Below are 115,343 nucleotides of genomic sequence, written 5' to 3'. Positions count from 1 at the left end.
ATGTCTTGCATTTGCGATTTTAAATTGTCGGATCTTGGTCCGAAAATTGCTTGGATGTTATTGCCGACTTCCAGCACGCCGGATGCGCCGAGTTTTTTCAAGCGCTCTTTGTCAACTTTCTTCTGATCGTTGACTGTGACGCGAAGTCTTGTGATACAAGCGTCAAGGTGCTTGATGTTTTCTTGGTCACCCATCGCCTCAAGAATTTGATAAGGAAGATCTCCTGCTGCTTCTTTGCCTTCATCAGCGGATTCTGCGGCTGCATCTTCGCGTCCAGGCGTTTTCAAGTTGAACTTGCGGATGGCAAACCTGAATCCGAAGTAGTAGATGACAGCCAGGACTAAACCGACAGGAATGACAAGCCACCAAGCTGTACGGTTCGGCAGAATTCCGAACAGGAAGTAGTCGATCAAACCGCCGGAGAATGTCATCCCGATCTTAACATTTAAAATGTCCATCATCATGAATGACAGGCCGGCAAACACGCAGTGAATCGCAAACAGAATCGGAGCGACGAACAAGAATGAGAATTCGATCGGCTCAGTGATCCCTGTTAAGAATGCTGTCAATGCTGCTGAACCCATAATACCGGCAACAAGCTTTTTGTTCTGCGGTTTTGCTTCATGATAAATAGCAAGCGCTGCCGCAGGAAGACCGAACATCATGAACGGATACTTACCGGTCATAAATGTACCCGCTGTCAATTCGACGCCGTCTTTGATTTGCGCCATGAAAATTCTTTGGTCACCGCGGACAATTTCTCCCGCCTGGTTTGTATAGCTGAAGAACTCATACCAGAACGGCGAGTAGAAAATATGGTGCAGACCGAACGGAATCAGAGCCCGCTCAATCATTCCGAAGATGAGAGCTGCGACCGCTTCATTGGCTGCAAGCAAGTTTGTCGAAAAGCTGTTCAGCGCGCCTTGGATCGGCGGCCAGATAAACAGCATGACAAGTCCCAGCAGCAATGCACAAATCGATGTAATGATCGGAACAAAGCGCTTTCCGGCAAAGAATCCTAAATACTGCGGAAGCTCGATTGTGTAGAATCGGTTGTACATGGCAGCGGCCAGGACACCGACAATAATACCCCCGAATACCCCCGTTGCCAATGTCGGTATGCCGAGCATTGTCGTGTATTCCGGATGGTTTTGAGTAAAGAACTGTGCTCTTTCAACTGCGTCGCTTGGAATCGAACCGTTTTGAAGAAGCACTGCACTCATCGTGACATTCATAACAAGATATCCGATAATAGCGGCGATTCCGGCAACACCGTCGCCGTTAGCCAAACCGATGGCAACTCCGACTGCAAAAAGGAGCGCCAAGTTGGTGAACACGACGTCACCTGAACTTTCCATCACTTTCGCAACAAGCTGAACGGTGCTGTTCGTTAAGAATGGTGCGACTTTTGTCATCTGCGGATTTTGCATGGCATTACCAAGCGCGAGCAGTATCCCTGCAGCCGGCAGGATGGCAACAGGAAGCATCAGCGCCCGTCCAATTTTTTGCAGAACGCCAAATAGCGATTTAAACATGTTTTAACCCCCTCTAAGGATAGTTTGACCTTACAGCAAAAATTCATGACAACTTCGTTCAAAAGACTGCTTTTTCATCCAAATAAACCGTTTACATTTCGCGTTTAGAACGACAAAAAAGGCATGGTGAAAGCGGGTACACTAAGAAACAAAAGACAGCGTCTTCATTTCTTCCCTTTTTTCACTCATGCCTGATCGAATCAGTAACACGTTATAAAGGCGTTATGAAATTTTATTAGTTAAACGGTACAAATGCAATGTCAAATAAACGGCTTCTGCCTCATGAACAGGTTTCTTGAGCGCTTGCTGCAAGATCTTGATCATCTTCCAAGCAGTATTGTAACACAGCGGATATTCTGTTTTCAACAACAACATTAATTTTTCCGGTTCCTGAATCGGCTCGTCCCGTTTAATCCTGTCAATCGTAAAGCGCAAGTGCCTGATCAGCCGCAAATAGTTCACGCTTTCCCTGTTGACCTGCATCTGGAATGAATCCTCGATGACCTGGACAAGCCTGGAGATCAGTTGTGAATGCTGATTGACTTCAGAAAGCGGGCGGTTCGTCATCGCGCTGTGGATATGAAGTGCGATAAACCCGATTTCGCCTTCAGGCAGCTGAATGTCTGATTTTTCATTTATCATATCGACGGCTTCTTTGGCGACTTCGTATTCCTTCGGATAAAGCGATTCCGTCTCAAGCAAAAACGGATTCTTCATATCAAATCCCTTTTCTAAGCGCTTAACCGCAAATGCGATATGGTCCGTCAACGCGACATGAATGTGTTCGTTCAGCGGCTGGCCGATTTTTTGCGCGATATGGTAGATAACATCATTGGCGATATCAACCATTTTTTCATCGACATAAGTGAGGAGCTTCTTATACTGCGATTGTTCCTTATCATTTTCCAGGATAAACATTTTTTCATAGTTCTCATGTTCGATAAGATCTCCGCGCTTTTTGCCAAAACCGATTCCTTTGCCAATCAAGACAACTTCTCTGTAATCATCATGGAGAGCGATTAAAACGTTGTTGTTGAGTACCTTTTCAACGGTAAAGGATCTGTTCACGATCCTCAGCTCCTTTTTGTCATCAATCTCTCATATCGTACAAAACTCATGAAAGCGCGTCAATTTATTTTGACCTTTTTGATGAAAAATGTCGAATTTTGATCACTGTCTGGAAAATGATTGATGTTTTGATTACACAGTCGCCCTTTTGATCAGCTTGTAAGGAACGGTCTGTTTTTCCGGTCCGGCACCGCCGATTCTTTTTCGCAAAAGGCGAAACGCATGCTTCCCCATTTCCTTTATATTCATTTTGATCGTTGAAATGCCCAGCACTTCACTGATTGGCTGGTTGTCACAGCTTAAAATGGCGAGGCTTCCGGGAATATCCACCTGATGACGCCGCGCTTCAAGAAACATACCGGCTGAAACTTGGTCGTTGGCGATAAATACAGCTGTCGGCTTCTCCTTCATCTCTCGCCATTCAGAGAACAGCTTTTGCCCGTCGGTAATCGTCAGCGACCGCTCGAATACCCATTCTTCCCGGTAAGGCTCCCCGATCGCGGCCAAAGCTTCCTTGTATGCCTCGAGGCGAAAGTGGCTGTTCATGCCATTTTTCCTTGCCAAACCAATGGCGATTTTTGTGTGCCCCTTTTCAATCAAAAAATCCAGTCCTAATCGGAAAGCATCTTTATGCGGAATGCTGACCGTTGAAAAATGCTGTTCGCTTGAGCCCTGGCACAGGATGAACGGACCGGTCTCATGCCAGTCCAACAGCGCTTCATCAGACATCGCTTTTGAACAGAAAATCAGGCCGTCCACCTGTCTTTGTTTCAGCTGCTCCAATGCAAAAACTTCTTTTTCCAATTGATAATTTGTTTGATAAAGCGAAAAGTGAACGCCTTCCTTCGCGGCTTCTTCAGCGATTCCTTCCAGCAGCTCGCCGAAATAAGGGAGGCCAATGGTCGGCAGCACAACACCTATCATATTGGAAAAGCCTTTGGATAAATGAACGGCATGCATATTCCTTGCGTATTCGAGCCGTTCAATCGTCTCAAGAACTTTTTGGCGTTTTTCTTCTTTGACATACGGGTGGCCGTTGAGAACCCTTGAAACAGTCGTGATGGAAACCCCTGCGGCTTCAGCTATTTCCCTGATATTCGCCATTCGTTTCCCTTCTTTCTTTCAAATCTTTTCATACATGCCGGATCATTTCGCGTCATAAAGAAATTATATCGCTTGGAGCGTGGATTTTGATCCTTTTCGGGAATTTTTTCGAGGTTCTATAAATATGAAGAAAACAGCAAAGAAGATGTACGGAGAAAAATCGGCTGATATGAAAATATTTCACAATCAGCCGATACACGAAATATTTTTATCTAAACCATGCTTTTCCAAGGTTATTCGTGAAATTGTGATCATTGAAAGGAACGTTTGCGCTTCCGAAATCCGTAGTGTTCAATGCGTTTCTTGCGGCAGGCGTCAAATCTTCCCATCCGATGAGAGGCTGGGTTCCGCCCTTTGCGCTGTCCACATATAAGCTGTGGTTAATCGGTGGTTGCGGAGCATCATAGCGGATTTTCGGATGATCACCTTCCATAATCTTGTTGTTTGGAGCTGTTTTTTGAAATTTACCGTGCTGAGAATAAGCGATGGAAAACACTTTTGGATTTTGATTTGCCGGGTTATCGATCCATACGACGATTCCTTCCCAATCATGTCGATGGCCGAATGCTTTAAAAGGCAGAGGTGAATCTTTAGGAAAATACCATGCGTACATAATCGCCCATACTCCATTGTACCATGCAGAGCGGGAGTACACTTGCCCCACGCTTTTGCTACAGTGGCCTTCGGGCGCTCCGGTAGGCTCCAGGCCTCCGCTTGTATTGCCTTGTGCGTCAACTGCGGGAAAAGGGACGCAGCCGCTTGCGACCTTTAAATAAGGCTGAAAACGTTTGGCCGCTTTTTGAGAAATCGTCACAGGGGTTACTTCACTGAAGCCTTGCACTTTGTCATGATCAATCACTTTCGCGTCAGCTGCCGGTACGATACTGACAAAAGCAAATATCGACAAAAACAGTACATATCCTAATGTTTTCACTCTTTGCTAGCTTCCTTTCATAAGTAATGGACGTCAAATCATTAGAAAAGTGCTTCATGCTTATTTGTGTGGGGGGTGAATCCGCAATCGTTGCGGGGACTGAAATATCTCGATGAGAGATGAAAAGATATTGTCTGCGGCAGATTTAATTCATCAGCGTTTTTCCCATTGAATCCCCCCCTTCTTCTGAGCTTAGTATACAAATTTTTCACATGAGAATAATGATGCAATCCGATTATCTTTTGATCAATCTAAATCACCATAATAAAAACAAAAAGACGCAGTAGATTCATTCATCAAAGATCATCACAGGACTTTTTCAGCGTCAATCATATGAAGCGGCCCGGCAAAATTCCCGAAATTCCTGTCATCAGGGTTTTCTTTATTGATTTAGGGCTTGCTATGGAAAGCGTTTCATAATTTAGAATGAAGGCAGCACCGGTGCTGAACACGTTTTCATTCCAGAAAGGGGAAGAAAAATGGGTATCTTCATTCTGATTCTATTATGTATCGTTATCGTACTGTCTTCAAAAGCAGCGATGAAACCGCTTAAAGAAAAACACGAGATCAAACCATTCCGTTCCTTTGACGATTTTTTCATTTCAAAGGATTGACACGGGTAATAAGACAAACGATTCACGTCAGCATAAAAAAGAACCCGCGCGCGGGCGCGGGTTCCGTTTTTTATGAAATGACAGTCAGCTCTTTTGGATACTTTGTCAGCGCTTCTGCTCCATCGGCAGTGACAAGTACATCATCCTCGATGCGCACCCCTCCGATTTCCGGCACATAGATGCCGGGTTCAATCGTGTATACCATACCTTGTTTTAAAAGCTCGTCATTGTTATGGCTCATCGACGGGTATTCATGAGGCGAAATCCCGAGCCCGTGCCCGAGACGGTGAGGAAAGTAATCGCCATAGCCCGCTTTTTCGATGATACCGCGCGCTTTTAAATCAAGGTCGCCGATTCTGACACCGGGTTTGCTCATCTTAAGCGCCTCCGTTTCGGCCTGAAGCACCGTATCATATATTTCTTTTTGTTTTTCACTCACATTTTGATACACGAGCGTTCTTGTAATATCAGAGCAGTATCCGTCAATGATTACGCCTAAATCAAAGAGGACGAAATCGCCCGGCTTAAGCGTGCGGCTGCCCGGGTTTCCGTGCGGCTGTCCTGACTTTTCTCCGAAAAGGACCATTGTGGAAAATGACATCCCCTGGACTCCTTTTTTCTTCAGCTCATACTCGATTTTAGCGACGACATCGATTTCCGCTATCCCTTCTTTTAATGCGGCGGCTCCTGCTTCGACCCCGTAATCGGCAAGCTTGGCCGCTTCACGGAGGATGCTGATTTCTTTTTCGTCTTTGATGACGCGGATTTGGTTCAGCCTTTCTTCTGCAGAGACAAGCTCTGCACCGTTTGTAACCGCCTGCAGCATTTCGGCGCGCGACAGAGCAAGCGTTTCTTTTTCAACCGCCACTTTTGAACATTGGCCGTTTCGCTTTTGAAGCGCTGAGGATATGAGTTCCCAAGGGTTTTGATGATCCCCGTATCCGATGATCTCATACGCCCAGCCGGCTGCTCTCGCCTGACCGGCCTCCATTTGCGGACAAACAAAAAACGGCTCTTCATCTTGAAAAATAAAAACGCCCATCAGCCGTTCGTGCGGTTCTGTATAAAAGCCTGTAAGATAAAACACGTTTTCTTTTGAATGAATAAAAGCCGAAGATATGTTTTTTTCTTTCAGCCAGGAAGAGATTTGTTCAATTCTTTCCATGCTCTTTTCACTCCTTGAGACAGTTTCCGTACCATACATTTAACATGTAAAAGCATCACATCCATTGTATCAGTTTTTCCCGTCTCTTGCTCACCGCTTATGTATGCGTTGCCTCTTTCTCAAAAAGCGTTCTGATGTGAACAACGGCTGCCGTTAATGTGCAGCCGTTGTTTGTTTAGGATTTCAGCAGCCTGAGGCCGTTTAAAATAACAAGCAGCGTGCTGCCTTCATGCCCGATGACACCGAGCGGCAGATCAAGAATTTGAAGAAAGTTGCTGCAGATTAAAAGACAGATCACACCAAGAGAGAACATCACGTTTTGTTTAATGATCGTATTCATTTTCCGGGAGAGCCGGATCATTTTGGTCAGTCCTGTCAATTCGTTTTTCATTAAAACGACATCAGCTGTTTCCAATGCGACATCTGTGCCTCCCCCCATTGCGATCCCCACATCAGCTGCGGCAAGGGCCGGTGCATCATTGATTCCGTCTCCCACCATCACGATTGTTCCGTATGTTTTTTTCAGCTTTTGCGCTTCCTCTACTTTTCTGTCAGGAAGGCATTCTGAAACGACGGTTTTCAAGCCCGCTTCTCGTGCGATGGCCGCTGCGGTTTCAGGCTGGTCCCCGGTCAGCATCGCCGTCTGAACACCAAGCGCATTCAGCTCTTCGATCACCGCTTTAGCTTCCGGTCTGATTTGGTCTTTTAATGCAAAACACCCCGCGATTTTTTCGCCTTTTTTCACAAACACAATTGTTTTCCCCTGCTTGGCAAGCTCCTGAACAGCTGCCGTGAGAAATTGCCCGGCTGCCTCTTCCCCGACAAATCCGGCTTTACCGATCAGCCATGTCTCTCCATTGTATTGAGCCTGAACGCCAAACCCTGACGTCTCCTCGATCGACACATTCGCGGCAGGTTTGATGCCTTTTGCTTCTGCATACTGGACAATCGCTTTGGCAAGCGGATGGCCTGACTGCTTCTCAATCGCAGCTGCAGCCTCCAAGCATTCGCGCTCCTCGATATCAGCAGCTAAAAGCATATCCTCCACGCCGGGCTTTCCGTTCGTAATCGTTCCCGTTTTATCCAATGCAACAATTTTGCTGTTTCCGAGCTTTTCAAGGAAGACGCTGCCTTTGACAAGCAGGCCGTTTCTTGCGCCATTAGAGATCAAGGACAGCGCGGCAGGCATGATCGAAGCGACAAGGGCACACGGCGAAGCGACGACCATGAACACCATCGCTCTGTAAAATGTCTCGCTCCAGCTCCAGCCAAGCAGAAAATGCGGCAGAAAGAGCAGCAGTCCGACAGCAAGCAAAACCCCTTTAACGTAAATATTTTCAAATCGCTCAATGAACGCCTGTGACGGCGAAACGCTGTTTTGCGCAGACTCAACGAGCCGAATGATCTTTTTGAACAACGAATCTTCATTTGTCTTTGTGACACGGACCGTGAGCGATCCGCTCAAATTGACTGTCCCCGCAAAAACCGCGTCTCCGAGGTTTTTTTCCGCGGGGATTGATTCGCCCGTTAGTGCCGATTCGTCGATACTCGTTTTTCCCGATTCGATCTCCCCGTCTGCCGCAATGCGTTCCCCGGGTTTAACAAGAATGAGGTCGCCCGCTTGAAGATCGGCTGCCGCCACGGTTCTTGTTCCTTCTTCTTCAAGTAAAACGGCTTCCTCCGGCTCCAATTTCATCAGCGATGTCAAATCGCGTTTGCTTTTATTTAATGTATACGTCTCAAGCGCTCCGCTGAGAGAAAAGATAAAAATCAACACGGCCCCTTCAGCCCAGTAGCCGATCAGCGCAGACCCGACCGCCGCAAAAATCATCAGGAGTTCAACATTCAGCGTTTTTTCCGCCAGCGTTTCTTGTATACCTTCTTTCGCTTTGGCAAAGCCGCCGATACAAAAAGCTAAAATAAACAGAACAACGGACAATGTGTCATTGTCGGACAACAGCCAGCCTAAAAGAATCAACAAACCCGACAAAAGCGCAGCAATCAATTCCCCGTGCTGCCTCCAATTTTCAAAGTGAAACGTGTGACGGTTCTGCTGCGATTGTTTCCCGATCTCTAATTGCATCTCCAATATCCTCCCTAATTGAGAATGTAATTCATCGTCAATTTCCTTATTAAAAAACAAATTGCCGCCTCATCGGCAGCATAAACATGAAGTATTTTATTTATATAAAGGGTATGACTGCTTCTTGTCCATTGAACACACCCTTTTCTATTTCTCATTATAGCACGGCTTTCTACGTTTTCAAATAATAATTATTATAATTTCTTCATGATATTAATTATCATTTACATTCCAAAAAAAAAAGCTGAACTCCCGGCTCAGCTTTTCCCTGCCCATTCTTTCATTTGTTCCACAGTAATGGGTCCGACAACCGATTTCTCCAGCTCTCCTTTTTCGTTAAAGAAAAATGTCGTTGGAATCGTCATGACATTGTAGGCTTCCATCATTTCACCCTTTTTGTCAAAAACGATCGGAAATGTCAGCTTGTTTGCTTTAATAAACTGTTTCACCTTCTGTTCGTTTTTTTCGGCATTCAGCAAATTCACGGTCACGAGCTTTACGCCGGATTGCTTGCTTTCATAGTAGGATTGGAATCGCGGAAGCTCTTCACGGCACGGCGGACACCAGGTCGTCCAAAAATGAACGATCGTCTTTTGGCCTTCGGCGGGAATGACGACGCGCTGCCCCTCCACCGTGTTCATCTGCATGACTGCCGGAGAAGCATGTTTTGCAGAGGCCTGCGGCTGAAATAAGAAGGCTCCGAAAAAAAGCACCAGGATGAGCGGGTAAATAAGACTGATTCTTCGCATATGAACTCCCCTTCTTTTTAGTATTAGCTTCCCCGCAAAAACCAAAACTATGAAGAGGGTCAATCAGCGGCTTTCGATTCTCGGAGATCGGGATTTGTTTGTCAACAAAAGCGTGACGCCCAGCTCTTTGCAAATCGTCACATAATGCAGCGCCGTCAGCAAAATCATCCCGGTATTCATCGCAAGGATGATCCCCGTCATCTGCAATGTCTGCATAGATCCGAGAACATACATCATCAAAAACGACAAGACACTGGCCCATACGTTATGATAAAAGGCATCTTTGGCCAACCCCATTCCGATTAAACAGGCCTGAAACGGCATGGCGAAAAAGTGAAATAAAAAGTACGGCCACAGCATTTTTAGGTAAAACGACGCCTTGACCGAATCGAAAAATAAGTGGGTCAGCGGCTCTGCAAAGTGATACATCACCATAACGGACGGTATTCCGTAAAACAGCGTGATGAAGATCGCCTGTTTAATCCGTTTGATCACTCTTTCGTATTGTCCGTAAGCGTAGCTTTCGGAAATGCTCGGGATCATGACGACCATCAGTGAATGGGCGATAAAAGCCGGAAAAAAGCCGATTGTCATCGCCACCCCCGAAAGCATGCCGAACTGGTCGATGGCCGATGTTCTTGATACGCCAGCGGCAAGCAGCGTCCCCTTCACCAAAAAAGGTTCAACGGCGTTTGTCACAGCGTGAAAAACGCGCAGCCCCGTCGTCGGGATCGAAACAGTGAGCAGGCGTTTTAAAACATCGTTTCTCCGCAAGTGGATCTGCTGCCCTTTTTGAGCGGCGCGCCTGACCAAAACAAACTGCGAAAACAAATAAACAAACACGACCACTTCACTTGCAACGAGGACAAACAACGAGATCAGAAGAGAAGTATCCAATTCAAAGGAATACCATTGAAAAAATAAAAACAAGCCGATGAGCTGAAAGATTTTTTTCAGGGCATTCGCCGTTGCGATTTTACCCATTTGCTGAACGCCCATGAAGTAGCCTCTCGCGATCGACGTAAATGCAACCGTAGGGATCATCCCGATCACAAGTCCTCTGATCAGAGGGTGGTAAGAATCAAAAACCGGAATAAATGGAAGAATGATCACTGCAGCTGCCGTGGAGAAAACCGTGCAGACCGCAGTCATCCGCAAAGCATGTTTCAGCATGCTTTCGTGCAGCTTCGGGCTGGACTCGGCGATAAACTTCGATATCGATACAGGCAGCTCAAGGCTCGCAATCACCACAACTAAAAAAATGGAAGGCAAAACACTCATGTAGAGCCCCATGCCATGCTCGCCAAGCTCCCGTGCAAGAATCATGTTGATGACGAATTCAAGACATTCTGCAAAAAAAGCAGCTAGCGAAAGAAGAACGATTCCTTTTACAAAACGGTTCATGAGGTCTCTCCTTGTCTCACGGGTTTATCCCATCATATGAGACAAGTCTAAAAATTATTTTCTTTTTCATTGAAAATTGATTTTCATAAAGGATCAAAAACAATTTTTTCTTAGGCTGTGAAAAGTGAGAAAGAATCGCATATAAAAAGCAGTCAAGGCGGATGGCCCTGACTGCTTTTTTAGATCGCGAAGACATGATTGCCGATGCGTTTCACGACTTTTCTCGTTTTAATCCAGTCATCAGAAGCGATGTCGGGATTATAGAAAAATAAAGCGTCTGTTTCTTTTTTATTTTGATCTACCGCTTCTTCCACAGCTTCAACTGATTCGCGGTCTGCTTTTTTCTCGATGCTGCCGTTTAGAACGGGCTCAAAAGCGTTTCTTTGATAGATCACGCTTTTTACGCTGTCAGGAAATCGGCCGTCTTCCACCCGATTCAGGACGACATTGGCGACAGCCACTTTTCCTTCAAATGACTCGCCTTTCGCTTCGGCATGTACAAGCCTTGATAAAAGATCTTTTTCTTTATGTGTAAGATCAGTCGTCTCTTCTTCAAGCTCTTCTTTTTCCTGCTCCTCTTCAACTGGCAGATGCGCGGCTTCAACGAAGCTTTTTTCATCTGTCAATTGAAAAGCAGGATTTTCATCTTGTTTAAGGCTTTCCATCAGCCGTTCCATTTCCTGTTTATCTTTTTTCGAGAACAACATGACAGCTTGAGCATGCTCGATTCTTGCTGCCGGCAGCATGCAGATTAAAAACGCAGCTAGCGCAGCAAATTTCGATTTCATTTCCTTCCTCCTTGTCAAATCTTCATCGAAAAAAACATATGTTTTACACTAACAAGACGAATCGCTGATTTCATTGCCAAAATGTTGGCATGTCTTCCATCAAACCGCCCGGTTGTCACATTATTGCAGACAGCCGGACGATTTCATGCAGAATACACCAAAATCTCCAGAAACATATGGCTTCACGCAAATAAAAAAAGCTTTCTCAGCCGGTCTGAGAAAGCTTTTTTCAGCTTCTTGCCTCTTTCATATATTGAAATATAATATTTCCGCCATGCTGGGCAATGCCGCGAAAACGCTTAAAATCTTCCTGTTTTGTTAAGATGGCTCTGAAAGAAAGAAAATCTTCTTTTTTCACATGGAGTTCATGAATGCTCCCTGACCTTAATTGCTCGATCTGATCGATGGCATTTTGCTCTGTCACCTGTTCTCTCCCCTTTTCTCTCATCATCTTTAACTAATTAACTATAACATTAAGTCACACCAGGTACAACAATAGTGATGCCGCTTCCCAAATCGCTTTACTTCTCCAAGAAAATATTGCAAAATACTTTCAATAGGTTAATTTACTTTAAAGGAGAGGAAGTCACTTGAAAATTGCAAAAGTCGGGAACGTCATCGAATTTAAAAACGGACTCACCGGAATCGTAGAGAAAGTAAACGAAAACTCTGTGATCGTCGATGTCACGATTATGGAAAACTACAGAGACTTGGAATTGGACTCCTTAACCGTCGTCAACCATAAAAACTATAAAATTATTAAAGATTCCCTGCATTAATCAGCCGCCCTTTACAGCAAATATTCACGATTTCCACGCAGCTTTATTTCCACAAGTTTTTCTACAAAAGGAAAAACCGCCTGCCACCCGGCTTCGGCGGTTTTTTTCCACTTTTCCCTACACGTCCCGAAAAAATTTGCGCAAATCGCCGTAATCGACTTTACTTTTAACTAGACAGCTGAAAAACCCGGCGACCGCGCGGAATGAAATGCTGACCGCTTTCCGGCTCATATCAATACGTAATCAGCTTAGGAAGACATTATCGTCCAAGCGTGCTTTTTCTTCGATTATATCCGAAGTTTTTATCGATTCTATTGTCATTCAAGTAAATGCTGTATGTCCCTGGAGCCAGATCTTCCATGTCTTCGATATCCTGCACCACTTGATTATAAATACGTTCGCTTGGCCTTGTATGTGCTTTTTTCATATATAACTGTATATTGACATCACATGATTTTGGGGTGATTTCTTCATCTTCTAATTTTTCCTGCCAGTCTTGTTTGCTTCTTTTCGGGTTTTCTAAATATGCTGAATAAAGGTCATCCTTCCAATCAGCAGTTAAAGAAACAGCATAATAAGGCGTCTGATATCCCTTACCGCTTGTGTTATCAACGGCTGCCTGCGTTTTGCCAACAATCGGCTCTTCTTCTGTCAGCTTCTCTAAATAGTAATCTAGCGCGGCAAATTCGTCTTCAAAAGCCAATGCGTATATTGCGCTCGTAATCGAGTCTTTCACATCGAACTCCGATGAGCTGATCGCGTCAGTCTGCACCTCTTTCTTGTCCAAATCAATTTTAATTTTTGCGCTTGTGTAGAAATGCAATTCTCCGACCGATTCAGCATACACCGTAACAAATCCATGCCCTCCGACAATGTTATGGACTTTTACCTTCGTCCTATATTGATCCAAGAAATAGTCTTTTACAGTTTTTTCAACCTCATCTCGATGCGCTTCCGCGATCTCAGCGGTTTCTTTCTGATAACCCCTGCTCTGAATATGAAAGTCTTGTCCTGTGTAATCTTGGACGCTAATTTCAGAATCCTCTCTGTTTTGACATCCGCCTATAAATAAAAGTAAAACCATTCCAAATGCTGCTGCTTTTTTATATTTCAAAACTGTATCCTCCAGTTCATACTGCAATGACCTAATACGTTTTTATTGAATCCGTTCCATGTTTGCTAATTCTTAAGGCTTCAGCTGCCGTTCACAGAAAAATTCACGATTTCCACACATTTTTCTACAAAAGGAAAAACCGCCTGACACCAGGGCGCCGCGTTCTTTTCTCTGCCCTACATCGTCCCGCGTTTTACATCAGCACGAAGAAGTTTAATATTGTTTAAGATGTCTTTTGAAGCATCGCACAGTGCGGTAATCGATTTCGCTTTTTGATTGGACAGCTGGAAAACAATGTCCTGAAAAAGCAATTCCGTTTCTTCAAGGATAGAGTCAGCAGCCGTATTGTAAATGTTAATGTAGTTGAAATGAACCTGTTCAAAAATAGCATTGTCGATATACGGTTTGAATTTATGAATAAAAATAGGAAGAAATGCCATTAAATTACCTACCGCTTTACGTACGCCTTCCACCGTTGCCGCGATTTCATCCAGCGGCTTCACCGCATGGTCTATCGCACTTTTTATTCTCTCATCCCAATCAGAGAACATCCCGAATAGTTTCCCGGGGAGGGCTAAACACAGCAAGAGATTCGCCGACCCTTTTATGGAAGCAGACGCAGCTTCCAAGCTCAATTCTAACGCCAGCAATGTATCAAATAGGATGTTCGCGACAGGAACGAGGCTTGCGTTCAGAGAACCCGCCATCGTCGCCACTGAACTATTTACATGACGGTCTTTTAATTTCAAACGATCTTTTAAATAGTCAGATTCCTCAAATTGAGATTGAACAGATACCGGAACCGTTGTCTTTTGCTGTGCAGGTGCTTTGCGGCTTTTGATGTCTTGGGCAGCGCTGCGGTCGCTCGTTTGAAAGCCTTCTCCCGCCGCCTGAACTTGACGGATAAATGTCTTAACCTTTTTTTTCAAACTGTTTTCATTCTTTCCGACGATGACAAAATGGCTGTAGATTTCATCGGCAACAGCGTCAGCGAATCCCATGGCAGGATTGACGAATACCTCAGATATCTCCTGTCGAACCATGTTTGTCAGCGCATGAGTCAGACTGTCAATATCATGTTTCAGTCCGTTCAAATAACCCCTTATCTCACCTGTAATGCTTTCCACACTAATATCCGTTTGAAAAACATATTCAATCAGTTCAGAAGGAGGCGAATTCAATACCACATTTAAAGAGCGACACTTTTCTTCAGCCGTATCCAGCAATGCAATTAAGCTGTCGATCAAGTATTTTAAAAGATTGCCTGCTTGTGATATTCCGATGAACAATGGATCGCCGAATGCTCTTTCGAACATGTCGGTAAATGTCTCACGAAGATCCGCTAGACGTTTTGGTTTCAGATCTTTTTCATGTTCAACGATATCATTGGAATGATGAAGATACTCTGAAACATATCCCAACCGTCTCAGCACATCGCTTTCCAACGCAGCTGCAAGCAGGTCAAGGTTTTCTTTATTAATCTCAATCTTGTTGGAACCGATATTTCCGTATAACGGCTCCCCCGTCCAAATGCTCGTCACGATATGATCGCTGGCAGAAACATAAATTCGGCCGTGGCCCGGTTTTCCTTTTTCGCCGATTTCGACCGATTGGCCTTCCTCTGTATTTTCCCCCATTCTATAGCCCATGTGGTTGGACATAAAGGCGGAAACAAGCGGAACACCATTATCAATTTCAATCACTTTTCCCGGAATCCTGTCCCCGAGCAGCACGCCTTCCTCCGCCAATGTCAGCGGATCATACTTACTGAAATAGTTTGTGATATTGGGATAGTCTTGATCCCGGTCCACTTCGCCTTCCGGAAGAATCGAAGGATTAATCGTCACGGCCTTCACATCGGGATGCTCCACGGCCACTGCATTTGCCAATCCCCCGCCAAGCGAGTTACCGCAGACTGCGTTTAGTTTATCGCCGTATTTGGCTTTCATCTGGTCGTAGTAGTCGCGGGCAGCTTCTACTTGTTTCGGCGTTATACTGCCGGCCATCTGTGCGTCGGTGAGAATGTCTTGCATGCCGTTTTTTTTACCTGCGTCTGTTCCTTGGTAGACGATTGTGTATTTTCCTGTTTCCAGGTTTTTCAATGTAATGACATCTAGTCCGGTTGGGTCGTTGTATTTGACATCCTTAACCTTATAAACTACTTTATTTATGTAAATTTTCCTTCCAATATCTTGGTGTTTATAAGCATGGTATCCTGCTAATTCAACTAAATCTTTATCATTTATATTATTGCTTTTTCTATCCGACGATGAAGCCATCTTGAATCTCCTTATTTTTCTTTGATAATCTCTTCAGAATCAAGACTATTATCTTTTGATCCCGTCGCAGTCCGTTTACCAATCATATTGTCATGTAAAAGCACACTATAAATTCCTAGCGGCAAACCGTTCATTTTTTTAATATCTTTTGATATTTGTTCAATAATTGACGGATCTGGTTTTACATTTTTGTTTTTCATGAATAATTGAATTGTAATATCTATACTCTTTTCATTCATTTTTTGATTCATTAAAACTTTTTCCCATTCTATTTTACTTCGATCAGGATTTTCTAAATACATTTTGCTAAGATTGATACCAAAAGCATCCGGGGATATCGATATATAGTAGTATGGTGTACTATATCCGTTTCCACCTACATTTTCCACAGCTTCTTTAGTTAATCCAATCAGGTTATGTTTTGTAGTAAACTCTTTCAAATACTGATCTAGATTCTTGAACTCCTCGCTATATACCATCGCATAAATTCCTGTTCTAATGGCATCTTCCACTTGACCTTCTTCAGACCATACTTTATCAGCCATTACTTGTTTGTTCTTCACATCAATCGGAACAACCGCATATGTATAAAAATGCGGCTCGCCTTCAGATTCTACAAAAACAGAAGCAGCATTAAGCGCTCCAACAATATTATGCACTTTCACTTTCGTCTTATATTTATCCAGAAAAAATGCTTTGACGGCTTTTTCGATCTCTTCATGGTGGGCTTCAGCGATTTTAGTTGTCGCTTGTCCGCCATCAAGTGCATAGCCTTGCCCTGTATAATCTTGTACACTGATTAAATTTTGATCATGCTCTGCTTGGCTATTAGTTTCTGTTTTTTCACTGTTTTTGTCATGATTTCCTAGATCCAAGTTCATGCATCCTCCCAGAAGTATTGGGATACCAATACTGAGCGTTATAATTTTTTTGTATTTCATTATTCATCCTCCTCTGATGAGGTTTGTTTTTCTCAAAATGACCTTATACGTCCTTAGAAACCTCAATACCGAGGGCCGGACGCTTCTCCATCCGGACCGAAGAAAATTTTCCCATTGATCAGGAATCGCTTTATTATAAATCAAGAAACATCCCATTTGAATCATTTGATGCGTATTTTAAGGTAGGGATAAAGCAAATGAGACATTAGAACTAACAGAACACCTCTTGATCGAAATAATCGAAGACTTCAGAATTAGGTATATGTATTCATTTTTTATTAAGCACCCGTACATTTAGATCATTGAATGTGGTTAGGATTTTCTTTAAAGAAGTTTAAATGACATGGATAAAGATGAGGAATTAAAGAATAAGAACATCCCGATTCGAATAATTGGGATGTTCTTATGTTTTTCCGCCTTGTCAAACTTTCTATGGTTGTTCAGGCGATAACCTTTATCAGGTCGGTATCTCAGGAGGTGCCTTGCAGTAAGACCATAGACCCGATCAGTCTGAGCGGGCGATGTTTCCCTTTTTTAAATTACCAGTCCGGCTCCTCATGTTCAAAGCCATAAAATCCTTTGAGGATCACGTCCCCGCACCCGGACACTTTAGTGATCTCTAAATAATGATTTCGAAACGGTGTTCCCGCTACTTTGTCCGCAGCACTTAAGTTGAGATGATTTCCAGTGAATTCTTTCTCGCTTAACGTATAATGATTCCCGCCCAATGAAATCCTCTGTAACTTGATGTTGAGCGTGCATCCTTCCGCATTGAATATCGTAAATTTGTAATAAAGCCAAGTTGGATAATAATTTGGATTCGTATCATCAGCCATGAAAAAGCCTTTGTTTTCTTCTGCCATTATAAAGCTCTCTTTTTTCTCGTCTTTTGTGATCTTTGCCAGTGTCTGTTGTACGTTCAAATTTAGCATTAATAAAAGTGTTAGCACATTACAAGCCAAAAACTTTTTCATCAGCATCCCTCCTCCTTTTTACCATATTATAATCCTAATTCAATAAAAAGGAAATTAAGTTTTTGATTCCTGTCGTTTCGATTTCACAATCAAAAATTGGTAAGCCGAAAGAAAAGCTTAAATCGCTGAAGGATTAAGAGAGAGTCCTTTTTGAGACTGATAAGTGTTAAAGAAATTCAAATGCATCCCCCCCTTAATGAGGAGTGCTTTTTCACCTTGTCTAAATCAATAACAAAATAACTTTTTTCAATATTTTTTTATTGTAAAACGATAAATAATATGTTAAATTCAAATCGACAAATAAGTGAGGTGCTCTTTATGAAACGTGGATCAACACTCTTTTTAAAGATAGCTGTTATTCTTATTGGAATCCCAGTTCTTGCTTTGTGCATATTTTTCGTGCCAAAAATAGCGAATTTTGCAGCTGAATTGTACCCGGATATTTCTTATCTGAAATATCTCGTTTACATCGATTTGTATGCAGCGGCGATACCTTTTTACTTTGCTCTGTATCAAGCCTTTAAACTTTTAAGCTGTATTGACCACAATAAAGCTTTCTCGAAATTATCGGTACGGGCTTTAAAGAATATAAAATACTGTGCAATCACCATCAGTATTTTATTAGCGGCAGGCATGCCTCTCTTCTATCTCACCGCGGAGATGGACGACGCTCCTGGTATCATACTCATCGGACTGGTACTTATTTTTGCTTCAATGGTTATCGCGGTCTTTGCTGCTGTTCTCCAAAGGCTATTGCAAGAAGCGATCGATATAAAATCAGAAAATGATTTAACAGTCTGAGGTGAAAACAATGGCAATTATCATTAATATTGACGTGATGCTGGCTAAAAGGAAAATGAGCGTAACGGAACTTTCTGAGAGGGTTGGAATCACAATGGCGAATCTTTCCATATTAAAAAACGGTAAGGCAAAAGCCATTCGATTATCAACTTTAGAAGCGATTTGCAAGGCTTTAGAATGTCAGCCCGGAGATATTTTGGAATACCGAAGTGATGAAGACACCCATGATTAAAAATTTAACCTATTCGGCGGTGATCTTATGCGCATACCCGTAAGTCTGTTTAGCTGCAATACAAAGCCGGCCTCCCATATATTCAGAAAAAAACTTCGGAGGCATATATCATGAAAGCACTAAAACAACTCGTTCGTTTTGGTTGGGAGCAGTCCTTGTCATGTTTATTTCCTGTCGTTATTTTTGCCTCTTTGGCAATTACACAAACCATCCCACTTCCCTTCTTGCCGCGGTATGACTGGCTGCTCATCATCTGTGTTCTTATGCAATGGTGGATGGTGCGTTCCGGGCTTGAAACACGGGATGAATTAAAAGTAATCACATTGTTTCATATTATTGGACTAGCTCTTGAACTTTTCAAGGTGCAAATGGGCTCCTGGTCTTATCCGGAAGAAGGTTATTCCAAAATCTTTGGAGTGCCTTTGTATAGCGGCTTTATGTACGCAAGTGTCGCCAGTTATCTTTGTCAGGCGTGGAGGAGGCTCAAGGTTGAACTGGTTAAGTGGCCGCCGTTTTTCGTCGTTGTACCTCTTGCCGCTGCGATTTATTTGAATTTTTTCCTCCATCATTATTGGATTGACGTCCGCTTTTGGTTATCTGGACTTGTGATAATTGTCTTTTGGAAATCATGGGTCATATACGAGGTTAATGGAATTCGTTACCGTATGCCGCTCGCACTTTCTTTTGTGCTCATTGGATTTTTTATATGGATAGCCGAAAATATCGCAACGTTTTTTGGAGCTTGGACATATCCAAACCAAACTAGCGCGTGGAGTCTCGTTCATGTAGGGAAAGTGAGTTCATGGCTCTTATTGGTGATTGTCAGCTTTCTAATCGTAGCCACGTTAAAACAGGTTAAAGGGAAAGATTCCACTAGAGTGGATGCCGGTCAATTTTTATAACTTATTTTAAAGGGTATCAAAGAGCTATGGGACCTGTTGCAGACATCAATAAAAAATTTTCTTTAAGCTGATCATTCACATATCGAATTACTCCTTTAGTAGGTCATAAGACTTGATCACCAAGATTCATTTTCCTGGAGAAAACGTTGAATCCTCCGTCCTCTTACGTATCCTATTAGTTGGAGATCGTTGGCGAATGGATTACGAAATAAAAGGATATGATATTACGTTGGTATACGATTATAACGAATAACCGGACGGTCTTTATGGCCGGTGAGACAACTGCGATTATCCGCTATTCAAGAGCTCGGTAAAGGACGAAATTTACCTTCGAGAATGCTGCAGATGTGGCATGAATAAGAGCATATAGAATATCAGGCGCCATAACAGGCGTCTTTTTGTATTGCTTTAATTGCGGTATGCCGAAAATTTTTTCATTTTTCAACCTATTATCTCCCTAAGTATAGTAATATATTTACAAAAGGGAAATAAAAAGGGAGAGGTGGAAGTGAAACAGTTAATACCCTCGTCAAAAGTCGGAGTGAAAATCCACGAATGGTATAAAATGATAAGAGAGTTTAGTGTACCGGATGCAGAGGCTTTAAAAGAAGAAATAGAGAAGGAAATTAATCAAATGGAAGAGGATCAGGACTTACTCCTTTACTATCAGTTGATGTGTTTTAGACATCAATTAATGTTAGAATATTTAGAATCTACTAACAAAAGAAAACAGGGACGATCAATCCATGAATTGTTGACCCAAATCGAGGAGCCTCGAGGAGATTTAAATGACCTCCTTAGTTACTACTCATTTTTCTTTAGGGGCATGTATGAATTTGAGAAAAAACAGTACATCAAAGCGATAGAGTTTTATCGAAACGCAGAAAAACAGTTGTCTCTCATTACGGATGTTATAGAACAAGCCGAGTTTCACTTTAAAATGGCTGAAGTATACTACATCATGAAACAGACTCATGTATCCATGTATCATATATTGAGGGCCTTTAAAATATACAATAATCATGAACTCTACACAGTCCGTAAAATCCAATGTTTATTTGTTATCGCGGGTAACTATGACGATTTAATGTGCCACAACAAAGCCTTGCCTCACTTGGAAAACGCACTTCAATTAGCGATAGAGATCGACAATAAAAGGCTCATTAGTTCTGCCTATTTTAATATAGCCGACTGTCATGAATGTATGGGGGACATTGATGCAGCAGTTGAATATGCTGAAAAAGCCGTAGAGATTAACCTAAAAGAAGAATATAATAACCTACCACAATCATTATATTACTTTACTCAACTTCTTTTTAAACAGAAAAACTACGGGCGCGCAATCGAGATATTTCGTATTGGTAGACAAACAGCTCGAAAATTCAATGATACCCTATTCACTTCACTATTTGAATATCTCGAGGCGTTATATATCTATTCTGTGAATAAAGAAGAGATTTTAGAGGTATTTAAATACTTGGAAGAGAATAAAATATTTGCATACATAGAAGAGCTTTCGCTTGAAGTCTCCAACCAATACCTTGAAAGAAAAGACCACAGAAACTCAATCGAGTTCCTTCAAAAAATGATGTATGCGCAAACACAAATTAAAAAAGGGGAGTGTCTCTATGAGTATTAAAAAGCTCGTTATTCCCATTTTAGCCGCCGCGGTATTAACGATGGGTATTAGCGCTGTTTCAGCAACCGACCAGTCTGACGGCGTATATCAAATCGCTACCCGTAAGCAAACGTAAGAAACGCCCCGCATTGGGGCGCTTTTTCATGTCTACAGTTTCTTAACGTTAAACATCGTAATAAACTTCTTATCAGTTGTCGATAAAATACGGTAAGATTAACGTATACCATTCCGGCTCAGTGCCAACCTTCCTTTAAAAACCTCCACAAATTCTTCAACGCTCCTCCCGTCTATAACGATCGATTTTTTCTTTCGTAAGCCCTCCAACATCTTCACGTTACATATTTGTGTGTAAACGTCAGAATGAGACATGCCCTTGACACTATGTTTTAATCGCCGCTCTTCGTCTCTCCTGTATATACCTCCCATCCCCTCCTCAAAGTCAGAATAACTAAATTTTTTGTTTAAAGAAAAAAACAGAAAACATCCTTTTTAACAGGAGGACAAAGCTATATTTTTTCACGAATAAATGAACAAACAAGACTAAAAACAGATAAATACCGAACGCTAGAGCATTCGCAGTTAACGACGAACTGACAAGCGGAGACGTTAACGAGGCGAGTGACGACGAAGTTTCCTCCTCTTTACCTTTCAATTAACAATTCGAATCGTATTTCATATACCCGGACTAGTATTCGACCAATACGCTGTAATTGTTCGTGGAAATTTCGAACAAAAAAGACGCGTAACAGTACGCGTCTCGGTCACACATCGATGCACCACTTACCGATTATCAATCGTCTCCGGATACAGATCATGGTTCATCATCCGATACTCGGCCATTTTTTCATACTTTGTGCCGGGCTTGCCGTAGTTGGTGTACGGGTCGATTGAGATTCCGCCCCTCGGTGTGAATTTGCCCCAGACTTCGATGTAGCGCGGGTCCATCAGCTCAATTAAATCGTTCATGATGATGTTCATGCAGTCTTCATGAAAATCGCCGTGATTTCGGAAACTGAAGAGATACAGTTTCAAAGACTTGCTTTCTACCATTTTTTTATCAGGGATGTAGCTGATATAGATCGTGGCAAAATCGGGCTGGCCGGTTTTCGGGCACAGGGATGTGAATTCAGGGCAGTTGAATTTCACGAAGTAATCTCTGTTTTCGTGTTTATTCGGGAAAGACTCAAGCACTTCCGGAGAATAGTCAAACAAATAATTGGTGCCTTGATTTCCAAGAAGGGTTACGCCTTCGAGTTCTGAATCTTTTCTTGTGGTCATCATTCATCTTCCTTTCTTCAATCAAACGCCTCGTTTGTTACCCCAGATCAGGGTGTGGAGCTGCGGGAGAACGCGGACGCGGTTCAATTCAGGGTCTCGCGTGACCGCTTCTACCAGCTGTTCATACTTTTGAAGCAGCCGTTCGACGAGCCGCTCTTGGTCTTCTGTATGAACGTCGTCATTTCCGACTTGGAGAAAGAACGGGACATCGGGATAACGCTGGTGAACTTGCTTTGCAAATTGAAGGTCTTCCGCCGTGAATATGACGACCTTCAAACTTGCCGCTGCCGCCCGGCCGTGCTCTTTCAGTTTTTCAACAATATGATCAAGTTTGTTAAAATCGGTTTTCATATTGGAGCTCGGCGGCTTTGGCGAAATTGTTAAATCATCGATTCCGGCAAACCAGTCTTGATAAAACGTCCCTTGCGTCTCAAGCGCTGTCTGTATACCGTTTTCTTTTAAAAGGGAAATCAGTCCGTCCAGCTGTTTTAAAAGCGCCGGGTTGCCTCCTGAAATCGTAACGTGGGAGAAGGCGTTTCCGCCGATGTCTTTAAGAGATTCGTATACTTCTTCCGCTGTCATCCATTTGATGTCTTTTTTCGCCGAACCGTCCCAGGTAAAAGCTGAATCGCACCAGCTGCACGAATAGTCGCAGCCGGCCGTTCTGACAAACATCGTCTTTTGCCCGATGACCATCCCCTCTCCCTGAACCGTCGGACCGAAAATTTCAAGTACGGGAATCGGCTTAGCCATGCTGAACACCCGGTTTCGGACGGTAGACGACATAGCTTGTCGGCGTTTCCCTGACAAACACCTGAACGCAATGCGGACGGTTTTTGAGATCTTTCAAATAAGCCTCTGTTTTATCGTAAATCGTTTTCGCCACCACTTCTGTCGAAGGGATCTGATCCGCGCTTTCACCCGAAAATTCCTGATGGTCATTTAAAAGCGTATGATCGTATTCCCCGTGGATCAATTTTTTAATGGTACTGAAGTTGACAAGGAATCCTGATTCATTCAATTCATCCCCGGCAATCGTGATATTGATTGTATACGTATGGCCGTGGACTCTGCTGCATGCGCCCGCATCCTCTCTCGGAATAAAATGCGCGGCTGACATCTGCATATCTTTATTTAGTTCAAAAGAGTAAGGATGGCTTGGTTGCGGGTAAATTTGTGTAAGCACTGTTAAGCTCGCTCCTTTTTCATTTTCATATATTCATTGTAGCCATTCGCTCGAAGCTTGCAGGCCGGGCATTCGCCGCAGCCGTCGGCAATGATTCCGTTGTAGCACGTCAGCGTCTCGTTTTTCACGAAATCAAGCGCATCAAGCTCATCGGCGAGCTCCCACGTTTCCGCCTTGTTCAGCCACATCAGCGGCGTGTGGATGACAAACGGGCGTTCCATCGCCAAGTTGACAGTGACATTGCAGGATTTGACGAACTCATCCCGGCAATCCGGATAGCCGCTAAAATCCGTCTCGCATACGCCTGTTATGATGTGCCGCGCGCCGACCTGGTAGGCGAGGATCGAAGCGAACGATAAAAACACGAGGTTGCGTCCCGGAACAAAAGTGGACGGAAGTTCGCCTTCTTTCGCCTCAATCTCGATATCATCCCTTGTCAAAGCATTCGGCGCGAGCTGATTTAACAGTTCCATATCAAGCAGATGATGCTTGACGCCAAGCTTTTCAGCGATCTTTTTCGCGACTTCGATTTCCTCCCGGTGCCGCTGATTATATTGGAAGGTGACCGCTTCCACCTCCTGAAATTGCCGAAGCGCCCACAAAAGGCAAGTCGTACTGTCCTGACCGCCGCTGAATACAACGATCGCTTTTTCCTGTTTCATAATTCCTCCTTCTCCGCTTTTCGTCAGCATTTCATAAAAGAAGAGATTCACTAATATTTAAACGAAAAAACACCTTTCTCTGTGAGAAAGGCGTTCTAGCAAAAAAACAATAAAAAAGGCCATACCCCAAGGATACAGCTTTCCTTAGTTTTTTATAGAGGGTTTTGCTAGAACCTCTCCCGCAGTTTCAAGCGGATTTTGTTTCAATTTTCCTTCGCCATCTTATCACAAATCGCACGTTTCGCCAAGTGCAATGCCTGCCATTCAACGCTCAGGCACCCTTTTGACGATCAAAAAGAAAATAAAGACGAGGCTCAGCTGGCCGAACAAGGGATAGATGGTCGATATCAGCTTTCCGTAGCCGATTTGTCCCGTCAAGTAGATTGTCAGCAGGATGAACATAAATACATACAGGCTTTTCATATGAAGATATTCATTAATCTGCTTTTCAAGACCATATAAATTGCCGATGACCGATGTGAAGACTTCCCCGAAAATGATAAACAGATAGATGATATGGACAGAATGCTGGACAATGAATACGACCTGCGCCATCGGAACTTCGTATAAAAGGACATCAGGCAATGTTGAAAGAGACAGAAAGCTCGCGATCAATACAAGGGTAAGCAGACACCCTCCGATTAATGCTCCTTTTATAATGAGCCGCTCAGATTTCAGTTCAGAAGCGATCGGCACGAGAACCGCCTGTGCGAGCGACAAATTAAAAGCGCCGTACGAAACAGCGGATAAAATCCAATCGGGTTTGGCCGCCGAGAATGCCGCCAAATTGTGGATCTCCGGCCCTCTGAAAATAAACGAATCAAACAGGACGATGACTGTGAACAGGAGCAGCAGCGGAACGACAATGACATTAACGCCGAATATCCCTTTGACGCCCTTCATCATGACAAACAGACTCAAGGCAATCGTCGCAATCATCCCCGCTTGGTTTGAAAAGCCGAGCTGCTCCTCAAATATCGCCCCCGCTCCGGACAGCATGACAGACGTCACCCCGAGCAAAATCACGAGCATGAAGACATTGACAAATTTCCCGAGCGTATGGCCGAATAAATATTGATTCAGCTCCTGATAAGATTTGGCATTGATTCTGACCGCAATCAGCATCATTTTTGTGCCGAGAAATGTAAACATCAGTCCGCTGATCAAAATTCCGGCCAATCCCGGCCAGCCGAATCTTAAAAAAAACTCAACGATTTCTCTTCCGGTTGCAAATCCGGCTCCCACGACGGTTCCTACATAAACAAATGCCAGCTGAAAGGCTGATCCTTGTGATTGACTCATACGACTCCTCCGTAAACGAATTCCCTTTCTACACCATATGAGCCATGTCCTTTAAAAAGAAGGACAACTTCTCATTCAGGAACAAAAAGGAAAAAGCATAGAACTTGAAAGTCAAAGAAGGTCAATGTATACTAATAGTCAGAAATGGTCAAACTGCAGACCATTTTTTTCAAAGTCAATTGGTCAAAAAAGGTCAAATTCAATAAAGGGGGTTTTGGCAAATGCGTTGTCAACATTGTCAAAAAAATGAGGCGACGATTCGCCTGAACATGCAAATCAACTTTACAAAAAAACAAATGGATTTATGTGAAGACTGCTATAAAGAGCTGACTCAGCCTTCTATGTTTTCAGGAAATCAATTTTTTGGCGGCGGAGGTTCTTTCTTCAGCCAGCCATCACAAGCGCAGACGCAAACCGCTGCCAAAAAAGGCTTGCTTGATGAGCTTGCCGTCAATTTAACGAATGCCGCAAAGACCGGTTTAGTCGATCCGGTGATCGGCCGCGATGATGAAGTGGCCCGTGTGATCGAAATTTTAAACCGCAGAAATAAAAACAACCCTGTCTTAATCGGTGAACCGGGCGTCGGTAAAACAGCCGTCGCTGAAGGACTTGCTCTCAAAATAGCCGAAGGCGATGTGCCAAATAAATTGAAAAACAAAGAACTTTACTTGCTTGATGTCGCTTCCCTCGTAGCCAACACCGGCATCAGAGGACAATTTGAAGAAAGAATGAAACAGCTGATGAAAGAGCTGAAAGAACGCAAAAACGCGGTTTTGTTTATTGACGAAATTCACCTTCTTGTCGGAGCCGGCTCTGCCGAAGGCTCGATGGACGCCGGCAACATTTTAAAACCTGCGCTTGCCAGAGGCGAACTGCAAGTCATCGGCGCTACGACATTGAAAGAATATCGCCAAATCGAAAAAGAAGCAGCGTTAGAGCGGCGCTTCCAGCCGATCATGGTGCATGAACCGACAATTGAGCAGACCGCGGCGATTTTAAACGGGCTGAAAGAAAAATACGAAGCGTATCACGATGTGACTTACACGGATGAAGCGATCAAAGCCTGCGTCGTTCTGTCCAGCCGCTATATTCAGGACCGTCATCTTCCCGACAAGGCGATCGACCTTTTGGATGAAGCCGGTTCAAAAGCGAACTTGAAAATCGACACGGTCAGCGGTGAACAAGCTTCCCAACGCCTGAAAGAAATCGAAGCGGAAAAAGCCAAAGCGCTGCAGGAAGAAAACTATGAGCTTGCAGCAAAGCTCCGCGATGAAGAAGAAGCGCTGCACAAAAAAATGGAAAACCATGCGGAAGAAAAACGGGCAACCGTTAAAGCTGAAGACATTCAAGCGATCATCGAACAAAAAACAGGCATTCCGGTCGGCAAGCTTCAGCACGACGATCAGAAGAAAATGAAAGAGCTTGAAGCGAACCTTTCAAGCCGCGTGATCGGTCAAAAAGAAGCGGTAAAAAAAGTGGCAAAAGCCGTCAAAAGAAGCCGCGCCGGCCTGAAATCAAAAAACAGGCCTGTCGGTTCATTCCTGTTCGTCGGCCCGACAGGTGTCGGTAAAACAGAACTTTCTAAAAGGCTTGCGGAAGAACTGTTCGGCACGAAGGATGCCGTCATCCGCCTCGATATGAGTGAATACATGGAAAAACACGCCGTATCGAAGCTGATCGGTTCGCCTCCTGGATATGTCGGCCACGAAGAAGCCGGACAACTCACCGAAAAAGTCCGGAGGAACCCGTACAGCATCGTTTTGCTTGATGAAATCGAAAAAGCCCATCCCGATGTCCAGCACATGTTCCTGCAAATCATGGAAGACGGACGTCTGACAGACAGCCAGGGACGGACGGTCAGCTTTAAAGATACTGTCATCATTATGACAAGTAATGCCGGAGTATCTGAAAAGCGGACAACCGTCGGTTTTAACCGGGAAGAACAAGTAATGGGCGAACAATCAATGATTGATTCCTTAAGCGGCTACTTTAAGCCGGAATTCCTGAACAGATTTGACAGCATCATCGAGTTCCAGCCGCTCGAAAAAGAAGATCTGATCAAGATCGTCGACCTCTTGCTGGAAGAGCTTGAAGAAGCGTTAAAAGAGCAAAACATGACGCTTGAAGTTTCAGATGAAGCAAAAGAAAAAATTGCTGAAATCGGATACCATCCGGCCTTCGGCGCCCGCCCATTAAGACGAACCATTCAAACAGCGGTCGAAGATCAAATGACCGATCTGCTGCTTGAAGAAGAACACATCAAAGGTTTTGCGGTTATCGTTGAAAACGATGAAATCTTGGTGAAACCAACCGCATAACACACACAACGGCCTCCAATTGCGGAGGCCGCTTTACATACAACGTAAGAATCACAAAAATTCTATTTTTTAACATTAAATAACCCTAAAGTCCCTTTTCACCATGATTTTGAAACAATTTAAGAAACACCCTAAAGTTCCTATCGCGCAACACCGATATTAACGATAGAAAAGTTAGTTAAAGGAATTGGTGAAAAAATGGACAAAACATCGTTAATTGGAATCATCTTAGCTATCATCGGAGTAGGTGTCGGCATGGTCATGAAAGGTGTCAGCCCTTCCGTTCTCGTCAATCCCGCGGCATGGCTGATCATCCTTGTCGGGACAATCGCAGCAGTTGTGATCGCTTTTCCAATCCGCGAGATCAAAAAGGTTCCCAAGCTCTTCGGCATCTTGTTTAAAGAGAAGAAGATGATCGAAATCAACGAATTGATCCCGATGTTTTCCGAGTGGGCGCAAATCGCAAGACGCGAAGGACTTCTCGCTTTGGAAGCAAATTTGAATGAGATCGATGATGAATTTTTGAAAAACGGCATGAGCATGGCAGTAGACGGCCAAAGTGCCGAATTTATCAGGGACGTTTTAACTGAAGAAGTTGAAGCAATGGAAGAAAGACATCAAGTCGGAGCGGGCATTTTTACCCAGGCGGGCACATACGCGCCGACACTCGGCGTTTTGGGCGCTGTTGTCGGACTGATCGCCGCGCTTGCGGATATGAGCGACACTGAAGCGCTTGGACATGCGATCAGCGCCGCTTTTGTCGCTACTCTTCTCGGGATCTTCACCGGATATGTACTATGGCATCCTTTTGCCAATAAATTAAAGCGGAAATCCAAACAGGAAGTCAAAGTCCGCGAAGTCATGATTGAAGGCATCCTTTCGATCTTGGAAGGCCAGGCGCCAAAAGTCATTGAACAAAAGCTTTTGATGTACGTCTCTCCAAGCGAACGCTCCAGCATCGTCATCCCAGAAGGAGACAAAGGAGACAGCAGCAATGGCTAGAAAAAAGAAGCACAAAAAAGACCATGAAGAACACGTGGATGAGTCTTGGCTCATCCCATATGCCGACCTGCTGACACTGCTTTTGGCCTTGTTCATCGTACTGTTTGCCATGAGCTCGATCGACGCCAAGAAGTTCGATATGCTGTCTAAATCATTCAATGCCGTATTTACCGGCGGAACAGGAATGATGGATTATTCCAGCTTCACTGAGCCGAAAACGAGCACAACCGAAGATGGAAAAAGCCCTGACCAGGCAAAAGATCTCACTCAAGATCAAAAAGAAAAAGACAAGCAGTCGCTGAAAAAAATTCAGGAGCAGGTCAACCGGTTTATTAAAGAGAAAAATCTTGAAAAACAGGTCAATACGAAGCTGACAGACGAAGGCCTCCTCCTATCCATCGAGGATAATATCTTTTTTGATTCCGGAAAAGCGGAGATCCGCCAGCAGGACATTCCGCTGGCCAAGGAAGTATCCGACCTTCTCGTCTTGAATCCGCCCCGCAATATCGTAATCAGCGGACATACGGACAATGTGCCGATTCGAAATTCTCAATTTAAATCAAATTGGCATTTAAGCGTGATGCGGGCTGTCAACTTCATGGGGCTTTTAATCGAAAATCCCAAGCTTGACGCCAAGATATTCAGCGCGAAAGGCTACGGGGAATTTAAACCGATCGCTTCAAATGACACCGAAGAAGGAAGAAGGAAAAACAGACGTGTTGAAATCCTCATCCTGCCGATCGGCCAGGAAAACCTGAATAAAAAAGAATAGGAAGCTGCCTTTTGGCAGCTTCCTTCAGATTGTTAATAAAATCCCAAAACGGCTCTTAGTTTTGGGATTTTTTCATCCTTTCAGCGTGACCCGCAACCCTTGCAGTCTAGGAAGGCCGAGCATCGGAAGCTGACTTTCACAGGAGGTGATGACGGCGGCGTTCAGGCAGGACGCCTGGGCGGTTAGCCGCCGATCCTTCACCTATTCGTGAGCACCGACGCGCAGGCCTGACAACGAATGCGAGGGTTTGTCGACACGCTGTAGGAAGCTGCCTTTTGGCAGCTTCCTTATTCTTTGCCCTTATAAATATTTCTTGCGTTCAGTCCGACTTTCTTCAGCATTTCGATGCAGGCTTCTTTCTCCTCATCGCTTAACACGCTGATCATGTGGTGAAGCTCTTCTGCATGACCCGGAAAAATCTTCTCCAGGAGCTTGGTGCCTTTATCTGTAATTTGCGCATAGGTCACCCTGCGATCGGTCGCACAGGCTCTTCTCGCGATCAGCTCCTTTTGCTCAAGCTTGTCAACCACATATGTAATACTCCCGCTCGCCAGAAGAATCTTATCCCCTATTTGCTGAAGGGGCTGATCCCCTTTATGATAAAGGAGTTCTAAAACAGCAAACTCGGTTGGATTCAGACCATGATGATGAATATGTTTATTCATATGATCATTAATGGATCTGTACGCTCGAGATAATACAATAAATAATTTCAAGGACTGTTCCTGTTCTCTATTACTCATATCTCTCATCTCCAAAGAAACAACTACAGGAAAACATTAATAAACTATGAGGAAAATGTCAACTGTTAACATTCAAACCATGTTATGATGAGTAGGAATCGAACATCAAATAGATATATCCGGAAATTCCCCGGTATTGTGTCCTATTTTCACGGTATTGGTTATCTTTTCTATAAATCGGCTCTCACTAGTGATATAATACCTCTATTCCTGTATCGATTGGGAGAGAGTAAAAATATGCGCAATTTGAAAAATCTATGGAAGAAAGTCAGGCTTTATTTGATCTTGGTGATGATCCCCGCCTTCATTATAAGCTTTTTTGTATACGAACAAGAACGAGAAAATATCACTGAAAAGCATCGTCAGACTGCGACTCTCATGCTCAATATTCACCGCAACCAAATCAACTACCTGATCGGCGAAACAGAAGCAAGGCTCAGCTCCCTTGCCACGGCCCTCAACCACCCTGTTAATGAGCAGCATATCAAACGAATCCTGACGGAAACGTATAAAAAAGAACCGCGTTTTTCGGCTTTATACCTTTTAAATAAAGACGGCGATGTCATGGTGAGCACGTCTCCCGTCAAAGAAAAAAAGAAGGTTTCGTACAAGAGCATTCTGCAAAAAGCGGAAAAATCAAAGAAATCCGTGATCACAGACGATATACATACAGTGTCGGACAGGCTGGAGCTGAATATTTTTACTCCTGTCTATGACAGCGAAGGAAGAACGACAAATTTTCTGCTGGCTTCGATCCGCGTCGATTATCTGAAAAATATCATGAACGTCCTGAGCCCTGAGCTTTATATCAAAATTCTCAATCAGAAGAATCAGATTGTCTTTACGGCAGGCCATTCTCCTCCTGAGAAGCCGGACGGCGGCACCGTCGATGCTTTTTTGGACCAGATCGACTGGAAGCTTGAAGTTTATCCTGAACCGGTCCAGCTTGATGAAATCGTTCACAGTCTTCTGCTGTCATTTTTAAGTATTTTCATTCTGCTGAATATTATGTTCCTCATGCTCCAGTATGTGCTGCTGAAGCGGCGGACCAAGCAGGAGCGCGCTCAAAATGAAGCGCAGAAGCTCGAATTAATCGGCACCCTTGCAGCGAGCACCGCTCATGAAATCAGAAACCCGCTGACAGGTATCAGCGGCTTTATCCAGCTCCTGCAAAAAAAATATCAATCAAAAGAAGATCAAATGTATTTCTCAATCATCGACCAGGAAATCCGGAGGATCAACCAGATTGTCAGCGAGTTTCTCGTGCTCGGAAAGCCGACGGCAGAGCAGTGGCAGCTTAACGCCATGAATGAAATGATTGACGAAATCATGCCGATTATTCATTCTGAGGCAAATTTATATAATGTGGAAGTGGAAGTTCAAGACTGCGGAGAAGACCCGGCTTATGTGTATTGTAAAAAAGATCATATTAAGCAGGTTGTCTTGAACGTCGCCAAAAATGCTCTTGAATCGATGAAAAACGGCGGAAAGCTGCTCATTCAAATCGAACATCATCAAGAGAAGGCGCAAATTATTGTGAAGGATATCGGAGAAGGCATTCCAAAAGAACTGATGGAGAGTATTTTCCAGCCTTTCGTCACGTCAAAGGAAAAAGGAACCGGACTCGGCCTTGTCGTGTGCAAGCGCATCATTTCCATGTACGGGGGAACCATTCAGATCGAAAGCGAACAGCATAAAGGAACGACTGTAACGATTACGCTGCCGATTTCTAAGGAACAGGTTGACTGAAGCTTCCCCGTTCCTGCAAAGAGCCTGCCTTCTGCGGCAGCTCTTTTTCGTTCATCCACTATGCCGTATATTTTTCAACGGTCAGACAGTCGATGCAACCTAAAAAATCTTGCAGCAGATTGTCCGACGCGTTTTCATTCATAGACAGTTTTTGATATTCATAGATTAATTGATCCAGCTCCTGGCTCCGCCTGATCGTTTCATCCCCTGTAAACCCATAGATTTCAGCGGCTTCAACCATCATTTGCCGCTTCTTGCTGATGGAAACGAGCAATGCTTCTTTTTCAACATAACTTTGCATACGCTTCACCCCTTACCGACATATCGTTTCTTAGAACCATCCAGATTTTGCGTACTTGAGCATTATTACAGATTATACTTATTTTGTAAACCTATTTTTCAAAAAATTATTTTGAAATCGAGTATAATAGATTTGTGGAATTAAAGGTGTAATACCCATCGATGAAATACGGCAAACACCTTTAAAAGAGTTCATGCGGATAAAAGGAGGTCTAAATGATGAAAAAACCAGTGTCAAGGCTCCGAATCATCTTTGCCGTGAAAGAAGCGTATTCAGGCTTCTTATTGTTTTTCAAGGCATTTAGAGCCTGGAGAAAGGGAGACTTCCCCTTATTCCCGAAAAAAACGATTTTACTGGCCGCGCTGGCATTGATTTATGTGCTGTCTCCGGTCGATTTGATTCCCGATGTTCTCGCAGGTGTCGGCTGGCTTGATGACGCGGCTGTGCTCGCTTTTCTATTCAGGCAAATTACTAAAGAGCTGGACGGGGTTGAAATCCATCTAACGGAAGGAATAAACGGCAATGGCAAACAATAATATTCTCGGTATCAATCATCTCTTGTTTTCGGTCTCTGACCTGTCCGCCTCTATTTCATTCTATGAAAAGGTGTTTGATGCCAAGTGGCTCGTAAAGGCCGAGAAAACCGCTTATTTTGACCTGAACGGCATCTGGCTCGCATTAAACGAAGAGAAAGACATTAAGAGACAGGAAATCCACGACTCTTACACCCATATCGCCTTTTCGATTCAACAGGAAGATTTGCCGTTCTGGGAAAAGAAATTACGCGATTTAGGTGTAAACGTGCTAAAGGGCAGAAAACGGCATGAAGGCGACAAAGATTCAATTTATTTCTCAGATCCGGACGGCCATAAGTTCGAGCTTCACACCGGCTCTGTGTTTGACCGTCTTCAATACTATCAAAATGAAAAACAGCATCTCTCCTTTCATGAAGGCCACATCAAGGCCCTTTATGACAGAAACAAATAAAAAAGCGTCCACGCGGACGCTTTTTCTTTATCGGCTTACACTCTCTTTCTCATAAATCGGCACCCAGCCCTCTGTCGTCACAAAGATTCTGACAGCCACGACTTTTCGGTCTTCCTGAAGCGTGAAATAATGGCGGGTGTTTTCAGGAACGGAGATCAAATCTCCCGGATTTAAGAGGACATCAAAAAATGTGCCGTCTTTTCCTTCGATCGCAAAGATGCCGTGGCCGCTGACGATAAATCTGACTTCATCGTCTGTATGATGATGCTCCTGTTTGAAATTTTTCAAGAGCTCATCGAGTTTCGGGTTTTGGTCGGAAAGCGAGATGACATCGCTCGCTTTATAGCCGCGGCGTTTTGAAATGTCTTTGATTTCAGCGGCAAAGACGTCTAAAATCTCCTGTTTCTCTTCATCTGTCAAATCGTATTTTTCTTTTAAGCCGGCCGGCAGCTTTGTGATATCCCACTTTTCATAAATGACCTCCTGCCCTTTTAGAAATTGTTCCACTTCTTCCTGCTTTTCAATGGTCGTGTTTTGTTCATCATGGATCCGAATTGTCGCCATGCTTTCTCCCCCTTTTTAATTAAACGTGGTAAGCCTGCAAAGCTTTCAGCTTTAAATGCCAGCTGAACAGAAATTCATACGCTTCTAGCATCCGCTTTGTCTCAAATGCCGTTTTTCCCCAGACGGTAATACCGTGGCTGCGAATCAGCACTGCGCCTGAATCGCCTGAAAGGTGTCCGGCAAAATCCGTCGCCAAATCCGGAATATGAGCGCTGTTTTCGATAATCGGGATCGTAACCTCCGCATTTTCCTCCCAAAGACCGAGCGCCTTTATGATTTCCTGGCCTCTGAATGTCACTTGCTTTTCTTTTGCGTAAAGCTCTGAGATGACATTGTTGTCAATCGTATGGACGTGAAGACAGCAGCCTGCGTTTGTATTTTGATAGACACGGGTGTGCAGCAGCGTCTCCGCCGACGGTTTCAGCGCATGTCCGGTCTCCGCCAGCCTCCCCTCTTCGTCCGCCAGCAGAAAATCCTCCGCGGACGCTTTTCGCTTATCTTTTCCGCTTGCTGTGATGAGAAATCGCAGCGGGTCTTCTGATACTTTGATTGACAGATTGCCGCTTGTCGCCGGGAACCAATCCCTTTCCGCAAGCTCTTTTTTTACCTCGGCAAGTTCGTGCCATTTTTGCTCAGGATCCATTCTTTCACCTCCGCGGTCTCTTCAAGTATTCGCTTTACATCGTGGAAATCGCCGAATTCCGCATGCTTCAGGCCGAGCCCCTCACATTCCCGCAGCAAATAATCGCGCGCGATGCACAAGTCGGAACATTTGGCAGCTTCAACATCTGTAACAGAGTCCCCGATCATGACAACAAAATCGTCCCGGCCTTTCAGCCGGCGGATGATGGAAGGTTTGCAGCAGCCGCATTCATTTCCGCAGCCGCCGTCACACGGATACGGCCAGCGGATCTCGATATTGCGTCCTGAGAAGCCGGCCTCATTGCAGTAAATGCGTTCCTTTTCGACAATTCCTTCAAGCAGAGGATAGACGAAAAAATCCATCCCTCCGCTCACAACGTAAAACTGAAGACTTTTCTCATCAAGAAAAGAGACCAATTCCTTAAACCCGGGGCGGATCTCGGCTTGTTTTAGTACATATGCCGTAATGTCTTCTTTCAGGCTTGTCGGCAGCAATTGAAACATTCTGCCGACTCCGTCCTTAATCGATATGTCCTTGGACAGAACCCCGTCTATTAAAGCGAGCCACTCTTCTGGTGCGAATTGTTTCATAATGCTGATGATGTTGTCGTTTGTTGTGATGGTTCCGTCAAAATCGCAAATGATAAGCGGCTGCCTCATACGGAAACCTCAACCCTTCCCCATTTTTCAAGGGCAAGCTTCAAATCGGGAGAACGCTTTGCTTTTTCTTCGACAGGCTCCGCTTCCAGGACAGCATCAATGATCGCCCGAAACGCTCTTCCTCCGCCTGCCGCTCCGTTTGGATGACCGTGAATCCCCCCGCCTGCGTTGATGATATGGTCAATGCCGAAATCTTTCATCAAGAGCGGCACCATGCCAGGGTGAATACCGGCCGACGGGACGGCGAATGTCGGTTTAAAAACGTCTTCCTTCGTGCATTCATCATAGACGGCAAGCGCATCCCGCTTCGGCAGAGCAACGCTTCCGTACGGAGAAGGGAACAGGCTGAAATCAGCACCCGCATACCGGTTCAGCTTGCCGAGCAAGAGCGAATGGGAAAAACCGTAATGCGGCGACGAAGTGAATGCGCCGCTTACTGCCGGGTGCGCCATGATCGGCAGCGGGATGTCGTCGTCTTCCGCAAGACTTTGCAAAACATCGAGCCCGTAGGCGAACACATTCAGCAGCAAAACATCGGCTCCGAGCTCGGCTGCTTTTCTCGCCTTCGATTTCAGCTCCATTGTCCTGCCCGTCAGGTTGACGGCATACAGCGTTTTGCGCCCTGTTTCTTCAAAAGCTGCCTGAAGCACTTTCTTTCCTTCCGTGATTCGTTTTTCAAAGGGTGCACTGCCTGTTTCGAATAAGATTTCATCGTCCTTGATCAAATCCACTCCGCCGAGCGCCTGCTGCCTCAGCTGTCCCTTCAAGTCTTCCATATCGCGGCCGATGACACCTTTAAAAATGCTCATCAGCAGCGGCCTTTCAAATTCGCCGATTTTTTTCCGGATTCCGTATACGCCGAATTTCGGACCCGGCAATGATTGTTTAAAAGACTGCGAAAACTCCAAATCCGCCAATTTGATTTTTCCGTCGAGAGACAGCTTTCCAAAAACAGTCGTCAGCACAGCGGGAATGTCGCTTGTAAAATTGGCTTCCGGATAAGCGATGGTGACCGTTGCCTGTTTTTCCCCAAGCGCGCTTTCTGTTTCTTCGACCTTGACGACGCGTCCTTTATGCTTTTTCAGCTGTTCCTGCTTTAAGAGCGGCAGATCTGTCCACGACCCGACCGTCAGTCCGATCGCGATTTGTTCGGCCCGCTTTTCTGCGTCACATCCTTGATCTGTCAAGACATATGTTGCCAAAAGTTCACTCATTCTGTAGCTCCTTCCTGCTTCATGCATATAAAAAAACCTCTTTTGCTGCTTTAGCTAAAAGAGGTTTCGCTTTTCAGGTTCGAATCCTTATCTCTCAGCGTCAGCTGCAAGAATTAGCACCGTGCTTAAAAAGTCGGTTGCCGGGCTTCATCGGGCTTGTCCCTCTGCCTGCTCTTGATAAGAATATTGATTTTATAAATTATTTTGAATTATCCCATCGTTTCTCCCGGTTGTCAATGACTGTGGGCGGTCTTTTTGAATATATTCAGCTTGGCAATACGCGAAGCCGCTTCCCGGAGCCGCTCTTCGCTTGTCAAGAGGCCGACTCTCACATACCCTTCTCCGTGTTTGCCGAAGCCGATGCCGGGCGCTGTGACGACATTCGCTTTTTCGAGAAGCAGATCGGAAAAAGCCTCGGATGTATACCCTTCAGGGACAGGCATCCAGGCGAAAAAAGAACCTTGCGGAGCATCCGCGTGCCAGCCGATTTCGCGGACCGCACGAATCCATACATCCCGCCTCTTTTCGTAGCGCTCATTTTGCTCCTTGACACACGCTTGGTCTGATAGAAGCGCGGCTGCCGCGGCGTCTTGGACCGCTTTAAAAAGGCTGACATACATATGGTCCTGATAAAGGTTCAGCGCTTCGATCACAGAGGCGTTGCCAACTGCAAACCCGACCCGCCATCCAGCCATATTATACGTTTTGGAAAGCGTATAAATTTCGATTCCTGTGTCTTTTGCCCCCGCCGTTTCGAGAAAGCTGACAGGTCTCTTGCCGTCGTAGCCGATCGCACCGTAGGCAAAATCGTGGACGACGCAAATCCCGTTCGACTTGGCAAACCGGACGGTCTCTTCGAAAAAAACAGGTGTGGCTTGGGCGCCGGTCGGATTGTTCGGATAATTTAAATACATGAGCTTCGCATTTTCTTTCACTTCCTTCGGAATCCGGCTGTAGTCAGGCAGAAACTGATTGTCCGCTGTAAGCGGCATCGTTTCCATGTTCGCTCTTGCCAGCTCAACGCCCGACCAGTAGTCGGGATAGCCGGGATCGGGAACGAGCACGGCATCCCCCGGATTTAACAAACATTGCGGAAGCTCGACAAGACCGGCTTTTCCGCCGAACAATACAGCGACTTCGCGTTCGGGATCGAGCTCTACGCCGTATTCCCTTTGATAGAACGCGGCTGCCGCCTCCTTGAGTGAACGGCTGCCGCGAAACGAAGAATACTGATGGTTTTCAGGGTTGCGGACGGCTTGCACCATTGTATCAACGATGTGATCCGGTGTCGGCTGATCGGGATTCCCCTGGCCGAGATTGATCACATCATGGCCGGCGGCGATTTTTTCATTCACCTTTTTCACCAAGGAAGCGAAAAACTGCTCAGGGAGCTGTTTCAGCACATCTGAAAGCTCAAATTTCATATGATTCACCCGCTTTTGAAAAATTCTTGAAATGATAGTCCATCATCATATATTGTTAAATGTAAAATGTAAAGAAAAAAATGAGGTGATCCAGATTGAAGCTGACAATTTCATGCCTGCAATTCGATATCGCATACGGCAATCCTTCTGAAAATTTTAAAAAAGCGGAGCAGCTGATCGAACAGGAAAGCCGTAAGGCGGATGTCCTTCTCCTTCCCGAGCTGTGGACGACGGGTTATGATTTAAATAATCTCGGCTCCATCGCTGATGAAGAAGGCAGGCAAACGAAGAAATGGCTGCAGGAAACGGCAAAAGCAAACCGGGTCCATATCGTATGCGGCTCAGTCGCCGTTAAGAGAAAAAGCGGTGTGTACAATATCATGTACATCGCAGACAAAAACGGACATTTGATCAAAGAATACAGCAAAGTTCACCTTTTTCAGCTGATGGACGAACACCTCTATTTGTCAGCGGGCTCAGGCGACGGGAGCTTCGAGCTTGAAGGGATCCCGGCTGCGGGGTTTATCTGCTATGACATCCGTTTTCCGGAATGGATTAGAAAACATACGAAGGAAGGTGCGGGTATCATCTTTGTAACGGCGGAATGGCCGCTTGCCCGCCTCGATCACTGGCAAAGCCTTTTAAAAGCCAGAGCGATTGAAAATCAGTGCTTTGTCGCAGCCTGCAACCGAGCGGGAAAAGACCCGGCAAACGAATTTGCCGGCCACAGCATCATCATTGATCCGCTCGGCCGCACCCTCGCTGAAGCCGGGAGCGATGAAGCGGTCATCAGCGCCGAAATCGACCTTGGAGACATTGAAAAAACGCGGGGGGAAATTCCGGTTTTTGAGGACATTCGCAAAGATTTATATTAAAAAAGTGTTGACAAGAAAACTGAGATGCTGGTAACATTTTCAGCAACTGACCGAACTGAAATTTCAAAATTTTATATTGATTTCTCTTATCGAGAGTTGGGTGAAGGACTGGCCTTATGACCCCAACAGCAACCGACCGTAATACCATTGTGAAATGGGGCGCGAAATTTTGCGCCGCTAGGGCACGGTGCTAATTCCATCAGACTTTGAATTCTGAGAGATAAGAGAGGCGAACGCGACAAATCAGCCTCTTTCTCTCGATGAGAAAGAGGCTTTTTTATTGTTATCGACATTTAGGGGGAATCACACATGACCGTAACGAAAACCGCAGCATACGAAACTTTGACCGAAAGCTCAGCGGCCGCGCTGGCCGTCCGCCTTGGGCTTTTTCCAAGCAAAAGCACCTTGACATGCCGGGAAATCGGGGACGGAAACTTGAATCTCGTCTTCCGCGTGTATGACAAAGAGCAGCAAAAAGGGCTGATCATCAAGCAGGCGGTGCCTTATGCAAAAGTCGTCGGCGAAAGCTGGCCGCTGTCGCTTGACAGGGCGAGAATCGAAAGCAGTGCGCTGATCCGCCAAGCAGAGCATGTCCCGCACCTTGTCCCGAACGTGTACTATTCTGACACCGAGCTTGCCGTCACCGTATTGGAAGACCTTTCTCACTTGGAAATCGCCAGAAAAGGACTGATTGACGGGAAGGATTATCCGCACCTGTCGGAAGACATCGGAGAATTCCTAGGAAAAACGCATTTTTACTCGTCTGAATATGCGCTTGACCCAACGGTTAAAGGGCGGCTTGTGAAGCAGTTTACGAATCCGGATCTGTGCGATATTACAGAAAGCCTTGTGTTCACAGACCCTTTCTTTGACCATGAGACGAACGATTTCGAAGAAGAGCTTCGCGATGAAGCGGAAGATCTTTGGCGCAATGAAGCATTAAAAATTGAAGCGGCAAAACTGAAACAGCGCTTTTTGTCTGCGGAGGAAACGCTGATCCACGGCGACCTGCATACAGGCAGCATTTTCGCCAGTGAAGAAGCGGAAACGAAAATCATCGACCCTGAATTTGCGTTTTTCGGCCCGATCGGGTTTGACATTGGACAGTTTATCGCCAACCTGCTGCTACACGCGCTTTCCCGCGAAGAAAACAGGCGGGCTCCTTTATACCGCCATGTCGAGACCGTCTGGCATACGTTCAGCCGGACATTCAGCGAAGCATGGGAAAACGATGCTCTTGACGCTTGCAAAAATGAGAAAGGACGCCTTGAATCAGTCCTGAAACAGGCGTTTGAAGACGCAGCAGGCTTTGCCGGCTGCGAAATGATCCGCAGGACGATCGGCCTTGCCCATGTGGCGGACCTTGATACAATCGTTCCGTTTTCCCGGAGAATCAGCCAAAAAAAGCTCGCCCTTAAAATAGGCGCAGCATTCATAGAAAAACGCAGCGGTTTCCGGACGCCAAAAGACTTGATTGAAGCGTTTCGGAACGCGCTTAAGGAGTGAATGACATGCCTGAACAATTTGCGGTGCCCCGCTCTGTCGAATGGGAAGAAACATCGGTAAAAATCCTGAACCAGCAAAAGCTTCCCGAAAAGACGGAATACCTGCACCTCACAACAAAAGAAGACGTCTATGATGCGATCCAAACGCTGAAAGTGAGGGGTGCGCCTGCCATCGGCATTACAGCCGCATTTGGACTCGCCCTTAGCGCCCAAAGCATCGATACATCTGACGTTTCCGCGTTTCTGCTGGAACTCGGCAAAATCAAAGATGAACTCAGTCAGGCAAGGCCGACAGCCGTCAATTTATCCTGGGCTCTCAATCGGCTCGTAAAAAGTGCGGAGGACGCAAAATCGGTCAATGAAGCAAAAACAAATCTGATCCATGAAGCCATTCAGATCCAGGTTGAAGACGAAGAAACGTGCCGGCAAATCGGACAGAATGCACTGCATTTGTTCAAATCGGGTGACAGCATCATGACCATCTGCAACGCCGGCTCGATCGCGACTAGCAGGTACGGTACAGCCCTTTCCCCGTTTTATCTTGCCAAAACAAAGGATCTCGACCTTCATATTTATGCCTGTGAAACAAGACCTGTTCTGCAGGGTGCGCGCCTGACGGCGTGGGAGCTTATGCAGGGGGGAATTGACGTGACGCTGATTACAGACAGCATGGCCGCCCATACGATGAAAGAAAAAAACATTTCAGCCGTCATTGTCGGAGCGGACAGGATCGCAAAAAACGGAGATACAGCCAATAAAATCGGAACATACGGCTTGGCAATCCTCGCCAAAGCCTTTCAAATCCCGTTTTTCATCGCTGCTCCCCTGTCAACTTTTGACGTCTCGATTTCATGCGGCGGCGACATTCCGATTGAAGAACGCGATCCGGATGAAGTCAGACAGATAAACGGAACGCTAATAGCGCCGCAAGAGGTGCCAGTGTTCAACCCTGCTTTTGATATCACGCCGCACGATTTAATCTCTGGAATCATTACGGAAAAAGGGATTATCACAGACAGGTTTGAAGAAGAAATTGAAGCGCTGTTTTCCGCTGAAGCCCTTACTTGAGGCCGCTTTAGCGGATTTTAATCGATTTGATGATGTCTTTCTTCTGCTCTTCGGTCAACACGTGCAGCTTGACGAACAATTCCGCGTATCCTGCTATTTTTTTCGGGCGGTTCGTTTTCACTTATTCGTCCTCCTTTTTTACCAAGACCAACATTTTTAACTTAATAAAATTATATGTCGCTGACGAAAAAAAGAAACGGCGTGCTCGTATATTATTTTCCCTTATACGCAATATTTTCGATGTCGAGCAGCGCCGCTTTTTTATCCGTTTCATTTCCGGAGTACCCCGTCAAAGAACGATTTTTGCCGATGACACGGTGGCACGGGACCAAAATCGGCAGCGCATTTCTTTTATTGGCCTGGCCGATTGCGCGAACCGCTTTCGGATTCCCGACGGCGCACGCGATATCTAAATAGCTCCGTGATTCACCGTACGGGATCGACTGCAGCGCCTCCCACACTTTTTTCTGAAACGGGGTTCCATCCTGGCGGAGAGGAAGGGTGAACGTCTTCCGTTCCCCCCTGAAATATTCTTCGAGCTGGAGCTTTGCATCCTTCAACAATTCCGTTTCGGTCCGGCGAAGCTCCAGGCCGTCTTGTTGAAGCTGTTTTAGTTCATCTTTTTCAAATAGCAAATGTGTAATGTGGTTATTTTCCTCGACAATGTAAGCTTGTCCAAAAGGCGAGGTCATTTCAATATAAAAGCCCACGATGCGATTAAGCCTCCTCCTCATGATGCTGTCTGATCGGAAGAGTCAGGTGGAATGTCGTGCCTCTCCCTTCTTCACTTTCAACTTCAATTTTTCCATTATGCTCTTCAATAATTTTATAACTGACCATGAGCCCGAGTCCAGTGCCCCGTTCTTTTGTCGTGTAAAAAGGTTCGCCGAGCCTCTTCAATTTGTCTTCTGTCATACCGATTCCTTCGTCAGCAAGCGAGATAATGATATGGTCGTCTCCTTTCGGTTTGATCGACACATATACATTGCCGCCGTCAGGCATCACTTCGATTGCATTTTTCAAAATGTTGATAAATACCTGTTTCAGCTGATTCGGCTCGCAATAAATCAGCGGAATGCCGCCTTCGCACTTCAGATGCATCTGAACGTTGTCAAGGTTTGCCTGTGCGTGCAGCAAATCCATTGTGTCCTGCATGATTTTGACGATGTTTTTTTCTTCATACATAATCGCCTGCGGTTTTGCAAGGATGAGAAATTCCGTAATAATCGATTCAATCCTTTTGAGCTCTGATGTGATGACATTAAAGTAAAGCGCGTGATCCTCATTTTGGATGCTGCCTTTCAGCAGCTGGATAAATCCTTTTAACGCCGTCATCGGGTTGCGGATTTCGTGGGCAATTCCGGCTGCGAGTTCTCCGACGACATGAAGGGTATCAGACTTGCGGAGCCGTTCTTCAAGCTCTTTTCGTTCCGTCACGTCTCTGAGCATCGCCAAGTTCATGTTTTGAATGATGTTTCGCTTAAATGAAAATTCAAGAATCCGTTTTTGGTCGCTCAGCAGGAATGGAATATCATTATCCATTTCTTCAAAGGAAATCGTTTTAGCGGGAGAAGCAGCGTTTTCTATATGATAGCCGGAGATGACATCAAGAAGATTGGACGTTTTCAGCTGTTCAAGAGGGGTGCTGAGAATTTTTCCGGCAAGGGGGTTCGCATCGATAATGTCGTACTGGTTGTTGAAAAGAACGATTCCGTCCATTGATCCGTTGAATACTTTTCTGAACTTCAATTCGCTTTCCCGCAATTCTTTTTCCATTCGTTTTCTGTCGCTGACATTCCTCAAAATGGTTAAGTCCTGGCTGTCGAACATGATCCGTTTTGATGTGAACTCAAGCTCTTTATATTGTCCGTTTGCCATACGAAACAGCAGTTCCGCCCGGATTTCCCCTTTTTGATCGTACTGCTTTTGGATAGCATGATACCGCTGATTGGTTTGGTCAATAAAATCGGTCATCTTCTTGTTGAGAAGCTGACCCATCGGCAGTTCGAAGATTTTGCAGGCCGACTGGTTCGCTTTGACGATGCGGCCTTCGTTATTCATCAGGATGATGGCATCCATCGCATTTTCAAAGACTTCCCTAAAGCGTTCTTCGCTTTTAAACAGCTGTTTTTCCATTGAGCGCTTCTCGGTAATATCCCTCATAATCGACATATAAAAGCCGTTTAAAATATTCGAGGTTATCGTCAGCTCAAACAGCCGGTCTTCTCCTGATCTGAGCCGGACAGGAAGTTCCCCTTTTGCTTTCCCTCTTCTGAAAAGAGCGTTCCAGATTTTATCGAGCCGCCCCTTGTTTTCAGGGGATACGAATTGAGACAGCTTCAGTTTTGAAAGCTCTGTTTTTTCAATTTCGAAACTCTGGCAAAACGAATGGTTCGCATCGATGAAACAGCCTTGTTTATCAAAGATGACGATTCCTTCAACCGCGCGGTGAAACAAATCTTTAAACAGCTTTTCATTAATGGTGCGCTCCCGCTCCAATATTTTTTTCGACGAAATGTCTCTCATGACGACAAAAAAGCAGTCCTCACCGATTCCTTTGCTTGCAGTAAACTCGATATATTTGACAGATCCGTTGTCAAGCCTGATGGCCACTTCCTTTTTCGCATATCCCCGCTCCAAAAAGCGGTGGATGTTCTGATTTAGTTCATCCGGCGGAACGGCGTGCAGAAAATCGAGCGCCGACCGGTTCAGCAAATTCTTTTTTTGGCTTTGGAGAATCTTGCAGGCAGCATCATTCGCCTGGATGATGTTCATCTGTTTATCCAATATAAAAATAGCGTCCAGCGTCCCGTTAAACAGCAGTTCATACTGATACAAATCCGCTTTCAGCTTGGCGTTTTCTTTCTTCAGTCTGTTCAGCTGGTTTTGCAGATTTAAGGATTCATTCAAATCAAGAGTTTCCTCCATTTATTACACTCCTTCTTGAAAACCTGTCCTCCAATTATTCTACAAACCGGAAAATCTTCCTTCATTTGTTTCGAACTTTTACAACCTTTCCGCCTATTTTACAGGAAGATGACGATATAAAAGTTCCTTACTGTTCAATTACAGCGGCCTAACAATAAGACTTAATGCATAGGAAAACACATGCTTTCTATTTTAAAATTTTAAAATGAGGCAAGACTGGTGGAAGACGTATTCCGGAAAGAATATTCCGGGATTCGAACGCTTCCCGCACCGGCGCCTCCTGAACATGTTTGTGAAAGGGTGATGTTATGGCGACTTCGCGCGACAGCTATTTCGACAATGCAAAATTCCTATTAATTTTTCTCGTCGTATTCGGACATATAATCAGGTCCTATATTCATGATAATGATGCACTGCTTCATATTTATAAATTTATTTACACGTTTCACATGCCTGCTTTTATTCTCATATCAGGCTATTTTGCAAAAGGATTCAACCGCCCCGGATATGTCAAAAAAATCGCCTGGAAGCTGATTGTTCCTTATTTGATTTTCCAGGGAATCTATACGCTGTTTTATTCCTTTATCGATGATCAAAGCTTAACTGCCGCAAATCCGATTGAACCGCAATGGTCGCTTTGGTTTTTGCTGAGCTTGTTCTTTTGGAATCTCCTGTTGTTTCCATTCACAAAACTGCCGCCGAAATGGGCGTTTGCCGCAAGCTTTGCGATCGCCGTTCTTGTCGGATATATCGACCTGATCAGCAACACGCTCAGCCTGTCCCGCACGTTTGTTTTCTTCCCGGTCTTTTTGGCGGGCTATTATTTGCAAAAAGACCATTTTAAAATGCTGAGAGGCTGGAAAGGCAAGCAGGCCGCTCTAGCTGTTTTAGCAGCAACGTTCGTTTTTTACTTTTTTGTAGACTTCGATTACTCCTGGCTGTTCGGATCCAAACCCTATTCGGAATTCGGCGATGTCGGGATAAAAAGCGGGTTAAACCGAGTGGCGCTCCTCGTCATCACGTTCGCCTCAACCTTCGCGTTCATGGCGCTTGTGCCTGAAAGGCGGTATTTCTTTACCCTGTGGGGAACGCGCACATTTTATGTCTATCTGCTGCACGGCTTTATCATCAAGTCGTTCAGAAAAACGGGTGCGGAAGAATGGCTTGCCGATTATCAAAGTCTGACGCTATTAATCATCGCCACGGCGATTTTAACCTTCTGCTTATCAAGCGGATTTGTCAAAACGGTCGCCCAGCCATTCATCGAATTGAAAATGACGAATTTAATGAGGATGTTGAAAAAAGACAACGGATATAACCCTTATTTAAAATAATTAAAGGTGCAAATCGTTTCCGATTTGCACCTTTCTCGTTTGATCCGCAGTTTCAATCTTTATCCCGCTTCTGTCCGTCCGCCTTTTTGTTCTTCTTTTTATTGTTCTCGATCACATCAATAAATTTAAAGGCGTTGACATCGCCCAGTTCGTTTGAAAATTCCTCTTGAAGCACATCCGGATTCATCGGTTTTTTATGGTTTTGCATATCCTTGCTTTTTTGATGTTTTTTCATTGGTTCGACTCTCCCTGCTTCCCGTGTTTCGAGTTGCGGTTGGCGCCCCTGTCTCCGTTTTCGGCATCATATTGGGTCATGTATTGATGGTCATGCATGCTTTCAGCAGGCGTTTTATTGTTAAGAGCCGCTTCATTTCTGGCAACTTTTCTTTTCATGATGACATTCCTTTCTTTTGTCGTTTCATCCATATCCTTTCCGTTTCCGTACATTCCACACATCCAGTTTTCGGCAAAAAAATAAGCACCCTGAAGGGCGCTTATTTAAACACTTTTTTCACTTTATTGACGACATATGAGCTGCCGCCGCGGTCTGACACATCCTCGATCATCATCGTGATTAAAAGGTTTTTGTTCTTGTAATCATAGGCGGTGAACCAGCCGTTTTCTTTACCTTTTTCGTCTTTTTTCGTTTTCAGCTCGGCTGTTCCCGTTTTCCCTGCGATCGTGAGCCCTTTGACAACCGGCTTGTAAGCCGAGCCGCGCGGGTCTTCTACAACGCCTTTCAACCCTTTTGTAATCGCTTCTGCTCCGCCTGTGGGCAGTACGTTTTTATGCCATATTTCTTTCTCTTCGCCGTCCTTTTTGATCAGGTGCGGCTTGATCAGATTACCGTCGTTCAAGAAAGGCGTATAGCTTGCCGCAAGGTGTATCGGCGACATCAGCATTTGCCCCTGTCCGTATCCTGAATCGGCAAGGAGAATATCCGAGTCGATTCCTTCGTTTGATATGGAGGAAGACTTCGTCGGGAATTCATAATCAAGCTTTTCCTCAAAGCCGAATGATTTCAGGCCTTCGACAAATTGATCCTTACCTGTGTCAAGGGCGGTCTGTGCGAAATAAATGTTGTCGGAGGTGATCAGCGCGTTTTCCAGGTTGACATCGCTTAATCGCTCGGAAACCCGTGTGACTTTATATCCGCCCCATGACGAATCTTTCTGCCATTCCTTCCCTTCGATCTTCTTCGGTTCATCCGCTTTGATCGCGTCATTTTTCAGACCGATTGAAGCCGTGATCGGTTTGATCGTTGAACCCGGAGCATAGGTTTTATTAAATTTAGAGGTGAATGGCGCAGACGCATCTTTGTTGAGTTTTTCCCATTCTCCTTTTTTCCAGCCGAACAAAAACCCGTTCGGATCGTATGAAGGCGCGCTGACAAGCGCCAACGTTTCTCCAGTCTGCGGCTCTAACGCAACGGCAGCGCCGGAGTCATCTTTTAACTGGTTGTACAGTTCTTCCTGTTTGTTCATGTCGATCGTGGTGTGGATGTCTTTTCCGTCTTTTGCATCCTTTGAGGCAACCGTCGCGCCTGATTCAGGAATCGAAATCGTCCAGCCGATTTCTCCTCTGAGCTCTTTTTCATAAATATGTTCGAGACCGACGATTCCGAGCAGCGAATGCTCGCTGTAGCCTTCTTTATTCTGCTTTAATTCCTCTTCGGTAATCGGCCGTATGTAACCGGTAAGATGTGCGGCTTTTTCACCGTAAGGATAGTATCTTGATTGCGTATCTTGTTTCAAAACCCCGGGAAGAGAGGTCGCTTTTTTGAGAAGCTCTGTGCTGCCAGGCTTCACTTTTTTCAGGGGAACGAATGATTCGTCCGTCACCCAGCTTGCGGACAGCTGTTTTTCGATGTCTTCTTTTTCCATGTCAAGCATGTTCGCTAGCTTTTTGATGACACCGTCTTTATCATCTCCGAGCTGCCCCGGAACGACGCCGATTTCAGGCACTGTCGCATTCGTAGCGAGTTTCTTTCCGTTTCTGTCATAAATGATGCCTCTCGCTGGTTCTTTGGCGGTAATCCGGATGGTCTCCCCTTCCTTCAACTGTGAAAAAATAAAGGATGGGTTCCAGTTGACTTTCCATGATGTGTCACCGTCGTTTTTTTCTTTGACAAGCTTTGCCTTCCCTTCAAAGGAAACGGGGCCGGCCAATGTATTCATGCTGACTTTATACGGTATTGTCACTGCATCTTTTTTCTCTTTATTTTTATCATCTTCATCGTTATCGACGGCTGAAACCTTCAAATCGGAAACTCCGATCTGTTCATAAATGGATTGATTGCGCTTGATGAAATCGTCTTTTGAAATCGATTTTTGCGCTTCAGCCGACAGCTGTTCATACATTTCTTCAAATTTTTGCTCGTTCCATTTGTCTACATATTGATCCATGCTTTCTTTTGCTGTCGGCTCGTTAGAACAGGCTCCGGCGAGCAATAGAAATCCGGCGGCTATAAACAAATGGATGACTCTCTTTTTCATCGTTGCTTCCCCCTTTTTTTCAAGTCCGCCATTTAAGCATTATATCATACAAATAAATACAGCGACCGACTTTATGATCATAAAAAAAGACAGTTTAACTAAACTGTCTTTCTTATCCGATGATAATTCTTTCCTTTGGATAATGGTAATTCGCTTCGATTTCTTTTCTGCCGAACAAATAGAGCAGGGTGACAATACCGATTCGGCCGATGAACATCAGAAGGATGATGACACTTTTGCCAATCGTGCTCAGATCTGAAGTGATGCCCATCGACAAGCCGGTCGTACCGAAAGCGGAACACACTTCAAACAGCAGTTCAAGCAAAGAATGTTTTTCCGTCATTGTCAAAATGAGTGTCGAGCCGAAAACGAGAATGACCGCCATCAGCGTCACAATCAATGACTTCATTAAATCCGCCTGGTGCAGTTCACGTTTGAAAATCTTCACCGATTTATTTCCCCGCGCGAAGTGATAGAGCGCCAACAAGTTTAAGGCAAAGGTCGTTGTCCGGATGCCCCCTCCGACAGAGCTTGGCGAAGCGCCGATGAACATGAGCATGCACATAAACAAGATGGTCGTATGCGTGAATTGGCTGATATCGATCGTCGCGAGTCCGCCGCTCCTGGTTGTCGTCGACTGGAACAGCGAATAGAATATGACTTCGTGCCACGATTTTCCTGAAAAGGCAAAGCGTGCTTCCGTAGCGAATATGCCGATCGCGCCTCCTATCACTAAAAGGAAAAAAGTGACTGATGTCAATTTGGTAAACAGGCTGAAAGTGAATTTGCGCTCTTTGCTGAGCAGAAAATCCTTTACCTCAATCAGCACCGGGAAGCCGATCGCTCCCAAAATCAACAGCATGATGACGATAAACTGGACAAAATAATCGTGCTGAAACGGAATCAGCGAGTTGCCGGTAATATCAAAACCGGCATTGGTCGTTGCGCTGATACTCGTAAAAAATCCGTGTATAAAGGCTTCCCCCGGTGTGTCAAAATACTTTAAAAAGTATGTGCCGAGAATCAGCCCGCCAAACAGCTCGATCAGCAGGATTAAGCCGAGCACGTGCTTCATCAGCTTGACGAGGCCCGATAAGTTGGATTGATTTTGATCGGTCATAATCAGCCGGCGCTCTTTCAAGCCGATCCGCTTGCCGAAAATCAGCCAGACGAATGTTCCGAGCGCCATCACACCGATCCCGCCAAACTGCAGAACAAACGCCAAAATCCAAATTCCGGCCGTGCTGAATGTATCAGCTGTATCAACAACCGTTAAACCGGTTACGCTCACTGCGCTCACCGCAGTAAAAAGGGCATCGATAAATGACCATTCCACATCATTCTTGTGCGCAACGGGCAGACTCAATAATATAACGGAAACCGTCACCGCCAAAAAATAATAGAGCGCGATCAGCTGTACAGGAGACAGCACGCGCAGTAGTTTTCTCAATAAAACCTTCATAATCGTTCCTTCTTTTCAATATTCAAAAGTTGCGCTTCTTGTGTATAACGTGTTCCATTTTAAAGGAAACATGCTCTTATGTACAGCCGATTTTCGATTTTTAAATTTAAAAAGCAAACCCCCTTGAAAAAGGGGGTTTGCATATTGATTATTTTGCTTCCAGACGACGGATTCTGTCGCTTAAATCAGGGTGTGTTGAGAAAAGCGATGTGTGCTTTTTCCCGTTGATTTTCAAAGTTGCAACAGATGCCTGCTCTTCTTTGACTCTTGAAGTGTACTGCTCAAGGGAGCGGAGCGCGTGAATCATCTTATCCTTGCCTGCAAGGTCTGCTCCTCCTCTATCCGCATGATATTCGCGGTGGCGGGAGTACGCAAACACGACAAGGCTTCCGAGAATGGAAAACACAATTTGGAAGACGATGACCGCGATAAAGTGAACGATCGGCGCCAGCTCTTCACGGACAACGCGTGAAACAGCCCATGCCGCAATCCGGGCGAAGAAAACAACAAACGTGTTGACGATTCCCTGAAGGAGCGTCATCGTCACCATATCGCCGTTTGCGATATGCGCCACTTCGTGAGCAAGCACGCCTTCCACTGCGTCGTCATCCATTTCCTGAAGAAGCCCCGTCGATACAGCGACAAGCGAGCGATTTTTGGACGGCCCGGTCGCAAAGGCATTCACTTCGCGTGAATTGTAGATCCCGACTTCAGGCATCTTTGTCAGTCCGGCAGCGCGGGACAGCTTATATACCCGGTCAACGAGCTGCTGCTCTTCGTAGCTGAGCGTTTGCTTATCAGGATTCAGCACCTGAACGCCCATCGCCATTTTCGCCATCCATCTTGACATCAAAAGCGACATAAAGGAGCCGACAAAGCCGACAACAGCACTGAATACGAGAAGCGCTCCGATATGGATGCCGCCGTCAGCCGTGAAATATGTGCCTACGCCTGTCAGCGAACCGATAATGGACAGCACGATACCGATCGTCGTGATGACTAAAATGTTCGATAAAAGAAAGAGAAAGATTCTTTTTCCCATGATTACCTCCATGTTATAATAAGATCAAATGAACTTGTATAATAAAATTATACGGCATAGAATTGAAAATGCAAGTGATAAGCCGTAAGATAATGTTTATATTGTTTGCTATTTCATTTTAATACATAATGAGGTGGAATGATGAAACCTTTTAAACTGACTCGCCTGGAAATGGCCAAACTGATGTACGCTTTAAAAGGGCAACTGGATGTCAGTCCGCTTGCGATTCTTTTGAGATCGGCCGATTTGGCGCCCGATGAGCCGGAAGACAATTTGGACATCCCCGAATTCATTGTCCGGTACGAACGAAAAAAACCAAAAACGGAACACGGGCTTTCCACAAATGAAATTGTTGAACTTGGAAATTTGTGCGAACTGACATCCTTAAAATCGACAGCCATCCAAAACTGGATCAAACGCGATATAAAAGATTTGATGGGACATCCGGAACTCGGCAAAAAATATTCCATCGACCAAGCCGTCATCCTTCTCATTGTACGAGACTTAAAATCGGTTTATGACTTCGAAACGATCCGGCCGATCTTAACAACGGTTTTTAATACGATTACAGACCGCTCAGATGATGTGGTGAGTCCGCTGCGCTTTTATGAAGGGTATGCGCGGGTTCTCGATTATGTGTACCGGATCAAAGACTATACGCTGAATGAATCGGCGCTTGAAAAAATCGTCATCGAGCAGACTGGACAGCTCCGCGGTTTTTATCAAGATCTGGCCGATCCCGAATGGAACAAAGCGAGAGATATCACCGCTGTCACGGTGCTATCCGTCATCGCTTCGCACATACAGGCGACCGCCCATTCCATGATTGACAGCGTCTTCTTAAAATATGATATGAAGTAATCGCCGCTGACCGGCGCGCCTGGCTGCCAATCGCCAGGCGTTTTTTTGCACCTTCAACAATTGCCAGCATAAAAAGCCTCAGTCTATTTCAAACTAAACAAGCAGTACCAATTGAAAAAGGAGTTGAGAATCATGGCAAGAACGAATAAACTCGTCGTTCCCGGGGCGGAGCAGGTTTTAGACCAGTTCAAATATGAAATCGCCCAGGAGTTCGGCGTCCAGCTCGGCTCGGACTCGGTCGCTCGCTCAAACGGGTCTGTAGGCGGGGAAATGACAAAACGACTTGTACAGCAGGCACAAGCTCAAATGAATGGGCATACTGACAAATAAATACCCTATGGTTTATTCGCCGGGCCCGCTCGGCGGATATTCTTGTTGATTTGTTTGGTCAGAAGGTTTTTTCTCCTTTTGGTAAGGAGTTTTAGGGCTCTCTTGATTTGTGCCGGAACCGCTTTTCTGCGTTCCTTCCTCCGACTGCTGACCGTCTTTGTCATTATGGATATGTTCTTGAGGGTTTTCGGTATTAGGGGATTTTGACTCCTTTTCTTTTTCCATTTCTTGATCAGATTGAGACTGATCTTGATCTGAAGGTTTTTCGCCGTCAGGATGATCTTCCGTATCTGCTTCTTCATCATCCGTATGTTGTTCCGGCTGATCTTCTTCTTTCACAGCTTTCTCTTTTTCTCCTGTATCTTCTTCCTGATTTTGATCATCTTTGTGATCTTCATTGTCATCATCTTTGTTTTTGTCTTCTAATTCATCTTTATGGGAACGGATATAACGGCCTGTTGAGATGCCTTCTTTTTGTGCTTTTGCACGCGTATCAAGGTCTGATTCCACCGCTTCCATCTTATAGTTCTGCTGCTCGTATTTTTTCGCGACATGATCAATTTCGCTTTTTACCGTCGCCTTATATGTGTCATCTTCATTGTTTTCATATACGGTGGCGATAAGCACTTCTTTTGATTCGGTGACATAACCGCTCTTATCGCTGTCATCGACAATTTCACTGATCACCTCTTTAAAGTCAGACTTTTCCCAATTTTCTATACTGCTCATTAAGTCCTTGCCATCCTCGTTCAGCGGCACCAAATCGATAACTTCACAGTTTTTGTTGAGTGTCAATTCAAAGCTTGGGTTGATATCGATCGTCATATAGGCGTATGCTTTATTGTTGTTTAACACACCAGGGATGATCATGAAAGCGAGCAGCATGATCGCCGCGATTGAAAAAACGCCTGCTTTCAGCGGACGGAGCGAAAGCAGATCAAAAAAGCCCGCACGCTTCCTCGACATTCTCGTCTCCGCGGGAAAAGCAATTTCCTGACCGATTTCATAATCTTCCTCTGTGCTCTTTGCTTTTAAAAATTGTCCGTCAGGGGTTAGCAATGTGACGAATTTTTTATTTTTTTCTACAATAATTCCTCTTCTCATGAATTGAGCACCCCTTTTAGATAATCTTTAAGGTAAACATAATCGCCCGTTATAATGATCGCCATAGCAATGATATATTTGCGGTTTCTCTCTACAGTTTTTCTGCTGACAGCCACCAGCTTTTCAAGCTGTTTGACGGGAAGCTGCTTTTTTTCAAACAAGATCTTTTTTAATTCTTCATGTTCGACTAGCGTATATGCCACTTTGATGGCGTTTTGCCTTGCATCCGTATGTTTCGGGGAATGCTCCAGCAAATCGGAAAAAGACAGGCCAAAACTTTTAAGCCTTTCTTTAAAATGGAAAATCTCCTCCCGCCTTTGCTCCTGTTCGAGCATGCGGTTGAATTCATGAATGGAAAGCTCCGCTTCAATCATGCTTTGAGAGGATTCCTGCTCTTCTCCTTCTTGCATGTCCATATTGATATTCTGGGCATTTCTCGCTTCTTTTCTGATATAATCAATGACTTTGCGCTTAATGATCAGCTCTGCAAATGCAAGCAGAGAATTTCCTTTATCTGAAGAATATTTTTCAATGGCTTCATTGAATGCAATCAAGCCGATGCTGAATTCATCATCTTTTTCATCTATATATCGTTTGCACACGGATGAAACCGTTTTAGCCACAAAAGGCTTATACTGATGGATAAGCTCGTTTTGCAACTGCTGATTTCCTTTTTGTATGCTTATTACAGACTCTTCTAATGATTGTTTCTTTTTTCCTGTCTTAAACAAAAGGCTAAGCACTGGTTTCACCTCAGTTCCTCCCTATACTACTCATTAATGATAGCTAATTTGATAGGGATTCGCAAAGGAGAAAACACGGTATTCATTTCTAATTTTTCAATTGTGACAATGATTTGTTTGATCTCCTAGAACAATTCGTGATCTGTTTGACGATTAAGGGGGTTTTCCCGCCGTTTTTGTAACACGCCTGTTAATAAAATGAAATCTTATTTCGGTTGGACTAGAGCAATCATCCCCGCGCTTCCTAGTGCGGGCAAACAAAAAAGACCGCCGGTGAAAGACCGGCAGTCTGGCGAAAGCTGTTTATTCCTCTGCAGCTTTATTCTCGTGTTTGTTCGGATTTGTCATAAACCATCCCCCGAGCGCAATGGCGATCAGCACCGCCCAGAAGATGAACTTCCAAGTACCTGAATGAATAAAATGTTCAGAGACGATGTTGATTTGCGGGTGTGCGAGCGTATAGAGCGTCAGTTTCACACCAACCCAGCCGACAATCAGAAAAGCAGCTGTTTCCAGGCTCGGACGTTTCTTTAACAAGTTCACAAATTGACTTGCAGCAAAACGCATAATAATCAGTCCGATGATCCCGCCGGCTAAAATCACCATGAACTGTCCGCCGTCAAGTCCGCCGATTTGCGGCAGGTTCGTTGCCGGAAGTGTGACAGCCAGGGCAACCGCCGCCAAAATCGAGTCGACGGCAAACGCGATGTCCGCCAGTTCAACTTTGATAACCGTCGGCCAAAAACCGCTTTGCTTCGACTCTTTCACCTTTTCGTCCTTTTTGAAAACATGGGTTTTCAAAATATGGTGAATGGAGATGTAAAGCAGATAGACGGCGCCGATCGCCTGCACCTGCCAGACGTTGACAAGGAAAGAGATCGCAAACAAAGCGCCGAACCTCATCACAAACGCGCCGGCCAACCCGTAGAAGAGCGCTTTTTTTCTGTCTTTTTCAGGCAAGTGTTTAACCATGACCGCCATGACAAGGGCATTGTCCGCGGCCAAAATACCTTCCAGCCCGACTAGGATGAGAAGAACCCAACCATATTCAAGTAATAATGCTGCGTCCATTTTATAATTCCTCCTAAGTGATTGTCTCTTTCTCTTATTCCCGCTAATGCAGCAGGGTATTTTCAGAAAACAAAAAAGACCTCTGCCAACATTAGGCAAAGGTCTTGCTAGACATGGTTATCATTGATTAAATCATGCCAACAAAGCCGATGGATGAACATCCATGAACTGACGACTTTGTTTCCGGTTTAACATCCGGACGCTACTCCCCTTTGGGATAAAAGAAAATATTGAATTATAAGATAATATTAACCTCATATGCGCCCGGCTGTCAATCCTTATTTTTATTTAAAAAAGTTGAAACGCTTTGTGATTTGACTTTGTTCCGCCGGCCTTTCACCCAAAGGTAAAGAACGAACAACACGATGAATCCGATGCCGACCGGAAGAAGGTATCCGTCCAATAGGCTGCCGACCTTACTCCAGTTTTCGCCGAGGTAAAAGCCTAAATAGACATAGACGAACGTAATCGGTGTGATCGCAAGGAATGTATACATACAAAACACCCACACATTCATTTTAGCGAGTCCGCACGGAATGGAAATCAGCGTTCTGATGCCTGGTATAAACCGGCCGCTAAACGCGACAAACCCCCCGTGCTTTTCAAAAAACCTGTCCGATTTTTCGAGCGCTTCAGGCTTAATGAAGAAGTATTTGCCGTAGCGCTCCAAAAACGGCCGCCCCCCGTACCTCCCGAGCCAGTAAAGCGTCAGCGGACCTGCGACACCGCCCAGTGAACCTGCCGCAACGACCCCGATCAGCAACATATCGCCTTGATACACCCAGTAGCCGGCAAGCGGCAGAACGATTTCAGCCGGCACGAATTCGATGCACAGCGCCAGAAAAACCCCTAAATACGAGAGGCTTTTAAACGCCTCTGCCAATGATAAAATAAACTCTTCGATATCGATCACAACCTTTGACGATTGATAATTTCAAGTTCCAAAGAACGTACAAAAACGATTTTAACACAATTCAGGAAAATTGAAGAGCAAAATGGGAAGTCCTCATTAGAAAGAGCAGAAGGATATCATTTTTTATTGGCGAATTTCATTATATATAGTATAATTCACGAATTATACCGGAAGTAGCGCTATTGCCGCTTTTTTATGTCAACGGTTAAGAGTACGGCAGTCTGGCCTTTCACAATACAGTATAGAAATTCAGATTTTTCATCATAGTACAAAAAGGCGGAGAAGAAAGTGACAGAAGTTTTTGGTGAATATAATGGATGGTTCGTTCTTTTATCCTATATCACTGCGGTTTTGGCAGCATACACAGCCCTTGATTTATCGGAACGGGTCGTCCATACAAAGGGCAGGAAAAATATAGGATGGCTTTTGGCCGGATCCCTCACGATGGGGCTTGGTATCTGGTCTATGCACTTTATCGGGATGGTGTCATTTCAGACAGCCGAAGAAATGAAATACGATTTGAGATTCGTCTTGCTTTCGATTGTTGCCGCTTTCGCAGGCTCGCTCATTTCATTTTATGTTGTGAATGGAAAAAAACCGACGAATGCGAGACTGGCGGCGGGCTCCCTTGCAATGGGAAGCGCGATCGCCTCCATGCATTTTATCGGGATGGAGGCGATGGAGAATATGACAATCGTCTATCATCCCGTTCTTTATGCCGCCTCTTTTGCAATCGCCATTTTCGCCTCCTTCGCTGCCTTAAAACTGTCAGTTGTATTCGCCAAAAAAACCGGCTCCTTTCGGATCTTGTTCATTAAAATCGGAAGCGCGCTTTTAATGGGCGGCGCCATTTCCGGCATGCACTATACAGGAATGGCAGCAGCTACGCTTTTCATGACTGACGGCCGTTATACAGGCCGCGAAGGAATCGATACAATTGAACTGGGCATTATGATCGTGCTTGTCAGCCTGATGCTTCAATGCTTCTTGATTTTCGGCGCTTTCACTGACAAGCGTTTGCTGTTTCATATCGAGAAAATAAAAGATAATGAGGAACGGTTCCAGTCCTTAATCAACCACAACATTGATCCGATCTACGTGTTTTCGCTTAAAGGTAAGATGCTTTCCGCCAATTCATCGGGATACAGCCTTCTTGAAAAAATGGGAGTTGAGCCTGAGCGTCTGTCTTCGTTTTTTCGAGGGGAGGATCATGACAGACTGCTCAGCTGGTTTCTTCAAGTCCAAAATGAAAAACAGGCCCTTAACCGCGATACGGAAATCGAAATAGCTGAAAAACGTTTTGATGTAAATGTGACGCTGATACCGGTGTACGTCAGAAAGCAGCTCGACAGCATTTATGTCATTTGCAAAGATATGACAAACCAGCGTGAAGCAGAACGCAAAATCCACAGGATGGCTCACTATGACGCGTTGACAGATTTGCCAAACAGACGGTATGCAGTCGACCATCTCGCAAATGTTCTGGAGCGGCAGAAGTCGGGGACGGCTGTGTTGTTTTTGGATTTAAACCGTTTCAAAGTGTTTAATGACGCCCTTGGCCACGACATCGGTGATCTGCTGCTGGTGGCGGCAGCACAGCGTTTGGCGCATTGTGTGCCTGATGAAGGCTTCATCGCCCGGTTAGGCGGTGACGAATTTATCATTGTCGCCCCTTTACAAGGGACAGATCAGCTGACCAGGCAATTGATCAGTCAGTTTGAAACGCCTTTTCACATTAAAGAGCACCGCCTCAAAACATCGGTAAGCATCGGAATCGCCGTTTCTCCGGCCGATGGAACAGACGGTGATGAGCTGATGAGAAAAGCCGACATGGCCATGTACGCCGCGAAGCACAAAAACAAAAGCAGATACCAATATTTCTCATCTTCTCTCACCAGAAAGAACAGGCCGTCTTTGCAGGAGGAAACCGAGCCGAACTAAGCGCTTTCTCCAAGCAAATCACTGTATGGCGCAAGCATCCGGGCCGAAGCCCGGATGCTTTTTTTCGCTCTGCGTCATCCATAAGTTGCTATTCATGAAACAATCTGCAGAGAGGCATCAATAAAAGAAAAGGAGTTGAACCGAACCGATGCATACGATGTGGAAAGGCTCAATCAGCTTCGGCCTTGTCAATATCCCCATTAAACTGTTCGCAGCGACAGAGGATAAGGATATTAAATTAAGGTCGCTTCATAAAGAATGCCACGCCCCGATTCAATATGAAAAAAAGTGCACAAACTGCCATCAGGAAATCGCGCCCGACGACATCGTCAAAGGCTACGAATATGTTAAAGGCAAATACGTCGTTTTATCGGACGATGAGCTGAAACAGCTCAAAGAAGAGCAGGAAGACAAGGCTGTCGAAATTGTTGATTTTGTGCAGCTAAAGGAAATCGACCCCATCTATTTCAACCGTTCATATTTCGTCGGACCGGGAGATAACGGTGTAAAAGCGTACTCCCTTTTGCGCGAAGCGCTCAGAAAAACAGAAAAGATCGGGATCGCCCATATGACCATCCGCTCAAAAAAACAGCTCGCTATTCTTCGCGTCTACGAAAACTGCATTTTAATGGAGTCTATCCACTACCCTGATGAAGTCCGAAACGCAGCCCACGTACCCGGTGTTCCGGAAGAAACCGCGGTTAACGAAAAAGAGCTGCAAACCGCGATTTCACTAATAGACGAGCTAACGACGACATTTGCGCCTGAACAATATGAAGATACGTACAGACTTGCGCTGATGGATAAAATCAAAGAGAAAATCGATCATCATGAGGGTGTCACGCCAAATACCGGGGCCGCCGCTCCGCGCGAAGATGTCATCGATCTCGTGAGCGCTCTCCAAGCCAGCATCGAACGGACAAAAGCGCCCGACCGGGAAGCGGAAAAAGCGCCTGTTGCAAAAGGAACCGGGGAAAAAAAGAAAAAAACGTCGCGCAAAAAAGCTTCAGAGGCAAAATAAAAAATGGGAATCACGATGCAGCCCGTTTTGACCACATCCGCTCCTTCAGGCGGCAATTGGCGGTATGAAGCCAAGTATGACGGGTATCGGGGGCTTTTAAAAATTTCCGCGGCCGGCGACGTTTCGCTCATCAGCAGAAACTCGCAACCGCTCGAAAACACATTTCCGGAAATTACGGAATTTGCAAAAAGCATGATCGAAAATCTCAAAGAACACTTGCCGATCACGATTGACGGGGAAATTGTGTCGTTGACAAACCGTTTTCGTTCCCGGTTTGAATACGTCCAAAAAAGAGGGTTAAGCAAAAAGGCCGAGTTGATTGAACAAGCAGCCGCGAAGAAACCGTGTCAGTACCTCGCTTTTGATTTACTGGTCTTTAAAGGAGAAAGTGTAACCCCGCTCCCCTATACCGAACGAAAACGCATGCTTTCCGACCTGATGAAAGAACTCGGCTTGCCGATGGCTCCCGATCCGATGGCTCACGCACGAATTCAATACATCCCTGACACTTCAGATTTCCATGCTCTTTGGCATGCTGTTAAAAGGTTTGACGGCGAGGGAATTGTCGCGAAGAAAAAAGAAAGCCGCTGGGCTGAAAGTAAAAAAACAGCCGAATGGCTCAAGCTCAAAAACTACAAAAAAGCAGCTGTATTTATGACAGGCTACAACATGGCAAACCGTTATTTGACCATCGCCGTCTATGACCGCGGTCAAATCAAAGAAGTCGGTTCGGTTTCCCACGGACTTGGAGAACAGGAAAGAAACGCCATTCTTTCAATCGTCAAGCAATACGGAACCGAAACAAAGCCCGGCGAATATACCATAGATCCGTCGATTTGCATGACGGTCCATTATTTAACGATTCATTACGGGACATTGCGCGAGGTGTCGTTTGTTTCTTTTGAATTTGACATGGCTTGGAAAGATTGTACTTACAAGCGCCTGCTGCTTCATTCAAGAAACGTCCACCCCGATTTGCAGCTGACAAGCCTTGATAAAGTCATCTTTCCTAAAAGCAATAAAACAAAAGCGGATTACATCGGATACCTGAATGAAATCGGCGATTTTCTGCTTCCATTTCTCGACAATCGGGCGCTTACCGTTATCCGTTATCCGCACGGTTCCGGCGGAGAATCTTTTTTTCAAAAAAACAAGCCCGACTACGCACCCGAATTTATCACGTCGATTCGGGATGACGAGCACGAGCATATCATCTGCAGCGATTATTCGGTTCTGCTGTGGCTTGCCAATCAGCTTGCGCTGGAGTTCCATATCCCTTTTCAAACAGCGGATACGACCCGTCCGACCGAAATCGTTTTCGATCTCGATCCGCCTTCAAGGTCGGAGTTTCCGCTGGCCGTCAGAGCCGCGAAAGAGCTTCACCGTTTATTTGATCAGCTCGGCCTCTTATCTTTTCCAAAGCTGTCGGGGAATAAAGGGATACAAATCTATATTCCGATTTCAAAAAACGCCTTTACTTATGAAGAAACCCGCCTTTTCACAAGCTTTGCGGCTTCTTATTGTGTCTCGCTTTTTCCCGATCTGTTCACAACCGAACGCCTGATTAAAAACAGGGGCGGAAAACTCTATATTGACTATGTGCAGCACGCTCCGGGAAAAACGATCATCTGCCCGTATTCCACAAGAGGCAATGAGCTTGGCACAGTGGCCGCACCGCTGTTTTGGGATGAAGTCCATTCAGACTTGGCACCCTCAAATTTTACGATGGAGGCTGTCATCAAACGCACAAAGGAACTCGGATGCCCTTTCGAAAGCTTCTTCAGACAGCCCCAAGACAAACAGATCAAAGCTATTCTCGATCACTTAAAAGAAAATGACCGTACGGAAAACTGACTTTTTCAGCGAAACAATAGGTGCTGGCTGTGGATTCCGGCTTTTTTCAGAAGGGCCATCAGCTGCTCCTGTTCCTCTTTTGTTAAGCCTGAAAAAGCCCGCGCAATTCTCAGGGAGTGGATCGGATAAATCTCATCGAGATATGCCTTTCCCTTCTCTGTCAAATTCGCATAGACAGACCGTTTATCTTTCGGGTCCTGCTCTCGTTTGATGAAACCGTTTTTTTCCAGTTTGTCGATCACATAGGTTACGTTTCCGCTTACAAGGAGCAGCCTCGAGCCGATTTGCTGCAGCTTTTGGGCTCCCCTCGTATACAAAAGCTCCAATACAGCAAATTCTGTAGGATTAAAGCCGTGTTCCTTGCTGTCACGAATACTATGTTCTGAAACGCTTTTAAAAGCCCTGGCAAAAACCTTGTACAGCGACATAGCACGGTGAACTTCTTCCTCATTAAACGAAAGTCTCATATCATCTACCTCTTATACTATTTTCTTAAAATGAACCCGGGAAATGAAAACCCTTACAAATGTAAAAAAAGAAAGGGTCATGCTTTTCCCATATTCTATATGTATATATTTTCGTTATCCGAAAGAAAACTCCTGCTTATTTTTTTTAAGATATTAAAAAGAAGCCCGTTTTTTTCAAAATGGCCGATTTTGAAAACGGGCTTTATTTTTCCGGAAAAAATAAAAATATTCATTTCTGAGCTCCGTAATCGTCATCCTCTGCAAAACATCCTCATTATACTCACCGAGTGAGTTCAGTTTTTTTAAATAGTGGTTTCTTTCCTTTTCCAAAGCGTTTTTTAACAATCTGCTCATGAACTTCTCCTTTCATTTTCGTGTGTTGTAATATAAGAATAGACCTTATTTATTAACCAGGCTTTAAGGCCGTGTAAAGTTTGCCTTCACACCCACTTCCGGATTTAAGAGGACTTTTGATAAAATCCGTTCTGCACCGCCCTCAGCAGCGAAAACGCATCCTTTCCGGCAAGCTTCATTAATGTCTCGAGCAATTCGTCTCTCTTAATGTCTAAAGCAACGATTTCTTTGGCGAGTGTGACTGCTTTGTGTTCCTTCATCCAACGATTCCTCCTCATCAGTCTGTACCTACAGCATACAAAACACTTTTACCCCTTGCATTGTTCCTGTAAACTTTTCTTCCGCGATTTTTTAAAAAGTTTTTCAACAATGTTAGATTTTCTGACAAACGTCAGGTTTTTTCGCGCGTTTTCTTATATAATACAAAAAAAGTCATCTTAGGGGTGGGAAAATGACAGTCGAAGATCTTTCTTATAAAGATAAAAAAGTGATTTCAATTGGCATTGTCAGCGAGCTGACGGGTTTGTCGGTCAGGCAGATCCGCTATTACGAAGAACGCAAGCTGATCTATCCGCAGCGCTCTTCAAGAGGCACGCGCAAATATTCCTTTGCTGACGTCGAACGGCTGATGGAAATCGCAAACAAGCGGGAAGACGGTGTTCAGACGGCAGAAATCCTCAAAGATATGCGCAAAAAAGAACAGAGGCTGAAAAACGACCAGCAGCTCAGAAAGAAAATGCTCGAAGGACAGCTTAACGCTCATTTTAAATACAAAAACCGCTAAAAAAACGAATCATTCCCTCTGGATGATTCGTCACCTGTTTTCCTGCTGTTTCGTTTCCTTTATGTATCCAATGAAATCGATCATAACGCCTTTATCTGGATCATTGCGTATCCGAAACGCGATCGTTCCGGGCTGACCGGTATTTTCCATCTTATAAGCGGCATGAAACACATGGATGCTCGCTTCAGAAATTTGAAAATCATCAGCACGAAGCCCGGAAATTCCCCATTTCTGTTTGTTTTCCAGGATTGTTTCCGGAGAGGGGGTTGCGCCCTCCACGTACAACCGCTTCATCTTTGATACATCATCGTTCAATATCGCCTCAAGCATATCCTCGACTGCGACGAGCCGCCTGTCTTTTCCTTCATCTTCATTCTGACAGCCGGCAGCAACCATTGCAACGGCTAAACAAATCAGCACTGCTGCAAATCTTCTCATACCAATCCCCCCTGATCTCTGCCTAAAATATATAGGCTTTTACGGATTCTGGCAAGCAAAAAACCCTCCCTAAAAAAGGAGGGCTGCTGCTTACAGCGAATGAATGAATGCAGTTGCAATACCGAAGTAGATCAGCAGTGACAAAATGTCATTTAATGTTGTAATCAGCGGACCCGATGCAATTGCAGGGTCGACGTTGCACTTGTGAAGGATGATCGGGACGATCGTTCCCGCCATCGTTCCGATGATCAGTGTGGCAAAAAGCGAAGTCCCTACCACAAAACCGAGCAGCAGATTCCCCTGCCATACAATCGCGATTCCCGTAATCACGACCGCACACACGACGCCGATAATAATCCCGGCTCTGAGCTCCCGGAAAATCAAACGGAAAATCGTTTTTTTGTTGAGCTCTTCTTTTGACAGTCCTCTGATGACGACAGCGAGAGACTGTGTTCCGGTGTTACCCGTCATTCCCGCGATCATCGGCATAAAAAAGGCCAATGCGACAACTTGCTGCAGCGTGTCTTCAAAATAGCTCATGATGCTGCCAGAGATCAAACCGATGAACAGAAGCAAGATCAGCCACGGCAGACGACGGTATGCAGCGACATACGATTTTGTATCAAACGTGATCGCTTTACCTGATGCAGCAAATTTTTCGTAGTCTTCATTCGCTTCCTGGATGACGATGTCGATAATGTCGTCAACCGTTACGATCCCGACCAGTTCATGGTCTTTTTCTACAACGGGAATCGCCAGAAAGTCGTACCGCTCGATGAGCCTTGCGACTTCTTCCTGATCTTGAAGAGCGTCCGCCGATATCACCCTTGTAAACATTAAATCCTGAACCTTCTCATCAGGTTCTGCCAAAATAAGATCCCGGTATGAGATAACCCCGACAAGCTGCTTTTGCTCATTGATAACATATAAATAGTTGATCGACTCTGCGATTTCCGCAAAGCTTTTCAGCTTGACGACCGCTTCTTTTACCGTGTAATGCTGCGGAATCCAGACATAGCGGTTTGTCATGATTCTTCCCGCTGTTTCAGGCGGGTAGTTCATCAGGACCCGGACCGCTTCAGATTCTTCCGCTTCCATGCTGGAAAGAAGCTGGTCTTTCAGCTCTGGGTCCATTTCCTCGAAGAGCGCGGCAAGGTCGTCGTTGTCCATTTTATTCATCACATGGATCGCTTTTTCTTTGCCGACCTTGTTCAAAACGACAAGCTGCTCTTCTCTGTCCAGTTCGCCCATGAGATCGGTAATGTCTTCAACCGTTAAAAAAGACAGATACCGGCCGCGGTGCTTTTCGGGCATCTCCTTAAACAGAATCGCCATATCATAAGGCTGCAGTTCTTCTAAAACGCTTTGAAACTCTTTTCGCTTTCCGTCTCTCAGCAAAATAATAATGCGTAAAATCAGTTCATCATATGTCATGTTTTTTACCATGGCAATCTGTACCTCCCTTTTCAGGAGATCCTTATATCACCATAGCAAAAGGGGTGAAGTATAAGGATCTCCTCATCAATCAATGTGTGATGCTGTAAAATATTTCTCGTATGTTTAAACCGCCTCGAATGGGGAGAATCCATACTTCCACCTCCTTGTTTAATACGGAAAGTTCACTTTCCTCAAAAAATAAAAAAACACCTATTTCATTGAAATGAAGGTGTTAAAAGCCATACAAAATAAAACCCTAACGCCTTCCATCGTAGAGCTTTAGCACTGTATGGCATAGGCAGCATGCCAGCTGCATTAAAAATCACCTTAGATCGATGATTTCTGTTGACCCATTGGCGTCTTTGGACATTTTTGGGCAGCAGCGTATCTCCATACAGGAGCCTCACCTAACGAAGAGCTGTATTTACCGGACACAATGAGATTACAGAAAAAAAGGATAACTGTCAATAAGAAAAGCAAACTTAATGCTCTCTATTATGGTTGATTCCCTTTTTCGTCAAAATTAAACCAGCTCTTTCGCCGAGATGCCGAGCTCCGTTCTTATTTTTCGCTATTCTGTTCAAGGTCGTCCTTTGACAGCAGGTGATAGTTTTCGTGGAGCAAAAGCGCGTATTCTCCTTCATATTTTGGATGCGGCACAAACTCCGCCTGCTCGATTGACAATTCGTCTCTTTTTTCGTTTTCTTGTTCTTTCATCTTGTATCAACTCCTTTTTTTAATAGGATATCCTTTTGCCGTGATAATATGATGAAGCGAAATCTCATATATCTAGTGATTCTCTCGTCCTTTCACCGATTTCACAGGTCTTTTCGCTTACAATTCCAGCATTGTTCGCATTTATTCGACTTTTCTCCTTTATTATCTATATTTTTTAACTTTTCATAAAATTCATACAAATGAACCTTTTTTTAACAAAGTGAATGTTTTACAATAAAATCACGCACCTTGTAACCCATCTAAAGCAGCATATAACAGGGAGGGCTTTGAAATGCAAATGCGATTAATTCCTTATGTCACTGACACAAAGCTGATGGACGTGAATGAATTGCCGGAAGGAATCGATGCGATTAAGGCACCGGAGCTGTGGTCACAAGGTTTTAAAGGAAAAGATATTACTGTCGCAGTGCTTGACACAGGCTGTGACGCAACCCATCCCGATTTGGCAGACCGAATCATCGGAGGCAGAAACTTTACTGATGATGACAACGGAAAAGAAGATCAATTTCATGATTATAATGGACATGGCACCCATGTGGCGGGGACGATTGCCGCAAACGATCAAAACGGCGGCATCTCCGGGGTGGCACCCGAAGCGAACCTATTAATCGTCAAGGTGCTCGGCGGTGAAGACGGCAGTGGCGATTATGAATGGATCATCAACGGGATCAACTACGCCGTCGAACAAAAAGCCGATATCATTTCAATGTCGCTCGGCGGACCTGCCGACGTTCCGGAATTGAAAGAAGCGGTGGCAAACGCCGTGAAAAGCGGAGTGCTCGTCGTCTGCGCCGCCGGAAACGAAGGCGACGGCAATGACCGTACAGAGGAGTACTCATACCCTGCTGCATACAACGAAGTCATCGCTGTCGGGTCCGTGTCATTGACGCGGGAATCTTCCGAATTCTCAAATGCGAACAAAGAAATTGACCTCGTTGCACCTGGAGAAGAAATCCTCTCTACATTGCCAGATCATCAATACGGAAAGCTGACGGGAACATCAATGGCTACACCGCACGTCAGCGGCGCGCTCGCTCTCATTAAGTCAGCTGAAGAAGAGGCGTTTAAACGGAAACTGACAGAACCGGAACTGTATGCTCAGTTAATCCGCCGCACGCTTCCTCTTGATTACTCAAAAGCGCTGATCGGCAACGGATTTTTATATTTGTCGGCGCCGGAGGTACTGGCGGAAAAAGCCGGCGAAGCAAAACTTCTTTCCCTTTAACAGCCTAAGGAGGCTGCCGACAATGTCGGCGGCCTTTTTCATGGCTGTCGATAAGGCCGAATCTTTTTAATTGCAAGAATTCAAAAATTATTTTGACTAAAAGATCGTGACGGTATATAATCTACTAAACAATTTCATCGCCGGGAACATGGTAATCTAACGAGGTTAGATTTTAAAAGGGAAGTTTGGTGAAAATCCGACGCGGTCCCGCCACTGTGAATGAGGAGGTTATTTCATAAAACCCACTGTTTCTATACGGGAAGGGGGAAATAACCGTCGATTCATGAGCCAGGAGACCTGCCTGTTCTGACGCACCATCAACCTACGGTCGATAGGAGGTGTTCGAGTTGACGTAACAATCGCTACGTTTATTTCTCGTTCGCAAAAATGCTGTTTTCAGGCATTCACCTTCTCATTGTCCGAAGTGTGAGTGTCTTTTTTATTGAACATTAAAAGGAGGAGACCAGAATGACAAATGTAAAAACGAGCAGCTTGGGATTTCCAAGAATCGGCTTGAACAGAGAATGGAAAAAATCGCTTGAGGCTTATTGGAAAGGAAACACAGACCGTGAGACCTTTTTAAAAGAAATGGACGAACAATTTTTAGCAGCCCTCCAGACTCAACTTGATCAGCAAATCGATATCATACCGGTTTCCGACTTTACCCTGTACGACCACGTTCTTGACACGGCGGTGATGTTCAACTGGATTCCAAAAAGATTCAAGGATGTACATGATCCGTTAGATACTTATTTCGCAATGGCGAGAGGCACGAAAGATGCTGTATCGTGTGAAATGACAAAATGGTTTAACACAAACTACCATTATATTGTGCCTGAATTTGAAAAAGGCGCACAATACCGCGTGACGAGAAACAAACCGCTTGAAGATTACAAAAGAGCAAAAGCAGCATTGGGAACAGAAACGAAGCCCGTCATACTCGGCCTTTACACTTTCGTAGCCCTTGCAAAAGGCTATGAACAACAAGATATCAAAGATATTTATAACCAAATGACGCCTCTTTACATCCAAGTTCTGAAAGAGATTGAGCAGGAAGGCGGCAAATGGGTGCAAATCGACGAGCCTGCTCTAGTGACGGCTTCACATGAAGAAGCGGCTGCAGTCAAAGAAATCTATCAGACGTTGACAGAGGAAGTCCCTGGACTGAATATCCTTCTGCAAACCTATTTTGATTCGGTTGACGCTTATGAAGAGTTGATATCGTTTCCTGTCGCCGGGATTGGTCTTGATTTTGTTCATGATAAAGGGAAAAACTTCGAGCATTTAAAAGCGCACGGTTTTCCTAAAGACAAAGTCCTTGCCGCCGGTATTTTAGACGGGCGCAACATTTGGAAAGCCAATCTCGAAGAACGCCTGGACCTGACGCTTGAGCTGATCCGGAGTGCGGGGGTTGACGAAGTCTGGATTCAGCCTTCAAACAGCCTGCTTCACGTCCCTGTCGCAAAACACCCGGACGAGCATCTTGCCAATGATCTCTTGAACGGTTTATCTTTTGCAAAAGAAAAGCTTCTGGAGCTTACACTGCTGAAGAACGGACTTGTTTCCGGAAAAGCGGCCATCCAAGCGGAAATCGATGAAGCTCACGGACACCTTCAAGCTCTCAAACGATACGGTGCAGCGACAAATTCGGCCTTTGCCGAAGAAAGAGACAAGCTGACCGAGGAAGACTTTAAACGTCCGACAGCTTTTGAAGAAAGACTGCGGATCCAAAATGAATCTCTCGGACTTCCTCTATTGCCGACAACAACGATCGGCAGCTTCCCGCAGACGGCGGAAGTGCGGAGCGCACGGCAAAAATGGCGGAAAAAAGAATGGTCTGACGAGCAGTATGAAGTATTTATTCAGGAAGAAACAAAGAAATGGATTGACATTCAGGAAGAGCTCGGACTTGACGTTCTCGTTCACGGAGAATTCGAACGGACAGACATGGTTGAATATTTCGGTGAAAAGCTCGGAGGATTCGCCTTTACCAAATACGCCTGGGTTCAGTCATACGGTTCCCGCTGCGTCCGTCCGCCGGTCATCTACGGAGATGTCGAGTTTAAAGAGCCGATGACGGTAAAAGAAACAGTTTACGCCCAATCCTTGACCTCGAAGAAAGTCAAGGGCATGCTGACAGGGCCTGTTACCATTTTAAACTGGTCCTTTGCCCGTTATGATCTGCCGAGAAAAGAGATTGCCTTCCAAATCGCCCAAGCTCTCCGCAAAGAGGTTGAAGCGCTCGAAAAAGCAGGCATTCAAATCATCCAGGTCGATGAACCTGCTTTGAGAGAAGGCCTGCCGCTTAAAGAACGGGATTGGGACGAGTACCTTAAATGGGCTGCCGAAGCGTTTAGACTGTCCACTTCATCAGTGGAAGATACGACGCAAATTCATACGCATATGTGCTACAGCAACTTTGAAGATATCGTAGACACGATCGAAGATCTTGACGCAGACGTCATTACGATCGAACACAGCAGAAGCCACGGCGGATTCCTTGATTATCTGGAACAGCACCCTTACCTGAAAGGGCTCGGGCTTGGCGTCTATGATATTCACAGCCCCCGCGTCCCTTCCAGCGATGAAATGCTCACGATCATAGAAGACGCGCTGAAAGTCTGCCCGGCTGACCGCTTCTGGGTCAACCCTGACTGCGGTTTAAAAACGAGGCAGCCTGAAGAAACGATCGCAGCGCTTAAACATATGGTTAAAGCAGCCAAACAAGCAAGAGGCAAACTCGCTCAAACTGTTTAATTTCACAAAAAACCCAACACAAACGCCGCCTGTTCACACGGGCGGCTCTTTTCATGTCCTCAGCCCTTTTTAGGTCGAAAGAACCGTTATATAAGGTGCGTCCGCCCAAAAATCATTAAGACTTTTGATTCATTCGTACGATTTCTTTCCGTATCCTTTTCTTTTAACATATTTGTAGTAGATGATGGAAGGGAAGGAAAATATGTAGTGATTGACGATGGAATAGCGTTAGAACGAAAAATCAAACGAAAAATATATCAGGAAGACATTCACTCTCTACAGTTATACGTAAAAGAAGTGACTGCCGCCATTGATGAGCTGAGGCAGGAAAGTTCTTCTATTTTAAAAGCGCACCAAATGTATATCAACGGATGGCGCGGACAGGCGCGCGAAATGTATGACGCGCTTTTGGATGATCTTGACCGGGCGGAATCGCGCGTGTATGACAGGCTGAGGGCCATTAAGGAGCAGGCGTCCGATGAAATTGAGCGGCTTCAGCTGAAAGCCGAGGAGCTGACATGACGATCCGGCTGAACATCAATGATCTGCAAGCGCTCGCCCGCCAATTTCGCTATTCCCACCAACGAATCAGCGATTTAATACGCCTTTTGAACCGCCATTTTCATGTTCTTTTCTCCAGCGTAAAAACAGCAAGGACATACGGCATCGATCAGGCGCAATCCGAAATGGAACATGAACTCAATGGATTTTTACACACGCTCGATGATTTGCAGCATCTCCTGCACTTTACAGAAATCCGCATGAAAAAGACCGATCAAATGCTTGCAGAGAAGCTCTTCCACAGCGGCGGGCGTCTGGCGGGCTACCTGCCGATCATGTCTTTTTTGGCTGCAGCCAAATGTTCCCCCGACAGCTACAGACTGACCGCGCCGCCGCTGTCTGAACCGCTTGCTCTCATGAAGCAGCTCAAACAAAACGGCCTGTCAGGACTCTTTACGCAAAAACGAGCCGCAGCATATATTCAGTTAGATGAAGAGGGACAGCAGCAGCTGTGGTCAGCACGCCGCATGATCAGCCGCACAATCGCCGATAACCTTTGCCTTCTGGCATATCAGCAAATCGCCAAAGGCCCGCTTTCTCTTACGGTCTTCCTTTTCGGAAAAAAAGCGGAAGCAGATGCGGCAGATGTCAAAACCGTTTGTCTTTCAAAAAACAAAACGATTTCCGCTGCCACGCTCCACAGCTTCAGTGCCAAAATGTATTCCGGCTAAGAGGCTCGGAGCGGACTTCAACAGGATGTGATGACGGCGGCGTTCAGGCAAGACGCCTGGATGGTTTGCCGCCGATCCTTCTCCTATTCGTGAGCGGCATGCCAACGAATGCGAGGGTTGGCGACACGCTGAAAGCCTGATTGTTGAAATCAGGCTTTTTGGCGTGCTCACCAGGTGGCATTCTTTGCTTCTACTCTATGTTCCCCGTCTCCTTCTCTATCGATCGTGACGCTTCCATCCTCGGAAACTGTTACAACCGCAAGAGCTGTGTCATGAACATAGCTTGAGTTCCACAGTTCACTGACCGGCCTCTTTTTTAACATATTCAAGAGCATCAAAATAAACACGGAATGGCTGACAATGAGGACATTGCCTTCCCGATGGCGGCGGAGAATGGATTCATACGCCCGGCTGACCCGTCTTTCAAAATCGTAAAAGCTCTCCCCTTCATCAGGCATGTATGTTTCAGGTGCATTGAAATACGCTTCCAGCAAGTCAGGATCGCTTTGTTTGATCTCATCATACGTTTTTCCTTCCCAGCGGCCGATCGAGATTTCTTTTAATCTGTCGTCTGTTATAAAGGGAATACTGCGGTTCTGCAGCATAGCCCGCGCAGAATCAACGGCCCGGCCGCTTGGACTGGAATATGCCGCTTGGAATTGAACATCTTTCAGCCGTTCGCCGAGGGCATTTGCGTTTGCCAGCCCCAAAGCCGTTAAATTGGAGTCTTCCCACCCTTGCATTCTTTTTTCAATATTCCATTCCGTCTGACCGTGTCTTGCAATATACAATGTAAGCAAAACATCATCCCCCGTTCATCATTCTAGCATTCATTGTATGCGATGGACCGTTCGAAATCAAACATACTGAATATTCTGATGCGCGTTTATTTTGCAGGATTCATCAGCTATAATAAGAAGGCAGGACAACCAAGGAGGATACAGAAATGAATCATGAAACATTTTTGCAGCGCGCAATCGACCTTGCGGTGGAGAGCGTGAAAAGCGGCACGGGCGGACCTTTTGGCGCTGTGATTGTCAAAGACGGCCAAATTATCGCCGAGGGAAAAAACAATGTCACAACAAGCAATGATCCGACCGCGCATGCTGAGGTAACGGCTATTCGGCTCGCCTGTGAAGCACTTGGCGATTATCAGCTGAACGACTGCATTCTTTATACAAGCTGTGAGCCGTGCCCAATGTGCCTGGGAGCCATCTACTGGGCAAGACCGAAGGAAGTTTACTTCGCCGCTCAGCATTCAGATGCCGCATCGGCCGGTTTTGACGACTCTTTTATTTATGAAGAAATCAATAAAACGCAAAGCGAACGGACAATTCCTTTTTATAAAATGGACCTTCAAGCAAAGCTTGAGCCTTTTCTCACATGGGAAACGACCGATCAAAAAGTGGAATATTAAAATAAAGAAAGCTTCCTGGTGCAGGAAGCTTTTTCATTTTGAAGCAGACGGCTCATACCATTCAAGCTTTTGATCTTCAGATTCCAAGTCAAGACTTTCCGCCTTTCCATCCTTTTCAATTTCAAGCCTGACGATTTTCCCTTTCAGTTTTTCAGGTGCTTCGGCGACATCCCTCTCAAAATCGGCTGTTTTCTGATAAGTTTTTTCCCCTGCTTTTGTTTTGATTGTAATGTTTTGCTCCGATTCGCTGACAAACGCGGCAATGATTTTTTGGCTCCCGTCTTTCTCCTGTTCATATACGCCGTTTTGGTCGGCTTTTGACTGCGGCATGAGCTCGGCTTCTTCCGCTTCTTGCGTTTTTCCGTCCACCTCTACCTTCACAAGCTTCCCGATTAAGTCATCATGGTCGTCTTCGCTGTGAAAACGGCTGCTTTTCGGGACAATCAGTTCCTTATCCTTTATTTCGAGCGTGATTTGGTCGTCTTCGGCATGAACATACTTGCCTATCAAATCAAAATCTTCTTCAGACCGGATATTTTTGTCAAGAGAATATGTTTTCAAATCAGGCGCTTTCTGTTTGGCCGTATCAACGGAGGGTTGATTTCCGTTGTTCTCCTTCGCTCCGGTTCCGCATCCTGCAAGGACGAAGGCGGCAGAGAGCACGGCGAATACAAGCGCTTTTTTAAGATATGCCATTTGCTGCTCCTTTCTAAAAAAGAAAGCAAACAAGCTTTGTTTGCTTTCTCGTTTTCATCTTTCCCGTTTGTTTATTTTACTTCAAGACTGACGTCGATATTTCCTCTCGTCGCTTTTGAATAAGGGCAAAAGTCATGCGCGGCTTCGACCAGCTCTTTCGCTTTTTCTTTGTCTACCCCGCCTGAAGTGACGATCAGCTTGACGCCGATTTTAAAACCGCCGTCACTCTCATCCTTCAGCAAGCTCACATGGCCCTCGACCTCAGAATCGATGTCAATGCCTTTTTGTTTTGCGACATGCTCTAATGCGCCGCCGAAGCACGCCGCGTATCCCGCCGCAAAGAGCTGTTCAGGATTTGTCCCTGATTCGCCATCTTTTTTTTCATTTGGCATGACAATGTTGTGGTCCAGAACCCCGTCATCTGATTTGACATGTCCTGATCTTCCGCCTTTGGCCGTGACTTTTGCTGTAAATATTGCAGTCATCCTGATTCCTCCTTACGTTTTTTTCCTCTACTCTTTATATTTCACAAAATGAGTTTTTTAAACATCCGTTTTTGTTTTTTCGGATTTTCTGCAGAGCAATGGGAAAAGAACGAAAAATCTTATACAATAAAAAGGAACATAGAAAAGAGTTGGTGAAACGATGACAAACGAATTTGAACATATGAGGCTTGACAGACAGCTTTGTTTTCTCCTTTATGCCAGTTCGCGTGAAATGACGAAGCTTTACAAGCCGCTGCTTGATGAACTCAATATTACGTATCCGCAGTACCTCGCACTCCTTTTATTATGGGAACACGGGGAATTAAACGTCAAAACAATGGGCAAGCTCCTTTATCTCGATTCCGGCACACTGACGCCGATGCTGAAGAGAATGGAGCAGCACGGGCTTTTAACAAGGGAGCGGTCACCTGAAGATGAACGGTCTGTGGTCGTCAGGCTGACAGCAGACGGCCTGGCACTTCAGGAAAAAGCGAGCAGCATTCCGCAACACATGATCGCCCGGACCGATCTGTCGGCTGGCGAACTGAAGAACTTGAAACAAACGCTTGAATCCCTTCTGGCTTCATTGACGAAAAAAACAGATGCGCTGTAAAGACAGCAAAAAGGCGCCTTCGATATGAAGGCGCCTCTCTTTTTAAGAAATCACTTCAAGGCTGACATCAACATTTCCGGAAATCGCTTTTGAATATGGGCAAACGGTATGAGCTTGATGAACAAGTTTTTCGAGTTCCGGCTGTTCAATACCGGTTCCTTTTACTTGCAGCGTGACACTGAGCTTATAGCCTCCATCTGCTTCATCTTTCAGAAGGCTGACGTTCGCCGTCACCTCTGTCTCCATTCGAAGACGCGCTTTTTGGGCGGTCAATTGCAATGCACTGTCAAAGCATGCCGCGTATCCGGCGGCAAACAGCTGCTCCGGATTGGTGGCATTTTCGTTCTTTTTGGCTTTTGGCGTACCCGGCATGGCCAGCTCCAGCTCAAGGACGCGGTCAGATGAGGTGACTTGTCCGTCTCTGCCGCCTTTGGCAGTAGCTTGCGAGGTAAATAGCGGTTTCATGATTAATCATCTCCTTAATTTAAATTGTGCACAATTTAATTTTATAAAATTAAATACGATAACGCAACAAAAAAACATCCTGTCTGCATGTCAAAACAGGATGTTTCACTTTCATATCCGAATTTGTCCGTTTCCTTTAATGATATATTTAGAAGAAGTCAGCGCTTTAAGGCCCATCGGCCCCCTTGCATGAAGCTTTTGCGTGCTGATGCCGATTTCGGCGCCGTAGCCGAATTCAAAGCCGTCCGTAAAACGCGTGGAAGCATTGTGGTAAACTGCTGCAGCGTCAACAGACGTTAAGAAAAACCGGGCGTTTTCCTGATTTTCAGTCAGAATCGCTTCCGAATGACGTGTGCCGTACTGCCTGATGTGCCGGATGGCTTCAGCGATTCCGGTGACCGTTTTGATGCTGACAACCGGTGCAAGAAACTCGGTTTCCCAGTCGGTCTCGCGAGCAGGAACCGCAGATGGCAGCATCGCGCATACGGCTTCGTCTCCCCTGATTTCAACACCTGCTTCTTCAAGCTTTTGAAGCAGCGCTGTCGTATGCTCTTCCGCCCAGTCTTTATGGATAAGCACCGTTTCAATCGCATTGCAGACAGAAGGACGCTGCGTTTTGGCATTGATTACAACCTGCTCGGCCATGTCGGGCTTTGCCGATTCATCAATGAATATGTGACAGTTCCCCGCGCCTGTTTCAAGGACAGGCACTGTGGATTCCCGCACCACCATATCGATGAGGTTTTTCCCTCCTCGCGGAATCAGCACATCCAAGCCGTCGTTTAACGTGAACAGCTGTTGTGCCGCTTCCCTGCTTGTATCTTCAATGAGCTGAACGGCATCCTGCGGAAGCGCAGATTGTTCGAGCGCTTCTCTGATCACGCGGACGAGCGCTTGATTGCTGTTGATGGCTGATGAACTGCCCCGCAGGATGACGGCATTTCCCGTTTTCAAACAGAGGGTCGCAGCGTCGACCGTTACATTCGGCCGGGCCTCGTAGATCATGCCGACGACTCCGAGCGGCACCCTGACATTTTCAATGAAAAGCCCGTTGTCTTTGCGGATCGTTTCAAGCGTTTCCCCCACAGGATCTTCAAGCTTGATGAGCAGCATGACGGCGTCTGCTATATCATTCAGCCTCTCCGGCGTTAAGGCAAGGCGGTCAAGCAGCGCAGGTGAAACGCCTTTTTCTTTTCCGCGAGCGATATCTTTCTCGTTTGCTGCCAATATCTCATCTTGCTTAAAGCGGAGCGCCTCGGCGATGAAGGAAAGCGCCTCATTTTTCTTTTCAGTCGGCTGATGAATCAGTTCTTCTTTTGCGGCTTTAGCCTTTTTTGCTTTTTCAATCACTTCGCTCATTCTTTCATCCCCTTATTCTTTAATACTTACCCAATCATTTCGATGGATGACTTCTATCCCTTCTTCATGATGGAACTCATCGCTTCGTTTCCCTTTCACCTCTTCAAGCTCTGCTGCGGAGTACAGCGTTTGGCCTTTTCCGGCCAAGCCGCTCGGTCCGTAAACTTCGACAACCGCCCCTTTCGGAAAATCCCCGGATATTGCTGTTACGCCGGCCGGCAGCAAGCTGCCGCCATTTTCGGTAATCGCCAGCTCAGCCCCCTCATCAATGGTAATCTTCCCTGAGACAGGAGAATGAAAAGCGATCCACTGTCTATGATTGTTGACGGAAGACAAGTCGGATTGACCGATATAGGTGCCGTCCCCGTTTCCTTTTAAAATCTGAATCAGCTTATCATCTCCCTCTCCGGCGCCTATGAAAACATTGACGCCGAGTGAAAGAGCGGTTTTTGCCGCCAAAAGTTTCGACTTCATTCCGCCCGTCCCGACTTTTGAACCGGCGGAAGCGGCGCAGCCCAAAAGTTCGTCCGTAATTTCGGGAATGTAATCAAAACGGCGGGCATCAGGATGTTCATTCGGATTCGAGTCATAGAGGCCGTTAATATCCGTTAAAATGATGAGTTTGTCGGCATGAATCAGTCCGCTCACCAGGGCGGAAAGCATGTCATTGTCTCCAAACGTCAATTCTTCAACAGATACCGAATCATTTTCATTAATAATCGGGACAAGCCCCCGTTCAATCAGTTCCATTATGGTTGCATATGCATTTCGATACCGTTCCCGTTTGGCAAAATCGTTTCTCGTCAATAAGATTTGCGCAGGCTTGATATCGCGGTCTGCAAAATGCTCGATATATGTTTGCATTAACAAGCTCTGGCCGACGGCCGCTGCAGCCTGTTTTCCCTTTAGCGTGACAGGCCTCGCGGGATAGCCGAGCTGTAAAAATCCCGCAGCGACAGCGCCGGACGAAATAAAGATGACTTCGTGGCCTTCTTTTTTCAGAGCAGCGATCGCCCGAACATGGTCATTGATCTTCTCCTCATCGATGCTGCCTTTCGAGTTGGTTAATGAACTGCTTCCGATTTTAATGACAATCCGTTGTTTTTTCACGTTTTTTCCCTCCGAGATGATCTGGCAGAAGCCAACAAAAAAAGCCCTTTTCGTCCAAATAAAAAGGACGAAAAGAGCTTTCCGCGGTACCACCTTCATTGAATGCGCGAGAAAAAAGCGCACTCCTCTTTCCCCTTTAACGCCAGGGTATGCGCCCAGGTTTTCCCCCTGAGACTCTGAGGCAGGTTCGGCAGGTTTCATGTGGTGAAATGTTTCAGCATGCCATTTCACTCTCTTTCACAGAAAGAACTGCTTACTGGCCCTCTTCAACGCTCGTGATTTTTTATTATTATGCCTAGGAAAAACGCCTCTGTCAAGAGGGAGATCAAACAATTTAATTGAAGACGATCGTCTTGTTTCCATGCACGATAATCCGGTCTTCCAAGTGCCATTTGACCGCTCGTGCCAAAACGCTTCTCTCAATCGTACGGCCGATGTTTTTCAATGCTTCCACATTGTCTCTGTGGTCGACCCGTTCGATATCCTGTTCGATGATCGGTCCTTCATCCAATTCGTTTGTCACATAATGCGATGTTGCCCCGATCAGTTTAACGCCTCTTTCATATGCCCGTTTATACGGATTTGCTCCGATAAAAGCCGGCAGGAAGGAGTGGTGAATATTAATGATTTTGTTCGGATGAGCCGAGACAAAATCAGGTGTTAAAATCTGCATGTAGCGGGCGAGAACGATGACATCCGCACGGTACTCTTCAAGCCATTTCAGCTGCTGTTTTTCCACTTCCTCACGGATGTCTTTGTTCGCTTTCATATAAAGGAACGGGATATTCAGCGATTCAACGGTTTCTCTTGCCTCTTCATGATTGCTGATAACCGCTGCAATTTCCGCCATCAAATTGCCGCTCTGCCATTCCCATAGCAGTTCATGCAGGCAGTGAAGCTCTTTTGATACGAAGATCGCGACGCGTTTCAGCTCGCTCGCCAAATTCATGCTCCACGTCATTTGGAAGGACTCCGCCACAGCGGCAAACGCCGCTTTCATCTGTTCGATCTTTTCGCGGATGCCTTCGGCTTCAAACTCAATTCGCAGAAAGAACCGGCCTCCTTCGGGGTCTGTCGTATACTGGCTCGATTCAATAATATTCGCGCCGTTTTCAAATAAAAATGAAGATACGGCGGCAACGATTCCAGGCTGATCCGGACAGCTGACCAGAAGGCGGGCCTTATCGTTATTGATTTCCTGATATTGCGATAACTGCTGTTTCATATATGCATTCATTTTCGTAAAACCCTCTTTGCTTGTAATTCGTAAACTATCTTTTCATTATACTGGAGTTTATTGAAAAATCAATTTACGGACCCCATTTGCCTTAAAGTGCCGGGCCGGACTCTAGCTTATCAGTTTCAGACCGACGGCAGATCCCAAAATGAGCGCGATGAAAAAGATGCGCTTTCCGTCTTTCGGCTCTCCGTAAAACAGAATGCCGACAAGCGCTCCTCCAACCGTGCCGATCCCTGTCCAAACTGCATACGCCGTTCCCATCGGCAGCGTCTCCATCGCAAGGGAAAGCAAGAAAAACGAGGCGGCAAAACCGATGATCAACAAAAAGATCCATCTCATCCGCCTGTCTTTATGAAACTGGTTCATCATCGTCACGCCGAGCATTTCCAGCAAGCCGGCGGCGATGAGGCAGATCCATTCCATTATGACACCTCCCCTTTCTCTTCATTTGTTACAAGCTTCAAGCCGATCACGCCGCATAGCAAAACACCGATCAGAGCAAGCTTGGCGATATTTGCCGGCTCATGAAACAAGACGATTTCACAGACGACCGTTCCCGCCGTGCCGAGTCCGGTAAATACGGCATACACGGTTCCGACCGGCAGCTTCTCTCCCGCCTTCACCAGTATATAAAAGCTCATCACGACGGCCGCCGCCGTGCCGATCCATTCAAGAGCCGAATCAGCGTGTTTCAGCCCCATGACCCAGCCAATTTCAAACAAGGCCGCAAGTATGACACTGCCCCATCTCATCACAATCCCTCCAATTCATTTTCAGCAAAAGAAAAAACCCGGGTTATCGATGAAAACGATACTCCCGGGCTTTTATCCCTCCGTGTGCATATGAACAAATCATATGTGTTTTCTCTCGGACCAGACCACATCCGAATGTGCGGAACCCTAGAAAACTTTAACGCTATGAAGTTTGCTAATTAGCATCATACCAAATCATTCGAAAAAATCAACTGTTTTGCCTGCGGTACTCCCCTAAGCAGGCTTGGATATGCGCCTGGTGATAGCGGTTATGATCAGACATATGCCAGATTCCCCAGCGGATCGTCGCAAATCCTCCCTCATACGGAACCTTCTTCAGCAAGTCTGTTTCCGAAAAGCCTTTAACGGTGCGTTTCAACATCTCCAGCACCTCGTCATACCACTCGATTAACACGGATAAGGGTAAGCCTTTTACCTCCGGCAATCGTCCGTTTTCATCTGTCATCGGCCCGTATTTCTCTTCCAGCTCTCTTGGAAATTCGCTTCCCTTCAGCCTGTATACCCAGCGAATATCGACATTGATTAAATGATAGATCAGCTGGGCGATGCTGTTTTTATCGCCATGCTCCCCCTTATATTCCAGCTCCTCCTGGCTGATGCCGGAGACGATTGATTTCAGCCGTTCGATGTTTTCATTGACCGCTGAAAAAAGCATCCCGACTGTCGGCGCCATCTCTTCAACTGGAGATAAATCTTTCAAAAACGGCATGACTTCACTCCTCTTGTTTAAAGATATTTTTCAGCAGCCCTTCATTTTCAGGAGCGAGGAAACTGAAACCATAGTAGGCAGCGACAGCCGATGCCGTTGTCCATACTGCGAGACTCCCCGTCATCCACAGCGCCGTTTGCCTGCGCTTGGCCCCAAAACCCATGCACATAAACGCGGTTAAGTGGGAGCCGATAAAGAAAGGTCCCACGAAAGAAAGGCCCGGGATGCCGTAGGTCAGCCATATTTTTTTCGCCCTGCTTTTCCTTTTTGAGAGCTTATCGGTCTCTGTTCCCCGCTCCCCGCGTCTTCTTTCAAGCCACGCCTTCACTTTGTCAATTAAAAAAATAAGCAGCAGTACGGTTAACAGATTTCCGAATAGTGCAATAATAGCTGACGGAACCGGTTTAAGCCCGGCAATGATCGCTAGCGGCACGACACCGATCACTTCAAACCACGGAATCGCAGCCAAAATAAAGACGAGTACATAGCCCCACATCGTATCCATATATCGGCCACCTTTCATGCTCTGATCATAAACGTTGTGATCGCCAAAAGGCAAGAGTCTTTACCTTAAAAAATATAATGCTCTTCAATATTTCATTCATAGTGAGCCGTATTTTTCGCACGCTTTGTCTCAATGAACATGACGAGCAACAGCCCGATAAAGGGAATATAAGTTTCTGCCATCATGGCTCCGGCTGAATCCCACTTCATATACTGAAACAAAAAATGCGTTCCGGCTAAAAGCAGCGGCAATATGGACAAGGCTGCAGCTTTCAACCTGAAAGACAAAAGTACGATCACGAGAAACGACAGAGCCATAATCAGCCAGCGGCTTCCCCCGTCAAACGAAAGAACAGGTGTCCCGAATTGCCGGTCAATAAAAATAATCGCCAAAATCGGAAAAAACGTCAAAGCGGTGTACATCATCGTATACATGAAGGCCGTTTTCTTCGCTTTAAACGCTGAAACGCGGCCCAAGAGCGGTAACATAGCCGCTGCCAGCAATATATAAAGCGGATAGCCTGCCAGTACATAGACCGAATAATTGAGGCTGTCGTTCACGGCGTCACTGAATATAAAATAGGATATCGCGCCGATCAAAATGGCAAAGAACAACTTGGCGATCTCCCCCGGCCTTGATGAAAGCTCTTTTGACAGCGCTTGAACATATGACTTGGGAGAATCCCCAAAAATTTGCCGGACGGTTTTTCCTTCCTTTTCCCCTTCCAAGGCATGAACAGTCAGCTCATTCATGATCCCTTCAATTTCTTTGTCGCTTTTTCCTACAGACATTAAATACAATCTCATGTCGTCCAATACGTTTTGCATGTCCTTTGATAGCACGATTTCACTTCTCCTTCAGTTTTTTTTCGAGCAGCGCATTGACGTTCCCGGATAATGCTTTCCAACGTCCGATGAACGATTGAAGCTCCGCTTCGCCAAGGGGTGTAAGCCTGTAATATTTTCTCTTCGGGCCGCTCGCCGACCGTTTTAATTCGGTCTCCACCCATTTTTCCTTTTGCATGCGGAGGAGAATCGGATAGATGCTTCCTTCACTGATATCCGAAAAACCGTATCCCGCAAGCACCTTTGTCATTTCATAGCCGTATATCTCCCCTTCGGATATGACGGCAAGCAGACAACCTTCTAAAATCCCTTTCAGCATTTGCGTTGAACTCATAAGCCACCTCTTTTATGTATCTTGCAATACAAGATACAAGAATCATAACATACACTATTTTGCATTACAAGATACCCGAGCAAAAAAAAAAGCGGAGATCTCATATCCGCTTTTTTTGTCATCCTTTCTGTGGGACCCGCAACCCTTGCAGTCTAGGAAGGCCGAGCATCGGAGCTGACTTTCACAGGATGTGATGACGGCGGCGTTCAGGCAGGACGCCTGAGCGGTTAGCCGCCGATCCTTCTCCTATTCGTGAGCACCGACTTAGCAGGCCTGACAACGAATGCGAGGGTTTGTCGACACGCTGAGCGGACATCCTCATGTCCGCTTTGCGTGTATTACTTCAGTTTTCCTGCGCCTGCCTGCGCTTCAACGATTGCCGGCACATTTTCTGCGTCGTCGATTTTTTCAAACAGCGTCGGCTTCCAGCCGGCCGATTTTTTGATAGACGCATTGTTGGCTTTGTTGTATGTGCTGACAACGTCAATTTTTGCGACGCTTTTTTGGTCGTTTACGAGCGTATCTTTTTCATATAAAGCGTCACCTTTAAAGACCTTCATCAATTTTTGAGGCTTCGTTCCTTCCGGCAGGTCGAAGTAGTTGTCCTCAGCATAAATTTTTGAAGAATATCCTACGCCCCATGAATAATTGTAGCTGTTTTTCGTGCTTTTAAAATAGTTGTTGTAGATGTGCACTTTTCCGTAGCGGACACGCGGCGCCCGCTCTTTAATATTTTCGTAGAGATTATGGTGGAATGTCACCCTTAAATGCCCGTTGTCTGCTTTGTAGCTGTCGCTTGATCCGATAATCGTGTTTTTAGCATGTCCTGAAAATATGCTGTAGGAGACCGTAATAAAATCCGACTGCCTTTTGATGTCCAGCAGTCCGTCATGATGCTGGAATTCGCGGCCGAAATATGTTTCGGTCAGTTCATCAGGCTGATCTCCGTCATTGAATGAGCAGTGGTCGATCCAAATATATTTGGACGTTTCAATCAAAATGTTGTCATATTCTGAATTCCAGTTTCCGCTGCTTCCGTCAGTCGGATCCCAGCCAGGAAAGAAATCGTACGCGTTTTCGAATTCGATATTGCGGATAATCACGTTTTCCGCGTTTTTGACATAAAAGCCTCCGCCGGTGATTTTCGCATCATCTCCGAGCCCGATAATCGTCGTGTTCGAACCGACTCTGATCAAGACCCGTTCCTTCTGATTGTCTTTCGAGCGGAGCCTTGCCTCTTCAAGCTTCCCTGACGGCTCCTTTTCCCCCCATTTCTTCGGATCATAAGCTTTGAGATACGCTTCGATCGAGTATTCAGGGTCTTTAAAATCTTCATAGCCTAAAGGATTGTTGTCTTCATCAACACTAAGATTGATTGTTCCCTTCACATAGATGATCTTCGGCGTATCATTTTCGCCGTTCTTTTTGTTGTCTCCCCCTAATGCCTCAACAAGCTGCTTGCGGTTTTCGACCGTATATACCTGATCGGAAGAAGCGTCAGCACCTCCGGTCGTTCCTTTTCCATAAGCGCCCCAGCCGTCTTTTGAGCCGAGAACGTCGCGTCCGTAGTCTGCCGCTTCGATTGGCACAGAAGTGCCGAGCAGCAGCAGGGCCCCCAAAATCATTACATTAAAAAATCTTTTCATCAATTGCACCTACCATCAAAATTTTTTCACAAAAACTAATATATGCTACAAAAATACAGAAAACAACATATTTTCCTCCTATTTTTTGTGACACCATTTTCAACTTTTATGACATATGCCCCGTTTCATTTTACGGATGAAGAAAAGAACAGACTCTTAATATTTTTCCGAAATAACAAAAAATAAAAAAATCGCCTATTCGGCGAAAATTAATGGTCTTGCCCCGGTTTATAAAGATAGGGATCATCGGTTAACGGGCTGCCGGGATCTTCCGTATCAATCATAAGTTCATTTTTTTCGTTCAGGGTGCCGAGTGTAATGGTTGGCAGCATCGCTTGCTCAATCCCTTGATCCTCTAATTTTTGAAACAGCCATTCTTTCGTTTTTTTCAAGTATTTTAAATTGTGTTCGATGATTTCACCGTCTAAAATGAGCGGAATCGGCACGAAATTCCGCTTCGTCTCCAAGCTGAGGTCCCGCGGCTGTACAGGCCTCGCTTCCGATTGGGGAATCACGCTGATCTGGCCCGATTCTTCAATCAGGGCGATGTCGATATCTTTCGGGTCGGCATAGCCTTTTTCGCGCAATTTGCCGAGCAGTTCATTGACGGTCAGCCGCTCTCTTTTTAATCCCCCTTCATCAATATTGCCGTTTCGAATCAGCACAGTCGGGCTGACGACAAGAAACCAGCGCCATTTATTGTGTAATGACAGCTTTTCAATCAACAAATAGAAGATCAGAAAAGTAAGTGCATAATAAATCGACATTGAAATTTTAGAAGTAAGAATCGGTTCGCTGATGATCGTTCCGATCGCAAATGTCAACAAAAGATCGAAGTTCGTCATTTGCGAAACGGCTTTCTTCCCTGCGATTCGAAAAAGAATATAGGCTATAGAGAACACTAAAGCTGGCTTGGCTAAAAAAGTCCATACAAATTCAAGCATTTCACCCAAAACTTCTTTCCGTTTTTTGTCATTTATTTTGAACAGATATTGGTTTGTGTATGCATGACACAGCAAAACCCCGGCAACTGATGCTTGAGCCGGGGTTTTGATCGTATGTTTACCAAGGTTTGTCTACAGCCAGCGCCTGAGCCAGCGCTTTGCTGTGTTTGCGGTGGTTTTTCCGTTCTTCAGCACGCTGACGGGCAGTCTGGTGCAGCATGATTTCTTCTTCAGACTGCGGTACAACTTGAGGAACGGCTTGAGGGTTGCCGTCTTGATCAAGCGCCACGAAGGTTAAAAAAGAAGTCGCCGCAAGCTTTCGTTCGCCTGTCAGCAAATGCTCTTTAATGACTTTGACGAATACCTCCATCGATGTTCTGCCAACCCATGTCACATAAGATTCAAGACAGACGGAATCTTCCTGGCGAATCGGTTCGAGAAAATCGACGGAATCCATGGAAGCCGTCACGGTTTCACACCTCGAGTGTCTCGCTGCCGAAATCGAGGCGATATCGTCGATATAGCTCATCAGCTTGCCGCCGAACAAGGTGTTGTGATTGTTCGTGTCAAGCGGAAACACCCTGCTAGTTTTGACAACTTTTGATTCTTTGCAGTATCTTTTCTCAGGTCCATTCATCATCCATTACTCCTTTGATGTCTACTAAGATGCGTTTGTAAAGTGGATTTTTTCTTTATTAAACACTATTAGAATTCATTTGTCTAAACTTTTTTATCCGAGTAACTTGTCAGATTTTCTGGCTAAAATGTTTATTTCCCGCTGCGGGAAGGGAATAATGAAATGACTAAAGAGAGGACGGGGGAATGAAAATGGACTCAGCAATCTCGAAAAAAAACCGCGGCGCGGGCTGCACAAGCGAATACGATGTCTTAAAAAAAGTGGTGTTTTGCAGACCGGAGTATATGGAGATCGCCGAAGTGATCAACGAAACACAAAAGTATTTCCAAAAGGATAATATCGATAAAACGCTGGCCGTCCGCCAGCATGAAACATTGATAAAAGAATTGGAGAGCCGGGGGATTGAAGTCGCAATTCTGCCCGCTTTAAGCCAATTCCCGGAACAGGTCTTCACGCGCGATATCGGGTTTACGATCGGAGACACCGTGTTTTCCGCTCAGCTTTCAGCCGACATCCGCCAAGGCGAAGAAAACGTCCTCCAGGAATGGCTGGCAAAAGAACAGATCGCCTGGGCCACATTTAATGAAGGATATCAAATCGAGGGCGGCGACATCCTCGTCGACCAAAATACCGTATATGCCGGCATCAGCCACAGGACGACATTTTCGGCCGTCCAAGAGCTGAAGCGCAGGCTACCCTCATATGAAGTCGTACCGGTTCCGTTTGAAGAGACTTTTCTTCATTTGGACTGCGTCTTCAACATTCTTTCGCCGACAGAAGCGCTTGTCTATCCAAAAGCCCTGGGAGAAAGAGAATACAATGTCTTGAAAAAACGCTATGAGATGATCGAAATTACGGATGATGAACAGTTCAGACTCGGCACAAACGTCTTGTCCATCGGCAATAAAACCGTCATCAGCCTCCCGGATAACCGCCAGGTAAATCAGGAGCTCAGAAAAAGGGGCTATACGGTCATCGAGATCGACTTATCCGAAATCATAAAATCCGGCGGGTCTTTCAGATGCTGTACATTGCCGATTGAGCGTACTTCTACCGGATGTCACCAAGGCGGCGCCTGATCCTTGTTTCATTTGGCATGAGCGGCTTAGCGAATCCTGAAAAGCTGCCGGCAAACCGAGGAGCCCTGTAAAAAGGGCTCCTTTTTTTATATTCACCTCGCCTGCAGTGTCACCTTCAGGCCGTCGTCCTCTTTTCTCACGTCTCCGTCATACAGATGGCAGGCGACAAAATGACCGTCATCGGCTTCTTTTAAGAGCGGTTTTTTGGCGGCGCAAATGTCCGTCGCGGCGGGACACCTCGTTCTGAACACGCAGCCGCTCGGCGGATCGATCGGACTTGGCAGCTCGCCTTTCAGTATGATTCGTTTCCGCTTATCTTCCACATCCGGATCGGGAATCGGGATAGCCGATAAAAGCGCCTGGGTGTAAGGATGCAGCGGTTCTTGATAAAGCCGGCCGCTGTCGGTGATCTCGACCATGCGCCCGAGATACATGACGCCGATCCGGTCGCTGATGTGCTTCACCATGGAAAGATCGTGGGCGATAAATAAAAACGTGAGCCCTTTTTCCTTTTGCAGCTTTTTCAAAAGGTTGACGACTTGCGCCTGGACGGAGACATCAAGTGCCGATATCGGCTCATCAGCGACGATAAATTCAGGTTCAAGCGCAAGCGCCCTGGCGATGCCGATTCTTTGCCTCTGTCCGCCGCTGAACTCATGGGGATAGCGATTGGCAAAGCTTTTGTGCAGGCCGACTGCTTCCAGAAGCTCGTCCGCTTTTTCAAGACGCGCCTTTTTCCCTCCGTACAAGCCGTGGATTTCCATGGGCTCTGTCATAATCTCTCTGACCGTTAGCCGCGGATTTAGTGAAGCATACGGATCTTGAAAAATCATTTGAATTTTCCGGTTGTACTGGAATGATTCATCATCGCTCAAATGGTGGATGTTTTTCCCCCGATATGTAATCTCACCTTCTGTCGGCTGATAAAGGCGCATCAGCACCCTTCCGGAAGTCGACTTGCCACAGCCCGATTCTCCGACGAGCCCGAACGTCTCTCCTTCTTTAATATCAAATGAAATGCCGTCGACCGCTTTGACCGTTTTGCCCCTTCCTGCGTCAAAGTGCATTTTCAGACGGCTGACTTTCAATAAAGCGCCGGTTTGCATGCCAATCCCCCCGTTTGAATTAAAAATAGCGCCTGATGGCACACAGCTCTTTTTCATAAATTGTGCCTTTAAGAGGTATGACCTCAATCGATTTTCCCGTTTTTGGTGAGTGAAGCATCTCTCCGTTTCCGCAGTAAATGCCGACATGGTGAACCCGCCCTTTGCCTTCTTCATATGCGAAAAACAGTAGATCGCCCCGCTTCGGGCTGCTGAAGGACACCTCTTTTCCGCCGTTCGCCTGATCGCCGGCATCGCGCGGCGCTGAGAGGCCGTTCGCCTTCAGCATATTGAAGACAAATCCTGAGCAGTCGTAGCCAAAACCGCTCATTCCTCCCCAAAGATAGGGCAGGTTCAAAAACGCCTCACCGGTTTGAACGATGTCGTCTCCACTGCCTTTTACAGGTGTTTCGATATCCGCATCTTCTTTTTTCAGCCATCTGCGGCCGAGCGGTGTATCAACCTCAAACCAGATACCGTCCGAAGACAAAACGGGCAGCTTAGTGAGAAAGCTCAGCTCAAGAACTTTCATTTTCTTGTCATCATATAGAAAAGCCGTCGGTTTTTGAATGACGGCGCTTGTCTCAGACTTCGCCGGGTTTTTTTCGACCAGGCAATCCTTTGGTATCCAGCCCGGGTAGCCGCGTTCGTCTTTTGCAGACGGCTGCCCGGGAATGATGACGAACGCCCAGTCTTCCCGCTCTTTTATAAGCTGCACATCTTCTCCGAAAAGCACCTGTGTTTGAACAAGGTTTGCCGTACACAGCTCAAGACGATCATCGAGGGACAATGTGTCAAGCCAGCTTCTTACATGTACGGGATTTGACAGCATCAACCAGTCAATGCGGCGCGGTGCTTCCGGACTGGTCCAGACATTGGCGACCGAGACGGCTGTCGTATAAAGGCTCATTCGTCTTCCCCCTCTCAATGGTTGACTTTCGTGATACCGAGTCCTGGAGCATCCGGTATCGTGATCGTTCCTGCATGATAGCGGATGCCGCCTTCAACAATATCCTCCTTCAGCATGAGCGGTGCATCAAAATCGAATTTTGTCACATTTTTCTGGCTTGCTGCGAAGTGGACGGCTGCTGTGATGCCGACCCTTGTCTCGATCATGCTTCCGGCCATGCATTCCACTCCGCACGCTTCTGCCATGGCGTTGATTTTCAGCGCCTGGCGGATGCCGCCCGCTTTCATCAGTTTAATATTGATGAGATCGGCGCTTCTCGTTTTCAGCACGTGAAAAGCATCCCTTGGGGTAAACACGCTTTCGTCCGCCATAATTGGCGTATCGACGGCATCTGTCACCTGTTTCAAGCCTTCGAGATCGCACCGGTGGACCGGCTGTTCGACAAGCTCGATCGAAAGCCCCTCATCCTCCATTTTCCGAATCGCTTTGACAGCCTGTTTCACCGTCCAGCCTTGATTGGCGTCAACGCGGATCCGGACAGCGGACCCCGCTTGTTTGCGGATTTCCCTGATTCGTTCGAGGTCTGTTGCCATGTCGTTTTTTCCCACTTTAATTTTGAGCGTACGAAACCCTTCTTTTACATAACGGGCCGCGTCTTTCCCCATTTCTTCCGGGTCATTGACGCTGACGGTAAAATCCGTCTCGATCTCCCGCCTGTATCCACCCAGCAATTGATACAGGGGAAGACCGCAAAGCTGAGCCAAGCAATCGTAGACGGCTGTTTCTACAGCGGCCTTTGCGCTTGTATTTCCAACAATCAGCTTGTCGATATCATGAAATATCGCCTCCGCCATTCGCAAGTTGCGCCCGGAGAGCGCCGGTGCGAATATCGTGTTGACTGCCCCCTCAATACTGTCAAGCGTCTCACCGGTAATAACGGCTGTCGGAGGCGCTTCGCCCCAGCCTGTCATCCCGTTTTCAGCCGTTAGTTTGACAATGACGGCTTCCGCGGTGCGGACGGTTCGAAGCGCCGTTTTAAACGGCTTTTTTAGCGGCACGGCGATGCGGTTTGTCGTCATTTCGGCAATCTTCATGGCAGCCTCCTTTTTCCATCAAGAAATTCCCGGATCGATAGTAAGCTGTTTTTTGTCGGCGTCAAGGACGGCTTGCACCCCCACCGGAACGGCGATATTCGGTGAACAATGGCCGATGTTAAAGCCTGATAGCGCCGGTTTTCCTGCAGCGGCGATATAATCTTGGAAAACTTCTTTTAATGTAAGTGACTCACCGCGTTTTTTCGGGGTGCAGTTATGAAAATCGCACAGCAGGATGCCGGCGGCGTCCGATAATTTTCCGGCCATTTTCAATTGATTCAGCATCCGGTCGATTCGGTAAGGCTCTTCATCGACATCCTCGATAAACAAAAGCTTTCCTTTCGTATCAATTTCATAGGGCGTACCGAGCGTCGTCACCAGAAGAGCAAGGTTTCCGCCGACGAGCTCCCCTTTCGCCGCACCGTTTCCGAGCGTTTCCAAAGGCGACAGCTCCTCTGTATAGGTGAGCGTCATTTTTTGAAACAGCTGCCGGAAGGAGCGCCGGGTGAGCGGATGCACGTCTTCTTTGCCGATGTCCGAACTGAGCATCGGACCGTGAAATGTAATAAGTCCGGTGTTTTGCCTGATCGCTGTATGTAAAAAAGTGATATCTGAATAGCCCCAAAAAATTTTCGGGCGGCTTTTGATAAGACGGTAGTCAATTTTCTCGGCAATCCGCGCCGTGCCATAACCTCCGCAGGCACAGATGACAGCTTTGACCGAACGGTCTTCAAACATGTCGTGCAGATCCGCCAGGCGCTCTTCATCGCTCCCCGCCAAGTAGCCGTGTCTTTCAGCGGCCGAGCGTCCCACTTTGACTTCAAGCCCGAGCTCTTTTAAAAACCGGAAGGCGCGGTCAAGCTTTTCGGGGACTGGCGGACTGGCCGGCGCAATCACACCGACCGTATCTCCCTGCATTAATCTTTGAGGCGCAATATTCAACTGAGACATCCCCCTTTATGAAAAGTCCGCCCGCCTCTGTGCGCTAGCGTGCACAAAGAAAGTGGCAGACGGACAAGTTTGATCATGACGTTTTTTCGGCCCATTTCAGTTCAATATAGCCGACCGGATGACGGACGATGCCTTTCACATTCTCCTTTTCCAAATGGACTTGATTGTAGTAGTGGATCGGTATGATCGGCATCCCTTCAAACAGCAGTTCTTCAGCCTGATGCAGCAGCTCTGTGCGCTTTTCTTCATCAGCTTCATTTTTCGCCGCCTTGATCAGCTCGTCATACTCTGAATTGCTCCAGCCGGTTCTGTTCATTGCGTTGCCCGTTTGAAAGCTTTCCAGGAAGTTGATCGGGTCCGCATAATCAGCCAGAAAAGAGCTTTGGGAAAATTGAAATTTGAGCGCCTTCTGTTCTTCAAGGAATGTGTTCCATTCCATATTGGCGAGCTTCACATCGACGCCGAGCGTACTTTTCAGCTTCTGCTGAATCGCTTCCGCCATTTTTTTATGCTCCGGTTTTGTGCTGTATGTCAGCGTAACGGCGGGCAGCTTTTCGTAGTTTTCTTCCTTCATGCCTTTTTCGAGCAGCTGCTTCGCTTCATCGGCGTCATATTTGAGCAAATCGCCGCCTTCCTCGCGAAAATCCTTGCCGTTCGGTCCTTTGAGTCCCGGAGACACAAACCCGCGGGCCGGTTTTTCACCGTTTTTTGTGACATAATCGACGATTTCCTGCTGATCGACGGCCATCGCAAACGCTTTTCTGATCTTTTCATTCTGGAACGGTTCTTTATTGACATTGAACCTGTAATAGTAAAGACCTGCCTGATCGAACACCTTCACCTCGTCAGAACCCATCAGCTTCTCGCTCATTTCAGCCGGTACATAAGCCGTATCAAGCTCATTCGACTCGAACATTTGGTAGTCGGTATTTCTGTCATCGACCATCGCCCATGTCACTTTATCAAGCTTCACAGTATCCCGGTCCCAATACGTATCACTCTTTACCATCGTAAAGCTTTCATCATGCTTCCATTCTGTCAGTTTAAACGGACCGTTGCCGACGAATGTAGCAGCTTCTTCATGCCATTTCGGATTTTTTTCGGCGATTTTCTGAGGAACTGGGAAAAAAGCCGGATTGGCTACAATGCTTAAAAACGACTGCTGCGGACTTTCGAGCGTCACCTTAAGCGTTTTTTCATCCTCCGCTTTGACTTTGACATCATCTTTCGCACCTTTTCCGCTGTTAAAGGCCTCGCCGCCTTCGATAAAGTAGCCTAAAAACGCGGCTGAGGAGCCCGTTTTCGGATCGAGCAGACGCTTCCACGCATATTCAAAGTCTCCAGCGGTTAAAGGGTCTCCGTTCGACCATTTGGCATCATCACGGATTGTAAAAGTATATGTTTTCCCATCGTCGGAAATGTTCCACTTTTCGGCGGACGCCGCTTCCGGTTCATGGTCTGCGCCAAGCCTAGTCAAACCTTCCATCAGATTGTTCAGCGCCTGCCATGAGACATTATTAAAGCCGATCGGCGGATCGAAAGATGTCGGTTCATTTTCATTGTTCAGCCTTAGGATCTGTTCTCCAGCCGTTTCTTTCGCTTTCTTCTTCGTTTCTTGCCCAGCCTGTTCATTTGCCGTACATCCGAACAGCAGAATGACCGCAAATGCGGCAGCCAATACGCTCGCTAGCCTTTTCATCAAATCCCCCCATTAAAAATCGATTTCATGATTATGTCGTCAGTAGAGCCCGTTTCGCCCTTTCATCCTGAAGCCAGCAGCACACACGATGCCCCGCCGAGACTTCTGCAACGGCAGGATAAACCCTGCTGCACACTTCCATTGCATAGGAACAGCGCGCCGTAAACGGACACCCTTCAGGCGGAGAAAACAAGTCCGGCGGCGTCCCGTCAATCGGAACGAGATCCGCACCTTCGAGGTCAAGCCTCGGAACAGAATGCAGCAAGCCTTTTGTATACGGGTGCTGCGGACGGTAAAAAATATCCCTCCTCGCTCCCGTTTCCGCTATTTTCCCGGCGTACATCACGGCGATTCTGTCCGCCGTCTGTGCGACTACGCCTAAATCATGGGTGATTAAAATGATGGATACACCGGTTTTCCGCTGAATGTCTTTAAACAGCTCAAGAATTTGCGCCTGAATGGTAACATCAAGCGCTGTCGTCGGTTCATCCGCAATCAGAATCTCCGGTTCGCAGATGAGCGCCATGGCGATCACGATCCGCTGCCTCATCCCGCCGCTGAATTGATGCGGATACTGCCTCAAACGCTCTTGCGGATTCGGAATCCCGACGAGCTCAAGCATCGAAATGACCGCTTTTCGAGCGTCTGTTTTAGATACGGGCCGATGTTCCAACAGCGCTTCTGTGAGCTGGTCTCCGACGGTCAAGGTCGGATTCAGGGCCGTCATCGGATCCTGGAAGATCATTGAGATTTCGACCCCTCTGATCTTTCTCATCTCTTTTTCGGACAGATGGCGCAAGTCTTTTCCCTTAAAGCGGACCGCACCGTCTGTGATCGTTGCCGAAAACTTCGGCAAAAGCCGCATAATGCTTTGCGATGTCACGCTTTTTCCGCATCCCGACTCGCCGACAATCGCAAACGTCTCCCCCTCATATAACTCAAAGCTCACGCCGCGGACGGCTTTAACCGTGCCGCCGTATGTCGTAAATGAAACATGCAGATTCTCGACTTCCAATACTTTTTTCCGCAAAATACATTACCTCCTCAGCTTCGGATCTAACGCATCCTGCAGTCCGTCTCCAACGACATTAAATGCGAACATTGTTAATGAAATAAAGAAAGCAGGAAAAAACAGCCGCCACCAGTGACCCGACAAGATCACCGGAAGGCCGTCGTTCGCCATGACACCCCAGCTCGCAAACGGGGCTTGAATGCCCAAGCCGAGGAAACTGAGAAACGCTTCGGCAAAAATGGCCGACGGCACCGTCAAGGTCATCTGGACGATGATCGCTCCCATCATGTTCGGAAGGAGATTCCGCCTGATGATCCTTACCGTTTTCGCTCCGAAGGTTTTGGATGCGAGAACATGCTCATCATGCTTCACCTTCAAAACCTGACCCCTGACGATCCGCGCCATGCCGACCCAGCCGGTGACGGTCAGCGCCACGATGATTGTCCCGAGTCCAGGACCCATCATGACCATGAGAAGAATGACGACCAATAAATAAGGCAGTCCGTGCAGCACTTCGATGACCCGCATCATGATGTGGTCTGTTTTGCCGCCTTTATAGCCGGAGATGCCGCCATAGATGACGCCGATTGCAAAATCGATCAAAGCCGCCATCACGCCGACAAACAGTGAAATCCTCGCTCCGTACCACGTTCTTGTAAACACATCGCGTCCGAGCTCATCGGTTCCGAACCAATGCTCCGTCGACGGAGGAAGGTTTTGCTCGGAAAGCGTCTGCTGGGTGACGCTGTGCGGAGAAAGAACCGGTCCGAGAACAGCCATGATGAACAGGAAGATTAACACGCTCAATCCCGCCATCGCCAGCTTGTTTTTCCTTAAAATCCGCCAGGCGTTCTGCCAGTATGACAGGCTCGGCCTTGCGACGGATTCACGTTCATCCTGCTTTTGTTTCAGCGGGGCAAACCATTCAACAGGGATATCACTGCCTGAAGACGCTTCGTTTTCTGTGCGGACTGGAAGGCTCATAAGCTCACCCTTTCTTATGCAGTTTAATACGCGGATCCAGGATTCCGTAGGCCATGTCGACAAGAAACAACATGATGATGAGGATGATGCTGTAAAAAACGGTGGTGCCCATAATCACGGGGTAATCGCGGGAGTTGATGCTTTCAACAAAATATTTTCCCATGCCGGGAATCGCAAAGATTTTTTCGATGACGAAGCTTCCCGTTAAAATCGCAGCGGTAAGCGTCCCGAGAATCGTTACGACAGGCATAAGGGCGTTTTTCAAGGCGTGCTTCATGACAATTTTAAAAGGGGAAAGCCCTTTAGCCCGGGCTGTTCGGATATAATCCTGTGTCAGCACTTCGATCATGCTGGAGCGGGTCAGCCTTGCGATAATCGCCAGCGGCCCCATCGCCAAAGCCGCTGTCGGCAGCACCATATGAAGCGGGCTCGTCCATGTCGACGGGGGAAATATGTTCCAATTAACCGCGAATTGCTGTATCAGCAAAGTCGCCATAATAAAGTTGGGAACCGAAATGCCGAGAACAGCAATGGTCATCGCTATATAGTCGATGATGCCGTTTTGCCGCAGCGCGGCAAAGATTCCGAGTGCAATCCCGGAAATGACCGCCATAATCAGCGCCGTCATCCCCAGCTCAAATGAAACAGGGAACCCTCTTGACAGCAAATCGTTCACGCTTTGTGAAGGCTGCTTGATCGACGGCCCGAAATCAAAGGTAACGATCGACTTGACATAATACAAATATTGAACAAAGAGAGGCTCATCAAGCTGATAGTAAGCCTCAAGGTTGCGCTGAACCGCTTCATTCGTGTTTCTTTCTTCATTGAAGGGAGAGCCAGGAATCACTTTCATCATCACAAAGGTCAATGTCGTGATCACCAAAATGGTCGCCAGCATCGACAGGAGCCGCTTCATGATGTAACCCGCCATTTTCATCCCACCTTCCTAGGAGAATGTCGTTCTCATCGCAAGCTCGGTCATGACAAGCATCGCTTGATAGGCTTCAAGAATGTCTTTCGCTTGATAGCGGACAGTCGTCGTTTGCGGTTCGATTTCAGCACCCGGCATCAGACTCGCCCACTCGGCTTGGCCGTAATTGGCAAACTCTATCCGCAGCACCGGCCTGTCCGGAGGCGTGAGCGGCTTGACTTGACTGCGGTTTTGAATCGCATATGCCGTCCGCTCTCTTAATAGCTGCCCCGCTTTCTCCGGCGTCATGCATTTGACCGCCGAACGGGATACCGTTTCCTTGACGGCCGCTGTCGTTACGTTCGGAATCAGTTCCTCCGCCTCAGCTGCCGCCTCGCTGTCACCGGCAACCATAATAACCGGGACGCCGTAATAACCGGCAACATAAGCGTTGAAACCCATCTCACCCACGGCCTGATCGTTTATGTAAAAATGTCTGACGCCGAAAATCATGCTGTGCGACATCACGCCTCTCATCGATGCTCTCGCATGGTAGCCGACGAACACAGCTCCACCGCATGTTTCGTCAAGTCCCTGAACCATCGAAAACGGCTTGACATCTCCGGAAATGAGCTGCGCTTCAGGATGGAGCCGCTCAATTAACAGGTTGTTCATTTTAGAGTGGCTGTCATTGACAAGCACCTCTCTGCATCCGCTTTTGAACGCTTCGTCAATCACATGATTGGCCTCGTCCGTCATGATCTTCCGGCCTCTCTCATAGTTCAGCTTGCTTGAATCGACGAACGTATCATCCGGAAGTCCGGAAATTCCCTCCATATCAACAGACATATACAGCTTCACAAAAAACCACCCCTTATGAAAAACGTCTCAATTTTTTTATTATTTTGGGAATATTCTAACAAATTATATTAGAATTTCAATAGAAACGCAATAACCATTGGTAATTTTAGAAATTTAATATAAAATTGGAATTTTGATGAATGTTGTCGAACTCAAATAAAAAAGCTGCCTGAGCAGGCAGCTTTGGGATGTCCGGATATGTCGATGAATGCCGCGGCTCACTGCCGGCGGACGGCGTCTTTGATGTCTTCATATTTCTTCATCGTTCTGGCGAACAGCTCGTCAAAGACTTCCGGCATGGCATTTTGAATGACCTCCGCCCCTTCTCCGGTGATACCGCCTTTTGTCGCCACCCGATCAAGCGTTTGAGTAAACGTCATGTCTTTTTCCATTAACAGCTTGCCCGTTCCCATCAATGAATGAATCAGAAATTGAAACGCTTCTTCTTTCGTAAGACTGCTGTTTCTGACGGCAGCTTGAGCAAATTCTTCAAAGATCGAAGCGATGAACCCCGGTGAAGAGCTTGTTAAATTGCTCGCAGCGTCAATATCTCTCTCATGTATTTGTTTGACTGTGCTAAAAGCGGAAAGATATTCTTCCAGCCGGCTTTTGTCCGCCTCAGCGACCCGCTCCCCGTGGACAACAAGCGAAACGCCGATCCCTGCTTCAGATGTAAGTGTCGGAATATATCTCGTCACATCTCCGCTTGTCCAGTCGTGAAGCCGGTCAAGCTCGACCCCCGCGGCAATCGAAACGATGTGGACATCCTCCTGAAGAAACGGCTGTATTTTTTCAAGCGTTTCTTTTACCGCCATCGGCGGTACACAGATGAAGATCAGCCCGCACTGTTTGGCAAGCTCTTCGGCTGATAGACAAGCGACATTCGGGTAAAGCTTTCTCAGCTCCTCTGTTTTCCCGTCATTCCTTGAGCTGACGACCACCATGTCATCGCTGATTTTCTCCTGATCAAGCAGTTTCACTGCAATCATCTGTGCCATGCTTCCGTATCCGATAAATCCAATCTTTTTCAACGTTTAGAACACCTCTGACATGTCATATTATAAATAGCACCCTATTTATTCTATCCTTTTTCTTTGACAATTTCCCACAATGTTTTCATGTTTATCCCACAGTCTTTGATTATGATTAAGGCATCAAAGGATATGATAACAATAGGAGCGTGAAAATGATGGAATATAATAGAGAAGATCAGCTTGAAACGAAAAACGAACTCATCGTCTCCGATCAAAAGCCCGACCAGGCGATAAAAAAAGCAGAACAGCAAAAGCGGAGACTCTCGTGGATGACGCCGATCCTCAGCGGCATCATCGGAGGAAGCCTCGTTCTCGGCGTCACGACATACCAGCACAGCAAAGACGAAACGGCCAATACATCCGTCCAGACGCAAACTAACGAGACGTCGAACTCATCGGCTTCTTCCAATAAAGCGAATACCGAAAAATTGTCCAGCACCAATTCGTCTGACATTTCATCAATGGTGGAAAATGTGTCTCCCGCCATCGTCGGGATTTCAAACTATCAAAAACAAGCGGAGAGCGGTATGTTCGGTTTTGAAAGCAACAGCAACAACAGCAGTTCAAGCGAACAAGAAACAGGCACAGGCTCAGGTGTCATTTATAAAAAAGCAAACGGCAAAGCATACATTATTACAAATAACCACGTTGTCGAAGGCGCGTCTAAACTGACGGTTTCCCTGTCAAACGGCAAAGAAGTGGAAGGCAAATTGCTGGGCAGCGATTCCTTGACAGACCTTGCCGTTGTTGAAATTTCCGCTGATCACGTCGAAAGAGTCGCATCTTTCGGTGATTCTTCAAGCTTGAAAGCGGGTGAATCGGTCATTGCAATCGGAAATCCGCTCGGCAAAGATCTGTCCCGCACGGTGACGCAAGGCATCATCAGCGGTGTTGACCGGACCGTTTCCGTTGATACGTCCGCAGGCCAAACCGAGATGAACGTCATTCAAACAGACGCGGCCATCAATCCCGGCAACAGCGGAGGCGCCCTTTTGAATACAAAGGGCGAAGTGATCGGCATCAACAGTATGAAAATCAGTGAAAGCGGAGTGGAAGGCATCGGATTTGCGATTCCAAGCAATGATGTCAAACCGATTGCAGAAGAGCTGATGTCTAAAGGAAAAATCGAGCGCCCGTTCATCGGAATCGGCATGATGGATCTTGAGCAGGTGCCGGAAAACTATCAAACAGGCACCCTCGGATTAAGCGGCAGCCAGTTAAACAAAGGCGTCTACATCCGCCAGGTCGCTTCAGGCTCCCCTGCTGATAAAGCGGGCCTTAAAGAGAACGATGTCATCGTCAGCTTTAACGGAAAAGAAACCGATACGGGAAGCGCGCTGCGCAACCTTCTTTACAACGATGCAAAAATCGGGGATACGGTAAAGGTTACCCTCATTCGAAACGGCAAAACAATGACAAAACAAATCACGCTTGACCAAAAAGAATCCGCATCATCTTAACAGCATGCCCCCCCTTTTAAGCTGTCGGCTGCGCCGGATGCCTTTTATATAAAAAAACGAGGTCCTTTTCGGGACCTCGTTTTCTATTGAATCGGTTTCAGCCGCGCTTCAATCTCTTTCCGCCGATGTTCCAAATACGGCGGAAGCGCAAGGCTCCGGCCGAGCTCATCGATCGATTCATCAACGGCAAAGCCCGGCCCGTCAGTCGACAGCTCAAAAAGTATGCCGTTCGGTTCTCTGAAATACAGCGCCTTAAAATAATAGCGTTCCACAATCCCCGAATTCGTAAAGCCGTTCTCGCTGATTTTCTCATGCCACTGTTTAAGTTCTTCTTCATCTTTGACGCGGAATGCGACATGATGGACGCTTCCTCTCCCGGGACGCTCTCTCCTGCCGTCATCTGACTCTTTCACATGCACCTCCGCGCCTGCTCCTCCTTCACCCGATTCAAAAATGTGAAGCGTACAGCCGGTTTCATCAGCCTGTTCCTCACCGATTTTATGAAAGCCGAGAATATCGGTCAGCACCGCAGCCGTCGGACCGGCGTCCTTGACAGTCAGTTCGACCGGACCGAGCCCCCTGATCGCGACATCCTCAGGAATGACGCCGTTTTTCACAGGCACTCCATGATCTTTTCCTTTTTCATCAGCCACAAGCATCATGTTCTGTCCTTCATGGTCTAAAAAGCGGAGAACTCTCCGCCCCGCACGCGTCTCGATGCCGTAAGTCTCTGCGCCGAGCTCATAAAGCCGCTTCTTCCAAAATTCGAGTGCTTGTTCGCCGGGAACCCGAAGTGATACGGCCGAAATGCAGTTCGTCCCTTCCCGCCTCCTGGCAAGCATCGGAATTTCGAAAAAGGTCAAATCTGAACCCGGAGACGCAACTTCATCACCGTAAAACAAATGGTACATCGTCGGCTCATCCTGATTGACCGATTTTTTTATCAGTTTCATGCCAAGCCCTTTGACATAGAAATCCAGATTATGTTGGGCGTTTGCCGTTAAAGCGGATACGTGGTGGATGCCATTTACGTTCATTCTTTCATCTCCTCATTAAATATCTCGAATTCGAGATTTCTTCTTTCTCAAAAATAGGCGATTTGATTTGAAAAGTCAACCAAACCGCCTTACAGGACCTTCCTTCCTGCCGATCCCTCAAAAAACTAACAATAAACCCAAAATCACTTATTAAAGTTCGGTTATTTTCGCCCCCTTCGGGTTTTACGACCTTAAAATGTTTAACATAAACAAGAAATACGAAAATCTGAAAATTTATTTAATTTTTCTTTTTTAAAAAAGGTATTACAATATAAAAATAGTTTTCTATAAAAGAGATTACATCAATGGGAGGCATCGCAATGAATGCAGAAGCAAACGGACTAAAAAAAGAGATAGGCTTGTTATTTGCGCTATCTCTTGTGATTGGAACGATCATCGGTTCCGGCGTGTTTATGAAGCCCGGCAGCGTGCTTTCCTATTCCGGAAACGCACAAATTGCTCTTTTCGCCTGGCTCCTTGGCGGAATCTTGACGCTAGCAGGCGGGCTGACAATCGCCGAACTGGGCGCTCAAATTCCGAAAACAGGCGGGCTTTACACATATCTTGAAGAAATTTACGGCGAGTTCTGGGGGTTCTTATGCGGCTGGGTGCAGATTATCATCTACGGACCGGCCATCATCGGTGCACTCGGATTATATTTCGGCTCGCTAGTGGCCAACTTGTTTTCCTGGGATAAATCATGGACTGCACTCATCGGCATTATCACCGTCGCCTTTTTATGCATCGTCAACATCGTCGGAACAAAATACGGCGGAGCGGTACAGACGGTCACAACGATCGGAAAGCTGATTCCCATTGTATGTATCATTGTGTTCGGTCTATGGCAGGGCGATGAATATATTTTCAGTACAGTCACGGAGAGCATCGCCAGCAAAAACTTCGGAGCGGCGGTATTGGCGACACTCTTCGCGTATGACGGCTGGATCCTTCTTGCGGCACTCGGGGGAGAAATGAAGAATCCGGAAAAAGTGCTCCCGAAAGCGATGACAGGCGGGATCCTGATTGTCACAGCCTGCTACCTGTTCATTAACTTGGCGCTGCTTCACATTCTTCCTGCCGATCAGATTGTCAAGCTCGGCGAAAATGCGACAAGCACAGCCGCGACAATGCTGTTCGGGCCGATCGGCGGCAAACTGATCTCCATCGGAATTATCGTCAGCATCTTCGGCTGCTTAAACGGAAAAGTTCTGTCTTTTCCGCGCGTGATCTTTGCGATGGCTGAGAAAAAACAGCTTCCGTTCTCCCGCTGGATCTCGCATGTTCATCCGGCATTCCATACGCCTTGGATTGCGGTCATCGTCCAGATGATGTTCGCTGTCATCTTAATGATCATCAGCAATCCGGAAAAGCTGTCAGAGGTTTCGATTTTTATGATTTACATCTTCTATGTCATGGCGTTTTTCGCGGTGTTTATTTTGCGGAGACGGGAGAGTGGCCAAGGGAGATCTTACAGCGTGCCGCTCTACCCTTACCTGCCTGTTGCGGCTATTCTCGGGTCATTGTTTGTTCTCGTCAGCACGCTTATCACTGACTTTTACAGCTGCCTGTGGTCGATTTTGATCGGCCTCGTCGGTCTCCCGGTTTATTTTTGGATGAAAAAAAGAAATAAAAACGGCTCAGCTGCCTGAGCCGTAAGCCGCCGGCTCAAGTGCCCGGCGGTTTTTTTATCCCTTCACAGACCCGATCAGAATGCCTTTGGCAAAATGCTTCTGCAAAAACGGGTACACGGCTAAAATCGGAAGTGTCGCAATGACGATGACGGCCAGTTTAATCGATTGTTCAGGCGGCACCGTTTCCATCATATCATTCGTCGTCCCCGTCAGATCCGAAAGAATCGTCACTTGGCGCAGCACCATTTGCAGCGGCCATTTCGCGCTGTCATTGATGTACAGCAAAGCATGGAAAAAGTCGTTCCAAATCCCGACCGCATAAAACAGCGCAAAAGTTGCAATAATCGGCTTTGACAGCGGCAGCGCGATCCTTAAGAACACGCCGATTTCTGAACAGCCGTCAATCTTTGCCGACTCCTCAAGCTCTTTCGGAAGCTGCTGAAAAAAGTTCTTAATAATAATCAGATTGAACGGATTAATCGCCATCGGCAATATCAACGCCCAGTACGAATCGAGCAGTCCCAGTGATTTGACGACAATATACGTCGGAATCATTCCTCCGCTGAAAAGCATTGCAAAAATAACGAGATTTAAAAGCAGGTTTCTTCCCTTAATGTGCCGTTTTGCAAGGGGATAGGCCATCGTAAATGTAAAAAAGAGCTGGACGATCGTTCCCACAACCGTAATGAACACAGACACCCCCATGCTCCTGATAAATGTCGGCGTTGAAAAAACATAGCGGTACGCGTCAAGCGAGAACGTCTCAGGAAAGATAAAGAAGCTCTTTTCCGCCAGCTCGGCCTCCGTGGCAAAAGACCCCGCGATAATGTACAGAAAAGGCAAGACGGTTATCAGCCCGCAGCAGCCGAGAAAGATCATATTAAACCAATCAAATACCCGACCCGCTTTTGTGTTATGGATCGTTTCCGCACCGGACATCCCTTTCACCTCCATTCATTAAAACAGACCGTCCTGGTCAAACTTTTTCGCGATGTAATTGGCGCCGAATATCAGAATGATTCCGACAACCGATTTGAAAAGCCCGACTGCCGTACTGTAGCTGTATGCGCCTTGCGTAATTCCCACAACATAGACATACGTGTCAAAAATTTCAGCCACGCTCCGGTTTAAGGAGTTGGTCATTAAAAAAATCTGTTCAAAGCCGATGCTTAAAAAACTGCCGATTCTTAAGATGAGAAGCACGACGATCGTGCTTCTGATGGCCGGAAGGGTAATGTGCCACATTCTCCTTAATCTGCCTGCCCCGTCCATCACTGCCGCTTCATACTGCTCCTGGTCAACCGAAGCGAGCGCCGCCAGAAACAGAATCGTTCCCCAGCCCGTCTCCTTCCATATGCTTTGCAGCACAATCATCGGCCTGAACCATTCGGGATCCGAGAGAAATGCAACCTCTTGGCCCGTTATGCTTTGCAGCATTTTATTCATCACGCCCGTATCAACTGTAAAAAAGACAAACGTCATGCTGACGACGATCGTCCATGAGACGAAATGCGGAACATATATAAACGTCTGAATGCACCGTTTATAGATGGCGTGCCGCAGTTCATTCAGCATGAGTGCGACAATCAGCGGAGCCGGAAATGCAAAAATCAAATCGAGAGCGGCCAGCATGAGCGTGTTGCGGAGCAGGCGGAAGAAGTCAGGGTTCATAAAGAAATCTTTAAAATACTCGAACCCGACCCATTCGCTCTGCCAAAATCCGAGATAAGGCGAATAATCTTTGAAAGCAATTAACACGCCCCACATCGGCCAATATTTAAAGATGAGAAAATATAAAACACCGGGAACAAGCAGAAGATAAAGCCATTTATCCCGTTTTACGGCTTGCAGCCCAGTCGGTTTCTTTTCTGTCTTAACAGCGGTTTTCCCTGTTTTAGCGGTGATTTCCACGTGCCGCATCCCCCCTTTCGTATGCCAGTTGAAGACCTGAGCTATTTCGTCTCCTTGTAGCGCTTGTTCAGTTCTTTCATCAAATCTTCACCGCCGCTTTTATACCAAAGCTGAACGGCATCTTGAAAGCCTTTTTCATCGATGTCGCCGATGATAAACTGCGTTTTGGCATCGAGAATGATGTTGTCAAGCTGTGCCCCTTTTTGGGTGTATACATCTGAAACGAGCGATTCAGCCGGATTGAATACGGCGATTTTTTCCCCTTCTTTGAGAATCTGTTCACGGTGTTTGAAAAGCTTTGATTCTTGTTTTTCCACATGGTATCTTTGTTCGGGAATGCCCATGCTGAACTGCGCAAGACCTTCATGCTCATAAAGCAGTTTTTTATTGTTTTTTTCAAGGGACGTGTACGTTCCGTTTTCAAGCTTATAGTTGCGCCCTTTTATACCGTTGTTGGCAATAATTTGTGCCTCTTCATCGTTCATTTTGTCCAGGAAGCCGAGCACTTCTTTTAATTCTTTTTCCGTTTTGACGCTCGCTTTCGGAATGGCAATCATTCCGGCGTATCCCGATGTCGGGAATGTATACGTTCCTTTCGGGCCTTTGACCGTTCCGGTGACGTCGATCACATCCTTGTTAGCGGGATCTGCTTCTTCCATTGCGCTTTGAATTTGCGAGGCCCGCGAACCGGTATCGACGATCACACCCGCTTTTCCTTTGACGATTGGATCGTTCCACTTCGCTGAATCCATGACGGCGAAGTCTTTATTGATCAGCCCCTCATCATACAGCTTTTTGAAAAACCGCAACGCTTCCATATACTCTTCTGTCGTGAAGTCCGGAATGAGTTCCCCTTTTTCGTCTATTCCGTAGCGGTTTGGTGCGCCGAACCATGTCTGCATAATGTCCCATGGGCTGCCGTTGCCAAGCCCCATCCATTTCGGCACCACCATGCCGTACGTATCATCTTTCCCGTTTCCGTCGGGGTCTTTTTCTTTAAACGCTTTCAGCACATCGTAAAATTCGTCGATTGTTTTCGGCATCTCCAGACCGACATTTTCGAGCCAGTCCGTTCTGATGATGATCGAAGCGCGAATCAGGTCCCTCGCCCTGTAAATGCCGTAAATCTCGCCGTTGATGGAACTGTTTTTCATCACTTTTTTATCGGCTTTTCCGAGGTTCGGGTAGTCTTTTAAATAAGGTGAAAGCTCCCAAAACGCACCTGATTTGACAGACTTGATAAATCCCGGCGACTTGTCCGTGACGACGATGGCTTGCGGCAAATCTCCCGAGGCCATGACGATGTTGAATTTATCATTATAGGAAGAGTTCGGAACCCATGTCACTTTGATTTGTTTTTTCGTGTATGCTTCGAGCGCTTTTAAAGACGGGCTGTTTTCTCCCGGACTTTCCGGCGACAGGAGCGGAGCCATAATATGAATGGCATCTTTCTCTTTTCCTTTCCCGTCTTGATTGGCCGTCTCATTTGCGCTGCACCCCATCAAGAGCAAAAAAACAGCGGGTGCAGCGAGCCATTTGTTTCCCTTCAGCTTCAGTCTTGCCATTGTACAATTCCCCCTTTTGATCGTCTCAATTGTTCCACTCAAATTTAAAGCGCTTACATTTTTCCGGCAACCTTCATTTTTTGCCTTCACACGCGAGCAGGATGTTCTTTCATTGCCTGAATGATCTTTTCTTGCATGTCCTGATCAGGCGGCATATCTTTAAGCAGCTCCAGCACGGCTATTGTGTTGAGGCACCATTGTGAGACGCAGTTTGTGGTGACCCAGGGAATTTCAGTGATCGTTTTCCAGGCATGGATTTGTTTTGGAGTGATCGGCAGCGGTGTATGGCTTTGCTTTTCATCGAGCAACAGGCGCCATGCTTTTTCGGCAAGCTTCCGGTCTTGGCGGAGCCGGGCAGCATAAGCTGCCATGGCAGCGGAGAACATCGGCCAGTGAAATAAATCATCGTGAAGCTTCCCGCCGCTCCTTTTGCGCTTTTCTTCATCAGTCAGCAAATAAAATTCGCCGAATTCCCCCAGCATCTCTTTCCATTCGACATCCTCAAGCAGTTCTGCAAGCTCCATCCATGTTTGCGGGGCGCCGAAGGCGATGACCATATGATAGCCGCCATGATTCCCGTCTCCCATATGAAGCAGATCTGAAGCTTCAGGATCATATCCGAAAGTCGGTCCGGACAACAGACGAAGCGGCAGCGCTTTAAGCCGGCTGATCCCCCGTTTGATTTTATCAAGATACGCTTCATCGCCGGTCCGCTCCCATTCCGTCAGCCAGTTGGAACAGAACGCCGCCCAGTCGGGTCCTACTCTCGCGTGGGCGGGGAACTCTTTTTCCGGATAATAGGCTCTCATCGGATCAAGCGTCTCAAGCGCTCGATCGGCATCTTTCACTTCAGATAACACGTCTCCCGTTCTCTCGTCCGCCGTCAAAAAGTAATAGGGCTTATGAAGGCCGGCCATGCTGATTCTCGCTTCCTTGCACCCGCAGCCCCAATGGAGGACATTGTGCCTTGAACCGAGGCCTTTATACTCCCCGAAATGGTAGCAGTCGACTTCGCTAGTGTGACGGGTCATCGCTTCCGCCATTCTGAAGACGTCTTCCCTCCCGGATCTGAAAAAAGACTGCCAAAGCCAGAGGTTCGGTACGAGTTCCGTATTTTGCCATGCATAGCCGCCAAGGTCGTACCGCCATACATGCCGGACGGCATCGTACGTATGCATCACATCACCGTAATGCCAATAGCCGTACCAGCTCCGCTGATCGACTTCATTCATGTAAAACTTGAGAGCCTCGTCAAGCTGATCTTCAAGCGCAGCCGAGAGCGGGCGCCGTTTATCTTTCAGGCTCCAAACGCCCAGCGCGCGGGTGTAATAATAATAGTCAGGCTCACAAATAAGCAGCGGGGGATTTTGCCATTCGTCCGCCGCTCTGTTCAGCTCTTCATCGCTCGGCGGATTTGCAAAACAGGCGAGGCTGACTTCGCTCGTATTGGCAATGCCGACGGCCGTTGATCTCATTTCGGCAAACCCTTCATATGCGCTTTCAACATGAGTGTCTTTTGAATAATGGCGGAAGTCCATCGCTTCAGCTTCAGGAGGCCAGAACCATACCGCCAATTTCGTTTCGCCGCCGGCAAGACCTTTCGCTTCAAGCGATGACGGATATTTTTCAAAGAAGTTCCTGAGTCCGAGCGCGATGCCGCCGTTTTCCCCGCCTGCATACATCAGCCCTTTCGCTCTTCCCCCATGAATCGCGTCCACCCAGGCGCAGCCTTTACCGGTTCGCTTTTTTAAGCGCCAGTGATGCGGGGAATCCTGGATGAGCTTGAAATCGTTCCAGACGGCGTTTCTCTCCGCATCGCGCACAACTTCCGACTCTTCCGGTACAGGCTGTCCTGCAATCTGTTGTTCATAGAGCCCGTTTGTTTCATTAAATCTTCTCGTCACAAGCAGCTGAGAAGCCTCTCCGTAAATCCCTCCATCAGCCGCATAGCGAATATGCCTGTTCCTTGGCGCTCCGCTCAAAACCGAGCTCATTTCGAAACCGAGTCCTTTGATCCATTCCGTTTCTGCTTCACAGTCGATGAAAAGCGTGTGCACGATCCGGATGGACGGAACACCGGCATAGAAAGACAGCCTGACGGTAAAAGGGAGCCAAACATCGATACCTCCGCCGCGGTGAACGCCTTCAATCTTGACGACTGTCTTAACCGGACCGTTTTGTTCGATTGCCGTACGTTTGATCATGCTCTCAAACCGTTCAATATGATACATGCATTGTAAATCTGAGCCGCTTCTTTTTTCTTTTAAGGCGATGAGCCGTCCTTCTTTCGCCATCATTTCCCCGGAAATGGAAATCGAACGGATGATTGCCGGCCCCGATTTCCCAAGCCTGCAGACGATCGCGCCCGTATTCACCGTGATTTCATCTTTCTGCTCACTGACATTCATGACGGTTTTGGGGACGCCGGGCTCTCCTTTTTTCAATGTAAATTGGCTGTCGCTTTCTTTAGGGAATACTGCGGCATGACCCGTCCATTTAAGCGAGCCGTCAGGCCAATATGCGAGCGGCCATGTTTGCAAACACGGGGCGTTTTTCGCAGCAATGGCGACCGTCTCTCCTTTTTGCAGCACTCCTTTTGCCCAAGGCACACCCCAAGTCACCCCGCCGAACGCGGCAGGCGCCCTATTCAGCCATTTTAGTTCAGCCTGTGCTTTCACAAGCGTTCCTCCTTCCTTTCAGTTCAACTGATTGGTCAGTGAACATTTTCCTGTTTAGCCTTTTGACCGTCAATATTCCTTTTTTGCTTATGATAGAAAGATGCCTGCTCTTGGTTTGTAAAACGAAACAAAAAAGCCGCGGGCAAGCGCCTGCGGCGATTCATTTATTCTCTGAAAACAAAATCACGCGGTATTCGTGCGGGCCGAGTGTCACGCGTCCGGATACGGGCCTGTCGGACAATAAATCGGTTCCGTTTCCGTCAAGTGTCACTGCGCCTCCTTTGCCGTCCATATTGATCGCGACCCAAACGAGACCGTCTGCTCCTTTCCGGGGCGCGACGACTGTTCCGGGAGTGGCCTCGGTTTTCTGTGTAACGCCCGCTTCTTTTGCATAATGGCTGATCAGCTTTTTCATCATGATGTCCCCTGCTTCGCCTGCCGGCATCGACCCGAGCATGACGATTTTTCCTTTTCCGCATTTATGTTCTGTGATGAACGCTTTGCCTGACGCCGGGCCTTTTTCAATTATCCCGACAGCCTCGGTGCCGCCGGCTTCAAAAACAGCGCTCCACAAGCTCAGCGGCGCCTTTACGCCAAACGCCGTTCCGCTCGAGTTCCGCTCATCCATCGGAAATGTATAAAGCGTTTCGACACCGGAACATTTTTCCAATTCACCTAATCCGCAATCAGTGTGAATCGTATGGTGCTCTGTTCTTCCGCCCGTCAGCGGACCCGCAATCCAAATACCGCCGCTTTGTGCAAACGTTTCGGCTTTTTTGATAAACACAGGCGGAAGATAGTGAATAAACGGCGTAAACAGCAGTTTATAGCCGTCAAGCGGGCTCCCTTCAAGAATGACATCTCTGTGAATGCCCATCTTTAACAATCGGTCATAAAACTCGGTGATCAGTGTTCTGTAGTGAAGACCCCGATGTGGCTCCGTTTTCAAAAACACCTTTGCACGGTCCGAATAGACGACGGCTGTTTCAGCCTGCAAAGGAGCCGTAGCCAGCATGATGTCCTCAATCTCCCGTCTCGCCCGCTCGACTTCGAGCACATTATCATATCCCACATCAGGCTCCCCCCATGCGCTGAGCACCGATCCGTGCGGCTGTTCGGACCCGGCTCTCTGCTGGCGCCACAGCCAATAGCAGAACGCGGCTCCGCCAAGAGCATAAGAAGAGACCGCTTCAGCTTTCAAATAGCCGTTTTGATGAGGTACCGCATAGCTTTCAAGCGAAGCGCTGTAGGAAGGGCTCGTCTCCATTATCCAAAACGGCCGTCCTTTTTTAATGTTTCTCCATAAATCACAATTAAACAAAAAGGCGGCACTGTTTTCCTGACTGGCGTACGTATCAAACGAGGCAAAATCAAGGCTTTTGAAAAGATCTTCATGATCAACGCCGAACATGACGCTGCTGTTATGGGTGATCGGGGCGTTGGAGTATGCTCTGATCACCTCAGCCTGCTCACGCGCAAATTCAGAAATCTTGTCCATCGAAAACAGCTGATACATCGTCCTTAAAGAAGAATTGTGCAAAAACGGGGTCGGTCCGGGCTGCGGAACTTGCTCGAAGCGCTGATACGTTTCGCTCCATACGCCCGTACCCCAAGCCTCATTCAGACGGTCAATCGTCTGATAGCGGTCTTCCAGCCATTTGTGCCATAATGTGTTGCACGTTTCACACATGCATTCTGCGACATGGCATTTGAATTCATTGTCAAGCTGCCATCCGACCAATCCCGGCAGTTGTCCGAGCTCTTTGGCGATATGTTTGATGATCAGGCGGGCCCGCTCTCTGAAATACGGATGGTTTGTACAGGCATGCTGCCTCGAACCGTGTCCCATCGTCTCCCCTTTTTCATTCACATGCATTCTTTCCGGATGCCCGTGGGTTAGCCAAATCGGCGGCGTCGCAGTCGGTGTGCACATGACCGTTTCAATTTTGTTGTCGTGGAGCTTTTGGATGACACCGGCAAAAAATCCGATATCGATCCTTCCTTCTTCCGGCTCCATCCTTGACCAGGCAAACTCTCCGATTCTGACGACATTGATCCCGGCTCGCTTCATCATCCTGATATCTTTATCCAGCACATCCTCGTCCCACAATTCGGGATAATAACAAGCGCCGTGGTACAGTTTGCCGTTCATCTTCATACCGTCTCTTTGACAAACGGCAGCCCGTGCTCTCGAATGCCGATAGAGACAAGTTTCGCCATTTCCCGGGCCCCTTTTTTCGTAAAATGTGTGTAGTCGTTGACATTTTCCGAGATCATAAAATATTTAAATACCTCGCTGTATCCTTTTTCCGCAAAATGCTGAAGACTTTTGTCCATTAAATCGATCAAGCGGACATTTTCTTCACTTGCCACCTGCTTCATCGCGATGCAGTAGTCCGGGAAGTCGTTCAAAAAAACGCCGTCCTTGTAATGGAGCCTTGCGACAGGCGTGATGAGAAGCGGTGTGGCTCCTTTTTGACGCGCGCCGTTGACGTACATTTTCAAGTATTGTTTATACGTCGTATACGGTTCTGTATAGCGTTCTGGTTTGTCTTTTGACGCGTCATTGTGTCCCATCTGAACGAACAGCCAATCATTCTGTTTGATCACATCCAAAATCGATGCAAGTCTTCCTTCTTCAACGAACGTTTTTGAACTCCGGCCCCCGATGGCCCGGTTGATCACCTGTACATTTCCGGATACATAAGACTGGAGAAATTCGCCCCAGCCTCCCTGAGGCGAATCCGCCTTATAATGCTGTACGGTCGAATCGCCGGCCAGATAGATGCTGATTGTCATCACGACCACTCCTTTTTATGAAAGAATTTTATCAATTGTGTCGAGCTCTTCAGCTGAGAATCGAGCGGACTTAAAAGCAGCGGCATTTTCTTCGATCTGTTCGGTTTTGCTTGCTCCGATCAGCACTGAAGTGACGCGCGGATCTTTTAAAAGCCAGGCGATTGCCATTTGCGGCAGGGATTGTCCGCGTTCGGCCGCCATTTGATTCAGCTTGCGGACTTTGCCGAGCGCGTCTTCTGTGATGCCCTCGGCCTGCAAAAACGGACTGTTCATATCAGCGGCTCTTGACCCGGCGGGAATCCCAGTTAAATATTTCGTTGATAAAAGCCCTTGGGCAAGTGGTGTAAACGCGATCGCCCCGGCTCCTTTTTTCTGCAGCACTTGCAGCAGGCCATTTTCCGGTTCTCTGTGGAACATTGAATATTTGGGCTGATGGATGAGGAGCGGAACCCCGTATTCTTGCAAAATATCGGCCGCCTTTTCGGTCTGTTCAGCGCTGTAGTTCGACAAACCGACATATAAAGCTTTTCCTTGCCTGACGATGTGGGCGAGCGCTCCCATCGTCTCTTCCAGCGGTGTATGAGGGTCAGGGCGGTGTGAATAAAATATATCGACATAATCAATACCTATTCGTTTTAAACTTTGATCAAGGCTTGCGACGAGGTACTTTTTTGACCCCCAATCGCCGTATGGCCCGGGCCACATCGTATAGCCGGCTTTCGTGCTGATGACCATTTCATCGCGGTAGCCGGCAAAATCGGTTTTCAGCGCTTTTCCGAATGTTTCTTCGGCAGAACCGGGGGGCGGACCGTAATTATTCGCCAAGTCAAAGTGGGTGATTCCCAGATCAAATGCTTTTCTTAACAGCGCTTTGGCATTTTGAAACGAATTTGCTTCTCCGAAATTGTGCCAAAGCCCTAAAGACAGAGCAGGCAGTTTTAATCCTGAATGTCCGCAGCGGTTATATTTCATATTTTCATAGCGTGAATCACTCGCCTGATACCCCATACGAATCCCTCTTTTCATTTTGTAATGAAATCGCTTACTAATCATTTTATGGGAACAGGCTGTGAGATTACAATCATACTTTTTTGTATATTTCATAATCCTGCCGGTGCCGTCGGTCTCTGTCATTCTTCATGTCTCTTACAAGGAACGGTATAAATATTCGGCCGGGGCGGCTTGTCCATTCCGGTTCCTAAATAAAATCCGGGGTGAGGCGGCTGATTGTAAGCGACATTTTGCCAGGCTACCCCCAAGCGGTAAACGGGATCGTGCATGAACGTATAGAAACGATGTTCAGTCAGCTCGGTCGTTGTGTATATTCGCAGAGCATCGTTTCGCGCGGTGCGGAACACGACATCTTCGCGCCAATCGCCGAACAGATTGGCCTGAAGCACAGGCGTCCCTTTCGTCCAATTGTTAGACAGCGTTCCCTCAGCAGTGAGCAGATTGACCAGCCTGCCGCTGTGATAGTCCCATTTATCAATTTTCGGGATGCCGGCTGGTTCTTTCCAATCGTGATCAAGCAGCTCGCGGAGAAGATCGCCGTCCCACCAAATCGCAAAATTGGCCGAAGCCGGAGCGGCGTCGCTGAGCTTTTCTCCCTTACTCGTATAGAGGCCGTATGATTTGCCTTCATTACCCGGGGGATCGATCGCCCAGACAAGCGCGCCTTTATAGCGGGGATCGATATGCGCGGCCATTCCCCGACCAACATCTGTATCGGCCGGCACTCCCCAGAGGATTTCCCCTGTACCCGCATCGCGAAATGAGAGGCCGTACGGAAGGCGCGGGTCCTCATGCACTTGAAAGACTTCCAGCCCGGGCCGATCCGGGTCAAGATCACTCACATGCATGGCGTCACCGTGTCCAAGCCCTGTCGTATAAAGCCCTGTTCCGTCATGATCCACAACCATCGCGCCGTAGACGATCTCATCTTTCCCGTCATCGTCGACATCAGCGACGCTCAGACTATGGTTTCCCTGCCCTGCATAGCCTTCGTTACCGGGCTTGTCGCTGTCAAATGTCCATAGCTTAGTGAGCTTGCCGTCCCGGAAGTTGTAAGCGGCAAGCACCGTTCTTGTGTAATAGCCGCGCGCCATAACAAGGCTCGGCCTTTCACCGTCCAAATAGGCGATGCCTGCCAAAAACCGGTCCATGCGGTTGCCGTATCCGTCTCCCCAGTCCTCAAGCCTGCCCCGCGGCGGATCGTAATCCACAGTTGCCAATTCCCTTCCCGTTTCCCCGTGAAAAATCGACAAATATTCAGGCCCATCCAAAATTCGTCCATCTTTATTTCTGTAATCGGCAGCCTGATCGCCGATCACCCGTCCGGTTCCGTCAACCGTTCCGTCAGCCGTCTTCATGGCGATTTCCGCTTTTCCGTCGCCGTCAAGATCATAGACCATCAATTGGGTATAATGGGCGCCCGCGCGGATGTTTTTCCCGAGATGAATCCTCCACATGAATGTCCCGTCAAGCTTATAGGCATCGATGATGACTTCTCCGGTATAGCCGTTGTGCGCGTTATCTTTCGAATTGGACGGGTCCCATTTGAGCACAATTTCGTATTCTCCGTCGCCGTCAAGATCTCCGATGCTTGCGTCATTGGCGCTGTACGTATACTGTACGCCGTCAGGAGTTGTCCCGCCGTCAGGCTTGTTTAACGGAACATCCAAGTACGGCTTCTGCCAGACAGCTGTTTTGTGCGACGTCTCGACTTCCTTATCTCCGAGAACCTTTGTCACATAATAGACAGATTCTCCGTTTCCGTGTTTATCAAGAAAGTTGGTCGATGATGAAATGGATGTTGAGTTGATTCTGTGACCGTTGCGATATAGGTTAAAAGCTGTTTCTTCCGGATCGGTTCCTAAGAGCCGCCAGCTGAGAAAAATCCCTTTTTTTGTTTTCACGGCCACAAGTCCGCGGTTTAAGCGTTCCATTTGCCTCGGTTTTGCCGCCGTTTTCAGCGGCCGAACGCGTTCAGCTGCTGCATGTACGTCTTTTTCTCCCATCGTCCTCTCTCCCCCTTTACGGTTTGGAATGGCGAACGGGAGAACCGGAGACCGGCTCTCCCGACACCTTATTTCTTGAGCGAGTGTTTCAGCGGATATATGTTCAAATCGGAGATTTCTTCTGTCACAAGCCTTGCCAACTGGTTTGCACCGAACTCGTGAAAATGCACCCTGTCCTGGATTCCGTCTGGATAATTCAGGCTTTCTCCCGGCTCTAAAAACATAAATACGTTTTTAGTCGCTTCAACGCCGATCTCGTTGTAATAATCGATGCTTTTTTGATTTAAATCGAGCACCGGAACGTTCATTTCCCGTCCGAGCTGTCTCATTGCGTTCGGATATTCTCCGATGCTGTTATAAAAAACGCCCGTTTCATCATAGGTTCGTTTACTTTGAGAAGTGACGAGCACAGGCCGTCCTCCTTTTTCACGGGCTTTGTTAATGTATGTTCTCAAGTATTCCTGAAATTTCGTATACGGATCTGTATGACGGGCCGGATCTTGCCCTGCGTCATTGATGCCGAACTGAATCAACAAATAATCGCCCCGTTTCATCCGGTTCAAAATCGTATCCAGCGACCGTTCATCCACAAAACTTTTCGCGCTTCTCGCGCGTTTCGCCTGGTTGTCGATGACGATTTCATCCGAGAAATAACCGCCTAAAAATTGCCCCCAGCCTGCCATCGGCGCATAACCTGGTTCATAATCGGAGACCGTGGAATCTCCAGCCAGAAAAACCGTTGTCTTGTCATCTGTTACATGATAAGCCGTCTTCGTCAAAACCAGCGCATTGAGGTGCGGCGCTGTTCTCGCTGCTAAGGCTTGAATGGAAAGGCGGCCGCCGGAAATCTGAATCGGAAACGTTTTTTCGTTGTATCCGCCCGCTTCCGCTCCAAATGAATACAGCTGCAGCATGCCGTTTGCCCGTACATCCATGTTCGTTTTTGCCCGGGCATCTCCGGTGATCAGCCGGACATGATACAGACCGTCAGGCAAATCGACCGTAAACGCCGTCCCATCCGGTATGCAAAAGTCTGAACGAAGCGGATCGGCCGTGCCGCGGTCCGGACAAGTCACCTTTGCTGTGTCGTCAAATCCGTAACCTTTTAGAGGGGTATAAGCCGATTGTGCGCCTACCGGAATAAAGCCTGAAGCAAGAGGCCCGTCACCGAAATCAAACCGATATACCTTCGAAATTTCGACGGCATACACTTTTGGCTGAGTTCCTTTCCACTCCAAATCGAGACGCCCGTCTTCCACCGTAACGGTGAACGCTTTTTCGGCTGAACTTCCCTTTGCTCCGGCCGGGATCGTTCCCATTTCCTCTCCTTCGGCATAAAGCTTCAATTCACCGCGGGATGAGGCAAATACGGTTACGCGGTATTCGCCTGGAGAGAGATCCGCCAGAAAAGCCGTCCGGTTCACGACACAATAGTCTTTCTTGAGCGCTTCTTTTTTTTGCGTCTTTTTGCACACAGCGCTCCCTGCCCGTGAAAATCCGTAGCCTGCACCATTTTGATACGCGGAGGCCTCGTTCACTTTCACATAATCCTTTTCAGCGGGACCTTTTCCAAAATCGAACAGAAAAAGATCCTGATTGTGATGTGCGAGAGCGGCTTTCGGCTGCACAGGTCCTCCCATTCCCGTGATGAAGAAGAAAAGGAGGAGGATGAGCCATACGCAGCGAACATATCGCTTCATTATGCAGCTCCCCTTTTCATCAGCGTGTATAAATGTTCGGCTTCTCAGGTGTCTGCATGCCTTCGCCTAAATAAAAGCCGGTGTGCGGCGGCTGGTTGTAGCCGACATTCTGCCAGGCGATTCCGAGGCGATAGACGGCATCATGCATCAGCGTATACAAGCGGTGTTCCGTCACATCTGTCGTCGTGTAGATGCGCAGTTCGCTGCTGTCATCTGCTCGCCAGACCACTTCTTCGCGCCAGTCTCCGAGAATGTCAGCCTGCAGTGACGGCGTCGCTTTTGTTCCGTTATTTGCCGAAGCTCCGGATGCTGTCAGCAAGTTAACGGTTCGCGAATTTCGATAATCCCATTTATCAATTCTGTTGCTGTCCAGAAGCTCTCTTTGGAGATCACCGTCCCACCAAATGCCGAAGTTCGTTGATGAGGGCAATGCGCTCCCGATTTTTACGCCTTTTGCCGTATAAAGACCGCCGTTCGCCCAAACTTCCGCTCCTTCGTAGCGCGGATCGATATCAGCAGCCATCCCGCGTCCGACATCCTTGCCTGCGTGAACTCCCCAGATGATCTTTCCCGTTTTCGCGTCCCGGAAAGACAATCCATAAGGAGAAGTGCTGTTTTCATGCACTTGAAAGACTTCCAGTCCCGGTCTTGACGGGTCCAGGTTTCCTGTATGCATGGCATCCCCATGTCCCCATCCGGTTGAATAAAGACCTTTACCGTCATGATCGACAGCCATCGCTCCGTATATGATTTCGTCCTTTCCATCTCCGTCAACATCAGCGACGCTCAAACTGTGGTTGCCTTGACCGGCATAGGCGCCATTTCCGGGGGCGTCCGAATCGAACGTCCACAGCTTGGTCAGCTTTCCGCCTCTGAAGTTGTAAGCGACAAGTACTGTTCTCGTGTAATACCCGCGTGCCATGACAAAACTCGGCCGCTCCCCGTCAAGGTATGCGACACCGGCCAGAAAGCGGTCAACCCTGTTGCCGTAGCTGTCTCCCCAATCGGCTACATTTCCCCGGGCAGGTTCGTAGTTGACCGTTGTAAGCTCAGCGCCTGTATCGCCTTTAAAAACCGTCAAATACTCAGGCCCTGACAAAATTCGGCCTTGGGCATTGCGATAATCGGCGTTTGCATTTCCGATCACCTTTCCCTTGCCGTCTTTCGTTCCGTCGGCCGTCTTCATGGCGATTTCCGCTTTTCCGTCGCCGTCAAAGTCATAGACGAGAAACTGCGTATAATGGGCGCCGGCGCGAATGTTTTTACCAAGGTTGATTCTCCACATCATGGTTCCGTCAAGCTTGTATGCGTCAATCAGCACATCTCCCGTGTATCCGTCATGTGAATTATCTTTTGAATTGGAAGGATCCCACTTGAGAATGATTTCATATTCGCCGTCTCCATCAAGGTCGCCGACACTCGCATCATTGGCGCTGTATGTGTATGAGACCCCATCAGGCGTTTTTCCTCCGGCCGGTTTTTGCAGCGGAACAGATTTGTATGGTTTATTCCAAACTCCGGCGGTTTCAGAAGGAGCCTGCTCCACACCGTTCAAAACAGCGCGCACCTGGTAAACGGCACTCGAATCCCCACCCCCATCTTGATAGTTTGTACTCGATGTAATCGGGGAACCGTTCAGCTTCTTTCCGTTTCGATACACATTAAATGAAACAGAAGCGGGCTCGGTTCCGAGCAGCCGCCAGCTCACAAAAACACCGTTCCCCGTTTTAACAGCGACAAGCCCCCGGTTCAGCGATTCCATTTGCCTTGCCTGCGCAGCCGTCCGCCCGTCTGCTTCCGCTTGTTCCGAGAAGCCGGTCACAAGCGTAATCAATAAAAGAGATGACGCGGCCAACCGTTTCTTCCACCTTTTCTTTCCTTTTTTCATCATCTTCTCCCTTCGCTTTTTTGCAAGCGCTTACTTAAAGGGATTCTATTACGGCTTCCATTTTTATTCAATTGCACTTTTTTGCCGAAAGGAAAAGATGTGTTCAAGTCCGATTTTAAGCGGTTCAGCCTTTTCAATTGATACTTTTTTGCTCACTTTTCTCATTTTTGCACGGTTCAGCTAGCCTTCCAGACGCAAAAAACAGCGATGTGCGATGAACATTGATACAAGAGCAAACAAACTGACACCATAAAATGGGATCAGTCCCGGAACCGTCAACAGCACATAAGCGACAAAGCCCCCAGCAGCAGCCATTCCGGCCGTCGTCAAAGGACGAACGAGACCGATCAGTGC

General features: G+C 46.6%; 113 protein-coding genes, 1 pseudogene, 6 riboswitches and 1 other annotated feature (2 of these 121 cut by a window edge). Of the genes and pseudogenes, 33 read left to right on the top strand and 81 right to left on the bottom strand.

The window, feature by feature from the left end; all coding sequences use genetic code 11:
- The 4 genes from ptsG to MST20_RS02980 all read right to left on the bottom strand — a co-directional run.
- On the bottom strand, positions 1 to 1,535 hold the 5' portion of the coding sequence (gene ptsG, locus MST20_RS02995; RefSeq protein ID WP_025811357.1) for a glucose-specific PTS transporter subunit IIBC. Its footprint begins 562 nt before the window's first position; the window shows 1,535 of its 2,097 coding nt (coding positions 1-1,535); its start codon is at positions 1,533 to 1,535; its stop codon lies off the left edge, out of view.
- 222 nt (positions 1,536 to 1,757) lie between these two features.
- The gene (gene glcT, locus MST20_RS02990; RefSeq protein WP_003181243.1) at positions 1,758 to 2,603 is read right to left on the bottom strand and encodes a glucose PTS transporter transcription antiterminator GlcT; all 846 of its coding nucleotides are present in this window, start codon (positions 2,601 to 2,603) and stop codon (positions 1,758 to 1,760) included.
- 132 nt (positions 2,604 to 2,735) lie between these two features.
- Positions 2,736 to 3,707, bottom strand: coding sequence for a LacI family DNA-binding transcriptional regulator (locus MST20_RS02985; protein ID WP_243940032.1), 972 nt, complete (start codon positions 3,705 to 3,707; stop codon positions 2,736 to 2,738).
- A gap of 208 nt (positions 3,708 to 3,915) precedes the next feature.
- Positions 3,916 to 4,641 (bottom strand): NPP1 family protein, encoded by a 726-nt coding sequence (locus tag MST20_RS02980; RefSeq protein WP_243940030.1) that lies wholly within the window; start codon positions 4,639 to 4,641, stop codon positions 3,916 to 3,918.
- 479 nt (positions 4,642 to 5,120) lie between these two features.
- On the opposite strand from MST20_RS02980, the gene MST20_RS21135 reads away from it, so the two are divergent.
- Positions 5,121 to 5,255: a hypothetical protein gene (locus MST20_RS21135; RefSeq protein WP_003181237.1), complete on the top strand. Its 135-nt coding sequence runs from the start codon at positions 5,121 to 5,123 to the stop codon at positions 5,253 to 5,255.
- A gap of 70 nt (positions 5,256 to 5,325) precedes the next feature.
- On the opposite strand, the gene MST20_RS02975 is transcribed toward MST20_RS21135, so the two are convergent.
- From MST20_RS02975 to MST20_RS02950, 6 genes are all read right to left on the bottom strand, one after another.
- Complete coding sequence (locus tag MST20_RS02975; protein ID WP_105978966.1) at positions 5,326 to 6,420, bottom strand: M24 family metallopeptidase; 1,095 nt, start codon at positions 6,418 to 6,420, stop codon at positions 5,326 to 5,328.
- A 175-nt stretch (positions 6,421 to 6,595) separates the two neighbouring features.
- Entirely contained in the window at positions 6,596 to 8,503 is a 1,908-nt protein-coding gene (locus tag MST20_RS02970) for a heavy metal translocating P-type ATPase (protein ID WP_243940028.1), read from the bottom strand.
- Between the two features lie 257 nt (positions 8,504 to 8,760).
- Positions 8,761 to 9,252: an endospore biogenesis thiol-disulfide oxidoreductase StoA gene (gene stoA / locus MST20_RS02965; protein WP_243940026.1), complete on the bottom strand. Its 492-nt coding sequence runs from the start codon at positions 9,250 to 9,252 to the stop codon at positions 8,761 to 8,763.
- A 63-nt stretch (positions 9,253 to 9,315) separates the two neighbouring features.
- Positions 9,316 to 10,656, bottom strand: coding sequence for a polysaccharide biosynthesis protein (locus MST20_RS02960; protein ID WP_075753111.1), 1,341 nt, complete (start codon positions 10,654 to 10,656; stop codon positions 9,316 to 9,318).
- Positions 10,657 to 10,835: 179 nt separating this feature from the next.
- Complete coding sequence (locus MST20_RS02955) at positions 10,836 to 11,444, bottom strand: cell wall hydrolase (RefSeq protein ID WP_243940024.1); 609 nt, start codon at positions 11,442 to 11,444, stop codon at positions 10,836 to 10,838.
- A 229-nt stretch (positions 11,445 to 11,673) separates the two neighbouring features.
- Positions 11,674 to 11,892 carry a hypothetical protein gene (locus MST20_RS02950; RefSeq protein WP_409365392.1) on the bottom strand — a complete coding sequence of 73 codons (219 nt, stop codon included), beginning with the start codon at positions 11,890 to 11,892 and terminating at the stop codon, positions 11,674 to 11,676.
- A gap of 142 nt (positions 11,893 to 12,034) precedes the next feature.
- On the opposite strand from MST20_RS02950, the gene MST20_RS02945 reads away from it, so the two are divergent.
- Positions 12,035 to 12,223: a YkvS family protein gene (locus MST20_RS02945; protein ID WP_003181225.1), complete on the top strand. Its 189-nt coding sequence runs from the start codon at positions 12,035 to 12,037 to the stop codon at positions 12,221 to 12,223.
- Positions 12,224 to 12,482: 259 nt separating this feature from the next.
- On the opposite strand, the gene MST20_RS02940 is transcribed toward MST20_RS02945, so the two are convergent.
- The 4 genes from MST20_RS02940 to MST20_RS02925 form a co-directional block, all read right to left on the bottom strand.
- Entirely contained in the window at positions 12,483 to 13,337 is an 855-nt protein-coding gene (locus MST20_RS02940) for a DUF1672 family protein (protein ID WP_243940022.1), read from the bottom strand.
- A gap of 176 nt (positions 13,338 to 13,513) precedes the next feature.
- The gene (locus tag MST20_RS02935; protein WP_243940020.1) at positions 13,514 to 15,616 is read right to left on the bottom strand and encodes an SA1320 family protein; all 2,103 of its coding nucleotides are present in this window, start codon (positions 15,614 to 15,616) and stop codon (positions 13,514 to 13,516) included.
- 11 nt (positions 15,617 to 15,627) lie between these two features.
- A complete protein-coding gene (locus MST20_RS02930; RefSeq protein ID WP_243940018.1) occupies positions 15,628 to 16,557 on the bottom strand; it encodes a DUF1672 family protein in 930 nt (309 codons plus the stop codon).
- Between the two features lie 539 nt (positions 16,558 to 17,096).
- Complete coding sequence (locus tag MST20_RS02925) at positions 17,097 to 17,489, bottom strand: hypothetical protein (RefSeq protein ID WP_377903012.1); 393 nt, start codon at positions 17,487 to 17,489, stop codon at positions 17,097 to 17,099.
- A 360-nt stretch (positions 17,490 to 17,849) separates the two neighbouring features.
- Between MST20_RS02925 and MST20_RS02920 the strand changes: the two genes are divergently transcribed.
- The 6 genes and pseudogenes from MST20_RS02920 (at position 17,850) to MST20_RS21130 (ending at position 21,220) form a co-directional block, all read left to right on the top strand.
- Positions 17,850 to 18,332, top strand: a complete 483-nt coding sequence (locus MST20_RS02920) for a DUF2975 domain-containing protein (protein WP_243940013.1) — start codon at positions 17,850 to 17,852, stop codon at positions 18,330 to 18,332.
- A 10-nt stretch (positions 18,333 to 18,342) separates the two neighbouring features.
- Positions 18,343 to 18,564, top strand: coding sequence for a helix-turn-helix domain-containing protein (locus MST20_RS02915; protein WP_020451161.1), 222 nt, complete (start codon positions 18,343 to 18,345; stop codon positions 18,562 to 18,564).
- 110 nt (positions 18,565 to 18,674) lie between these two features.
- On the top strand, positions 18,675 to 19,466 hold the full coding sequence (locus MST20_RS02910; protein WP_243940011.1) for a DUF817 domain-containing protein: 792 nt from the start codon (positions 18,675 to 18,677) through the stop codon (positions 19,464 to 19,466).
- A gap of 196 nt (positions 19,467 to 19,662) precedes the next feature.
- A pseudogene (locus tag MST20_RS02905) lies at positions 19,663 to 19,836 on the top strand (DUF8096 family protein).
- 138 nt (positions 19,837 to 19,974) lie between these two features.
- Positions 19,975 to 21,105: a response regulator aspartate phosphatase gene (locus tag MST20_RS02900; protein WP_243940009.1), complete on the top strand. Its 1,131-nt coding sequence runs from the start codon at positions 19,975 to 19,977 to the stop codon at positions 21,103 to 21,105.
- Positions 21,095 to 21,220, top strand: coding sequence for a hypothetical protein (locus MST20_RS21130; RefSeq protein ID WP_279599832.1), 126 nt, complete (start codon positions 21,095 to 21,097; stop codon positions 21,218 to 21,220). The genes MST20_RS02900 and MST20_RS21130 overlap by 11 nt, the downstream gene beginning before the upstream one ends.
- A 665-nt stretch (positions 21,221 to 21,885) precedes the next feature.
- On the opposite strand, the gene queF is transcribed toward MST20_RS21130, so the two are convergent.
- The 5 genes from queF to MST20_RS02875 all read right to left on the bottom strand — a co-directional run bounded on the left by queF (position 21,886) and on the right by MST20_RS02875 (position 25,533).
- Positions 21,886 to 22,383 (bottom strand): preQ(1) synthase, encoded by a 498-nt coding sequence (gene queF, locus MST20_RS02895; protein WP_009328607.1) that lies wholly within the window; start codon positions 22,381 to 22,383, stop codon positions 21,886 to 21,888.
- 21 nt (positions 22,384 to 22,404) lie between these two features.
- Entirely contained in the window at positions 22,405 to 23,136 is a 732-nt protein-coding gene (gene queE / locus MST20_RS02890) for a 7-carboxy-7-deazaguanine synthase QueE (RefSeq protein WP_165426850.1), read from the bottom strand.
- Positions 23,129 to 23,569 carry a 6-carboxytetrahydropterin synthase QueD gene (gene queD / locus MST20_RS02885; protein WP_243940007.1) on the bottom strand — a complete coding sequence of 147 codons (441 nt, stop codon included), beginning with the start codon at positions 23,567 to 23,569 and terminating at the stop codon, positions 23,129 to 23,131. The genes queE and queD overlap by 8 nt, the downstream gene beginning before the upstream one ends.
- A gap of 2 nt (positions 23,570 to 23,571) precedes the next feature.
- A complete protein-coding gene (gene queC, locus MST20_RS02880; protein ID WP_020451152.1) occupies positions 23,572 to 24,231 on the bottom strand; it encodes a 7-cyano-7-deazaguanine synthase QueC in 660 nt (219 codons plus the stop codon).
- A gap of 138 nt (positions 24,232 to 24,369) precedes the next feature.
- Positions 24,370 to 24,414: riboswitch (PreQ1 riboswitch) on the bottom strand.
- Positions 24,415 to 24,495: 81 nt separating this feature from the next.
- Positions 24,496 to 25,533, bottom strand: a complete 1,038-nt coding sequence (locus MST20_RS02875; RefSeq protein ID WP_243940005.1) for a YkvI family membrane protein — start codon at positions 25,531 to 25,533, stop codon at positions 24,496 to 24,498.
- A gap of 221 nt (positions 25,534 to 25,754) precedes the next feature.
- Here MST20_RS02875 and MST20_RS02870 point away from each other — a divergent pair, with 221 nt between their 5' ends.
- From MST20_RS02870 to motB, 3 genes are all read left to right on the top strand, one after another.
- Positions 25,755 to 27,851, top strand: a complete 2,097-nt coding sequence (locus MST20_RS02870) for an ATP-dependent Clp protease ATP-binding subunit (protein WP_243940003.1) — start codon at positions 25,755 to 25,757, stop codon at positions 27,849 to 27,851.
- A 198-nt stretch (positions 27,852 to 28,049) separates the two neighbouring features.
- Complete coding sequence (gene motA / locus MST20_RS02865; RefSeq protein ID WP_020451149.1) at positions 28,050 to 28,853, top strand: flagellar motor stator protein MotA; 804 nt, start codon at positions 28,050 to 28,052, stop codon at positions 28,851 to 28,853.
- Positions 28,846 to 29,625, top strand: coding sequence for a flagellar motor protein MotB (motB, locus tag MST20_RS02860; RefSeq protein ID WP_243940001.1), 780 nt, complete (start codon positions 28,846 to 28,848; stop codon positions 29,623 to 29,625). Before motA ends, motB begins: the two co-directional genes overlap by 8 nt.
- A gap of 287 nt (positions 29,626 to 29,912) precedes the next feature.
- Here the strand turns inward: motB and mhqR are convergent, their stop codons facing one another.
- A complete protein-coding gene (gene mhqR / locus MST20_RS02855) occupies positions 29,913 to 30,368 on the bottom strand; it encodes a MarR family transcriptional regulator MhqR (protein WP_020451147.1) in 456 nt (151 codons plus the stop codon).
- A gap of 237 nt (positions 30,369 to 30,605) precedes the next feature.
- On the opposite strand from mhqR, the gene MST20_RS02850 reads away from it, so the two are divergent.
- Positions 30,606 to 32,117 carry a PAS domain-containing sensor histidine kinase gene (locus MST20_RS02850; RefSeq protein WP_243939998.1) on the top strand — a complete coding sequence of 504 codons (1,512 nt, stop codon included), beginning with the start codon at positions 30,606 to 30,608 and terminating at the stop codon, positions 32,115 to 32,117.
- Between the two features lie 58 nt (positions 32,118 to 32,175).
- Here MST20_RS02850 and MST20_RS02845 read toward each other — a convergent pair whose 3' ends face one another.
- Complete coding sequence (locus MST20_RS02845) at positions 32,176 to 32,418, bottom strand: aspartyl-phosphate phosphatase Spo0E family protein (protein ID WP_075753135.1); 243 nt, start codon at positions 32,416 to 32,418, stop codon at positions 32,176 to 32,178.
- Positions 32,419 to 32,636: 218 nt separating this feature from the next.
- On the opposite strand from MST20_RS02845, the gene MST20_RS02840 reads away from it, so the two are divergent.
- Both MST20_RS02840 and fosB read left to right on the top strand, forming a co-directional pair.
- The gene (locus MST20_RS02840; protein WP_243939996.1) at positions 32,637 to 32,954 is read left to right on the top strand and encodes a YkvA family protein; all 318 of its coding nucleotides are present in this window, start codon (positions 32,637 to 32,639) and stop codon (positions 32,952 to 32,954) included.
- Positions 32,941 to 33,405, top strand: a complete 465-nt coding sequence (gene fosB, locus MST20_RS02835; protein ID WP_165426845.1) for a metallothiol transferase FosB — start codon at positions 32,941 to 32,943, stop codon at positions 33,403 to 33,405. The genes MST20_RS02840 and fosB overlap by 14 nt, the downstream gene beginning before the upstream one ends.
- A gap of 27 nt (positions 33,406 to 33,432) precedes the next feature.
- Here fosB and MST20_RS02830 read toward each other — a convergent pair whose 3' ends face one another.
- The 5 genes from MST20_RS02830 to MST20_RS02810 all read right to left on the bottom strand — a co-directional run bounded on the left by MST20_RS02830 (position 33,433) and on the right by MST20_RS02810 (position 37,909).
- Positions 33,433 to 33,969 carry a 1,2-dihydroxy-3-keto-5-methylthiopentene dioxygenase gene (locus tag MST20_RS02830; protein WP_165426844.1) on the bottom strand — a complete coding sequence of 179 codons (537 nt, stop codon included), beginning with the start codon at positions 33,967 to 33,969 and terminating at the stop codon, positions 33,433 to 33,435.
- 19 nt (positions 33,970 to 33,988) lie between these two features.
- Positions 33,989 to 34,612 carry a methylthioribulose 1-phosphate dehydratase gene (locus MST20_RS02825; protein WP_243939994.1) on the bottom strand — a complete coding sequence of 208 codons (624 nt, stop codon included), beginning with the start codon at positions 34,610 to 34,612 and terminating at the stop codon, positions 33,989 to 33,991.
- Positions 34,573 to 35,271, bottom strand: a complete 699-nt coding sequence (gene mtnX, locus MST20_RS02820) for a 2-hydroxy-3-keto-5-methylthiopentenyl-1-phosphate phosphatase (protein ID WP_243939991.1) — start codon at positions 35,269 to 35,271, stop codon at positions 34,573 to 34,575. The genes MST20_RS02825 and mtnX overlap by 40 nt, the downstream gene beginning before the upstream one ends.
- Entirely contained in the window at positions 35,268 to 36,485 is a 1,218-nt protein-coding gene (mtnW, locus tag MST20_RS02815) for a 2,3-diketo-5-methylthiopentyl-1-phosphate enolase (RefSeq protein ID WP_243939989.1), read from the bottom strand. Before mtnW ends, mtnX begins: the two co-directional genes overlap by 4 nt.
- A gap of 84 nt (positions 36,486 to 36,569) precedes the next feature.
- Positions 36,570 to 36,669: riboswitch (SAM riboswitch) on the bottom strand.
- A 49-nt stretch (positions 36,670 to 36,718) separates the two neighbouring features.
- On the bottom strand, positions 36,719 to 37,909 hold the full coding sequence (locus MST20_RS02810; protein WP_243939987.1) for a pyridoxal phosphate-dependent aminotransferase: 1,191 nt from the start codon (positions 37,907 to 37,909) through the stop codon (positions 36,719 to 36,721).
- Between the two features lie 95 nt (positions 37,910 to 38,004).
- Here MST20_RS02810 and MST20_RS02805 point away from each other — a divergent pair, with 95 nt between their 5' ends.
- From MST20_RS02805 to mtnA, 3 genes are all read left to right on the top strand, one after another.
- Positions 38,005 to 38,784 carry a carbon-nitrogen family hydrolase gene (locus MST20_RS02805; protein WP_243939985.1) on the top strand — a complete coding sequence of 260 codons (780 nt, stop codon included), beginning with the start codon at positions 38,005 to 38,007 and terminating at the stop codon, positions 38,782 to 38,784.
- Between the two features lie 83 nt (positions 38,785 to 38,867).
- A riboswitch (SAM riboswitch) is annotated at positions 38,868 to 39,011 on the top strand.
- Positions 39,012 to 39,093: 82 nt separating this feature from the next.
- Entirely contained in the window at positions 39,094 to 40,290 is a 1,197-nt protein-coding gene (mtnK, locus tag MST20_RS02800) for an S-methyl-5-thioribose kinase (RefSeq protein WP_243939984.1), read from the top strand.
- 5 nt (positions 40,291 to 40,295) lie between these two features.
- Positions 40,296 to 41,357: an S-methyl-5-thioribose-1-phosphate isomerase gene (mtnA, locus tag MST20_RS02795; protein ID WP_243939982.1), complete on the top strand. Its 1,062-nt coding sequence runs from the start codon at positions 40,296 to 40,298 to the stop codon at positions 41,355 to 41,357.
- Positions 41,358 to 41,364: 7 nt separating this feature from the next.
- Here mtnA and MST20_RS02790 read toward each other — a convergent pair whose 3' ends face one another.
- From MST20_RS02790 to MST20_RS02780, 3 genes are all read right to left on the bottom strand, one after another.
- A complete protein-coding gene (locus MST20_RS02790; RefSeq protein WP_003181063.1) occupies positions 41,365 to 41,478 on the bottom strand; it encodes a hypothetical protein in 114 nt (37 codons plus the stop codon).
- 91 nt (positions 41,479 to 41,569) lie between these two features.
- Entirely contained in the window at positions 41,570 to 42,067 is a 498-nt protein-coding gene (locus tag MST20_RS02785; RefSeq protein ID WP_347880851.1) for a methylated-DNA--[protein]-cysteine S-methyltransferase, read from the bottom strand.
- A gap of 7 nt (positions 42,068 to 42,074) precedes the next feature.
- Positions 42,075 to 44,285, bottom strand: a complete 2,211-nt coding sequence (locus MST20_RS02780; protein WP_243939980.1) for a PAS domain-containing sensor histidine kinase — start codon at positions 44,283 to 44,285, stop codon at positions 42,075 to 42,077.
- Between the two features lie 308 nt (positions 44,286 to 44,593).
- On the opposite strand from MST20_RS02780, the gene MST20_RS02775 reads away from it, so the two are divergent.
- Entirely contained in the window at positions 44,594 to 45,619 is a 1,026-nt protein-coding gene (locus MST20_RS02775; protein ID WP_243939978.1) for an acyltransferase family protein, read from the top strand.
- A gap of 52 nt (positions 45,620 to 45,671) precedes the next feature.
- Here the strand turns inward: MST20_RS02775 and MST20_RS02770 are convergent, their stop codons facing one another.
- The 5 genes from MST20_RS02770 to htpX form a co-directional block, all read right to left on the bottom strand.
- Complete coding sequence (locus MST20_RS02770) at positions 45,672 to 45,854, bottom strand: hypothetical protein (RefSeq protein WP_145652504.1); 183 nt, start codon at positions 45,852 to 45,854, stop codon at positions 45,672 to 45,674.
- Positions 45,851 to 46,066, bottom strand: coding sequence for a hypothetical protein (locus MST20_RS02765; RefSeq protein WP_243939976.1), 216 nt, complete (start codon positions 46,064 to 46,066; stop codon positions 45,851 to 45,853). Before MST20_RS02765 ends, MST20_RS02770 begins: the two co-directional genes overlap by 4 nt.
- A 47-nt stretch (positions 46,067 to 46,113) precedes the next feature.
- Positions 46,114 to 48,114 (bottom strand): penicillin-binding transpeptidase domain-containing protein, encoded by a 2,001-nt coding sequence (locus tag MST20_RS02760; RefSeq protein WP_243939974.1) that lies wholly within the window; start codon positions 48,112 to 48,114, stop codon positions 46,114 to 46,116.
- Positions 48,115 to 48,226: 112 nt separating this feature from the next.
- On the bottom strand, positions 48,227 to 49,576 hold the full coding sequence (locus MST20_RS02755) for a TrkH family potassium uptake protein (RefSeq protein ID WP_145652510.1): 1,350 nt from the start codon (positions 49,574 to 49,576) through the stop codon (positions 48,227 to 48,229).
- A gap of 148 nt (positions 49,577 to 49,724) precedes the next feature.
- Positions 49,725 to 50,618, bottom strand: coding sequence for a protease HtpX (gene htpX / locus MST20_RS02750; protein WP_243939972.1), 894 nt, complete (start codon positions 50,616 to 50,618; stop codon positions 49,725 to 49,727).
- Between the two features lie 141 nt (positions 50,619 to 50,759).
- On the opposite strand from htpX, the gene MST20_RS02745 reads away from it, so the two are divergent.
- The gene (locus tag MST20_RS02745; protein ID WP_080131351.1) at positions 50,760 to 51,479 is read left to right on the top strand and encodes a DUF1836 domain-containing protein; all 720 of its coding nucleotides are present in this window, start codon (positions 50,760 to 50,762) and stop codon (positions 51,477 to 51,479) included.
- Positions 51,480 to 51,611: 132 nt separating this feature from the next.
- On the top strand, positions 51,612 to 51,809 hold the full coding sequence (locus MST20_RS02740; RefSeq protein WP_020451125.1) for an alpha/beta-type small acid-soluble spore protein: 198 nt from the start codon (positions 51,612 to 51,614) through the stop codon (positions 51,807 to 51,809).
- 12 nt (positions 51,810 to 51,821) lie between these two features.
- Here the strand turns inward: MST20_RS02740 and MST20_RS02735 are convergent, their stop codons facing one another.
- The 4 genes from MST20_RS02735 to MST20_RS02720 all read right to left on the bottom strand — a co-directional run bounded on the left by MST20_RS02735 (position 51,822) and on the right by MST20_RS02720 (position 55,640).
- Positions 51,822 to 52,913 carry an anti-sigma factor domain-containing protein gene (locus MST20_RS02735; protein WP_243939970.1) on the bottom strand — a complete coding sequence of 364 codons (1,092 nt, stop codon included), beginning with the start codon at positions 52,911 to 52,913 and terminating at the stop codon, positions 51,822 to 51,824.
- A complete protein-coding gene (sigI, locus tag MST20_RS02730; RefSeq protein WP_080131348.1) occupies positions 52,910 to 53,665 on the bottom strand; it encodes an RNA polymerase sigma factor SigI in 756 nt (251 codons plus the stop codon). Before sigI ends, MST20_RS02735 begins: the two co-directional genes overlap by 4 nt.
- Before the next feature lie 294 nt (positions 53,666 to 53,959).
- On the bottom strand, positions 53,960 to 54,727 hold the full coding sequence (locus MST20_RS02725) for a TerC family protein (RefSeq protein WP_020451122.1): 768 nt from the start codon (positions 54,725 to 54,727) through the stop codon (positions 53,960 to 53,962).
- A gap of 271 nt (positions 54,728 to 54,998) precedes the next feature.
- A complete protein-coding gene (locus MST20_RS02720) occupies positions 54,999 to 55,640 on the bottom strand; it encodes a DedA family protein (RefSeq protein WP_243939968.1) in 642 nt (213 codons plus the stop codon).
- Positions 55,641 to 55,928: 288 nt separating this feature from the next.
- On the opposite strand from MST20_RS02720, the gene MST20_RS02715 reads away from it, so the two are divergent.
- The 3 genes from MST20_RS02715 to MST20_RS02705 all read left to right on the top strand — a co-directional run bounded on the left by MST20_RS02715 (position 55,929) and on the right by MST20_RS02705 (position 60,456).
- Positions 55,929 to 57,581 carry a diguanylate cyclase domain-containing protein gene (locus MST20_RS02715; RefSeq protein ID WP_243939965.1) on the top strand — a complete coding sequence of 551 codons (1,653 nt, stop codon included), beginning with the start codon at positions 55,929 to 55,931 and terminating at the stop codon, positions 57,579 to 57,581.
- A gap of 148 nt (positions 57,582 to 57,729) precedes the next feature.
- Positions 57,730 to 58,602 carry a non-homologous end joining protein Ku gene (gene ku / locus MST20_RS02710; RefSeq protein WP_243939963.1) on the top strand — a complete coding sequence of 291 codons (873 nt, stop codon included), beginning with the start codon at positions 57,730 to 57,732 and terminating at the stop codon, positions 58,600 to 58,602.
- A gap of 3 nt (positions 58,603 to 58,605) precedes the next feature.
- Positions 58,606 to 60,456 carry a DNA ligase D gene (locus tag MST20_RS02705; RefSeq protein WP_243939961.1) on the top strand — a complete coding sequence of 617 codons (1,851 nt, stop codon included), beginning with the start codon at positions 58,606 to 58,608 and terminating at the stop codon, positions 60,454 to 60,456.
- A 5-nt stretch (positions 60,457 to 60,461) separates the two neighbouring features.
- Here MST20_RS02705 and MST20_RS02700 read toward each other — a convergent pair whose 3' ends face one another.
- Together MST20_RS02700 and MST20_RS02690 are read right to left on the bottom strand one after the other, a co-directional pair.
- Positions 60,462 to 60,923 carry a MarR family winged helix-turn-helix transcriptional regulator gene (locus MST20_RS02700; protein WP_020451117.1) on the bottom strand — a complete coding sequence of 154 codons (462 nt, stop codon included), beginning with the start codon at positions 60,921 to 60,923 and terminating at the stop codon, positions 60,462 to 60,464.
- Between the two features lie 458 nt (positions 60,924 to 61,381).
- A complete protein-coding gene (locus tag MST20_RS02690) occupies positions 61,382 to 61,537 on the bottom strand; it encodes a hypothetical protein (protein WP_243939957.1) in 156 nt (51 codons plus the stop codon).
- 191 nt (positions 61,538 to 61,728) lie between these two features.
- Between MST20_RS02690 and MST20_RS02685 the strand changes: the two genes are divergently transcribed.
- Positions 61,729 to 62,061, top strand: a complete 333-nt coding sequence (locus tag MST20_RS02685; RefSeq protein ID WP_020451114.1) for a MerR family transcriptional regulator — start codon at positions 61,729 to 61,731, stop codon at positions 62,059 to 62,061.
- A 30-nt stretch (positions 62,062 to 62,091) separates the two neighbouring features.
- Here MST20_RS02685 and MST20_RS02680 read toward each other — a convergent pair whose 3' ends face one another.
- The 3 genes from MST20_RS02680 to MST20_RS02670 form a co-directional block, all read right to left on the bottom strand.
- On the bottom strand, positions 62,092 to 62,499 hold the full coding sequence (locus tag MST20_RS02680) for a hypothetical protein (RefSeq protein ID WP_243939955.1): 408 nt from the start codon (positions 62,497 to 62,499) through the stop codon (positions 62,092 to 62,094).
- A gap of 90 nt (positions 62,500 to 62,589) precedes the next feature.
- Positions 62,590 to 63,945: a magnesium transporter gene (gene mgtE / locus MST20_RS02675; protein WP_243939953.1), complete on the bottom strand. Its 1,356-nt coding sequence runs from the start codon at positions 63,943 to 63,945 to the stop codon at positions 62,590 to 62,592.
- Between the two features lie 248 nt (positions 63,946 to 64,193).
- Positions 64,194 to 64,358, bottom strand: a riboswitch (M-box (ykoK) riboswitch).
- Positions 64,359 to 64,497: 139 nt separating this feature from the next.
- Positions 64,498 to 64,653 (bottom strand): transcriptional regulator SplA domain-containing protein, encoded by a 156-nt coding sequence (locus MST20_RS02670; RefSeq protein WP_243939950.1) that lies wholly within the window; start codon positions 64,651 to 64,653, stop codon positions 64,498 to 64,500.
- Positions 64,654 to 64,945: 292 nt separating this feature from the next.
- Between MST20_RS02670 and MST20_RS02665 the strand changes: the two genes are divergently transcribed.
- The 4 genes from MST20_RS02665 to MST20_RS02650 all read left to right on the top strand — a co-directional run bounded on the left by MST20_RS02665 (position 64,946) and on the right by MST20_RS02650 (position 69,888).
- Complete coding sequence (locus tag MST20_RS02665; RefSeq protein ID WP_243939948.1) at positions 64,946 to 65,899, top strand: S8 family peptidase; 954 nt, start codon at positions 64,946 to 64,948, stop codon at positions 65,897 to 65,899.
- Positions 65,900 to 66,029: 130 nt separating this feature from the next.
- Positions 66,030 to 66,218, top strand: a riboswitch (cobalamin riboswitch).
- A gap of 149 nt (positions 66,219 to 66,367) precedes the next feature.
- Entirely contained in the window at positions 66,368 to 68,656 is a 2,289-nt protein-coding gene (gene metE / locus MST20_RS02660; RefSeq protein ID WP_243939945.1) for a 5-methyltetrahydropteroyltriglutamate--homocysteine S-methyltransferase, read from the top strand.
- 207 nt (positions 68,657 to 68,863) lie between these two features.
- Positions 68,864 to 69,178: a DUF5082 domain-containing protein gene (locus MST20_RS02655; RefSeq protein ID WP_243939943.1), complete on the top strand. Its 315-nt coding sequence runs from the start codon at positions 68,864 to 68,866 to the stop codon at positions 69,176 to 69,178.
- Positions 69,175 to 69,888, top strand: a complete 714-nt coding sequence (locus MST20_RS02650; RefSeq protein ID WP_243939941.1) for a hypothetical protein — start codon at positions 69,175 to 69,177, stop codon at positions 69,886 to 69,888. The genes MST20_RS02655 and MST20_RS02650 overlap by 4 nt, the downstream gene beginning before the upstream one ends.
- Before the next feature lie 167 nt (positions 69,889 to 70,055).
- Here the strand turns inward: MST20_RS02650 and MST20_RS02645 are convergent, their stop codons facing one another.
- On the bottom strand, positions 70,056 to 70,688 hold the full coding sequence (locus tag MST20_RS02645) for a histidine phosphatase family protein (protein WP_243939939.1): 633 nt from the start codon (positions 70,686 to 70,688) through the stop codon (positions 70,056 to 70,058).
- A gap of 146 nt (positions 70,689 to 70,834) precedes the next feature.
- On the opposite strand from MST20_RS02645, the gene guaD reads away from it, so the two are divergent.
- The gene (gene guaD, locus MST20_RS02640) at positions 70,835 to 71,305 is read left to right on the top strand and encodes a guanine deaminase (RefSeq protein ID WP_243939937.1); all 471 of its coding nucleotides are present in this window, start codon (positions 70,835 to 70,837) and stop codon (positions 71,303 to 71,305) included.
- Between the two features lie 33 nt (positions 71,306 to 71,338).
- Here guaD and MST20_RS02635 read toward each other — a convergent pair whose 3' ends face one another.
- Complete coding sequence (locus tag MST20_RS02635; RefSeq protein ID WP_243939935.1) at positions 71,339 to 72,001, bottom strand: hypothetical protein; 663 nt, start codon at positions 71,999 to 72,001, stop codon at positions 71,339 to 71,341.
- A gap of 71 nt (positions 72,002 to 72,072) precedes the next feature.
- Positions 72,073 to 72,486: an organic hydroperoxide resistance protein OhrB gene (ohrB, locus tag MST20_RS02630; protein WP_243939933.1), complete on the bottom strand. Its 414-nt coding sequence runs from the start codon at positions 72,484 to 72,486 to the stop codon at positions 72,073 to 72,075.
- 160 nt (positions 72,487 to 72,646) lie between these two features.
- Here ohrB and MST20_RS02625 point away from each other — a divergent pair, with 160 nt between their 5' ends.
- Positions 72,647 to 73,099 carry a MarR family winged helix-turn-helix transcriptional regulator gene (locus MST20_RS02625; RefSeq protein WP_243939932.1) on the top strand — a complete coding sequence of 151 codons (453 nt, stop codon included), beginning with the start codon at positions 72,647 to 72,649 and terminating at the stop codon, positions 73,097 to 73,099.
- A 42-nt stretch (positions 73,100 to 73,141) separates the two neighbouring features.
- On the opposite strand, the gene MST20_RS02620 is transcribed toward MST20_RS02625, so the two are convergent.
- From MST20_RS02620 to MST20_RS02560, 13 genes are all read right to left on the bottom strand, one after another.
- Positions 73,142 to 73,564, bottom strand: coding sequence for an organic hydroperoxide resistance protein (locus MST20_RS02620; RefSeq protein WP_279599809.1), 423 nt, complete (start codon positions 73,562 to 73,564; stop codon positions 73,142 to 73,144).
- A gap of 111 nt (positions 73,565 to 73,675) precedes the next feature.
- Complete coding sequence (locus MST20_RS02615; protein WP_243939930.1) at positions 73,676 to 74,923, bottom strand: glutamate-5-semialdehyde dehydrogenase; 1,248 nt, start codon at positions 74,921 to 74,923, stop codon at positions 73,676 to 73,678.
- A 12-nt stretch (positions 74,924 to 74,935) separates the two neighbouring features.
- Positions 74,936 to 76,033 (bottom strand): glutamate 5-kinase, encoded by a 1,098-nt coding sequence (proB, locus tag MST20_RS02610; RefSeq protein ID WP_243939928.1) that lies wholly within the window; start codon positions 76,031 to 76,033, stop codon positions 74,936 to 74,938.
- 60 nt (positions 76,034 to 76,093) lie between these two features.
- Positions 76,094 to 76,312: a binding site (T-box leader), on the bottom strand.
- A gap of 55 nt (positions 76,313 to 76,367) precedes the next feature.
- Entirely contained in the window at positions 76,368 to 77,270 is a 903-nt protein-coding gene (gene purU / locus MST20_RS02605; protein WP_243939926.1) for a formyltetrahydrofolate deformylase, read from the bottom strand.
- A gap of 111 nt (positions 77,271 to 77,381) precedes the next feature.
- Complete coding sequence (locus MST20_RS02600; RefSeq protein ID WP_279599808.1) at positions 77,382 to 77,696, bottom strand: DMT family transporter; 315 nt, start codon at positions 77,694 to 77,696, stop codon at positions 77,382 to 77,384.
- A complete protein-coding gene (locus MST20_RS02595; protein WP_165426807.1) occupies positions 77,696 to 78,025 on the bottom strand; it encodes a DMT family transporter in 330 nt (109 codons plus the stop codon). The genes MST20_RS02600 and MST20_RS02595 overlap by 1 nt, the downstream gene beginning before the upstream one ends.
- A 59-nt stretch (positions 78,026 to 78,084) precedes the next feature.
- Positions 78,085 to 78,187, bottom strand: a riboswitch (guanidine-I (ykkC/yxkD leader).
- A 46-nt stretch (positions 78,188 to 78,233) separates the two neighbouring features.
- The gene (locus MST20_RS02590) at positions 78,234 to 78,755 is read right to left on the bottom strand and encodes a DinB family protein (RefSeq protein WP_243939924.1); all 522 of its coding nucleotides are present in this window, start codon (positions 78,753 to 78,755) and stop codon (positions 78,234 to 78,236) included.
- A 4-nt stretch (positions 78,756 to 78,759) separates the two neighbouring features.
- The gene (locus MST20_RS02585) at positions 78,760 to 79,260 is read right to left on the bottom strand and encodes a small multi-drug export protein (protein ID WP_243939922.1); all 501 of its coding nucleotides are present in this window, start codon (positions 79,258 to 79,260) and stop codon (positions 78,760 to 78,762) included.
- 92 nt (positions 79,261 to 79,352) lie between these two features.
- Positions 79,353 to 80,102, bottom strand: a complete 750-nt coding sequence (locus MST20_RS02580; protein ID WP_243939919.1) for a DUF1129 domain-containing protein — start codon at positions 80,100 to 80,102, stop codon at positions 79,353 to 79,355.
- A 4-nt stretch (positions 80,103 to 80,106) separates the two neighbouring features.
- Positions 80,107 to 80,439, bottom strand: a complete 333-nt coding sequence (locus tag MST20_RS02575; protein WP_075753181.1) for a PadR family transcriptional regulator — start codon at positions 80,437 to 80,439, stop codon at positions 80,107 to 80,109.
- Positions 80,440 to 80,777: 338 nt separating this feature from the next.
- Complete coding sequence (locus tag MST20_RS02570; RefSeq protein WP_243939918.1) at positions 80,778 to 82,085, bottom strand: pectate lyase family protein; 1,308 nt, start codon at positions 82,083 to 82,085, stop codon at positions 80,778 to 80,780.
- Between the two features lie 209 nt (positions 82,086 to 82,294).
- Positions 82,295 to 83,029 (bottom strand): DUF421 domain-containing protein, encoded by a 735-nt coding sequence (locus tag MST20_RS02565; protein WP_243939916.1) that lies wholly within the window; start codon positions 83,027 to 83,029, stop codon positions 82,295 to 82,297.
- Between the two features lie 118 nt (positions 83,030 to 83,147).
- Entirely contained in the window at positions 83,148 to 83,666 is a 519-nt protein-coding gene (locus tag MST20_RS02560; RefSeq protein ID WP_023856769.1) for an acyl-CoA thioesterase, read from the bottom strand.
- A 191-nt stretch (positions 83,667 to 83,857) separates the two neighbouring features.
- Here MST20_RS02560 and MST20_RS02555 point away from each other — a divergent pair, with 191 nt between their 5' ends.
- Positions 83,858 to 84,745 carry a dimethylarginine dimethylaminohydrolase family protein gene (locus MST20_RS02555; RefSeq protein ID WP_243939914.1) on the top strand — a complete coding sequence of 296 codons (888 nt, stop codon included), beginning with the start codon at positions 83,858 to 83,860 and terminating at the stop codon, positions 84,743 to 84,745.
- A 92-nt stretch (positions 84,746 to 84,837) separates the two neighbouring features.
- Here MST20_RS02555 and MST20_RS02550 read toward each other — a convergent pair whose 3' ends face one another.
- The 10 genes from MST20_RS02550 to proG form a co-directional block, all read right to left on the bottom strand.
- The gene (locus MST20_RS02550) at positions 84,838 to 85,851 is read right to left on the bottom strand and encodes an ABC transporter ATP-binding protein (protein WP_243939912.1); all 1,014 of its coding nucleotides are present in this window, start codon (positions 85,849 to 85,851) and stop codon (positions 84,838 to 84,840) included.
- A gap of 19 nt (positions 85,852 to 85,870) precedes the next feature.
- A complete protein-coding gene (locus MST20_RS02545) occupies positions 85,871 to 86,758 on the bottom strand; it encodes a C40 family peptidase (RefSeq protein ID WP_243939910.1) in 888 nt (295 codons plus the stop codon).
- Positions 86,759 to 86,772: 14 nt separating this feature from the next.
- On the bottom strand, positions 86,773 to 87,852 hold the full coding sequence (locus MST20_RS02540; protein WP_243939909.1) for a mandelate racemase/muconate lactonizing enzyme family protein: 1,080 nt from the start codon (positions 87,850 to 87,852) through the stop codon (positions 86,773 to 86,775).
- An 18-nt stretch (positions 87,853 to 87,870) separates the two neighbouring features.
- Positions 87,871 to 88,803: a S66 peptidase family protein gene (locus MST20_RS02535; protein WP_243939907.1), complete on the bottom strand. Its 933-nt coding sequence runs from the start codon at positions 88,801 to 88,803 to the stop codon at positions 87,871 to 87,873.
- Positions 88,804 to 88,876: 73 nt separating this feature from the next.
- On the bottom strand, positions 88,877 to 90,502 hold the full coding sequence (locus tag MST20_RS02530; RefSeq protein ID WP_243939905.1) for a peptide ABC transporter substrate-binding protein: 1,626 nt from the start codon (positions 90,500 to 90,502) through the stop codon (positions 88,877 to 88,879).
- A gap of 31 nt (positions 90,503 to 90,533) precedes the next feature.
- Positions 90,534 to 91,532 (bottom strand): ABC transporter ATP-binding protein, encoded by a 999-nt coding sequence (locus MST20_RS02525; RefSeq protein WP_279599805.1) that lies wholly within the window; start codon positions 91,530 to 91,532, stop codon positions 90,534 to 90,536.
- 6 nt (positions 91,533 to 91,538) lie between these two features.
- Complete coding sequence (locus MST20_RS02520) at positions 91,539 to 92,498, bottom strand: ABC transporter permease (protein ID WP_243939904.1); 960 nt, start codon at positions 92,496 to 92,498, stop codon at positions 91,539 to 91,541.
- Positions 92,499 to 92,502: 4 nt separating this feature from the next.
- Positions 92,503 to 93,429 carry an ABC transporter permease gene (locus tag MST20_RS02515; RefSeq protein WP_243939902.1) on the bottom strand — a complete coding sequence of 309 codons (927 nt, stop codon included), beginning with the start codon at positions 93,427 to 93,429 and terminating at the stop codon, positions 92,503 to 92,505.
- A 15-nt stretch (positions 93,430 to 93,444) separates the two neighbouring features.
- On the bottom strand, positions 93,445 to 94,269 hold the full coding sequence (locus tag MST20_RS02510; RefSeq protein WP_243939900.1) for a M55 family metallopeptidase: 825 nt from the start codon (positions 94,267 to 94,269) through the stop codon (positions 93,445 to 93,447).
- A 218-nt stretch (positions 94,270 to 94,487) separates the two neighbouring features.
- On the bottom strand, positions 94,488 to 95,300 hold the full coding sequence (gene proG / locus MST20_RS02505) for a pyrroline-5-carboxylate reductase ProG (RefSeq protein WP_243939898.1): 813 nt from the start codon (positions 95,298 to 95,300) through the stop codon (positions 94,488 to 94,490).
- Positions 95,301 to 95,458: 158 nt separating this feature from the next.
- Between proG and MST20_RS02500 the strand changes: the two genes are divergently transcribed.
- Positions 95,459 to 96,763 carry a S1C family serine protease gene (locus MST20_RS02500; protein ID WP_243939896.1) on the top strand — a complete coding sequence of 435 codons (1,305 nt, stop codon included), beginning with the start codon at positions 95,459 to 95,461 and terminating at the stop codon, positions 96,761 to 96,763.
- 83 nt (positions 96,764 to 96,846) lie between these two features.
- Here the strand turns inward: MST20_RS02500 and MST20_RS02495 are convergent, their stop codons facing one another.
- Positions 96,847 to 97,800 carry a ring-cleaving dioxygenase gene (locus MST20_RS02495; protein WP_243939894.1) on the bottom strand — a complete coding sequence of 318 codons (954 nt, stop codon included), beginning with the start codon at positions 97,798 to 97,800 and terminating at the stop codon, positions 96,847 to 96,849.
- A gap of 320 nt (positions 97,801 to 98,120) precedes the next feature.
- Here MST20_RS02495 and MST20_RS02490 point away from each other — a divergent pair, with 320 nt between their 5' ends.
- Positions 98,121 to 99,449, top strand: a complete 1,329-nt coding sequence (locus MST20_RS02490) for an APC family permease (protein WP_243939892.1) — start codon at positions 98,121 to 98,123, stop codon at positions 99,447 to 99,449.
- Positions 99,450 to 99,485: 36 nt separating this feature from the next.
- Here the strand turns inward: MST20_RS02490 and MST20_RS02485 are convergent, their stop codons facing one another.
- The 11 genes from MST20_RS02485 to MST20_RS02435 form a co-directional block, all read right to left on the bottom strand.
- Entirely contained in the window at positions 99,486 to 100,370 is an 885-nt protein-coding gene (locus MST20_RS02485) for a carbohydrate ABC transporter permease (protein WP_145645405.1), read from the bottom strand.
- Between the two features lie 18 nt (positions 100,371 to 100,388).
- The gene (locus MST20_RS02480) at positions 100,389 to 101,342 is read right to left on the bottom strand and encodes an ABC transporter permease (protein ID WP_243939890.1); all 954 of its coding nucleotides are present in this window, start codon (positions 101,340 to 101,342) and stop codon (positions 100,389 to 100,391) included.
- A gap of 41 nt (positions 101,343 to 101,383) precedes the next feature.
- The gene (locus MST20_RS02475) at positions 101,384 to 102,907 is read right to left on the bottom strand and encodes an extracellular solute-binding protein (protein ID WP_481747880.1); all 1,524 of its coding nucleotides are present in this window, start codon (positions 102,905 to 102,907) and stop codon (positions 101,384 to 101,386) included.
- Between the two features lie 86 nt (positions 102,908 to 102,993).
- The gene (locus MST20_RS02470; protein ID WP_243939888.1) at positions 102,994 to 105,585 is read right to left on the bottom strand and encodes an exo-rhamnogalacturonan lyase family protein; all 2,592 of its coding nucleotides are present in this window, start codon (positions 105,583 to 105,585) and stop codon (positions 102,994 to 102,996) included.
- Positions 105,586 to 105,745: 160 nt separating this feature from the next.
- Positions 105,746 to 107,743: a beta-galactosidase gene (locus MST20_RS02465; RefSeq protein WP_243939886.1), complete on the bottom strand. Its 1,998-nt coding sequence runs from the start codon at positions 107,741 to 107,743 to the stop codon at positions 105,746 to 105,748.
- Positions 107,740 to 108,384, bottom strand: coding sequence for a rhamnogalacturonan acetylesterase (locus tag MST20_RS02460; protein ID WP_243939884.1), 645 nt, complete (start codon positions 108,382 to 108,384; stop codon positions 107,740 to 107,742). Before MST20_RS02460 ends, MST20_RS02465 begins: the two co-directional genes overlap by 4 nt.
- Positions 108,385 to 108,399: 15 nt before the next feature.
- Positions 108,400 to 109,392, bottom strand: a complete 993-nt coding sequence (mgrA, locus tag MST20_RS02455; RefSeq protein ID WP_243939882.1) for an L-glyceraldehyde 3-phosphate reductase — start codon at positions 109,390 to 109,392, stop codon at positions 108,400 to 108,402.
- Between the two features lie 122 nt (positions 109,393 to 109,514).
- Positions 109,515 to 111,401: a rhamnogalacturonan lyase gene (locus MST20_RS02450; protein ID WP_279599803.1), complete on the bottom strand. Its 1,887-nt coding sequence runs from the start codon at positions 111,399 to 111,401 to the stop codon at positions 109,515 to 109,517.
- Positions 111,402 to 111,469: 68 nt separating this feature from the next.
- Positions 111,470 to 113,101, bottom strand: a complete 1,632-nt coding sequence (locus MST20_RS02445) for a rhamnogalacturonan acetylesterase (protein ID WP_243939880.1) — start codon at positions 113,099 to 113,101, stop codon at positions 111,470 to 111,472.
- Positions 113,102 to 113,120: 19 nt separating this feature from the next.
- Positions 113,121 to 114,989, bottom strand: a complete 1,869-nt coding sequence (locus MST20_RS02440; RefSeq protein ID WP_481747879.1) for a rhamnogalacturonan lyase — start codon at positions 114,987 to 114,989, stop codon at positions 113,121 to 113,123.
- Positions 114,990 to 115,169: 180 nt separating this feature from the next.
- Positions 115,170 to 115,343: the 3' end of a YesL family protein gene (locus MST20_RS02435; RefSeq protein ID WP_243939877.1), read on the bottom strand. 438 nt of this gene lie beyond the right edge of the window; the window shows 174 of its 612 coding nt (coding positions 439-612); the start codon falls outside the window, past its right edge; the stop codon is at positions 115,170 to 115,172.

Origin of the sequence: Bacillus sp. B19-2 (assembly GCF_022832475.1) — a bacterium.
In the GTDB taxonomy this organism is placed as follows: Bacteria; Bacillota; Bacilli; order Bacillales; family Bacillaceae; genus Bacillus; species Bacillus paralicheniformis.
Note: the sequence above shows the minus strand (reverse complement) of the source record. Positions and strands in the feature narration are given on the sequence as shown.

Bases quoted from the DNA above. Each gene is read 5' to 3' on its own strand.
- MST20_RS02540 (WP_243939909.1), bottom strand. From the start codon at position 87,852: ATGAAGATTGCCGAAATGACGACAAACCGCATCGCCGTGCCGCTAAAA.
- MST20_RS02475 (WP_481747880.1), bottom strand. From the start codon at position 102,907: ATGGCAAGACTGAAGCTGAAGGGAAACAAATGGCTCGCTGCACCCGCT.
- MST20_RS02950 (WP_409365392.1), bottom strand. From the start codon at position 11,892: ATGAGAGAAAAGGGGAGAGAACAGGTGACAGAGCAAAATGCCATCGAT.
- MST20_RS02930 (WP_243940018.1), bottom strand. From the start codon at position 16,557: ATGAAATACAAAAAAATTATAACGCTCAGTATTGGTATCCCAATACTT.
- MST20_RS02575 (WP_075753181.1), bottom strand. From the start codon at position 80,439: ATGAGTTCAACGCAAATGCTGAAAGGGATTTTAGAAGGTTGTCTGCTT.
- MST20_RS02600 (WP_279599808.1), bottom strand. From the start codon at position 77,696: ATGGAATGGATCTGCCTCATCGCCGCCGGCTTGCTGGAAATGCTCGGC.
- MST20_RS02825 (WP_243939994.1), bottom strand. From the start codon at position 34,612: ATGGATCCTGAGCAAAAATGGCACGAACTTGCCGAGGTAAAAAAAGAG.
- MST20_RS02915 (WP_020451161.1), top strand. From the start codon at position 18,343: ATGGCAATTATCATTAATATTGACGTGATGCTGGCTAAAAGGAAAATG.
- MST20_RS02565 (WP_243939916.1), bottom strand. From the start codon at position 83,029: ATGCTTGAATTTGTATGGACTTTTTTAGCCAAGCCAGCTTTAGTGTTC.
- queE (WP_165426850.1), bottom strand. From the start codon at position 23,136: ATGGCTAAGCCGATTCCCGTACTTGAAATTTTCGGTCCGACGGTTCAG.
- MST20_RS02530 (WP_243939905.1), bottom strand. From the start codon at position 90,502: ATGAAAAGGCTAGCGAGCGTATTGGCTGCCGCATTTGCGGTCATTCTG.
- MST20_RS21130 (WP_279599832.1), top strand. From the start codon at position 21,095: ATGAGTATTAAAAAGCTCGTTATTCCCATTTTAGCCGCCGCGGTATTA.
- mgtE (WP_243939953.1), bottom strand. From the start codon at position 63,945: ATGGTAAAAAACATGACATATGATGAACTGATTTTACGCATTATTATT.
- MST20_RS02670 (WP_243939950.1), bottom strand. From the start codon at position 64,653: ATGAAAGAACAAGAAAACGAAAAAAGAGACGAATTGTCAATCGAGCAG.
- mtnW (WP_243939989.1), bottom strand. From the start codon at position 36,485: ATGAGTGAACTTTTGGCAACATATGTCTTGACAGATCAAGGATGTGAC.
- MST20_RS02685 (WP_020451114.1), top strand. From the start codon at position 61,729: ATGACAGTCGAAGATCTTTCTTATAAAGATAAAAAAGTGATTTCAATT.
- MST20_RS02595 (WP_165426807.1), bottom strand. From the start codon at position 78,025: ATGAGATGGGGCAGTGTCATACTTGCGGCCTTGTTTGAAATTGGCTGG.
- MST20_RS02700 (WP_020451117.1), bottom strand. From the start codon at position 60,923: ATGAGACTTTCGTTTAATGAGGAAGAAGTTCACCGTGCTATGTCGCTG.
- ku (WP_243939963.1), top strand. From the start codon at position 57,730: ATGCATACGATGTGGAAAGGCTCAATCAGCTTCGGCCTTGTCAATATC.
- MST20_RS02740 (WP_020451125.1), top strand. From the start codon at position 51,612: ATGGCAAGAACGAATAAACTCGTCGTTCCCGGGGCGGAGCAGGTTTTA.
- MST20_RS02495 (WP_243939894.1), bottom strand. From the start codon at position 97,800: ATGAACGTAAATGGCATCCACCACGTATCCGCTTTAACGGCAAACGCC.
- queF (WP_009328607.1), bottom strand. From the start codon at position 22,383: ATGACCACAAGAAAAGATTCAGAACTCGAAGGCGTAACCCTTCTTGGA.
- MST20_RS02635 (WP_243939935.1), bottom strand. From the start codon at position 72,001: ATGGCATATCTTAAAAAAGCGCTTGTATTCGCCGTGCTCTCTGCCGCC.
- MST20_RS02830 (WP_165426844.1), bottom strand. From the start codon at position 33,969: ATGGCGACAATTCGGATCCATGATGAACAAAACACGACCATTGAAAAG.
- MST20_RS02570 (WP_243939918.1), bottom strand. From the start codon at position 82,085: ATGAAAAGATTTTTTAATGTAATGATTTTGGGGGCCCTGCTGCTGCTC.
- MST20_RS02515 (WP_243939902.1), bottom strand. From the start codon at position 93,429: ATGGCGGGTTACATCATGAAGCGGCTCCTGTCGATGCTGGCGACCATT.
- MST20_RS02760 (WP_243939974.1), bottom strand. From the start codon at position 48,114: ATGAAAAAGAGAGTCATCCATTTGTTTATAGCCGCCGGATTTCTATTG.
- MST20_RS02840 (WP_243939996.1), top strand. From the start codon at position 32,637: ATGAAAAAACCAGTGTCAAGGCTCCGAATCATCTTTGCCGTGAAAGAA.
- purU (WP_243939926.1), bottom strand. From the start codon at position 77,270: ATGAATGCATATATGAAACAGCAGTTATCGCAATATCAGGAAATCAAT.
- MST20_RS02745 (WP_080131351.1), top strand. From the start codon at position 50,760: ATGAAACCTTTTAAACTGACTCGCCTGGAAATGGCCAAACTGATGTAC.
- MST20_RS02550 (WP_243939912.1), bottom strand. From the start codon at position 85,851: ATGCAAACCGGCGCTTTATTGAAAGTCAGCCGTCTGAAAATGCACTTT.
- MST20_RS02535 (WP_243939907.1), bottom strand. From the start codon at position 88,803: ATGTCTCAGTTGAATATTGCGCCTCAAAGATTAATGCAGGGAGATACG.
- guaD (WP_243939937.1), top strand. From the start codon at position 70,835: ATGAATCATGAAACATTTTTGCAGCGCGCAATCGACCTTGCGGTGGAG.
- MST20_RS02770 (WP_145652504.1), bottom strand. From the start codon at position 45,854: ATGAAAAAACATCAAAAAAGCAAGGATATGCAAAACCATAAAAAACCG.
- MST20_RS02845 (WP_075753135.1), bottom strand. From the start codon at position 32,418: ATGCAAAGTTATGTTGAAAAAGAAGCATTGCTCGTTTCCATCAGCAAG.
- queC (WP_020451152.1), bottom strand. From the start codon at position 24,231: ATGAAACAGGAAAAAGCGATCGTTGTATTCAGCGGCGGTCAGGACAGT.
- MST20_RS02585 (WP_243939922.1), bottom strand. From the start codon at position 79,260: ATGGATACGATGTGGGGCTATGTACTCGTCTTTATTTTGGCTGCGATT.
- MST20_RS02485 (WP_145645405.1), bottom strand. From the start codon at position 100,370: ATGTCCGGTGCGGAAACGATCCATAACACAAAAGCGGGTCGGGTATTT.
- MST20_RS02460 (WP_243939884.1), bottom strand. From the start codon at position 108,384: ATGACAATCAGCATCTATCTGGCCGGCGATTCGACCGTACAGCATTAT.
- MST20_RS02615 (WP_243939930.1), bottom strand. From the start codon at position 74,923: ATGAGCGAAGTGATTGAAAAAGCAAAAAAGGCTAAAGCCGCAAAAGAA.
- motA (WP_020451149.1), top strand. From the start codon at position 28,050: ATGGACAAAACATCGTTAATTGGAATCATCTTAGCTATCATCGGAGTA.
- htpX (WP_243939972.1), bottom strand. From the start codon at position 50,618: ATGGGAAAAAGAATCTTTCTCTTTCTTTTATCGAACATTTTAGTCATC.
- MST20_RS02545 (WP_243939910.1), bottom strand. From the start codon at position 86,758: ATGAGCCTTTATACGACAGCCGTCTCGGTCGCCAATGTCTGGACCAGT.
- MST20_RS02735 (WP_243939970.1), bottom strand. From the start codon at position 52,913: ATGAGAAGAGGAATTATTGTAGAAAAAAATAAAAAATTCGTCACATTG.
- MST20_RS02465 (WP_243939886.1), bottom strand. From the start codon at position 107,743: ATGAAGATGAACGGCAAACTGTACCACGGCGCTTGTTATTATCCCGAA.
- mtnK (WP_243939984.1), top strand. From the start codon at position 39,094: ATGACCGTAACGAAAACCGCAGCATACGAAACTTTGACCGAAAGCTCA.
- MST20_RS02975 (WP_105978966.1), bottom strand. From the start codon at position 6,420: ATGGAAAGAATTGAACAAATCTCTTCCTGGCTGAAAGAAAAAAACATA.
- MST20_RS02520 (WP_243939904.1), bottom strand. From the start codon at position 92,498: ATGAGCCTTCCAGTCCGCACAGAAAACGAAGCGTCTTCAGGCAGTGAT.
- MST20_RS02775 (WP_243939978.1), top strand. From the start codon at position 44,594: ATGGCGACTTCGCGCGACAGCTATTTCGACAATGCAAAATTCCTATTA.
- MST20_RS02935 (WP_243940020.1), bottom strand. From the start codon at position 15,616: ATGGCTTCATCGTCGGATAGAAAAAGCAATAATATAAATGATAAAGAT.
- MST20_RS02620 (WP_279599809.1), bottom strand. From the start codon at position 73,564: ATGAAACCGCTATTTACCTCGCAAGCTACTGCCAAAGGCGGCAGAGAC.
- MST20_RS02920 (WP_243940013.1), top strand. From the start codon at position 17,850: ATGAAACGTGGATCAACACTCTTTTTAAAGATAGCTGTTATTCTTATT.
- MST20_RS02870 (WP_243940003.1), top strand. From the start codon at position 25,755: ATGCGTTGTCAACATTGTCAAAAAAATGAGGCGACGATTCGCCTGAAC.
- MST20_RS02650 (WP_243939941.1), top strand. From the start codon at position 69,175: ATGACGATCCGGCTGAACATCAATGATCTGCAAGCGCTCGCCCGCCAA.
- MST20_RS02665 (WP_243939948.1), top strand. From the start codon at position 64,946: ATGCAAATGCGATTAATTCCTTATGTCACTGACACAAAGCTGATGGAC.
- motB (WP_243940001.1), top strand. From the start codon at position 28,846: ATGGCTAGAAAAAAGAAGCACAAAAAAGACCATGAAGAACACGTGGAT.
- ohrB (WP_243939933.1), bottom strand. From the start codon at position 72,486: ATGACTGCAATATTTACAGCAAAAGTCACGGCCAAAGGCGGAAGATCA.
- metE (WP_243939945.1), top strand. From the start codon at position 66,368: ATGACAAATGTAAAAACGAGCAGCTTGGGATTTCCAAGAATCGGCTTG.
- MST20_RS02765 (WP_243939976.1), bottom strand. From the start codon at position 46,066: ATGTACGGAAACGGAAAGGATATGGATGAAACGACAAAAGAAAGGAAT.
- MST20_RS02555 (WP_243939914.1), top strand. From the start codon at position 83,858: ATGGACTCAGCAATCTCGAAAAAAAACCGCGGCGCGGGCTGCACAAGC.
- MST20_RS02560 (WP_023856769.1), bottom strand. From the start codon at position 83,666: ATGAATGGACCTGAGAAAAGATACTGCAAAGAATCAAAAGTTGTCAAA.
- MST20_RS02875 (WP_243940005.1), bottom strand. From the start codon at position 25,533: ATGAGTCAATCACAAGGATCAGCCTTTCAGCTGGCATTTGTTTATGTA.
- MST20_RS02755 (WP_145652510.1), bottom strand. From the start codon at position 49,576: ATGAAGGTTTTATTGAGAAAACTACTGCGCGTGCTGTCTCCTGTACAG.
- MST20_RS02970 (WP_243940028.1), bottom strand. From the start codon at position 8,503: ATGCAATTAGAGATCGGGAAACAATCGCAGCAGAACCGTCACACGTTT.
- MST20_RS02955 (WP_243940024.1), bottom strand. From the start codon at position 11,444: ATGAAATCGAAATTTGCTGCGCTAGCTGCGTTTTTAATCTGCATGCTG.
- mhqR (WP_020451147.1), bottom strand. From the start codon at position 30,368: ATGAGTAATAGAGAACAGGAACAGTCCTTGAAATTATTTATTGTATTA.
- MST20_RS02780 (WP_243939980.1), bottom strand. From the start codon at position 44,285: ATGGAGGAAACTCTTGATTTGAATGAATCCTTAAATCTGCAAAACCAG.
- MST20_RS02625 (WP_243939932.1), top strand. From the start codon at position 72,647: ATGACAAACGAATTTGAACATATGAGGCTTGACAGACAGCTTTGTTTT.
- MST20_RS21135 (WP_003181237.1), top strand. From the start codon at position 5,121: ATGGGTATCTTCATTCTGATTCTATTATGTATCGTTATCGTACTGTCT.
- MST20_RS02985 (WP_243940032.1), bottom strand. From the start codon at position 3,707: ATGGCGAATATCAGGGAAATAGCTGAAGCCGCAGGGGTTTCCATCACG.
- MST20_RS02490 (WP_243939892.1), top strand. From the start codon at position 98,121: ATGAATGCAGAAGCAAACGGACTAAAAAAAGAGATAGGCTTGTTATTT.
- MST20_RS02690 (WP_243939957.1), bottom strand. From the start codon at position 61,537: ATGAAGGAACACAAAGCAGTCACACTCGCCAAAGAAATCGTTGCTTTA.
- MST20_RS02925 (WP_377903012.1), bottom strand. From the start codon at position 17,489: ATGCTAAATTTGAACGTACAACAGACACTGGCAAAGATCACAAAAGAC.
- MST20_RS02725 (WP_020451122.1), bottom strand. From the start codon at position 54,727: ATGGACGCAGCATTATTACTTGAATATGGTTGGGTTCTTCTCATCCTA.
- MST20_RS02850 (WP_243939998.1), top strand. From the start codon at position 30,606: ATGCGCAATTTGAAAAATCTATGGAAGAAAGTCAGGCTTTATTTGATC.
- mtnX (WP_243939991.1), bottom strand. From the start codon at position 35,271: ATGAGGCAGCCGCTTATCATTTGCGATTTTGACGGAACCATCACAACA.
- stoA (WP_243940026.1), bottom strand. From the start codon at position 9,252: ATGCGAAGAATCAGTCTTATTTACCCGCTCATCCTGGTGCTTTTTTTC.
- MST20_RS02960 (WP_075753111.1), bottom strand. From the start codon at position 10,656: ATGAACCGTTTTGTAAAAGGAATCGTTCTTCTTTCGCTAGCTGCTTTT.
- MST20_RS02910 (WP_243940011.1), top strand. From the start codon at position 18,675: ATGAAAGCACTAAAACAACTCGTTCGTTTTGGTTGGGAGCAGTCCTTG.
- mtnA (WP_243939982.1), top strand. From the start codon at position 40,296: ATGCCTGAACAATTTGCGGTGCCCCGCTCTGTCGAATGGGAAGAAACA.
- mgrA (WP_243939882.1), bottom strand. From the start codon at position 109,392: ATGGGGTATCAGGCGAGTGATTCACGCTATGAAAATATGAAATATAAC.
- MST20_RS02445 (WP_243939880.1), bottom strand. From the start codon at position 113,101: ATGAAGCGATATGTTCGCTGCGTATGGCTCATCCTCCTCCTTTTCTTC.
- MST20_RS02590 (WP_243939924.1), bottom strand. From the start codon at position 78,755: ATGCCGTTTTTGAAAGATTTATCTCCAGTTGAAGAGATGGCGCCGACA.
- MST20_RS02440 (WP_481747879.1), bottom strand. From the start codon at position 114,989: ATGAAAAAAGGAAAGAAAAGGTGGAAGAAACGGTTGGCCGCGTCATCT.
- MST20_RS02450 (WP_279599803.1), bottom strand. From the start codon at position 111,401: ATGGGAGAAAAAGACGTACATGCAGCAGCTGAACGCGTTCGGCCGCTG.
- MST20_RS02705 (WP_243939961.1), top strand. From the start codon at position 58,606: ATGGGAATCACGATGCAGCCCGTTTTGACCACATCCGCTCCTTCAGGC.
- MST20_RS02810 (WP_243939987.1), bottom strand. From the start codon at position 37,909: ATGAAATTTGAGCTTTCAGATGTGCTGAAACAGCTCCCTGAGCAGTTT.
- fosB (WP_165426845.1), top strand. From the start codon at position 32,941: ATGGCAAACAATAATATTCTCGGTATCAATCATCTCTTGTTTTCGGTC.
- MST20_RS02680 (WP_243939955.1), bottom strand. From the start codon at position 62,499: ATGAGAAGATTTGCAGCAGTGCTGATTTGTTTAGCCGTTGCAATGGTT.
- MST20_RS02500 (WP_243939896.1), top strand. From the start codon at position 95,459: ATGGAATATAATAGAGAAGATCAGCTTGAAACGAAAAACGAACTCATC.